Origin of the sequence: Streptomyces sp. B1I3, from assembly GCF_030816615.1 — a bacterium.
Taxonomy (GTDB): Bacteria; Actinomycetota; Actinomycetes; order Streptomycetales; family Streptomycetaceae; genus Streptomyces.
The window spans coordinates 3,070,898-3,183,760 of sequence record NZ_JAUSYD010000001.1; the positions used below are offsets into that span (position 1 = coordinate 3,070,898).

Here is a 112,863-nt window from a genome sequence, read left to right on the forward strand (position 1 = left end):
GTGAGTACTTCAAGACGGCGCTCAACATCAAGGACATCCTGGCCGTCGTCAACATGCAGTACTACAACAGCGGCTCGATGCTCGGCTGCGACGGCAAGGTCTACTCGCAGGGGTCGGTGGACTTCCTCACCGCGCTCGCCTGCATCCAGCTGGAGGGCGGCCTCGCCCCGTCCCAGGTCGGTCTCGGTGTCCCGGCCTCCACCCGCGGCGCGGGCAGCGGTTACGTCGCCCCGTCCGTCGTGAACGCGGCCCTGGACTGCCTGGCCAAGGGCACCGGCTGCGGTTCGTTCAAGCCCTCCAGGACGTACCCGGACCTGCGCGGTGCGATGACCTGGTCCACGAACTGGGACGCCACGGCGGGCAACGCCTGGTCGAACGCCGTCGGCCCGCACGTCCACGGCCTTCCGTAACCGCGGGCCCTCGGTGTCACTGAGGACCTGAAGCCCGACAGCGCCGCCGCTCCCCCGGCGGCGCTGCCGGCGTTCCCGGCCCCGCTCCGGGACACCGGGGCAGGGCAGGGGCCGGTCGCAGGTCACCGGGACGGGACCGGCCCCCGCACGCGGGTCACCAGGGCAGCTCGCGCACCTGCTGGACGCAGAGCACGACGAACAACAGGCCCGCCGCGCCGAGCATCCCGTTGCTGAGCCATCCGTTACGCCACTGCTGGGGCGTGCGGGAGGAGTTGAGCAGCCGCAGCAGGGTCAGGGACAGGAACGGCATGAAGAACGCGCCGAGGACTCCGTAGCCGATGACCAGGCCGAACGGCTCGTCGAGCCAGAGCAGCGTCATCGGCGGGAAGGTCAGCCACAGCAGGTACGCCCGGAAGGGCACCGACCGCTCCTGACGGCCGACCGCCGCGCTTCCCGCCTGCCCCGTGTCCTCGGAGCGGCGGGCCGCGCGCATCCGCTCGACGAAGTCGGCGAACATCAGGCTCACGCCGTGCCACACGCCGATGAGTGACGAGAAGGACGTGGCGAAGAAGCCGACGAGGAAGAGTTTCGCGGTGGCGGCGCCGAAGCGGTCCTCCAGGATCTGCCCGAGGTCGATCAGTCCCCGGTCCCCCTTGGTCAGGGCGAGGTGGGAGGCGTGCAGCAGCTCGGCGCCGACGACGAGCATCGCGACGACGAAGATGCCGGTGGTGATGTAGGCGACCCGGTTGTCGAGCCGCATGACCTTCATCCAGGACGAGTCGGACCAGCCCTTGGCGTTCACCCAGTACCCGTACGCCGCCATGGTGATCGTGCCGCCGACCCCGCCGATCAGGCCGAGCGTGTAGATGAGGGAACCGTCCGGGAGCACGGGGAGCAGCCCCGCGAACGAGGCGCCGACGTCCGGCACCACGCGGGCGGCGACGTAGACCACGACGACGAACATCACGCCGACCAGGACCGTCATGACCTTCTCGAAGACGGCGTACTGGTTGAACCACACGAAGACGAGGCCGACCAGCCCCGTGACGATCGCCCAGGTCTTCAGCCCCGGGCCGTCGGGGAAGAGCGCCACGATGGGCAGGGCGCTGGAGGACATGGCCGTCGCGCCGTAGACGAATCCCCAGATGACGACGTACACCGCGAAGTAGACCGTGGTCCATCCGCCGAGACTGCGCCAGCCGTCGAACAGGGTGCGGCCGGTGGCGAGGTGCCAGCGGCCGACCGCCTCGGCGAGGGAGATCTTGACCAGGCAGCCGATCACGGCCGCCCACATGAGGGTGTAGCCGAACTTGCTGCCCGCGATGAGCGTCGCGACCAGGTCGCCGGCACCGACGCCGGTCGCGGCGACGACGATGCCGGGGCCGATGTAGGACCAGCTGGGCTTGCGTGGCGGGGCGGCGCCGGCCTCGGCCGCCCCCGCTCCCGCCCCTGCCCCGGCCGTCGCCTTCGGCCCGGGTTCCACTCCGTCTCCTGGCCCGGTTGCCGGCCCGGTTCCTGACCCTGTGGTTCCGCTTGTCTCCGCCATGCCGATCAACGAAGCGCAAAGTGAGGCGGCGCACAAGAGGGCGCGGCGCAAGGACCCGCGTGTCCCGGACGCCCGCGAGCGGTCCGGGACGAGCGCGGCCTAGATCACCAGGCTCAGCGCGGCGGCGACCACGAAGCCGGCCACCGAGAGGACCGTCTCCAGGACCGTCCAGGTCTTGAGGGTGTCCCGCTCGGAGATCCCGAAGTACTTCGAGACCATCCAGAACCCGCCGTCGTTGACGTGCGACGCGAAGATGGAGCCCGCCGAGATCGCCATGATGATCAGCGCGAGGTGGGCCTGCGACATGCCCTGGCCCTCGACGAGCGGGACGACGATGCCGGCGGTGGTCACGATCGCGACCGTCGCCGAGCCCTGTGCGACCCGCAGGACGACGGAGATCAGCCAGGCGAGCAGGATGACCGGCAGGCCGACGTCGTTGAACGTGTCGGCGAGCGCGTCGGCGATGCCGCTTCCCTTGAGCACGGCTCCGAAGATCCCGCCCGCGCCGACGACCAGCAGGATGTTGCCGACGGGCTTCAGCGAGGCCGTGGAGACCGACTCGAGGGACTTGCGGGACCAGCCGCGCCGGATGCCCAGCAGGTAGTAGGCGAGCAGCAGGGCGATGGTCAGCGCGACGAAGGGGTTGCCGAAGAACTCGATGACGGAGCGCAGGGTGGAGGGGTCCAGCGCGATGGACGAGAACGTCGCGGCGAGGATGAGGATCAGCGGTGTACCGATGATCGCGAGTACGGTGCCGAGCGCGACGGGCTGCTCGTGCGGGGTGACACCGGCGGCGCGCTGCTCGGCGACGACCGCGGCCTTGGACTCCTCGGCCGCCTCGACCATGTCCTGCGGGACGTCGACGAAGATGCGCTTGCCGACCCAGGCGGCGTAGGCCCAGGCGGCGAGGACGGACGGGATGCCGACGACGGCGCCCATCAGGATGACCCAGCCGAGCGAGACGTTGAAGAGGCCTGCGGCGGCGACCGGTCCGGGGTGCGGTGGCAGGAACGCGTGCGTCATCGAGAGGCCGGCCAGCAGCGGCATCGCGTACAGGACGATCGACTTGCCGGAGCGCTTGGCGGCCGCGTACACGATCGGCGCGAGGACGAAGATGCCGACGTCGAAGAAGACCGGGATGCCGAAGATGAGGCCGGTGAGGCCCATGGCGAGCGGGGCTCGCTTCTCGCCGAAGAGATTCAGCAGGCGGGCGCTCAGTACCTCGGCGCCGCCGGAGACCTCCAGGATCGCGCCGAGCATCGTGCCGAGGCCGATGATGATCGCGACGTGCCCGAGGATGCCGCCCATGCCGGACTCGATGACGGAGACGGCGGCGGACTTCTGGACCGTGCCGAAGAGTTCGGTGACGGAGAGTCCGGCACCCAGGCCGACGGCTATGGACACGGCGAGCAGCGCGACGAACGGCTGCAGCCTGACCTTGATGATCAGGAGGAGCAGGAGTGCGATCCCCAGGGCGGCGACGGTCAGCAGACCGGGGGTACCGCCGATCAGGAGGAGCAGTCCACCGGTGTGGGGTGGCGCCTCGGGGGCGGGGGCGGGGGCGGCGGCGAGCAGCATGAGCGGTCACTCCGGTGGTGGCAGGGGGTCCTTCGGGGCAGGGGGGAGCGCGGCACGGCGCCCCCGTGCGAGTGGGGTGGGGCGCCGTGCCGTGGGACGAGCGGTGGGGGGAGCCGGCCGTCCCAGCCGCCGGAGGGGCTCTGGGATCACCGGCTCAGGGGATCAGGTGGTCAGCCGAGGACCGCGAGGGCGTCGATCTCGATGAGCAGTCCCTGGGGCAGGCCGACGTACACCGTCGTACGGGCCGAGGCGGGGGCCGTGAGGCCCTGCTCCTCGAAGTACTCGTTGTAGATGGCGTTCATCTCGGCGAAGTGGTCGACGTCCGTGAGGTAGACGCGCATCATCATCACGTCGTCCCAGCTCGCGCCGCCCTCCTCCAGGATCGCCTTGACGTTGGCGAAGGTCTGCAGGGTCTGCTCGCGCAGCGTCGGGCCGGCCGGGGTGGGGGCCTGGCCCTCCACGGCGGGCAGGAAGCCGACCTGACCGGCGACCTGGAGGATGTTGCCCTTCTTCACGCCGTGCGAGAACTTCGCGGGCGGGGCGGTGTGGGTGCTGGGGGTGAGGGCGGTCTTCTCGGTCATGGTGGTTCAGGCTTTCTTGGTGGGGGTGCCGGAGTACTCCCGGCTGATGGTGTCCGCTGTGCGGCGCACCAGCGGGAGCAGGGTGAGGAGTTCCTCGGCCGTGACGACCACGTTCGGTGCGGACACCGACATGGCGGCGACGACCCGCCCGTCCGCGCCCCGGATGGGGGCGCCGACGCAGTTGATGGACTCCTCGTGGCCGCCGAGGTCGGTGGCCCAGCCCTGTTCGCGTACGGCGGCGAGCTCCCTGAGGAACGCGCCGGCGTTCGGGACCGAACGGGACGTGTACATGGGGTAGTCGAGCTTGTCGGCGATCGCGCGCCGCTCCGGCTCGGTCAGGTCGGCCAGGAGCAGCTTGGCGACCGCGGCGACGGTGATCGCGACGGGCTTGCCGATCCGCGAGTACATCCTCACGGGATAGCGGCTCTCGACCTTGTCGATGTAGAGGACCTCGTTCTCCTCGTACACCGCGAGGTGGACGGTGTGCCCGCACTGCTCGTTGAGCTCGACGAGGTGGGTGTGGGCGATCTCGCGCACGTCGAGGTTCTCGACGGCCTCCTGCGCGAGCGCGAAGAGCCGGGCGCCGAGGCGGTAGCGCTGGTCCTGCTGGCGGTAGACGAGTCCGTGCTCGTGGAGCGTACGGAGCAGGCGCAGCGCCGTGGACTTGTGGACGCCGAGCCGCTCGGCGACCTGGCCGAGATCGGCCGGTCCCTGGGCGAGCAGCGGCAGGATGCTCAGCGCGCGGTCGACGGTCTGGCTCATGTGACTCGTACCTCCTCGGGTGCCTGTCCGGCCGCTGTCCAGCCGGGGCCGAGACGAAGTGTCTCCCAGGCGGTGTCGTCCAGTGCCGCGAGGCGGTCGGCGTGGGCGCGGGCCGGGGGCGCGGTGAGGTCGCCGGGGACGGTGAGGACGGCGGCTGCCATGAGGTGGCCGTGCCGGGCCCGGTCCCGCACGGGCAGGCCGCGCAGGGTGGCGGAGAGGAACCCGGCGGCGAAGGCGTCACCCGCGCCGACGGCGGCGACGACGTCGACGTGGAGGGAGGGGACGGTCGTGACGGTGTCGGCCTGGCTGCCGGCGGTCCGGGAGAAGACCGTCGCCCCGTCCGCGCCCCGCTTCACGACGAGGACCTCGGGTTCCGGCAGGGCGGTACGGATCGCCTCGGTGCCGTGCACGCCCCAGGCCTCCTCCGCCTCGTCCTCACCGACGAAGACGAGGTCGCTCCGGCGGGCCAGGTCGAGCAGCACCTCGGGGCCCGCGTCGCCGGCCTGCCACAGGCCGGGGCGGTGGTTCACGTCGAAGGAGATCAGCGGGCGGCCCTCGCGGGGGGCGGTCAGGTCGTGGAGCAGGGCCAGGCAGTCCGCGGAGAGCGCGGCCGTGATGCCGGACAGGTGCAGGACACGGCCGGTGAGCAGGTCCTCGTACGGGGCGTTGTGCGGGGACATCGCGGAGGCGGCGGATCCCGCCCGGTAGTAGGCGACCTCGTGGGTGTCGGTGGCGCGGTCCGTGGCGGTGCGGAAGTAGATGCCGGTGGGGCGGTGCGGATCTCGGCGTACGGCGGAGGTGTCGACCCCGTATCCGGCGATCGCGTCGACGAGGTGGTCCCCGAAGCCGTCCGCGCCGACCCGGCCGACCCATTTCGCCCGGTGGCCGGAGGCGGCCAGGGCGCAGGCGACGTTGGACTCGGCACCGCCGATCCCGCGGGAGAAGGCCGGGACGTCGGCGAGGCGGCCGGGCCGCGAGGGCAGGAACGTCACCATGGACTCACCGAGGCAGACGACGTCCGCGGTGGTTGTCCTGGCTGCGGATCCGGGCACTCTGGGCTCCTCGTGGTCGGCCGTGGGCGCCGGTGCTCACCATTGACCCGGCATCGGCTCGGATGTTAGACAGCGTTAAGCGATATGCGCAATGGTCGTTGCAGAGAATGCAACGAGCTCATCCCCGAGGAGGATCCCTTGGCCGCCCAGCAGCCCGCCGAACAGCCCGTGACGGCACTCGCCGGTGACGTGGTCGACCACCGTTTCAAGGCGTTGCCGCCCGACGCGGAGGGGCTGACCGTAGGCGCCCTGGCGGCCGAGCGCCGCAACCTCTTCACCGGCGGCTTCACCACCCCCGTGCTCGCCCTCTCGGCCGAGTCGGTCGAGGCCAACCTCGCCCTGCTGGAGACGTACGCGGAGCGACACGGCCTGGTCTTCGCCCCGCACGGCAAGACGTCGATGTCCCCGCAGCTCTTCGCCCGCCAACTGGAGTACGGCGCCTGGGGCATCACCGCCGCCGTCCCTCACCAGGCCCGGGTGTACCGCGCCCACGGCATCCGGCGGATCTTCCTGGCCAACGAGGTCGTCGACGCGGCGGCACTGCGCTGGCTGGCCGGCGAGCTGGACGCCGACCCGGACTTCACGTTCGCCTGCTACGTGGACTCCGTACGCGGTGTCGAGCTGATGGACGAGGCCCTGCGCGCGGCGGGCGCCGTACGCCGCGTCGACGTCGTGGTGGAGCTGGGGGCCGGCCGGGGCGCCCGCACCGGTGCCCGCACCGAGGCCGACTGCGCGGCGGTCGCCGACGCGGTGGCCGATGTCTCCACCCTGCGCCTGGTGGGCGTCGCCGGATACGAGGGTGAGGTCCCGGACGCCTCCCCCGAGCGGGTACGGGAGTGGCTGCGCCGGCTCGTCGCGCTGGCCGCGGACTTCGACGCGGCCGGCCGCTTCGCCGCGCTGGGCGACGGCGAGGAGATCCTGGTCAGCGCCGGTGGCAGCGCGTGGTTCGACGCGGTCGCCGATGTCTTCGCCGAGATCCCCGTGCTGAGCCGGCCCGTGTGCAAGCTGCTGCGCTCCGGCGCGTACGTCAGCCACGACGACGGCCACTACCGCCACCTCACGCCTTTCAACCGCGTCCCCGAGGAAGGTGCGCTGCAGCCCGCCTTCCGCCTCTGGGCCCAGGTCGTCTCGCGGCCCACCCCCGGACAGGCCTTCGTCAACGCGGGCAAGCGCGACGCCGCGTACGACCTCGACCTCCCCGAGGCGCAGGTCGTCCGCTCCGCACGCGACGGCTCGGTGCGGCCGGCCACCGGCATCACCGTCAGCGCACTGTCCGACCAGCACGGCTGGGTGCGCACGGAGGAGGGTGCGGAGCTGGAGGTCGGTGACTGGATCGGCATGGGCCTCTCGCACCCCTGCACCTCCTTCGACAAGTGGCAGCTGATCCCGCTGGTGGAGGCGGACGGCACCGTGAGCGACTACATCCGCACCTTCTTCTGACCCCGGCGGAGCCGCTCCCCCACCCCGAAAGGTGACATCCCATGGACCTGGTCATCCGCGACGCCCGTGTCGTCGACGGCACCGGCACCCCCTCCTACCGTGCTGACGTGGGCATCACGGACGGCCGGATCACCGAGATCCGCGGGGAGGGCGACGGCCCTCGCCCGACCGCCGCCCGCACCCTGGACGCGGACGGCCTCGCACTGTCCCCCGGCTTCGTCGACATGCACGCACACAGCGACCTCGCCCTGCTGCGCGACCCCGACCACAGCGCGAAGGCCGCCCAGGGCGTGACCCTGGAAGTTCTCGGCCAGGACGGCCTGTCGTACGCCCCCGCCGACGACCGCACCCTCGCCGAGGTACGCCGCTCCATCGCCGGGTGGAACGGCGACGGTTCGGACATCGACTTCGACTGGCGCACCGTCGGCGGCTACCTGGACCGCCTCGACCGCAACTTCGGCGGCCAGGGCATCGCCGTCAACGCCGCCTACCTCATCCCCCAGGGCACGGTGCGGATGCTCGCCGTGGGCTGGGAGGACCGGCCCGCCACCCGCGCCGAGCTGACGCGGATGAAGGAACTCGTGGCGCAGGGCATGGCCGAGGGCGCGGTCGGCATGTCCTCCGGTCTGACGTACACCCCCGGGATGTACGCGAAGGACGCCGAACTCACGGAGCTCTGCCGGGTGGTGGCGGCTCACGACGGCTACTACTGTCCCCACCACCGCTCGTACGGCGCCGGAGCGCTCGCCGCGTACGAGGAGATGGTGCAGCTCACCCGCGACGCCGGCTGCGCCCTCCATCTCGCCCACGCCACCATGAACTTCGGGGTGAACAAGGGCAGGGCCCCCGAGCTCCTCTCCCTCCTGGACGACGCCCTCGCGGCAGGCGCGGACATCTCCCTCGACACCTATCCGTACACCCCCGGCTGCACGACCCTCGTGGCGATGCTGCCCAGCTGGTCGGGCGAGGGCGGCCCCGGGGCGGTCCTGACCCGGCTCGCGGACGGGGCGACGACGGAGCGGATCCGCCACCACATGGAGGTCCTGGGCTCCGACGGCTGCCACGGCGTCCCGATCGAGTGGGACACGATCGAGATCTCCGGCGTCGGCTCACCCGAACTGGCCGGCTACGTCGGCCGTACGGTCGCCGAGTCCGCCCGGCTGCGTGGTGAGGAGCCGTGGGTGACCGCCCGCCGCCTGCTCGTCGAGGACCGGCTCGGCACGACGATCCTCCAGCATGTGGGCCACGAGGAGAACGTCCGGCAGATCATGCGCCACCGCGTGCACACCGGAGGCAGCGACGGCATCCTCCAGGGCGACAAACCGCACCCGCGCGCCTACGGCACCTTCCCCCACTACCTCGGTCACTACGCGCGTGAGCTGGGCATCCTGAGCCTGGAGGAGTGTGTCGCCCACCTCACCTCCCGCCCCGCCGCCCGCCTGCGCCTGCCCGACCGCGGGTACGTCCGCGAGGGCTACCGCGCGGACCTGGTCCTCTTCGACCCGGACACGGTGGCGGCGGGCTCGACGTTCGACGAGCCGCGCACCCTGCCGGTGGGCATCCCGCACGTCCTGATCGACGGCCGCTTCGTCATCCAGGACGGCGCACGGACCTCGGAGCTGGCCGGCCGCGCGGTCCGGGGGACGGGCCGGACGGCGGCGTGACGGCCGGGCCCCGCACCCGGGGGCCCGCCGCCGCCCGGGCGAGGCCTTCCCCGCCGGGGTGTCGTCCTGAGTGAGCCGGAGGCCGCCGGGCCGCCGGCTCACTCACCCGGCCGCTCGCGGCTCTACGGCTTGGGCAGGGCGCAGCCCGTCCGGTTCAGGTCGATCCGGTTGCCGGGGCCGATGCACGGCACGATGCCGTACGTCTGCTGCGCGTAGTTGATGCCCTGGCGGACCGTCACCACACCGTTCTCGTCGACCTCGCACGGGTTGTTGTCCGTGCACCGCTGCCCGTCCTCGTTGCCGGTGTTGTTGACGGCGACCACCTTGCCGGTCGCGCCGTCGATCACCGGGGACCCGGACGTACCACCGATGGTCTGGCACGCCGAGGTGTAGCGGACCGAGTCCTTCCAGGTCCAGGCCCCCTCCTTGAGGCGGTAGGCGAACCCGTCGACGCCGCAGCTGTACGTGCGCTTCCAGTACCCCGAGACCACCGTGATCGCCGTCCCCTGCACCGGGCGGGCGGCGTTGAGTTCCAGGGCCTTGATGCCGTACGTGCTCTCGATCTGGGCGTAGGTACGGGTCAGCTGGTAGAGCGAGACGTCGGTGTCCGTCATCGTCCCGTACGCGATCTTGCTTGCGCGCAGGGTGCCGACACCCGTGCCCGCCGCGTTCAGCAGCGTGAAGCTGCGGGTCGACGCCCTGTTGAGCACGACCTCGCCGGGATCCGGGAAACCGGTCTCCAGGCAGTGGCCGTTGGACAGGACGAGAGCCGGGTCGCCGGGGAGCGCCGAGGCGGTGCGGACGACCGAGCCGGAGCAGTTGCTGAGCGCGACCGTGCCGGCGAAGCCGACCGCCTTCGCCCGGACTTCGGCCGCCGTCGTACCGGCCTCGGCCTTCTTCGCGTGGACATCGGCTGCCTTCGGACGGATTCCGGCGGCGTCCGGGCTTGTGGCCGCGGCCGCCGGGGCGGCCCCCGCCCCGAGGAGCAGGGCGGAAAGAAGCGCGCCGACGAGAGGCTTGTTCATGTGGGGGTCCCCTCCAGATGCGTCTGTGACCGGAGTTCTTCCGGTTTGACATGCGCATGCTGGCGTACGGAAAAGGGGAGCCACAAGGGGTGCAATCAAGCCGCGGCCCTGCCCTCCGCCCGCCCGGAGGCCGTCCGCCCCCTCACTCCAGGCCGGCCGCCTCCCTGGAGTACGTCACCGCGGACAGAAGGCTCAGCCCGGGTTCGGCCTTGCGGAGGATCCTGACGGCCTCCACCGCATCCGCCGGCCCGTCGTACCCGGCGGCCGAAAGCCGCTGCCGTACCCAGCGGGCGCGCAGTTCGGCGTCCGGGACCGCGGCGGCCCGTTCGACGAGGGCGAGGGCGCGTTCGAGGCCGGGCCGCTCGCCGGCGGGAGCGGTGCTCAACGCGTCCCGCAGGACCGCGCCGAGCTCCTCCGACTCACGGAGCACGATCGCGATCTTCTCCGGCCTGGTCCTGCTCATACCGATCATGCGGCCAGCGTCCCCCGTACCCGCCGCCACCTCCCGGCATTTGAGAAACATCTGAGGTGTCTGCGTACTGTCGGAACATGACTTTCGACCTCGACGCCTACTTCGCCCGCATCGGCTGGTCCGGTGAGCGCCGTCCCACCCCGGAGGTACTGCGGTCCGTCCACCGCGCCCACATGCTGGGCATCCCCTTCGAGAACCTGGACCCGGTCCTCGGCCACGCTCCCTCCCTCGCCCTCGCGGATCTGGAGGCCAAGCTCGTCCGCAGCGAGCGCGGCGGGTACTGCTACGAACACAACACCCTGCTCGCGGCCGCCCTGACGCACCTCGGTTTCCGGGTGACGCTGCTGGCCGCACGCGTGGTGGTGGGCGCCGCCCCCGGTGACATCAGGCCGCGCACCCACATGCTGATGAAGGTGGACGCGGAGGGCGCTGCCACCTCGTTCCTGGCCGACACGGGTTTCGGGTCGAGCGGGGCGCTGCTGGAGCCGATCCCCCTGGTGGTGGACACGGAGCTGCTCGACACCCCCCGTCACCACCGGCTGGTCCACGCCCCGCACGACGGTCCGCTGGAACTGTGGGAGCTGCAGTCGGAGAAGAGCGGCACCTGGGAGCCGCAGTACGAGTTCACGCTCGAGCCGTTCGAGGAGCCCGACTTCGAGGTCATCAACTGGCACATCGCGACGAACCCGCGCTCACCGTTCCGGCAGGCGGTGTACGCCCAGCGCACCCTGCCCGGTCTGCACCGCGCGCTGTCCGGCCGGACCCTGGTGGAGACGGCCGACGACGGGACGGTCACGGAACGCGAGCTGAGCGGCTCGGCGGAGGTGCTGCGCGTACTGGCCGACGACTTCGGCGTACGACTCCCGGCGGGAACCACCCTGCCCGGGTGAACTGCCGGGCAGGGCTCGCGGCATCCGCCCGGGCAGGGCCGGCGGCACGGCTCGGGGCATCCGCCCCGGGCACGCGTGGCGCATCTCACCCGCCCGGCCCGGCACGCCCGCTTTCCAAGCCCGGGCGCCGCCCCGACCGGCCGTTCTCACGGTACGCGGCCGGGGCGGCATGCCGATGGAAGACCGGACGCCGCCGCGTACGGCCCCGGAGGGAGCAACGCGCACGCGAGCGGGGCGCAGCGCGCGAAACACGGCCGTAAGCTCGCAGACATGCAGGTCATCCAGTCCACCAAGCTCTCCGGCGTCTGTTACGAGATCCGCGGCCCCGTGCTCGAGGAGGCCATGCGGCTGGAAGCCGCTGGTCACCGCATCCTCAAGCTGAACACGGGCAATCCCGCCGCGTTCGGCTTCGAGTGCCCGCCCGAGATCCTCGAGGACATACTGCGCAACCTGTCGGGGGCGCACGGTTACGGGGACGCGAAGGGCCTGCTGTCCGCCCGCCGGGCGGTGATGCAGCACTACCAGACCAAGGGCATCGACCTCGGCGTCGAGGACGTCTATCTGGGCAACGGCGTCTCCGAGCTGATCCAGATGTCGATGCAGGCGCTGCTCGACGACGGCGACGAGGTGCTCGTCCCCGCTCCGGACTATCCGCTGTGGACGGCCTCGGTCTCCCTGGCCGGCGGCACGGCCGTGCACTACCGGTGTGACGAGCAGGCCGACTGGATGCCCGACCTCGCCGACATCGAGCGGAAGATCACCGACCGCACCAAGGCGCTCGTGATCATCAACCCGAACAATCCGACGGGCGCGGTCTACGACGACGAGATGCTGCGCGGGCTGACGGAGATCGCCCGGCGCCACAACCTGGTCGTCTGCTCCGACGAGATCTACGACCGGATCCTGTACGACGGTGCCACCCACACGCCGACCGCGGCCGTCGCACCCGACCTGATGGTGCTCACCTTCAACGGGCTCTCCAAGAACTACCGGATCGCGGGATACCGCTCGGGGTGGATGGCGGTCTGCGGCCCGAAGGCGCACGCCTCCTCGTACATCGAGGGCCTGACGGTCCTGGCCAACATGCGGTTGTGCGCGAACATGCCGGCGCAGCACGCGGTGGCCACCGCGCTCGGCGGGCGGCAGTCGATCAACGACCTGGTGCTGCCGGGCGGGCGCATCCTGGAGCAGCGGGACGTGGCGTACGACCTGCTGACGCAGATCCCCGGGGTGACCTGTGTGAAGCCGAAGGGGGCGTTGTACCTCTTCCCCCGGCTCGACCCCAAGGTCTTCAAGATCAAGGACGACCGGCAGATGGTCCTCGACCTCCTGCGGGCGGAGAAGATCATGGTCGTGCAGGGCACGGGCTTCAACTGGCCGGAACCCGATCACTTCCGGGTGGTGACGCTGCCGCCGGCCAAGGATCTGACGGACGCCGTGACCCGCATCGGAAACTTCCTGGACGGCTACAGCCAGCCATAACCACCCCAACTCCGGATCGCGCATAACTTTAGACTGAATCCAAGCTAGGATGGACCTACTGCACCACCAGGAGGCCATCCATGTACGAGCCGATCCGTGCGAAATCGGTCCACACACCGGCCGACGACGCCGACTTCCCGCACCGCAGCCGTGAGGAGGAGCTGGACATCCAGCTCGCGGGGCACCTCGCCGCGCTCCTCGCGGTCACCGACGAGCTGGGTCTCGCCACCACGGGCGACCGCATCGCCGAACAGGTGGCCCGCCTCCGCGGCGCACCGCCCGCCCGGCACGCGGGACGGACCGCCGCGTCCCCGGCCGCCCTCCACCGCCGCGCCCACGCCCTGGCGGGCCGGGCCCTCGTCGTGGCGGCGTCCCGCGCCGACACGGCCGCCGCGATCCTCGCGGCCCAGGCCATGGACGCCCACACCGCGGCCCTCGCCGCCGCACCCGCGCCCTCCCTCCTGGGCGCCCGCTGACGGCCCCGGTCCCCGGGCCGTGAAGGCGCGTGGACCGGGTGCCCCCACGTGGTCCGCCCGAAAGGGCGGCCCCCGGAACCACAAGGGGTTCCGGGGGCCTTACCGCGGCGGGCCGTCGACCCCCACAGGTCAGGGCGGATGTCTTTCGGGCCCGGCCGCGGAGTCCGTGAGGGACGGGGTCAGCCCAGGCGCTGGACCAGCGCGCGGTACTCGTCCCACAGCTCCTTCGGCGTGTGGTCGCCGAAGGTGTTGAGGTGCTCGGGGATCAGGGCGGCCTCCTCGCGCCAGACCTCCTTGTCGACGTTCAGCAGGAAGTCGAGGTCGGACTCGGAGAGGTCCAGGCCGTCCGTGTCCAGGGAACCCTTGGCCGGCAGGATGCCGATCGGCGTCTCGACGCCTTCGGCCTTGCCCTCCAGGCGCTCGACGATCCACTTCAGGACGCGGCTGTTCTCGCCGAAGCCGGGCCACACGAACGTGCCCGCCTCGTTCTTGCGGAACCAGTTCACGTAGTAGATCTTCGGGAGCTTCGACTGGTCCGCCTTGTCGGCGCCGACCTCGATCCAGTGCTTCATGTAGTCGCCCATGTTGTACCCGCAGAACGGCAGCATGGCGAACGGGTCGCGGCGCAGCTCGCCGACCTTGCCCTCGGCGGCGGCGGTCTTCTCGGAGGCGACGTTCGCGCCGAGGAAGACGCCGTGCTGCCAGGTGAAGGACTCCGTGACCAGCGGGACGGCGGAGGCGCGGCGGCCGCCGAAGAGGATGGCCGAGATCGGCACGCCCTTCGGGTCCTCCCACTCCGGCGCGATGATCGGGCACTGCCCCGCCGGCACGGTGAAACGGGCGTTGGGGTGGGCGGCGGGCGTACCGGACTCGGGGGTCCAGTCGTTGCCCTTCCAGTCCGTGAGGTGTGCGGGGAGCTCCTCGGTCATGCCTTCCCACCACACGTCGCCGTCGTCGGTGAGCGCGACGTTGGTGAAGACGGAGTTGCCCCACATGGTCTTCATGGCGTTGGCGTTGGTGTGTTCGCCGGTGCCGGGCGCGACGCCGAAGAAGCCGGCCTCCGGGTTGATCGCGTACAGCTGGCCGTCCTCACCGAACCGCATCCACGCGATGTCGTCGCCGATGGTCTCCACCGTCCAGCCGGAGATCGTGGGCTCCAGCATGGCGAGGTTGGTCTTCCCGCAGGCGCTCGGGAAGGCGGCGGCGACGTACTTGCTCTCCCCGCGCGGCGGCGTGAGCTTGAGGATCAGCATGTGCTCGGCGAGCCAGCCCTCGTCACGGGCCATGACGGAGGCGATGCGCAGGGCGTAGCACTTCTTGCCCAGCAGGGCGTTGCCGCCGTAGCCGGATCCGTACGACCAGATCTCGCGGTCCTCGGGGAAGTGCGAGATGTACTTGGTGGAGTTGCACGGCCACGGAACGTCCTCCTCGCCCTCGGCCAGGGGAGCGCCGAGGGTGTGGACCGCCTTCACGAAGAAGCCGTCGGTGCCGAGCTCGTCGAGGACCTCCTGCCCCATGCGCGTCATGGTGCGCATCGAGACGGCGACGTAGGCGGAGTCGGTGATCTCGACGCCGATCGCGGAGAGCGGCGAGCCGACGGGGCCCATGCAGAACGGGACGACGTACATCGTGCGACCGCGCATGGAGCCGCGGAAGACACCGTTCTCGCCGGTGAAGACGTCCCGCATCTCCGCGGGGGCCTTCCAGTGGTTGGTCGGGCCCGCGTCCTCCTCCTTCTCGGAGCAGATGAAGGTGCGGTCCTCGACGCGGGCGACATCGCTCGGGTCGGAAGCGGCGTAGTACGAGTTCGGCCGTTTGACCGGGTCGAGCTTGGTGAAGGTGCCCCTGGCGACGAGCTCCTCGCACAGGCGCTCGTACTCGGCCTCGGAACCGTCGCACCAGACCACGCGGTCCGGCTCGGTGAGGGCTGCGATCTCGGCCACCCAGGAGACGAGCTCCGGGTGGTCGGTGGGGACAGTGAGGGGAGCCGCGATGTCTCGCGCCACGATCGCTCCTTGGAGTGGGTGTCTGTGGAAGAGGCCCCGTGGGGGCTGCGACCCGGATGCTTCGATTCCACACTCGCGCTCATCCGGTGCCGACCGCACTCATTTGATGTTGCGCTGCTCGCGCCCATATGTCCAGAGGACCGCCCAGGTGAGCACAGTGACCATCGCCACTCGAATTCACTACCTACGGACGCGTAGGTAGCATGCGGACATGACTTCTGCCGACTCCGCGTCGACCGGGCCCGTCGAGCTCACCGACCCCGTCCCGGTCAAGCCGCGGATGCGCGGATGGCTGCACGCCGCCATGTTCCCCGCGGTGGTGATCGCCGGAATCACGCTGATCGCCCTGGCCGACGGCACGCGGGCGCGGGTGGCCTGCGCGGTCTACATACTCAGCGCGTGCATGCTCTTCGGCGTGAGCGCGGTCTACCACCGCGGGACCTGGGGCCCGCGCGGCGAGGCCGTGCTGCGCAGGCTCGACCACGCCAACATCTTCCTGATCATCGCGGGCACCTACACCCCGCTGACCCTGCTCCTGCTGCCCCAGTCCACCAGCCGGCCGCTCATGTGGGGCATCTGGGGAGCCGCGGCCGCCGGTATCGCCTTCCGGGTGTTCTGGGTCGGCGCTCCGCGCTGGCTGTACACCCCGTGCTACATCGCCATGGGCTGGGCGGCGGTCTTCTTCCTGCCCGACTTCATGCACGCCGGGGGCGTCGCGGTGCTCGTCCTGGTCGTCGTGGGCGGCCTGCTCTACAGCGCGGGCGGTGTCATCTACGGCATCAAGCGCCCGAACCCGTCACCGCACTGGTTCGGCTTCCACGAGGTCTTCCACTCGCTGACGCTGGCGGCGTTCATCGTGCACTACGTCGGCATCTTCCTGGTGGCCCACCAGCAGTGAGACATCCCGGCACGACGGGCCCGGCCGTGCGGCCGGGCCCGTCGTGCCGGGGACCCCACGGCCGGGCCCCCGCCGGTCAGCCCCCGAGCTTCGCGGCCAGCTCCGCCGCGTCCGTCGTCGGCGCGTCGCACACGAAGTGCCGGCAGACGTACGCGGTCGGCTCGCCGCCCATCAGCGGCCGCTCCGCCAGCAGCGGGAACTCGGTGCCCGCGTCCGGCCCCTCGCCCGCCGCGACGACCGCGCCGGGCGCCCGCCCCAGGAGCGCCGCCCGGTGCAGCTCCCCGCCGACGGGCCCGGCCACCGCCACCTCGCGCGGCCCGTCCAGCAGTGCCTCCGCGACGGCCAGCCCCCAGCCGATGAAGCGGGGCGCCTTCGGCCCGAGCGCGCCCACGATCCCGAGCGCCCCCTCGGCCGCCGTGCGGTGCGCCTCGGAGCCGGTGTGCGCGGCGTACGAGAGCAGGGCGCCCGCGGCGGCGGTCCAGCCGGCCGGGGTGGCGCTGTCCGTGGGGTCCTGGGGGCGCCGGATCAGCTGCTCCGCGTCATCGGCGGTGTCGTACAGCTGACCGCTCTCGCCGGTGAAGCGCTCCAGCACGATGTCCAGCAGGAAACCGGCGAACTCGAGCCAGACGCCCTCACCGGTGACCGAGGCGAGCGCGAGGAAGCCCTCGGCGACGTCTCCGTAGTCCTCCAGCACACCGGAGTTGTCCCCGGCGCGGCCGTCCCTGGACGTGCGGCAGAGCCGCGCTACGTCGCCCATGTGCACGCGCACCAGCAGGTCGGCGGCCTCGGTGGCCCGCTCGACGAGGTCCGGACGGTCGAAGTACGCCCCGGTCTCCGCGAGGGCGGCGATCGCCAGCCCGTTCCAGGCGGCGACGATCTTGTCGTCACGCTCGGGGCGCGCCCGCAGTTCACGCGCCGCGAGCAGCCGGGCCCGCACATCGGCGACCCGCGCCCCGTCGTCCGCCTCCGCGGTCCGGCTGAGCCGCAGGACGGAGGAGCCCTCCTCGAAGGTGCCCTCATCGGTGACCCCGAAGTGCTCGGCGGCGAAGACGGCGTCCTCCTCGCCCAGCACCTCGCGCAGCTGCGCCGGTGTCCAGACGTAGAACGCGCCCTCCACGTGCCGCCCCTGCGCGTCCTCGCTGTCCGCGTCCAGCGCGGAGGCGAAGCCGCCCTCGGCGGTCCGCAGCTCGCGCACCATGAAGTCCGCGGTCTCCAGGGCCACCCGGCGGGCCAGGTCCGAGCCGGTGGCCCGCCACAGATGGGCGTACACGCGGCAGAGCAGCGCGTTGTCGTAGAGCATCTTCTCGAAGTGCGGGACGACCCACTCCCGGTCGACGGAGTAGCGGGCGAACCCGCCGCCGAGCTGGTCGTAGATCCCGCCGTGCGCCATGGCCGCGCAGGTGTCGGCGGCCATCTCCAGGGCGCCCTCGGCCCCCGTGCGGGCGTGGTGGCGCAGCAGGAACTCGATGACCATGGACGGCGGGAACTTGGGCGCGCCGCCGAAACCGCCGTGCTTCTCGTCGTACTCCCGGGTCAGCCGCAACAGCGCCTGCGCCAGTTCGGGCTCGCCGGGCAGATCCGTCCCGCCGTGGGTGAGGGAGCGGCCCGCGAGATCGCGGACGATGCGCCCGGCGACCTCCGCCACCTCCTCCCGCCGGTCCGTCCAGGCGGCCACGATCCCTTCGAGGACCTGGTGGAAGGAGGGCATGCCGTGGCGGGGCTCGGGAGGGAAGTAGGTGCCGAAGTAGAAGGGTTCGGCGTCGGCCGTCAGGAAGACCGTCATCGGCCAGCCGCCCTGGCCGGTCGCGGCCTGCACGGCCTCCATGTACACGGCGTCGACGTCGGGCCGCTCCTCGCGGTCGACCTTCACGGGCACGAAGTGCGCGTTGAGATAGCCGGCGACGGACTCGTCCTCGAACGACTCGTGGGCCATCACATGGCACCAGTGGCACGACGCGTAGCCGACCGACAGCAGAACGGGTACACCACGCCGCCGCGCTTCCTCGAAGGCGTCCTGCCCCCAAGGCCACCAGTCCACGGGATTGTCAGCATGCTGAAGCAGATAAGGCGAGGTCACACCAGCCAGCCGGTTCATACGATCCAGCCTCTCACAATGCCCGTCCCCGTCAGGGAGGCCCGCACGCGCTCTGCCCCGCCCGGCCGAACCGCACCTGCGCCCCGTCCCGCGCCGGACGGCCGCCTCCCCACTCGCCACAACTCACCCAGGACAGGCATGCATTGGGGGGCCCGCCCGGGTGGGCTCCGACGAGCCCGGCAGGGGCCCACCGGTCCCGGCGTTCTCCCGATCGTCCGCGCACACGTCGTCGACCTCGCGACCCGTGCCTGTGAGGACGGCGGGATGTCCACCGGCGCGGACGTGTGTGGCGACCGATGGGAACCTCCACATGTACGGCGACCGGCGTGCCCCACGCCGCGCGGCACCGGAACACCTCGCCGGCGTGGATCCTCGGACACCTCGGGCGACCACGGCCACCCGTCGACGGGGTCGTCCGCGTGCCGGAGGAGCTACGGGGCGGTGGTCCGGGCGAGACGGTCGGCCGTACCCCGGTCCCCGCGCACGCGGCTCCCCGGCCGGTTGATCGCCACGCTCTCTCGCAATGACGCGCCGTACGCAGGACACTGGGTGGCCATGGCGGTCGGCCGGATCGGCATCGCACGAACCTGGGGGGACGCATGCGGGACAGCCATCGGGCGGAAGCCGAACGGCTGTTGGTGCGCGCCGTGGAGGAAGAGGCGCGGCGCACCGGCGGGAGGACCGACTCCGGCGCGCTGCTGGCGCGTGCGCGGGGCGCGCTGGACACCATGGCGGCGGGCGCGGCGGAGGAGTACGCCGCGTACGTCCAGGCGCTCGACGCGGCGGACGCCGGGCAGCAGCCGCTGTCCGGGCGGTTCAGCAGGGCGGCCTTGGCAACGCCTCTGCTGGTGACCGCGGTTGCCTCTGCCGCCGCCTTCGGCGCGGACCTCGCGCTCGGCACCACGGCCGGCCCCGCCCTCGGGGCCGGGGCCGCCGTCGCCGTGGCGGGGGCGACCATGACCGTGGCCCGGGTGACCGCCTCGCACTGGCCCGCGGCCCATCGCAGGGCGGGCGCGCTGAGCCAGCCCGGCGGCCCCGAGCAGCTGAGGCTGGCGTGGCTGACGGCACTGGAGGTACGGGGCATCCGCCCGTTCATCGACCAGCAGCGCGTGCTGACCGCCGCGTCGCGGCCCGCGAAGAAGGCCACCGCCTCCCTGGTGCCGCAACTGCGCGGCGGGGACCGCAGCGCTGCCGCCCGCACCCGCGCGCTCCTCGAACAGTCCTTCGGGCATCTGCCCGTCGCCGACGGTCCGTTCGTGGGGCGGAAGGCCGAACTGTCGCAGATCGCCCAGTGGGTGCACGCCGCCCGCGCGGCCACGGAGACCAGACCTACCGTCGTCGTGCTGCACGGTGCGCCGGGCGCCGGGCGCACCACCCTGGCCGTGCGCGCCGCGCACGCGCTCAAGGACCAGTTCCGCGGAGCGTGCGTCGTCGATCTGCGCGGCGACGTGGCCGGGGAGGCGCCCCTGCCGACCCGGGACGCCCTCCTGCACCTGCTCAACCGGCTGGGCGCACCCCGCGAACAGCTGCTCTTCCGCGAGGGGCCCTCCGCCGACCGGGCGGAGACGAGATCTCGGGGAAGGTCCTCCGCCGACCAGCAGGTGCGGCGCCTGAGCGAGCTGTACCACCAGCACCTGACGGGCACGCCCGTCACGATCGTCCTCGACGACGCCACCGACGCCGCCCAGGTCCGCACGCTCGTCCCGGAGCGCTCGGACAGCCTGGTCCTCGTCACCGCACGCGAGCCCCTCGCCCTGCCCGACGACATCCCGGCCCGGGTGTACCACCTGCCGGTCGGCGGCCTGGACGCGGCGGACGCCGAGGCGCTGCTGCGCGAGTCGGCGCAGGAGGAGGAGGACGGGCCGTACGACTACCCGTCCACCGACACGGTCGTCGAGCTGTGCGGCGGGCTGCCGTTCGCCCTGCGCGTCGCAGGGTCCTCCCTCGGCGGGCGCACCCGCGCCGAGCTCGCGGCCGGCCTCGGCGCGTACGGTCCGGTCGCGCCCGCCGAGCGGGCCCTGTGGCTGCGCTACACCGACCAGTCCGAGCAGGCGCGGCGACTGTTGCGGCGCCTCGCGCTGGCGGGACGCGCCAGCCTCGGGGCCGCCGCCGCCGCGTCGCTGCTGTCGACCGACGAGGAGCAGGCCGGACGGCTCCTGGACGCCCTCTCCCGGGCGGGGCTCCTCACCCATGTACGGGGCGCGCGCTACCGGCTGCACGACCTCGTACGGGGCTTCGCCCTGGCCAGGCTGCTCGACGAGGAGGAGGCGGCGGACCGCACCGCCGCCCAGGAGCGCCTCGTCCAGAACTACGCGGAGCTCGCCGACGCCGTGATCCGCATGGTCGACGGAAAGATGTCCACCCGGGCCGGCCAGTTCGGCTCGCACGGCTTCAGCTCCCTGGACGCCGCGCTGCGCTGGCTGGACGACGAGTCCAGCTTCATCACCTCGGCGCTGCGGCACGCCGAAGGCGTCGACCAGAGGGCGGTGCTCCACCTGCTGGGCGCCCTGTGCGACTACTGCCTGCTGCGGGGCGACCTCTACCGGCTGGGTGAGATCAGCGAGCTCACGCAGGCCGTCGACAAGGGCCTCCTGGACCGGTCGGTCCAGTGGCGTACGGGCATCGCGGCCCGCCAGCTCGGCGAGCTGGACAAGGCCCGCACCACGCTGTCCTCCGTGGTCGGCCTGTACCGCGAGGCGCAGAACGACGCGGGCGCCGCGCTGGCCCTGTGCTCGCTCGGCATCACGCTGCACCACCAGGGCAATCTGACCGAGGCCTCGGCGCGTCTGCGCGAGGCCCTCGCCCTGCAGTCATCCGACGAGCAGGCGGAGGACCGGGCCTGGTCCCTGCACGCCCTGGCCGCCGTGGAGCGCGACCGGGCGAACCTCGCCGAGGCCCTGACCCTGCTCGACACCGCGCTGGCCCTGCACCGTGAGGGCGAGTCCCTCCACGGCGAGGCCTGGTCACACTTCCAGCTCGGGCAGGTCTGCCTGCGGATGGGCGAGGTGGCACGGGCGGAGGAGGAGCTGACCACCGCCCTGGACCTGTACGGCCGCACCCACGACGAGCGCGGCGAGGCCTGGGCCCTGACCCAGCTGGCCCGCGCCCGGCTGATGGACGGGGACGGCGGTACGGCGCCCGCGGTGGAGCAGCTGCGCGGCGCCCTGGCCCGGCACCGGGCCAACGAGGACGCGCGGGGCGAGGCGTGGACCCTCTACTACCTGGGGCAGGCGCTGGAGGAGGACGGCGACACCGCCCAGGCCGTACGGGAGCTGGAGCGGGCCCGCACGATGTTCTCCCGGATGCGGGACGTGTACGGCCTGGCGTGCGCACGCCACCACTCGGGCCGCGTCACCCGCGACCAGCGGGCCGCGCAGACGGGCAACCTCCGCAACTCCGGCTTCGCCCGGCAGCTCCTGGTCGACGCCCGGGCCGACTTCCGGCGGATCGGGGTGGCCCACGGCGAGGCCTGGACCTGTCTGGAGCTGGCTTTGATCGACGGCGGCAACAACCGCACGGCGCAGGCCCTGGAGCTGTGCGACGAGGCGATCCGCCTGTTCGCCTCGTACGGGGACGTCCGGGGCGGGGACTGGGCGGCGTTCCTGCGGTGCACGCTGCTGCCGTACGCGTCGCCCGGCGGCAGCGAGGTGGGCGCGGCGGTGGCCCAGCAGGAGCTCGCCGACCTGCTGTCGGCCGCGCACCCGCTGCGGGACGGCAAGCTGGAGGACTGCGCCGAGGCCTTCCGGGTGGTACTCAACCGCGGTGTGGACCTGGACGGCGGCTGGCAGGCATGGCGCCTCGGGCTGACCCCGTCCCGGCACGCCCGCGAGGTGATGGGCGTGCCGGTGGGAGCGCGGCCGTAGGCCGTGTCCGGGAAGTCCCGGACGTCAGCCCTTGCGGGCGGCGTCCGCCCTCGCGCCGGAGGCGGCCTTCACCCCGGTTCCGGCCTCGGCCGAGGCGCCGGCAGGCTCCGCGGCCGGGTCGGGGGCCTCCTCGAAGTCGACCTTGCCCATGTGGCGGTTCATCGACTTCATCAGGAGCCACGTCCCGACGGCGAGGGCCGCGAAGACGAGGAAGCCGAGAACGCCGGGAGTCACCTTGTTCTTGTCGAGCTCATCGGCGGCGAGCGGAACGAGCTGCGTCAGTGCCTGGGTCGCGTACATATCAGGCATTGTCGCGGATGCCCGCGAAGAGGTCGCTCTCGGGGAGGGAGGTATCGACCAGGGACTTGGCGAGCTCGTACTCCTCCGTCGGCCACACCTCCCGCTGGATGTCCATCGGAACCCGGAACCAGCCGCCGTCCGGATCGATCTGCGTGGCGTGCGCGATGAGCGCCTTGTCACGGATCTCGAAGAACTCGTCGCACGGGACGTGCGTGGTCAGCGTGCGTTCGGCGCGCTCGAACTCCTTCCAGCGCTCCAGCCACTCGCCGTACGGGGACTCCAGTCCGCGGGCGAGCAGCGCCTCGTGCAGGGCCACCGTGCGCGGCTTGTTGAAGCCCTGGTTGTAGTACAGCTTCTGCGGCTGCCAGGCCGGCCCGAACTCCGCCTCGGGGAACCTCTCGGTGTCCGCGGCCCCCTCGAACGCGATCATCGAGATGGTGTGGGTCTTGATGTGGTCGGGGTGCGGGTACCCGCCGTTCTCGTCGTACGTGGTGACCACCTGCGGCCGGAACGCGCGGATCTGCGCGACGAGGCGTCCTGCCGCCGTCTCGTCGTCCTCCAGCGCGAAGCAGCCCTCGGGCAGCGGCGGCAGCGGGTCACCCTCCGGCAGGCCCGAGTCGACGAAGCCGAGCCATTCCTGCTTGACGCCCAGGATCTCCCGGGCCTCGTCCATCTCCTTCTTGCGCACCTCGTGGATGTGCTCCTCGATGTACGCGTCACCCTGGAGTTTCGGGTTGAGGATGGATCCGCGCTCGCCCCCTGTGCAGGTGACGACCAGGACGTCCACCCCCTCGGACACGTACTTGGCCATGGTGGCCGCGCCCTTGCTCGACTCGTCGTCGGGATGGGCGTGGACGGCCATCAGTCTCAGCTGCTCGGTCAAGACTCGGTCCTCAGTGATTGGTCGCAATGGTCGGCTTCTATAGTGACTGAACCGGGGGGTGGAAAATTCCTCGGTCCCCGGTACGGGAGGAACGATCATGACGGCGGTACGCGAGGCGCTGCCCGACGGGCGCTACGGCCGGTCCGGGGACGAGCGCGCGGACCGCAGACTGAAAACGGTCGGTTCCGTGCTGGGTGTGCTCTTCCTCGCCGTGATCGGCTGGTTCGGTTACGACTACGTGGCCGGCCAGGACATCAGCGCCGAGCTGATCAAGTCCGACGTCGTCTCCGACGACCGGGCCGAGGCGCATCTCGAGGTCCGCAAGGAGCGGGACGCCGACGGCTACTGCACGGTCCGCGCGCTGAGCGAGGACGGCGGCGAGGTGGCCCGCAAGGACTTCCGGTTCGACGGGCGCTCGGAGCGCATCGACCGGGTCGTCACGCTCCGCACGACGTCCAGAGCGACCGCGGTGGAGCTGATGGCGTGCACCGCGGACGGCTGAGCGCACCGCAGGGCGCGCGCCGCGCCTGAACGCACGCTCCCGCACTGACCAGCGGGGACGCGCGTGCGCCCCTTTACCTTCTCCCCCTTTTCGCGGGGAATTGTTAGGCTCGTTGTTTCGCCCACCCGTGGCAGCGCATGCTTGGGGTAGGGCGTTGCTTTGTATTCCCAGTACCGACGAGGAGCACCCTGTGACCCAGACCAGCGATAACGTCACCTGGCTCACGCCGGAGGCGTACAACCAGCTGAAGGCGGAGCTGGAGTACCTGTCTGGTCCCGCGCGCACGGAGATCTCCGTCAAGATCGCGGCGGCCCGCGAGGAGGGTGACCTCCGCGAGAACGGCGGGTACCACGCGGCCAAGGAGGAGCAGGGCAAGATGGAGCTCCGGGTGCGTCAGCTCACCCAGCTCCTGGAGCACGCGAAGGTCGGCGAGGCACCCGCCGACGACGGCGTGGTCGAGCCCGGCATGATCGTGACGATCGCCTTCGACGGCGACCCGGACGACACGATCACCTTCCTGCTCGCCTCCCGCGAGTACGCCAGCTCGGACATCGAGACGTACTCGCCCCAGTCCCCGCTCGGCGTGGGCGTGAACGGCAAGAGGATGGGTGAGGACGCGGAGTACGAGCTGCCGAACGGCAAGAAGGCCTCGGTGAAGATCATTTCGGCGAAGCCCTACACGGGCTGACCCGCCCACCGCACGAGGGAGCCCCGGCCGCGCGCATGCGGCCGGGGCTCCCTGCTCCGCGGAACGGGCGTGACGGGGCGCGGGGCTCAGGCGGTGGCCGAGCGGTACCTGCGGACCGCCAGGGTCCGGAAGACCACCAGGATGACCACCGACCACAGCACCGACGCCGTGATCGGGTGCCGCATGGGCCAGGCGTCCGGGGTCACGAAGCCGGGAGGCAGGTTCCCGAACAGGACACGGCAGGCCTGCACCGTGGCGCTGAACGGGTTCCACTCCGCGATGTGGCGCAGGAACGTCGGCATCTGGTTGGCGTCCACGAAGGCGTTCGAGATGAACGTCAGCGGAAAGAGCCAGATCAGCCCGCCGGACGTGGCCGCCTCGGGCGTCCGTACGACGAGGCCGATCAGTGCGCCGATCCAGGAGAAGGCGTAACCGAGCAGGAGCAGCAGCAGGAAGCCGAGCAGGACCTTGCCGATGTTCTCGTGGGTCCGCCAGCCGATGATCAGCGCGACGCCGGCGAGCACCACGAGGGTGAGCGCGGTCTGGACGAGATCGGCGAGGGTGCGTCCGGTGAGGACCGCACCGCGGGCCATCGGCAGCGACCTGAAGCGGTCGATCAGCCCCTTGTGCATGTCGTCCGCGATACCCGCTCCGGCACCGGCCGTGGCGAAGGTGACGGTCTGCGCGAAGATCCCGGCCATCAGGAACTCCCGGTAGTCCGCGGACGAGATGGTGCCGCCGACCTTGATGGAACCGCCGAAGACGTAGGTGAACAGCACCACGAACATGATGGGCTGCACGAGGCCGAAGATCACCATCTCGGGGATCCTGGCCATGCGGATCAGGTTCCGGCGGGCGACCACGAGCGAGTCGGCGACGGACTGGCCGATCGCGCCGCGCCGGGCGCGCGGGGTGAACTCCGGAGCATCCGTGGTGACGGTCACCTGCCGTCCTCCTTCCGGCCCTCGGCGGCCTCGTTCGATCCGTTCTCCGCGTTCTTCCCCAGCTCGGCGGCGTGGCCGGTCAGCGAGATGAACACGTCGTCCAGGGTGGGGCGGCGAAGGCCGATGTCGTCGATCTCCACGCCCCGGGCGTCGAGGTCCCGGATGACCTCGGCGAGCAGCTTGGCCCCGCCGGTGACAGGGACGGTCAGTTTGCGGGTGTGCTCGGCGACGGCGATCTCCCCCTTGCCGTACGCGGCGAGCACCGAGCGGGCGGGTTCGACCTGGTCGGGGTGGTGGACGACGACCTCGACGCGCTCCCCGCCGGTACGGGCCTTGAGCTGGTCGGAGGTACCGCGGGCGATGACCTTGCCGTGGTCGATGACGCAGATGTCGTGGGCGAGGTGGTCGGCCTCCTCGAGGTACTGCGTGGTCAGCAGCAGTGTCGTACCGCCCGCGACGAGCTCCTGGATGACCTCCCACAGCTGCTGCCGGTTGCGCGGGTCGAGTCCGGTGGTGGGCTCGTCCATGAACATGACCGGCGGTGAGACGACGAGCGCCGCCGCCAGGTCGAGGCGGCGGCGCATGCCTCCGGAGTACGTCTTCGCCGTTCGGTCGGCCGCGTCGGCGAGGTTGAACCTCTCCAGGAGCTGTCCGGCCCGCTCCTTCGCGTCGCGTTTGCTCATCTGGTAGAGCTGGCCGACCATCTGCAGGTTCTCGCGGCCGGTGAGGTACTCGTCGACGGCCGCGAACTGGCCGGAGAGGCCGATCGAGCGGCGTACCTCGTTGGGGTGCTTCAGCACGTCGATGCCCGCCACGACCGCCCGCCCGCTGTCCGGCTGGAGAAGGGTGGTCAGGACACGTACGGCGGTGGTCTTGCCGGCACCGTTGGGACCCAGCAGTCCCAGGACGGTGCCCTCGGGCACGTCGAGGTCGACGCCGTCCAGTGCTCGTACATCGCCGAAGGTCTTCACCAGACCTTCGGCGTAAATGGCGCCTGGCATCGTGGGACTCCCCCAGTTGCTCTCGGGTGGTTTCCTGAGCAGATCCTAGATACGCCGGTGCTCCCGTGCGCGGAGCTCCACAGCCTCCGGCGCGCACGCTATGGGGATACCGCGTGGCCCACAACCGGTTTCGTCAGTCCCGCACGAGGTAGCCGGCGGCCCGCAGCGCGGAGGAGACCTCCAGGCAGTGCTCCGGCCCCTTGGTCTCCAGGTGCAGTTCCACCTCCGCCTCGGTGAGCCCCAGCCGCGGATCGGTCCGGACATGGCTCACGTCCAGGACGTTGGCGTCGGCCACGGACAGCGTGGCGAGCAGGGCGGCCAGCGCTCCCGGGCGGTCGGTGAGCCGCAGCCGCAGGCTCAGGTAGCGGCCCGCCGCAGCCATGCCGTGCGTCAGGATGCGCTGCATCAGCAGGGGGTCCACGTTGCCGCCCGACAGCACGGCAACGACCGGACCGCGGAACGCCCCCGGGTCGCTGAGCAGCGCGGCGACCGGGCTGGCGCCGGCCGGTTCGACGACCATCTTCGCCCGCTCCAGGCAGAGCAGCAGCGCACTGGACAGCTCGTCCTCGGAGACCGTCCGCACCTCGTCGACCAGCTCCTGCACCAGCTGGAAGGGGATGTCACCGGGGCGTCCGACCTTGATGCCGTCGGCCATCGTCTGCACCGAGTCGAGGGCGACCGGGTGCCCGGCGGCCAGCGAGGGCGGGTAGCCGGCCGCGCCCGCCGCCTGTACGCCGACGATCCTGACGTCGGGGCGCAGCGCCTTCACCGCGACGGCGATCCCGGCGGCGAGACCGCCGCCGCCGATGCCGACGACGATCGTGCGGACCTCCGGGCACTGTTCGAGGATCTCCAGGCCCACCGTGCCCTGGCCCGCGATGACGTCCGGGTGGTCGAAGGGGTGGATGAAGACGGCGCCGGTCTCCTCGGCGTACTCCTGGGCCGCGGCGAGCGTCTCGTCGACGACCGTGCCGTGCAGCCGCACCTCGGCCCCGTACTCGCGGGTCGCGGCCACCTTCGGCAGGGGCGCGCCGACCGGCATGAAGACCGTCGACCGTACGCCGAGCAGCGAGGAGGCCAGTGCGACACCCTGCGCATGGTTTCCGGCGCTCGCGGCCACGACGCCGGCCGCCCGCTCCACCGGGCTGAGGCCGGAGATCCGCACGTACGCGCCGCGCAGTTTGAACGAACCGGTGCGCTGGAGGTTCTCGCACTTGAAGTGGACCGGGGCGCCCACCAGTGCGCTCAGATGGCGGCTGCCCTCCATGCCGGTCGTTCTGGCCACCCCGGACAGCATCTTCTGCGCCCCTCGGATGTCGTCGAGGATCAGCGGAGGGAAGGGGCCCGAGGCACGGAAGCTCATGACAGCAAGTCTTGCAGCTCGCAGGCGTCCAGGCCGTCGCATCTCATGCCGGGCTGCGGTGGTGTCCACAGGTTTGTGCAGCCCTGGTACGCGTTGCCCCGGGGCCGCGTACTCTGTCCCCCACCCATCCGACACCGCACGAAGAGAGCCCCCGGCCATGCCCCCTCAGGACATGACGACTGCCGCGTCTCCTTCCGGGGGCGCCACCCCCGGACACCCGGGATCCGGCCACATCCTGGACGCGCTCCAGCACCAGGTGGCCGTCTTCGCCCGCCGTGCCGAGCAGACCCGCCTCGGCGGTGTCGGCCAGGTCCGCAACTCGATGGACCGGGCGGCCTATCTGCTGCTCAACCGGCTCGACCTGGAAGGGCCCATGGGCGTCAAGGCACTGGCCGCGGGCATGGGGATCGACTCCTCGACCGTGACCCGCCAGGTCGCGCCGCTCGTCGACACCGGTCTGGTCAAGCGCACCTCGCACCCGGAGGACGGGCGGGCCGTCGTGCTGCAACTGTCGCCGCGCGGCCAGTCCCGTCTGGAGGAGGTCCGCGCCTCGCGGCGCGAACTGATGTCCCAGGTGACCGGCGACTGGAGCGAGGAGGAGCGGGACACGTTCTGCGCCCTGCTGACCCGGTTCAACGCGTCACTGGCGGCCCGCCAGGCCGCGCACCAGCCGGCGCAGGAGAGCTGACGGGCACCGGCGGGCGGTACAGGACCTTTCGTCCGGATCTATCCTGGAGGAGTCGGTACGGCACCCGAGCCGAGGAGGCCGTCATGACACGGAAGATCGCCGACTGCCGCAAGTATCCGAGCGTCTCCGACTGTTCGCTCACCATCTCGGGCGAGGAGGACGAAGTCGTCCGGGCCGCCACCGAGCACGCCGTCTCCGTCCATGAGCACACGGACAGCCCGGAGCTGCGCGAGCAGGTCCGGGCCTCGCTGGAGGACGAGAAGGCCACGGTCTGAGGGCGGACCGCGGGCGTCCGGCGGCCGGGACGCTTCCACGGCCGCCGGACCGACGTGTCAGCTCAGCCGAGTGCCTGCGTCAGGTCGGCCAACAGGTCGTCGGCGTTCTCGATGCCGACGGACAGCCGTACCAGGTCGGCCGGCACCTCCAGCAGGGAACCGGCGGTGGACGCGTGGGTCATCCGGCCCGGGTGCTCGATCAGCGACTCGACACCGCCGAGCGACTCGCCCAGCGTGAACAGCTTCGCGCGGTTGCAGACCTCGACCGCCGCCTCCTCGCCCCCTGCGACCCGGAACGACACCATCCCGCCGAACGCCTTCATCTGCTTGGCGGCGACCTCGTGCCCCGGGTGCTCCGACAGCCCCGGGTAGAGGACCTGCGTCACCTTGGGGTGCCGGGTCAGCAGGTCGGCGACCTTCGTCGCGTTCTCGTCGTGGCGGTCCATGCGCACCGCGAGGGTCTTGATGCCGCGAAGCACCAGCCACGCGTCGAACGGTCCGGCCACGGCCCCCATCGCGTTCTGGTGGTACGCGAGTTCCTCGGCCAGCTCGGGGTCGCTGACGACGAGCGCGCCGCCGACGACGTCCGAGTGGCCGCCCATGTACTTGGTGGTGGAGTGCACCACGACGTCCGCGCCGAGTGAGAGCGGCTGCTGGAGGTAGGGGCTGGCGAACGTGTTGTCGACGACCAGCCGCACGCCTGCCTGCCGGGCGACGCCCGCGACGGCCGCGATGTCGGTGATCCCGAGCAGCGGGTTGGACGGGGTCTCGACCCAGATGGCCTTGGTACGGGGGGTGATCGCCGCTCGTACCGCGCTCACGTCGGAGGTGTCGGCGACCGAGAACTCCACGCCCCAGCGCGAGGCGACCTTCGCGAACAGCCGGAAGGTGCCGCCGTAGGCGTCGTTCGGGATGACCACGTGGTCGCCGGGCGTGAGCAGCGTCCGCAGGAGGCAGTCCTCGGCGGCCAGGCCGGAGGCGAAGGCGAGCCCGCGGCGGCCGCCCTCCAGCGCCGCCAGGTTCTCCTCGAGGGCGGTGCGGGTCGGGTTGGCGCTGCGGCTGTACTCGTAGCCGCCGCGCAGGCCCCCGACGCCGTCCTGCTTGTAGGTGGACACCTGGTAGATCGGCGGGACCACGGCGCCGGTGAGGGGATCCGCCGTGTTGCCGGCGTGGATCGCAAGGGTCTCGAAGCTGTGCTGGTCGCTCATGAGGTCCGAGCGTAGTTCGTCGGGAGGGCGCTCATGGGCCACTGCGCCGACGGCGTACCCGTCCGGGGACAATGGACCGCATGGAGATTCTGTGGTTCCTGCTCGCGCTGTGCATGCTCGCCGTGGTCGCCGGCCCGATCATGCTCCGCCGGCGTGGCGGTATCCGCCAGGTCGCGCCCGGTTCGCCCGACGCGGCCGACCCGGACACCTACGGCTTCGTGCGCGAGGAAGAGCTGGACGTGCGGCTGCCGGGACCCGACCAGGACCTCCTCGACGTCCTGGACGTCGTGCAGGGCACCCAGAGCTGGCGGGCCGCCTCCCAGCTGCTCGCAGGCACACCGAAGGAGAGCGAGACGCGCTGGCAGCGCGTGCAGGCGTTCGCCGGCGCCGCCTCCCTGGAACTGGCGCAGCGGCCCGGCGTGGGCGGGGCGTGGCTGCGCAACTGGCGGGCCGAGGCCCCGAAGGACGCGGGCGCGGCGGCGGTGCACGCGGAGTTCCTGGTGCAGCAGGCGTGGCGCACGGGCACCGTGGGCACGGACGACTTCCGGATCATCCTCGAGGAGGCCCGCACGGTCTGCGGCGAGGCCGCCCTCCTGGCTCCCGGCGACCCGGTCCCGTACATCGTGGAGCTGGCCGTTGCCCGTGGACTGGGTTACTCCCCCGAGCAGTTCGACCAGCTGTGGCTGAAGATCATCGACCGGGCACCCGCCCACATGGGCGCGCACATCGCGGCCCTGCACTTCTGGTGCGAGAAGTGGCACGGCTCCCGCGAGGAGGCCGACCGCTTCGCGACCACGGCCGCCGCCCGCGCCCCACAGGGTTCGCTGCTCGCCGCGCTGCCGCTGTTCGCGCTGTACGAGCATCTGCCCGAGGTCAATCTGGTGCAGGGCTTCTACCGGGGCGCCGTCGTGACGAAGGCGGTCGAGGGCGCGATGTTCGCGGTGCACGCGGCCCGGGGGGACGACCCGGTGCTCGCCCATGTGCGCCATCTGCTGGTGCTCTTCCTCGTCCGCATGGAGCGCTGGTCGGAGGCCGTGCACCAGCTCGTCCACATCGACGGGCACGTGGGCGCCCTGCCCTGGACCCAGAGCTCCGACCCGGCCGCCGAGTACACGGTGTACCGGGCGCTCGCCGTCGCCGGATACGAGGCGAACGGCGGCAGCCCGGCGAGCCTGCCGCACTGACCTGCTCACTCCTCCCGGATGGGAACGGACACCGATGACACGACTGATCCCGCTCGTCCTGATGGCCCTCGCGCTCTGGTTCTGGCTGCGTGCCAGGAAGAAGACGGCCGCGTACATGGCCGGCCGTGAAGCGCCCGAGGCCCCCCGGGACCACCGGGACCCTCCGGCCCCGGCTCCCTGAGGCGGCGGAATCCTGACCGCCCCCTCCGTGTTGTACGCACTGGACACCGACCCCCGGAGGAGCCCCCGCATGTTCCTGAACCACCGCACCCCGCAGCTCCCCACCCCCGAGGAGGCCCTGCGCGGGCGTCCCATCCCCGAATTCACCGTTCCCTCCCGCCACACGGTCCTCGGCAACCCGCTGACCGGCCCGTACCCGCAGGGCCTGGAGGTCGCCGACTTCGCGCTGGGCTGCTTCTGGGGGGCCGAGCGCAAGTTCTGGCAGACGAAGGGCGTCTGGACGACCCTCGTCGGCTACCAGGGCGGTTACACGGAGAACCCGGCGTACGAGGAGGTCTGCTCGGGCCTGACGGGCCACACGGAGGCCGTCCGGGTCGTCTTCGACCCGGAGGTCATCGGCTACGCGGAGCTCCTCAAGCTCTTCTGGGAGTCCCACAACCCGACCCAGGGCTTCCGCCAGGGCAACGACGTGGGGACCCAGTACCGCTCTGCCGTGTACACCCACTCCCCCGAGCAGGCGGAGGGCGCGGCGGCGTCCCGTGAGGCGTACCAGAAGGTGCTGACCGGCGCGGGCTTCGGCGAGATCACCACGGAGATCCTGCCGGCCGAGGGCCGTACCTTCTGGCCCGCGGAGGCGTACCACCAGCAGTACCTGGACAAGAACCCCGACGGTTACTGCGGCATCGGCGGTACGGGAGCCACCCTGGAGTCACCGTCCGAGACCAACTGGGGCCGCGCCTGCCCGACGGGCATCGCCCCGGCGCCGGCGGCCGACTGACCGCGTGACGGCGTCTGTCAGGTGATCGCTACTCTGTTCCCCCGCCCGACAGGGCGGAGGAACAGGGGTGGGACATGCGCAGAAGAATCGCCGTGCTCGCAGTGACGGGCGCGGTGGCCGCCGCGGTGGTGGCCACGCCGGCACACGCGGAGGGCCGGGGGGACATCCGGGTGGTCAAGACCGTCGTGAACGGCGGCGGCAGTGTCATCGTCGGCGTCAAGGCCGTCAAGCGGTTCGCGATCGTCATGACGGTCAAGGACAACTCGGGGGTGAAGAGCGTGTCGGACGTGTCCGCCTTCAACACCTCCAACGCTCACGGGCCGGTGTCGTACCTGGGCACGTCGTGCAGGAAGAGCAGCACCACCACGTCCGTGTGCACGGCGACGATGGAGATCGACCCGTCGTGGATCGACTCGTACGGGAGCGGCAACGAGGGCTGGGACGCCAATGCGGTGGCCGGAACCTGGCAGGTCAACGCCACGGTGCAGGCCAACGACAGGGACTACTGGATCTCCGACCGCATCGCCACGTTCAAGGTGAAGCGCGCGGCGACGCTGACGACGGACGCCGCCCCCGAGCCGGTGAAGAGGGGTGGCACGCTCACCGTCACCGGCAAGCTGTCGCGGGCCAACTGGACGGACCTCAAGTACCACGGGTTCACCAAGCAGGTGGTGAAGCTGCAGTACAAGACGCCCGGCGGCTCGTACCACACGGTCAGGACGGCGACCACGGACAGCAAGGGCAACCTCCGGACGACCGTGAAGGCCTCCGCGTCGGGCAGCTGGCGCTGGGCGTTCCTCGGTACGACGACGACCATGAAGGTCGTCTCCACCGGTGACGCGGTCACGGTGAAGTAGCCGGCCGCCTCTGCCCGCGGCGAATCTGCCGCGGGCAGAGATCGGTGACGTGGGGGCCCGGGCGGGCCAAGAGTGGAGGGAGCGCGGCCGGACCGGCCGCCCCCACCAACGGGAGGTCCGATGTCACCCCGCCCCGCTGTCCGTCCACGTGCCACCGACGAGGACACGCCCTCGACCCGGTTCGACGACCACCTCGCCGAGCAGCTCCTCGGCCGGCGGATCGTCCTCCTGGGGACCCAGGTGGACGATGTCTCCGCGAACCGGGTCTGCGCGCAGCTGCTGCTCCTGTCCGCCGAGGACCCGCGCACCGACATCAGCCTGTACATCAACAGCCCCGGCGGGTCAGTCACGGCCGGGCTGGCCATCTACGACACGATGCAGCTCGTCCCCAACGACGTCTCCACCCTGGCCATGGGGTTCGCCGCCAGCATGGGGCAGTTCCTCCTCACCGTCGGGGCGCCGGGCAAGAGGTTCGCCCTGCCGAACGCGCGGATCATGATGCACCAGCCGTCGGCCGGCATCGGCGGGTCGGCGTCCGACATCGCGATCCAGGCGGAGAACCTCGAGTTCACGAAGCAGGCGGTCGAGCGGATCACGGCGGCGCACACCGGCCGGAGCGAGGAGACGATCTCCCGCGACGGGGACCGGGACCGGTGGTTCACGGCCGAGCAGGCGAAGGCGTACGGCATGGTCGATCACGTCGTCGAGTCGCTCGACGACGTGCGCCCGACCGGCTCACGGCGACGGATGGGACTCTGACATGGGCCAGTACACGATTCCGAACGTCGTCGAGCGCACCCCGCAGGGCGAACGCTCCTACGACGTCTTCAGCCGGCTGCTGTCCGAGCGGATCATCTTCCTCGGTACGGAGATCGACGACGGCGTCGCCAACGTCGTCATCGCGCAGCTGCTGCACCTCGAGTCGTCGAGCCCCGACACCGAGATCGCGATCTACATCAACTCGCCCGGAGGCTCCTTCACTTCGCTCATGGCGATCTACGACACGATGAGCTTCGTCTCCGCCCCCATCTCGACGTTCTGCGTCGGGCAGGCCGCCTCGACCGCCGCGGTGCTGCTGGCCGGCGGGGACCCGGGGCGGCGGTTCGTCCTGGAGCACTCCCGGGTGCTGCTGGGACAGCCGGCCAGCGGTGGTCAGCAGGGGACGGTGTCGGATCTCCGGCTCCACGCGAAGGAGATGCTCAGGGTCCGCTCCCAGGTGGAGGAGGTCCTGTCCCGGCACACCCACCACGACCTGGCGACGCTGCGGGCGGACACCGACCGGGACAGGATCTTCACCGCGCAGGAGGCGGTGGAGTACGGTCTCGCCGACGAGATCCTCAGCCGCCGGGTCCTGGCCACCGCCTGACCGCGCGTACCCGCCCTCCCCTCGCCGTCAGGCGGCCAGCCGGACCTCGCCCATCGGCGCCCGGGTGGGGAACAGCCGGGACGGGGAAGGGTGCGAGGAGGAACGCCGCACCCGGCTCCGGCGGGCGAGCTCCTCCTGTCCGAGGGACAGCACCTCACCCAGCCCGAGCCCGAGCGAACGGGCCGCCGCCGCGAGGACTTCCGAGGAGGCCTCCTTGCGGCCGCGCTCGATCTCGGAGAGGTACGGCATCGAGATCCTGGCAGCCTCGGCCACGTCCTTGAGCGTCCGCTCCTGGGCGAGCCGCTCGCGGCGCAGGACGTCCCCGACGACGTCCCGCCACAGAGGCTCTCTCGCAGCGGGTTCCGGGGTCTCGGGGACGGGACGCAGGGGGATCAGGTGGTGGCGGTTCGGCGCGTGGCTGCTCATCGCCTCAGCCTAGGAGCGCCGGGTCCCGCTCGGGAGGTGGAAGCGTTCCGCCCCGGGCGGATCTGCTGACGGCTAAACGGCGTGTGGGCCCGGGGGCAGGCGTCCGGGCCAGCCCGTACACCCTCGCGAAGTGGCGTCCAGGGGCGGGCGGGTATCGGTGGCGGGCACGGGCCCGGCGGAGCACTTACGCCGGCCCGTGTCCGGCGGAGCACTTACGCCGGCCCGCCCGGACGGTGGCGTGGGGCTGCCCGGTCGCGGACCGGCCGGGCAGCCCTGCCCCGCGTCAGTGCGTCAGATGAGGCCCTGCGCCAGCATCGCGTCCGCGACCAGTTCGAAGCCCGCGATGTTCGCGCCCGCCACGTAGTTGCCGGGGCTGCCGTAGCGCTCGGCCGTGGTGAAACAGGAGTCGTGGATGTGGCGCATGATCTCCGCGAGGCGCTCCTCCGTGTGGGCGAAGGTCCAGGAGTCACGGGACGCGTTCTGCTGCATCTCCAGGGCGCTGGTCGCCACACCGCCCGCGTTGGCCGCCTTGCCGGGGGCGAAGGCGACGCCCGCGTCCTGGAGGACACGGACGGCCTCGGGGGTGGTCGGCATGTTGGCTCCCTCGGCGACCGCCTTCACACCGTTGCGTACGAGGGCGAGCGCGTCGGCCTCGTGCAGTTCGTTCTGGGTGGCGCAGGGCAGCGCCACGTCCACGGGGACGGCCCAGACGCCGGTGCCGGCGACGTACCGCACGTGCGGGCCGCGCCGCTCGGCGTACTCGGAGATCCGGCCCCGGCCGGTCTCCTTGACCTCCTTGAGCAGGGCCAGGTCGATGCCCTTCTCGTCGACGACGTAACCGCCCGAGTCGGAGCAGGTGACGACGGTCGCGCCGAGCTGCTGGGCCTTCTCGATGGCGTAGATGGCGACGTTCCCGGAGCCGGACACGGCGATGCGCTGACCGTCGAGGGACTCGCCGCGCACCCGGAGCATTTCGGCCGTGAACAGCACGCAGCCGTACCCGGTCGCCTCCGTGCGCACCAGCGCGCCGCCCCAGCCGAGGCCCTTTCCGGTGAGGACGCCGGACTCGTAGCGGTTCGTGATGCGCTTGTACTGGCCGAAGAGGTAGCCGATCTCGCGGCCGCCGACGCCGATGTCACCGGCGGGGACGTCGGTGTACTCGCCCAGGTGGCGGTGGAGCTCGGTCATGAAGGACTGGCAGAACCGCATGATCTCGGCGTCCGTACGGCCCTTGGGGTCGAAGTCCGCCCCGCCCTTGCCGCCGCCGATCGGCATCCCGGTGAGGGCGTTCTTGAAGATCTGCTCGAAGCCGAGGAACTTGACGATGCCGAGGTTGACCGAGGGGTGGAAGCGCAGTCCGCCCTTGTACGGGCCGAGCGCGCTGGAGAACTCGACGCGGAAGCCGCGGTTGACGTGGATGTCGCCGGCGTCGTCCGCCCACGGCACCCGGAAGATGAGCTGGCGCTCGGGCTCGCAGATCCGCTCGATGATCCGGGCGTCGACGAACTCCGGCCGCTGGGCCAGCACCGGGCCGAGGGTCTCCAGGACCTCGCGCACCGCCTGGTGGAATTCCTTCTCACCTTGGTTGCGGCGCAGAACCGCCGCGTAGAGCGGCTCGATGACACGGTTGTCGACGGTGTGCTGGGTGACGAGGTCGGAGCTGGCCGGCATCTGATCAAGACCTTCCGTGGGTGGGCTCGTGCGCATCGGCGCTCCCTGTCCCCGGAGGCGCCACCGGCCCGTGGAGGACCGTTGCACCGGCCAATTGTCCCAGCGGGGCATCGCGTTCCCAGGAGCCGTTCCACATAGTGGCCCTGCCCGTCCGTTTACGGGGGGAGGCGCCACAGGCCCCGGCGGCCCTTCCCGCCGGGGCCTGTGGCGCCCCCGGGTGCCCCGGCGGTACGGCACCGGGGTGGCGAACCTCACAGTCCGGCGGGGGCGACTGTGAGGTCCGGGGCGCCGGCGCCGGGTCGAGGCCGCGCGCGGCGGCTCGCGCAGCGCCCGGAGCCCCGGGCCCGACGGTACGCACCCTGTACGGGTGCAGCCCGCTACATCCCCACTCGTACGTGCGTCACGCGGCCGCGTTCTCCGTCACGGTGACCTTGCCCTTGCGGATGGTCGCGACACGGGGTGCCTTGCGGGCGAGCGAGCTGTCGTGCGTGACCATCACGAAGGTCAGCCCGTGCTCCTTCCACAGCCCGTCGAGCAACTCCATGATCTCGTCGCGCATGGACTCGTCGAGGTTGCCCGTCGGTTCGTCGGCGAGCAGCACCTTCGGCCGCTTCACCAGTGCCCGGGCGATGGCGACGCGCTGCTGCTGGCCGCCGGACATCTCGCCCGGCAGGTGGGTGGGCCGGTCGCCGAGGCCGACCGACTCCAGCGCCTCCGCGGCGCGTTCGCGGCGGGTCTTGGCACCCAGGCCGAGGGGGACGAGCGCTGTCTCGACGTTCTCCTGGGCGGTGAGCGTCGGGATCAGGTTGAAGCTCTGGAAGACGAAACCGATGGACTCGGCCCTGACCTTGGTGAGCCGGGACTCGGGCAGCTTGGCCAGGTCGACACCGTCGAGCTCGATGGAGCCGGAGGTGGGCCGGTCGAGCCCGCCGAGCATCTGCAGGAGGGTGGACTTGCCGCCGCCGGTCGGACCCTGGATGACGAGCCTTCCGCCGTCCTCGATGGTCAGATCGACACCGGCGAGCGCGTCGACGGGATTCTTGCCGCGCATGTAGCGCTTGGTGACGCCCTTGAGCTGGTACACGTGTGGACTCCTGCTGTACGTACGAAGGGGGAGGGGCGGGCGGGGCGGTGTCAGGCGACGCGGCGCAGCGCGTCGGCCGGACGCAGCCGGGAGGCCCGCCAGCCGCCGAAGGCTCCCGCGATGAGTCCGCCGGCCACCGCGAGGACGACGGCCACGAGGATCGTGGTGAGGGAAACCGGTGCGGTCAGCGCGATGTCGAGCGTCTTGGACGCGGTCTGACGGCCGGGACCACCGCCCCCCATGGGTCCGCCGCCGCCCATGCCGCCGCCTCCGCCGCCCGAGGAGCCGAGCTGGGCGGTCAGGGTGGGGCTGATGGCGGTCACGACGTAGGCGCCGGCGAGGCCGACGGCTATGCCGAGGACACCGCCCATGAGGCCGTTGACGAGTGCCTCGCCGACGACCTGGCGGGTGACGCGTCCGCTCTTCCAGCCCAGGGCCTTGAGAGTGCCGAACTCCCGCACGCGGCGGCTGACCGCGGAGGAGGTCAGCAGGCCGGCGACGAGGAACGCGGCGACCAGGACCGCGACGGAGAGCCACTTGCCCACGCTGGAGGCCAGGTCGGAGGCGGTGGAGAGGGAGCCGGACACCGTGTCGGCGAGGTCGGCGGACGTGGTGACCGTCGTGCCGGAGATGTTCTTCTGGATGGCGGCCTTGACGGTGTCGATCTGCTGCGAGTCGGCGGCCTTCACATAGACCGTGGTGACCTTGTCCTTGGAATCGGCGACGGTCTGCGCCTGCTTCAGCGGGATGTAGACGTTGGCGGCCGCGTCGCCGCTGTCCGCCGTCGATACGCCGATGACGGAGTACGCGGTTCCGGAGATCGTGACGGTCTTGCCGACCGCGAGTTCCTTCTCCTTGGCGTAGGCGGAGTCGACGACCGCGACCTTGGCGTCGGTCTCGGCGGCCTTGAACGTGCGGCCCTTGGTGATCTTGGAAGAGGTCAGCGGCCCGAGATCCTGCTGGGTGACGTCGGTGCCGTACACGGTGAAGGAATTGACGTCGAAGGAGGCTCCGCCGCCCTGCACCTCACCCCGCGGCTGGCCGTTCTCGCCGCCGGGACCGCCCTGCACCGCGCTCTCGTCCTGCTTGAACTCGCCGCGCTTGAACTGGCCGTCGACCTTCATGACCGTCAGGCTCAGGCCGCCGACGGCGTCCGCGACACCGTCCTGGCCGCCGACCTTCCCGACGGTGCTGGAGGCCAGGGTCTGGAAGCCCTGGACCATGACCCGGTCGGTGCTCTGGTCCGCCTCGTCGTCGTCCTTGGCGTCGAACTCGAACCGGGGCCGCTGGGTGCCGGAGCCCTGGGCGGCGGCGGCCTTGGTGACCGTCATGTCCGTACCCAGGCCGTACAGCGATTCCAGGACCTTGTCCTGGGCCTTGCTCATGCCCGAGGAGACCGAGCTGACGATGATGACCAGCGCAATGCCGAGGGCGAGCCCCGAGGCGACGACGAGCGCCGCCTTTCTGCGGCGGCGCAGCTCGCGCCGGAGGTAGGTGAAGAACATGGCGTGAAGGTATGGACCGGGTGTGATGAGGAGTTAAGGCTGCGATGAGAGCTGGATGAGAACCCTGGACGCCCGCCTACGCCGAAGGCGGCGGCCCCCGGAAGAGTCCGGGTGCCGCCGCCTTCGGAAGGGGATGGGGTGCGGGGTTCGCGCGCTCAGGCCTCGGAGCCCGCCGTCCACTCCGACCAGCTCATGTTCCAGCCGTTGAGACCGTTGTCGGGGGCGATGGTCTTGTCCGGGGAGTTCTTGACGATGACCACGTCGCCGACCAAGGAGTTGTTGTAGAACCACGCGGCGGGCGTGTTGGGGTCGTCCGCGCCCTTGGTGTCGGACAGGCCGACGCATCCGTGGCTGGTGTTGGCGCTGCCGAAGATGGACTTGGCGCCCCAGTAGTTGCCGTGGATGAAGGTGCCCGAGGTGGACAGCCGCATGGCGTGCGGCACGTCCTTGATGTCGTACTCGCCCTTGCCGTCGTCGTCCGTGAAACCGACCGTCGAACCGTCCATGCGGGTCTCCTTGAACTTCTCGGAGATCACCATCTGGCCGTTGTACGTCGGGTTGTCGGAGGAACCGGAGGAGATCGGGATCGTCTTGATCGTCTTGCCGTCCTGGGTGACGGTCATGGTGTGCGCCTGGGCGTCGACGGTCGAGACCTGGTTTCGGCCGACCTTGAAGGTGACCGTCTTCTGCTGCACACCCACGACGCCGTCGGCGCCCTCGACGCCGTCCAGCGCCAGCTTCAGCGTGACGGTGGAGCCGCCCTGCCAGTAGTCCTCGGGGCGCAGGTCCAGGCGCTGGTTGTTGAACCAGTGGCCGACGACTTCCTGGCCACTGCTCGACGTCACCTTGATGCCGTCCTGGACGGCCTTCTTGTTGGTGATCGCCTTGTTGAAGTTGATCGAGACGGGCATGCCCACACCGACCGTGGAGCCGTCCTCGGGGGTGAAGTTCCCGATGAAGCTGTTCTCCGGGGAGACGGTGGTGAAGGAGCTGTTGCCGTGTGCCTCGCGGCCCTTGGAGTCGGCCGCCGTCGCGCTGATCTTGTACGTGGTCGAGCGCTCGAGCTGGCCCTTCGGCTTCCAGCTGGAGCCGTCGGCCGCGAGGGTGCCCTCCACGGCGTCGCCGGACGCCGTGGTCATCGTGACCTCGGTCAGCTTGCCCTTGGCGACGGTCACCACGGCCGCGTTGTTGATGCTCGCGTTGGTGGCACCGTTCTTCGGCGCGATCGTTATCTGCGCCTCGGAGGCGTCCTTTGCCGCCGCCTCGTCCACCTGCGCCTGCGACGTCTTGGAGCTGTCGGCGCTCGCGCCCGTGCCACCGCCGTCGTCGCTGCAGGCCGAAAGCACCAGCACGCCGCCGAGCAGTGCGGACGCGGCCATCAGGCCCCTGCGCCGCTTGCTGACCGTCATCACACGCTTCTCCATCGTTGCCGATCCCCAAAAAATCCCCGGACGAGACGCCTGACGGCGCTCCCGTCAATGTTCCAAGAACACCCGGAACTGGTCTTCCGTTCCACATCTGCCGCAGATGTGGGGAACACCACTCATCGACGCGCCCGTGACGTCGGTGGTTCCCGCACCCCCGGAGACGTACCCGGGGACGTCAGCGTTCCGCATTCCCGCCGTCTTCTTCGCCGTCCGTCGCATTCTCCTCGACTTCGTAGTAGATCCCGTCCTCGTCCTCGTCCTCGCCCGCCGCCCAGTCCTCGGAGTCGGGGTCGTAGTCGATCGTCTCGCTGCTCCACGACGCCTGGGCGAGCTGCACCCCGGGCACCTGGCCGATCAGGTCGAACGGGTCGATGAGCGAGGCGAGGGCCTCCGCTCCGTCTTCCCTGACCGTCTCCTCGGCATGCGTGCGTTCCTCGGCGGACTCGTCGGCGGACGCTCCCGAGGCGGTGAAGTCGGCGGCGATGCTTTCCAGCGCGGTGCCGGTCAGGGCGGCGGGGTCGGTGATCTCCAGCACCATCTCCACGCGAAGCCGAACAAATGCGGGTGTCTCTGCAGTGGTCATATGCCGGAGCGTAAGGCTCGTGGGACCTGCGACTTTCCACCGACCCGCTGGTTTGCTTAGCATCGGCCCACGGGGCTAACTGATGGTTGTCGCAAGGGGATCGATTCTGTGTCCGTCGCTCGTCGCACGCTGCTGACCACCACGGCGGCAGGCACCCTGCTCTGTGCCCTCTGGTTCGTCCCCTCCGCCAACGCCACCGGCGGGACGGCACCGCACAACGCTTCCACCGCCTCGGACCCCGGGTCCCAGGAGGCGCCGGGCTCCGTCACGGCGGAGCCCCTCCCGCAGGACAGGCTCGCCGACACCGGGGCCGGGATCGACACCACCCCGTACGTCATCGGCGGCACCGTCTCCCTGGCCGTCGGCGCGGGCTTCGTCGCCTACTCCGCACGCCGGGCCGGCACGGTGCGCACCGGTTTCTGAGCCTCTTCCCGGCCCGGCCGCGAGGGGCTGGCGGCCCCCCGCGGCCCGTACGGTCAGGCCAGGGGCCCGGTCACCGCCTCCACGGCCGCGACCAGCTTCCCCTCACGCACGAAGGCGTCGGCGGCGGCCAGGTCGGGGGCGAGGAAGCGGTCGGGGCCCGGGCCCTGGACACCGGCGGCCCGCAGCGCGTCGATGGCGGCCCGCGACGCGGGGGCCGGAGCGAGGCCCCGGTCGGCGCGCAGTTCGACGGCGCGCGTGGCCGCGTACAGCTCGACGGCCACGATGCGTGCGAGGCCGGTGACAGCCGTACGGAGCTTGCGCGCGGCCGACCAGCCCATGGAGACGTGGTCCTCCTGCATCGCGGAGGACGGGATCGAGTCCACGGACGCGGGGACGGCGAGCCGCTTCAGCTCGCTGACCAGTGCCGCCTGCGTGTACTGGGCGATCATCAGCCCCGAGTCGACCCCGGCGTCACCGGCGAGGAACGGCGGCAGCCCGTGCGAACGGTTCTTGTCCAGCAGCCGGTCCGTGCGCCGCTCGGTGATCGACCCGAGGTCGGCGGCGACGATCGCCAGGAAGTCGAGGACGTACGCGACGGGAGCGCCGTGGAAGTTGCCGTTGGACTCCACGCGGCCGTCCGGCAGCACGACGGGGTTGTCGACGGCGGAGGCCAGTTCGCGGTCCGCGACGAGCCGGCCGTGCGCGAGGGTGTCACGCCCGGCCCCGTTGACCTGGGGGGCGCAGCGTACGGAGTAGGCGTCCTGGACCCGGGGGGCGTCGCCCGTGACCTCGGAGTGGCGTCCGGTGAGGCCGGAGCCGGCGAGCACCCGCAGCATGTTGTCGGCGGAGATTCCCTGGCCCGGGTGCGGGCGGATGGCGTGGAGCTCCGGGGCGAGGACCTTGTCCGTGCCGAGGAGGGCTTCGAGGGAGAGGGCGGCGGTGATGTCGGCCGAGGTGTACAGGTTCTCGAGGTCGGCCAGGGCCATCACCAGCATGCCGAGCATGCCGTCGGTGCCGTTGAGGAGGGCGAGCCCCTCCTTCTCGCGCAACTCGACGGGCGTGATGCCGTGGGCGGCGAGGAGCTCACCGGCGGGGCGTACGGTGCCGTCGGGGCCCTCCGCGTCGCCCTCGCCCATCAGGGTCAGGGCGCAGTGCGAGAGCGGGGCCAGGTCGCCGGAGCAGCCGAGCGAGCCGTATTCGTGCACGACGGGGGTGATGCCCGCGTTGAGCACGTCGGCCATGGTCTGCGCGACCTCGGGGCGTACGCCGGTGTGGCCGGAGGCCAGGGTCTTCAGCCGCAGGAACATCAGCGCCCTGACGACCTCGCGCTCGACGTGGGGGCCCATGCCCGCCGCGTGCGAGCGGACGATGTTGCGCTGCAGCTGCGCGCGCAGCTCCGGGCCGATGTGCCGGCTGGCGAGGGCGCCGAAGCCGGTGGAGACGCCGTAGACCGGCTCGGGCTTGGCGGCGAGCGCGTCGACGATCTCGCGGGCGGCGGCCAGGGCCTCGACGGCGGCTGCGGAGAGTTCGACCCGGGCGCCCTGGCGGGCCACGGCGATGACGTCCTGGGCGGTGGTGCCGGACGTCCCCACCACGACTGTATGCATATCCATATTCAGAAGCGTACGGACTGAATCGCCACATGTCACCAGTGGTCGTGCGGTTGACCCCTTACGACAGGTGCACGGCGGAGAACGGACCAGGTCGTCACCGCCCCGCCCTACCGCTCACCCCCGGGCGGGCTCCCCCGCAGCCTGCGGCGGTCGTGCGGGGATCTGGGCGGGGAATCGGCGAGCCGGATGACCTCGCCGTCCCGCCCCGCCACGACGGGCTTGCGGGAGTGCGCCGCCTTCGCCTGGTACTGGGCCGCGTCGGCCAGCCGGAAGAGCCGCCGCGCGGAGCGGACGGGACCGATGTCGTCTCCGGTCGACGCGACGCCGCAGGCGACCCCGTCGCCGAGCTCCAGGCCGACGGCCCGCGCGCAGAGCTCCTCGGACACCCGGACCACCTCGTCCGCGGCGGGCCCCACCGTCAGCAGACAGAACTCGTCCCCGCCCAGCCGGGCCGCCAGCGCCCCGGGGAGCATCGCCCCGCAGAGGGAGAGCACGGAGCCGAATCGTTCCAGCAGACGGTCGCCGACGGCGTGGCCGTGTGTGTCGTTGACCGACTTGAGGCCGTTCAGGTCGCAGACGACCAGGCTGACCACCGCGCCCTCGAGGCGGTGCCGCTCCACCGCCTCGTCGAGCCGGATGTCGACCGCGCGGCGGTTGGCCAGCCCGGTCAGGGGGTCGGTGAAGGCCAGCTTGCGGACCTCCTCCAGGCGCTCGGTCTGGGCGATGCCCGCCGCGGCGACGGCCGCCAGCACGGTCGCGAAGTCCGCGTCCTCCCGGTCGAACACGGGCACCCCCGCCGGACGCGCCACATAGAGCTCACCCCAGGCCCGGCCGCGCAGCACGATCGGCGCCACGACGCAGCAGCCCCGCCCGCGCCGCCGCAGGGCCGCCACCCTCTGGTGGCAGTACGGGCGGGCCCCCCGGGTGGGGGCGCCGGCGGCTCGGCGGCCGTCTGCGGTCTCCACCCAGGCGTCCGGCTCACCGCCACCGGCCCACCGCTCGTGCAGGAACTCGGTGATCTCCGGGAACTGGTGCACGGGGTAGGTCTCCTCGTCGGGGAACTCCTCCTCCCCCCGCGCCCGCTCCCCCACGTTCACCAGCACCCTGAGCCTGCCCCGGTCGCGTTCCCAGAAGGAGAGCGCGGCGAAGCTGCCGCCCAGCGCCTCGCACGCGCCGAGCGCCGCCGCCCGCCAGGAATCCTGCGGGGTGCAGGCCGCCGCCATCGTCTGCGCCAGCGCAACAACGGCACGCAGCCGCACCTCATCACCGCCCATCGCTACAGCTTAGGTAGGTTTGCGATGATTTGATCCGTTCGCAGCGCTGATGATCTTCGGAGCGGACGGCGCGCTCACTCCCCGGGCCAGGCGGGCTTCCGCTTCTCGTTGAACGCGGCCACGCCCTCGGCCCGGTCGCCGGAGAAAGGCCACCGACCGCCAGGCCGCGTCCTCCACCTCCAGGCCCGCCCGCAGGTCGAGTCCCTGCCCGAGCCGCAGCGCCCGCTTGGCGGCGCGCAGCCCCACCGGGGAGTTGGCGGCGATGCGGCCGCCCAGCGCCAGCGCCGCCTCCCGGTCCCGGCCCGCGTCGACCAGCTCGTCCACCAGCCCCAGCTCGCGCGCCTCGGCCGCCTCCACGCGCCGCGCGGTGAACACCAGCTCGGCGGCGCGCGCCGCGCCCACCCTCCGGGGCAGCAACTGCGTGCCCCCTCCGCCCGGGATGACTCCGACGGACACCTCGGGCAGCCCGACCACGGCCGTGCGGTCGGCCACGATCACGTCGCAGGCCAGCGCCAGCTCGAAGCCGCCGCCGAGGGCGAAGCCGTGCACGGCGGCGACGACCGGCATCGGCAGTTCGAGCACACCGGTGTACGCGGCCCGGGCGGTGGGCCGCTGCCGCACCAGCTCGGCGTCCGTGAAGGAGTTCCGCTCCTTGAGATCCGCGCCCACGCAGAAGGCCCGGTCATGGCTGGAGGTGAGGACGGTGGCCCGCACCCCCTGGTCGGCGCCGAGCGCGGCGCAGGCCTCGCCGATCGCCCGGGCCATGGCCGTGGACACGGCGTTCATGGCCTTGGGCCGGTCGAGGACCAGCTCGGCAACGTGATCCTGGCCCTCGTGCCGCCGTACGACGACGAATTCCCCGAACCTCTGCTCGGACGTGACGGTCATGGCGCACCCCTCCGGTTAACGAGCGTTACCGGGATCCTAGGACGCCCCCCTCCCCTGATGACCAGGGCCCGGGGGCGGAGCCCACGGTTGCGCGAAGGTGCGGTCAGGGAAACAGGCCGGGCGCAGGCGCGCGCCCCGCACACCACGCGGTCAGGACGACGGCTTGCCGCGCCGCGCCAGCAGCCACGGCTCGACCACGCCGAGGCCTCGCACCGGCCGCTGCCACATCGGCTGCAGTCCGAAGCGGTACGTCGGCAGGGGCGGCTCCTCGTCCTGCCGGCCCTCCTTCTCGGCCAGCCGGGCGCGCTCGGCCGCCGCCGCGGCCTCCTCGGCCGCCTGCGCCTCGGAGACGGGGGCGTCCCCCGTCCGCGTCAGTTCCTGGGCGAACGCCCCGTCGACCAGCACGGCGTCCTTCGGAGCTATCGACGTGAGCCTGCTCGCCAGGTTCACCGTCGTACCGAACACGTCGCCCATGCGCGTGGTCACCGTGCCGAACGCCATGCCGACCCGCAGCGCGGGCATCGTGGTGTCCTGGGCCATCACCTCGACCAGCCGGAGCGCTATCTCGCCCGCCGTGCCCGCGTCGTCCGCGGCGAAGAGGACCTCGTCGCCCAGCGTCTTGATGAGCCGCCCGCCGTGGGCGGCGACCAGGTCGGCGGCGGTCGTCTCGAAGGCCTCGACGAGCTCTCCGAGCTCCTCCTCCTCCAGCCTCCGGGTCAGCCGGGTGAAGCCGACCAGGTCCGCGAAGCCCACCGCGAGCCGCCGGTCGACCATCTCCTCGTCGTCCGCGGCCTGCACGACCCGGCCCGTCGCAGCGGCGAGCTGGCGCCGCCAGACGTACACCAGGAACTCCTGCAGCTCGGGCAGGAGGAGCTCGACCAGCGGATAGGTGACCTCCGTGCGGGTCATGCCGGGCTCGGGGGGCTCGGTCAGCCCCTCCAGGAAGGAGTCGATCTGCCACTCGGCGAGCCGGGCGGTGGTCTGTCCGGTCGACCGGGCCACCTGGATCGCCATCGGCTCGCTGAGCAGCCCGGCCTCCACCAGACCCGCCAGCCGGCGCAGCGCCAGTACGTCGGCCTCGGTGAGGGCCTTTGCCTGCCCGATGTCGGCGAAGCCCATGGCACGCCAGAACCGGGACGCCAGGTCCATGGAGACCCCGGCGGTCCTGGCCGCCTGGAACGGCGTGTACCGGCGGTCGGCTCCCAGGATCAGCTGTTCCAGCCGGATCGCGAGAGGATCGTCGGTCGGTTCGGCCGTGTGGTCGACCTCATGGTGCGGTGTGGGGTGGACCGAGGCCTCCGCCGGAGGGTCCGTGCCCTCGCCGGAACCCGTGTCGTCGACGGTCACCGGCCGCCTCCTGCCCGTTCCGTACGCACTGCCCTGCCGATCTGTCGCTGGATCGCCTCAACGATACGGCAGGTGTGCCGTGGCTCACGTCCCCGGTTGCCCGGTCCGGGCGCCTCATGGACGACATCAGCCGTGGTGGCGGGCCGTCCGGGGCGTCCGCCGTGTCAGGTCAGCCCGCCCTCCGCGCCGCGCAGGTGGACGATGTCGCCCGCCGACACGGGCTCCTGCAGCCCGTCGTCGGTGGCCAGCACCAGCCGTCCGTCGCCGTCGATGGCGACGGCCTCGCCGACGAGCGTCCGGTCACCGGGGAGCTCGGCCCGCACCGTCCTGTCCAGCGTGGCGCAGCCCGCCGCGTACGCGGCCTGCAGCCCGCTTTCGGCGGCGTCGCCCTCCGCGTCGCGCCACCGCCCGTACCACTGCTCCAGCGAGCGCAGGACGGCCCGCAGCAGCGTCTCCCGGTCGGTCGAGACAGCGCCGGCGAGCGCCAGCGACCCGGCGTGCGGGGTGGGCAGCTCGGCCGCGCGCAGCGAGACGTTGACGCCGAGGCCGATGACGACGCCGTCCCCGGCCCGCTCGGCGAGGATGCCGCCGGTCTTGCGTTCCGTGTCACCGATGGTCACCAGGAGGTCGTTGGGCCATTTCAGTGCCATGTCGACGCCCGCGGACTGCGCGAGCCCCGTGGCCGCGCTCACACCGGCCAGCAGGGGCAGCCACCCCCAGCGCTCGACGGGTACGCCGGAGGGCTCCAGGTAGACCGAGAGGAACAGGCCGGAGCGGGGCGGTGCCGACCAGCTCCGGTCCAGTCGCCCGCGGCCCGCGGTCTGCTCCTCCGCGACCAGCACCGCACCCTCGGCCAGTCCGGCGCCGGCGGCCCGTGCCGCGAGGTCGGAGTTGGTGGAGCCGGTCCTCTCGACGACGTCGAGCGAGCTCCACAGTCCGTCCGGCCGCACCAGGGCGCGCCGCAGCGCGGCGACGTTCAGGGGTGGCCTGTCGAGGTCCGACCAGCGGTTGTGGGCAGCGTCCGGAGGTGTCATACGCCCCACATTAGGTGTGGCCAACGACGCACTGCCGAACCGTATCCGCGCCGATACGCTACGGGTCAGTAGCAACACCGGCCGGCGAGCAGGTAGCCGTCGAGCCGTACGTGTCCGGCACCGCACCGGACACACCGGATGTTCCAGACGTACCAGCCGTCCCCGTGACCAGGCAGGGAGCCGCCACCCGATGTCCGAGCCGCAGAGCGACATCCACACGACCGCGGGAAAGATCGCGGACCTGCAGCGCCGTATTGACGAGGCCACGCACGCAGGTTCCGCCCGCGCCGTCGAAAAGCAGCACGCCAAGGGCAAGCTGACCGCCCGCGAGCGAGTAGAACTCCTGCTCGACGAGGGTTCCTTCGTGGAGCTCGACGAGTTCGCGCGGCACCGGTCCACCAATTTCGGCATCGAGAAGAACCGGCCGTACGGGGACGGTGTCGTCACCGGCTACGGCACCGTCGACGGGCGTCCCGTCTGCGTGTACTCGCAGGACTTCACCATCTTCGGTGGCTCGCTCGGCGAGGTGTACGGGGAGAAGATCGTGAAGGTCATGGACTTCGCGATGAAGACCGGATGCCCGGTCATCGGCATCAACGACGGCGGCGGCGCCCGCATCCAGGAGGGTGTGGTCGCCCTCGGCCTGTTCGCCGAGATCTTCCGCCGCAACGTGCACGCCTCGGGCGTCGTCCCGCAGATCTCCCTGATCGTCGGCCCGTGCGCCGGTGGCGCGGTCTACTCCCCCGCGATCACCGACTTCACGGTCATGGTCGACCAGACCTCGCACATGTTCATCACCGGACCCGACGTCATCAAGACGGTCACCGGGGAGGACGTCGGCTTCGAGGAGCTCGGCGGCGCCCGCACGCACAACACCACGTCAGGTGTGGCGCACCACATGGCGGGTGACGAGAAGGACGCCATCGAGTACGTCAAGTCCCTGTTGTCCTACCTCCCGTCGAACAACCTCTCGGAGGCCCCGGCCTTCCCCGAGGAGGCCGATCTGGAGACCACGGACGAGGACCGCGAGCTCGACACCCTCATCCCGGACTCGGCGAACCAGCCGTACGACATGCACACCGCCATCGAGCACGTGCTCGACGACGGCGAGTTCCTGGAGACCCAGGCCCTGTTCGCGCCGAACATCATCACCGGCTTCGGCCGCGTCGAGGGGTACCCGGTCGGCGTCGTCGCCAACCAGCCGATGCAGTTCGCCGGCTGCCTGGACATCGACGCGAGCGAGAAGGCCGCACGCTTCGTGCGCACGTGCGACGCGTTCAACGTGCCGGTCCTGACCTTCGTGGACGTGCCCGGCTTCCTCCCGGGCGTCGACCAGGAGTACGGCGGCATCATCCGCCGGGGCGCCAAGCTGATCTACGCGTACGCCGAGGCCACCGTTCCGCTGATCACCGTGATCACCCGCAAGGCCTTCGGCGGCGCGTACGACGTCATGGGCTCCAAGCACCTGGGCGCCGACCTGAACCTGGCCTGGCCGACGGCGCAGATCGCCGTGATGGGCGCCCAGGGGGCGGTGAACATCCTGCACCGCCGCACGATCGCCGCCGCGGACGACCCGGAGGCCGCCCGCGCCGAGCTGATGACGGATTACGAGGACACCCTCCTCAACCCGTACGTCGCGGCCGAGCGCGGGTACGTCGACGCGGTGATCATGCCGTCCGACACCCGGGCCCACCTCGTGAAGGGCCTGCGCCAGCTCCGCACGAAGCGCGAGTCGCTGCCGCCCAAGAAGCACGGCAACATCCCCCTCTGACCGACCCACCGGGAGCCACCATGATCAAGGTCGTACGGGGCAACCCCACCCCGGAAGAGCTCGCCGCCGCCCTCGCGGTGGTCCGGGCGCGTGCGGCGGCGGCAGCCGCCACCCCGCCGTCCGGTGCCCCGCTGCCCCCCGAGCAGTGGTCGGACCCGGGCCGCATAGCCCGCCAGGGGTCGTTGCGGCCCGGCCCGCGCTCCTGGGCCCGGACGTACTGGCCCGCGTGACGGCGCCCGGGTGACGCGGCTGCGGCGCCTGAGTACTCGTACTCAGGCGCCGCAGCCGCGTCCGGAGCACCATCGGTTGCATGTTGTGGTCCGACCCCGAGAACAAGCCCCCGAAGGAACTGCGCGACGCCCAGGACATGATGCGGCGCGCGGGCCTGCTGCTCGCGCTGGCCATGGTGGTGGCGATGTTCGTCCTGGGGACCCGCTGAACGGGTCACCTGGAGCCCTCGCGGCCTTCTACGATGACCGGTATGACTGATCAGCGCCGTCTCGTGCTCGCCTCCGCCTCCCCCGCCCGCCTCGGCCTCCTCCGTCAGGCCGGTTTCGCCCCCGAGGTGATCGTCAGCGGCGTGGACGAGGACGCGCTCACCGCTCCGACGCCCGGTGAGCTGGCACTCGTGCTCGCCGAGGCCAAGGCCGCCGCCGTGGCGGGCCGTCCCGAGAGCGCCGGCGCGCTGGTCATCGGCTGCGACTCGGTACTGGAACTGGACGGCGAGGCGCTCGGCAAGCCGGCCGACAGCGAGGAGGCCACCGCGCGCTGGAAGTCCATGCGCGGCCGCTCGGGTGTGCTGCGGACGGGTCACAGCCTCATCGACACGGCGACCGGCCGTACGGCGTCGGCGACCGCGTCCACCGTCGTCCGCTTCGGTGAGCCGACCGACGCGGAGGTGGCGGCGTACGTCTCTTCGGGTGAACCGCTGCACGTCGCGGGAGCCTTCACCCTGGACGGCCGCTCGGCGCCGTTCGTCGAGTCGATCGAGGGTGACCACGGCAACGTCATCGGGCTCTCGCTGCCGCTGCTGCGCCGGCTGCTCGGCGAACTGGGTCTTTCCGTCACGGACTTGTGGGTCTGATCGGCAGCACGCCTCACACGGGCGCCGGAGCTCCGGCCTCGGCGCCCGCCGCGCCCGTCACCGGTCCGCGCCGCTCGTACGCCAGCAGGGTCAGCACCAGCAGGGCCAGTACGGCCATCATGAACGCGAACGCCGCCCAGCCGACCAGTCCCACCGCCAGGGCGCCCAGGACTCCGTGGACGACCGCGCAACCGATGAGGGTGATCCTGGCCACCCGGCCCGGCGCCCGGTCGCGTATGGCGGCCAGGAGCGGTATCAGGCCGCACAGGACGAGCAGGAGGCCGGCGACGCCGCCCATCACCAGGGTGCCGGTGGACATGACGCCCGGGTCCGTACCGGCCAGGGACATGCTCTGGTTGTCGACGACGGTCGCCAGGACAAGGTTGACGACGACGATGCCCGCGGCTTCCCCGAACAGAACGATCGCGGTCACGACGGCCAGTGATCTGCGCACCACGGCGCCCACCCCCTGTTACCTGCAGTACGTCGGTACAGCGCGGACCCTACTAATCAGTAATGCTCCGGACAAGGGTTCGCGCACCGCGCACCCCACCACCGCGCCCCTTCTCGTCCCGACCTCGGCCCGTCCTCGTGGCGGCGGCAAAGATTGCGTCGGCCGTTCGTAGGGACTCCACAAAGAAACGCCGAGTGGCGTTGCACCTACAGACAGAGACTTGCACCACACTTCGTGGCTACTGTGCGGTTGAGGAACCCGGCGTACCGTGGTGCGACAAGGGATTTCGCGACTCGAGCAAGCCTCGAATCACACTCCGTGTGGGCAAGTTCACCATTGGGGACGGGTCGTACGGCCGTGTCGGTAGTCCCTAAACTCAGCTTGTTCTCAAGGAGGGAGTCATCGTGCGCAAGGTGCTCATCGCCAACCGTGGCGAAATCGCTGTCCGCGTTGCTCGGGCTTGCCGGGATGCCGGAATCGCGAGCGTAGCCGTCTACGCCGATCCGGACCGGGATGCTCTGCATGTCCGCGCGGCCGACGAGGCGTTCGCTCTGGGCGGTGACACCCCGGCCGCCAGTTACCTGGACATGGCCAAGGTGCTCCAGGCTGCCAAGGACTCGGGGGCGGACGCGATCCACCCCGGCTACGGCTTCCTCTCGGAGAACGCCGAGTTCGCCCAGGCCGTCCTCGACGCCGGTCTGACCTGGATCGGCCCGCCCCCGCAGGCGATCCGGGATCTCGGCGACAAGGTGGCCGCCCGTCACATCGCGCAGCGCGCCGGCGCCCCCCTGGTGGCCGGCACGCCGGACCCGGTGAGCGGCTCGGCCGAGGTCGTGGCGTTCGCCGAGGAGAACGGCCTGCCGATCGCCATCAAGGCGGCCTTCGGCGGTGGCGGTCGCGGTCTGAAGGTGGCTCGCACGCTGGAGGAGATCCCGGAGCTGTACGACTCCGCGGTCCGTGAGGCCGTCGCGGCCTTCGGGCGCGGCGAGTGCTTCGTGGAGCGCTACCTGGACAAGCCGCGGCACGTGGAGACCCAGTGCCTGGCCGACACCCACGGCAACGTGGTCGTCGTCTCCACCCGTGACTGCTCGCTGCAGCGCCGCCACCAGAAGCTGGTCGAGGAGGCGCCCGCCCCGTTCCTGACGCAGGAGCAGAACGCGGAGCTGTACGCCGCCTCCAAGGCGATCCTCAAGGAAGCCGGCTACGTCGGCGCCGGGACGGTCGAGTTCCTGGTCGGCGTGGACGGCACGATCTCCTTCCTGGAGGTCAACACCCGCCTTCAGGTGGAGCACCCGGTCACCGAGGAGGTCACCGGCCTCGACCTCGTACGCGAGATGTTCCGCATCGCCGACGGCGAGGAGCTCGGCTACGGCGACCCGGCCGTGCGCGGCCACTCCTTCGAGTTCCGGATCAACGGCGAGGACCCGGGCCGCGGCTTCCTGCCCGCTCCCGGCACCGTCACCCTGTTCGCCCCGCCGGCCGGTCCGGGTGTCCGGCTGGACGCGGGCGTCGAGACGGGTTCGGTCATCGGCCCCGCCTGGGACTCGCTGCTGGCCAAGCTGGTCGTGACCGGCGCCACCCGCGAGCAGGCACTGCAGCGCGCGGCGCGTGCGCTGGCGGAGTTCGAGGTGGAGGGCATGGCCACGGCCATCCCGTTCCACCGCGCGGTCGTCGTCGACCCGGCGTTCACCTCCGACCCGTTCCGGGTGCACACCCGCTGGATCGAGACGGAGTTCGTCAACGACATCAAGCCGTTCGCGGCCCCGGCGGACGCGGAGGCGGACGAGGAGTCCGGCCGCGAGACCGTCGTCGTCGAGGTCGGCGGCAAGCGCCTGGAGGTCTCCCTGCCCTCCTCGCTGGGCATGAGCCTGGCACGTACGGGCCTGGCGGCCGGTGCCAAGCCCAAGCGCCGCGCGGCGAAGAAGGCGGGTTCCGCCGCTTCGGGCGACACCCTCGCCTCCCCGATGCAGGGCACGATCGTCAAGGTCGCCGTCGAGGAGGGCCAGGAGGTCAAGGAGGGCGACCTCGTGGTCGTCCTGGAGGCCATGAAGATGGAACAGCCCCTCAACGCGCACCGCTCCGGCATCGTGAAGGGCCTGTCCGCGGAGGTCGGCACCTCGGTCTCGTCCGGCGCGGCGATCTGCGAGATCAAGGACTGACCCGTCTCTTCCGTTCACCGAGGGCCCGGGCACCGTCCGGGCCCTCGGTGGCATTCTGGATCCAGGGCGGAGACCAGGAGGAGAGCGTGATGGCGATGAGCACGGCAGGAACGCCGGCCCGTCCGATGCGCGCCGACGCGCGCCGCAACTACGACCGGCTGGTCGGTGAGGCCCGGGCGTCCTTCGCCGAGCACGGCACGGACGCCTCGCTGGAGGACGTCGCCCGGCGTGCGGGGGTGGGCATCGGCACGCTCTACCGGCACTTCCCGAACCGGCACGCACTGATGAACGCGGTGTTCCAGGACGCCCTGGCCTCACTGCTCGCGCGCTCCCGCGAACTGGCGGAAGCGGAGCAGCCGTGCGCGGCGCTGATGGAGTGGCTGCGAGCGATCGTCACCCATGCGGGTGAGTACCGCGGCTTGGCGCAGGCGCTCATGTCCGCGTCCGGTGACGCCACTTCAGCCCTGACGCAATGTCACGTACCGCTCCGGCAGGCCGGGACGCGGCTGCTGGAGCGGGCGCGGTCGAGCGGCGCGGTGCGGGCGGAGGTGTCGATCGACGACCTGCTGCAGCTGACGAACGCGATCGCGCTGGCCGCGGAGCAGTCCCCCAGCGATCCGGCTCTGGCCGACCGCCTCCTGCGGCTGACGCTCCAGGGCCTGAAGCCGTCGGCCGGCGACTGAGGATCGAGCCGGCCACGGGCCGCGGCCCGTGCCCGCTAGCGCCGTCGCAGGTCCGCGACGCGCCCCCGCTCCACCGGGCCGTCCGCCAGTGCGGCCGCACTCCGCAGCTGCGGCCCGAGTCCTCCGGGGCCGCCCTGCGTGCGCCGCTGGCCGGGCAGCGGCATGTCCCTCCGGGGCTGCCGCCCCTGGGGCAGGGCGTCACCGGCCGGGGCGTCGCTACCCGATCCCGCCACCGTGATCTCCACGCCCTGGTCCGCCAGTGCCTGGAGCTCGGTGGCCGCACGCTCGTCGTGGACCGGCGGTTCGTCCGTCACCAGGCGGGTGATCAGCTCCGTCGGCACCGTCTGGAACATGGTGTCGGAGCCGAGCTTGGTGTGGTCGGCCAGGACCACCACCTCGGCCGCGGCCTGCACCAGCGCACGGTCCACGCTCGCGGAGAGCATGTTGGACGTGGACAGACCACGCTCGGCGGTCAGTCCGCTCCCCGAGATGAACGCCCGGGAGACCCGCAGCCCGTGGAGGGACTGCTCGGCCCCGCTGCCCACGAGTGCGTAGTTGCTCCCGCGCAGGGTTCCTCCGGTCATCACCACTTCCACCCGGTTGGCATGGGCCAGCGCCTGGGCGACCAGGAGGGAGTTGGTGACGACGGTCAGGCCGGGAATCCGCGCGAGCCGGCGGGCCAGCTCCTGCGTGGTCGTTCCGGCGCCGACCACGATGGCCTCGCCCTCACCGACCAGTCCGGCGGCGAGGTCGGCGATGGCCGTCTTCTCCGCGGTGGAGAGATGGGATTTCTGCGGAAAGCCGGACTCCCGCGTAAAACCGCCCGGCAAGACCGCACCGCCGTGCCGGCGGTCGAGGAGTCCTTCTGCCTCCAGTGCCCGCACGTCCCGCCGTACGGTCACTTCGGAGGTCTGGACGACGCGGGCGAGCTCACGGAGCGATACCGCCCCGTTGGCACGCACCATTTCGAGGATCAATTGACGACGTTCTGCAGCGAACACGAAACTGACAGTAACCTGGCCATGGGTTGCTTTTCAGCAGTTTGCGCCGAATAAGCGAAGTTGTACATGTGCGGGGCCTCCCAGTGGTATAGGAGGCCCCGCCGTTGTTCAGGTGGTGTCCGGGACGGGTGGCAGCCGTCGTCCCTACGCGTCGCCGGTGCGCTTACGGCTGTGCAACTGCCGTGCCACTTCGGCGATCGAGCCCGACAGGGACGGGTACACGGTGAAGGCGTTCGCGATCTGTTCCACGGTCAGGTTGTTGTCGACCGCGATCGAGATCGGGTGGATCAGCTCACTGGCCCGCGGAGCGACGACGCAGCCGCCGACCACGATGCCCGTGCCGGGGCGGGCGAAGATCTTGACGAAACCGTCCCGGATGCCCTGCATCTTGGCGCGCGGGTTGCGCAGCAGCGGCAGCTTCACGACGCGGGCCTCGATCTTGCCGGCGTCCACGTCGGCCTGGCTGTAGCCGACCGTGGCGATCTCGGGGTCCGTGAAGACGTTCGAGGAGACGGTCTTCAGGTCCAGCGGGGCCACCGCGTCGCCGAGGAAGTGGTACATCGCGATCCGGCCCTGCATCGCGGCGACCGAGGCGAGTGCGAAGACCCCGGTGACGTCACCGGCCGCGTACACGCCGGGGGCGCTGGTGCGGGAGACCCGGTCGGTCCGCACGTGCCCGGACTCCTTGAGCAGGACTCCGGCCTCCTCCAGGCCCATGCCGGCGGTGTTCGGGATCGCGCCGACCGCCATCAGGCAGTGGGTGCCCGAGATGACCCGGCCGTCGGCCAGCGTGACCTCGACGCGGTCGCCGACGCGCTTGGCGGACTGGGCGCGGGAGCGCGCCATGACGTTCATGCCGCGGCGCCGGAAGACGTCCTCGAGGACGGCTGCGGCGTCCGGGTCCTCGCCCGGCAGCACCCGGTCGCGGGAGGAGACGAGGGTGACACGGGAGCCGAGCGCCTGGTAGGCACCGGCGAACTCGGCACCCGTCACACCGGAGCCGACCACGATGAGCTCCTCGGGGAGCTCGTCCAGGTCGTAGACCTGGGTCCAGTTCAGGATGCGCTCGCCGTCGGGCTGCGCGTCCGGGATCTCGCGGGGGTGGGCGCCGGTCGCGATCAGCACCGCGTCGGCGGTGAGCCGCTCCTCCGTCCCGTCGGCCGCCCTCACGACGACCTGGCGGGATCCGTCGGCGGCCTGGAGGCCCTCCAGCCTGCCGCGCCCGCGCATGACCCTGGCCCCCGCACGGGTCACGGAGGCGGTGATGTCGTGGGACTGGGCCAGCGCCAGGCGCTTGACCCGCCGGTTGACCTTGCCGAGGTCGACCCCGACCACCCGCGCCGCCTGCTCGATGTGCGGCGTGTCGTCGGCGACGATGATGCCGAGTTCCTCGTAGGAGGAGTCGAAGGTGGTCATCACCTCGGCCGTCGCGATCAGGGTCTTCGAGGGCACGCAGTCGGTGAGGACCGACGCGCCGCCGAGGCCGTCGCAGTCGACGACGGTCACCTCCGCGCCGAGCTGGGCGCCCACCAGCGCCGCCTCGTAGCCGCCGGGGCCACCGCCGATGATCACGATCCGAGTCACGAAATGTCCGCCTCGCGTGGTGTCATCCCACGGCCGTCTGCCGCCCCGGCCGGGGGTCCGGGGGATCGCCCCGGGGAATGCAGTACGTAATTCATTGTCCCGCACGCGCCAATCTGCTTCGCCCCGGGGCCCTCCATACGGGAACGGCCCTGGCCGGGCCGGGGCCTCCCGGTCCCGTGCGGCGCCTCCGACGGGGCGGCTTCCTCCCCGGAACCGGCACGCCCGGCGTCACCTCCCGTACCCTCGACCCCATGTCGCTCTACGCCGCGTACGCCGGCAACCTCGACGCGCGGCTGATGACGCGCCGCGCTCCGCATTCCCCGCTGCGCGGCACGGGCTGGCTCAACGGCTGGCGGCTGACGTTCGGCGGGGAGCAGATGGGCTGGGAAGGCGCGCTGGCCACGGTGGTCGAGGCGCCCCGTTCCCAGGTCTTCGTGGCGCTGTACGACCTCGCGCCGATGGACGAGGACTCCATGGACCGCTGGGAGGGTGTCGGCCTCGACATCTACCGCCGGATGCGGGTGCGCGTGCACACCCTGGACGGCGAGGAGCCGGCCTGGATGTACGTGCTGAACGGCTACGAGGGCGGGCTGCCCTCCGCGCGCTACCTGGGCGAGGTGGCGGACGCCGCCGAGTCCGCGGGCGCGCCGCACGACTATGTGATGGGTCTCCGCAAGCACCCCTGCTGAGGCGCTCCCGGCACCCTTCTGTACGAAAATACGAACACGACCGGCCAGACTCTGCGCCGCCACATCTACGCGCGTAGGGAATCAGCGGTTACCCTCATCCGCGTGAACGCATCTGTTATTCCGGACCACATCCAGGGCGACCCCCACGCCGCCGCAGCCGTCGCCGCCGACCGCCTGCGCGAGCTGACCGGCGCCGAGACCCACGACGTCGCCCTTGTGATGGGCTCCGGGTGGGCCCCCGCCGGCGACGCGCTCGGCGCACCGGAGGCCGAGTTCCCGGTGACCGCGCTGCCCGGGTTCCCCGCTCCCGCGGTGGAGGGGCACGGCGGCACCATCCGCTCGTACCGGATCGGTGAGAAGCGCGTCCTGGTCTTCCTCGGCCGCACGCACTACTACGAGGGCCGCGGGGTGGCCGCCGTGGCGCACGGCGTCCGTACGGCCGTCTCCGCGGGCTGCAGGACCGTCGTCCTGACGAACGGCTGCGGCGGACTGCGCGAGGGCATGCGCCCCGGACAGCCGGTCCTCATCAGCGACCACATCAACCTCACGGCGGCCTCGCCGATCGTCGGCGCCAACTTCGTGGACCTGACGGACCTGTACTCACCGAGGCTGCGCGCGCTGTGCAAGGAGATCGACGCGACGCTCGAAGAGGGCGTGTACGTGCAGTTCCCCGGCCCGCACTACGAGACGCCGGCCGAGATCGGCATGGTCCGCGTGATGGGCGGCGACCTCGTGGGCATGTCCACGGTCCTCGAGGCCATCGCGGCCCGTGAGGCAGGCGCGGAGGTGCTGGGCATCTCCCTGGTCACCAACCTGGCCGCAGGCCTGAGCGGCGAGCCGCTGAACCACGAGGAGGTCCTCCAGGCCGGCCGCGACTCGGCCACCCGGATGGGCGCGCTGCTGGCTCGGGTGCTCGACCGGATCTGAGAAGCGGAACCGGCTTCCCCGGCATGCGGGGCGCGGGCGGGGGAAACCGGCCCCGCCCGCGCACGAGGCGCCGACGAGCACCACCGGCCTCGCCCGCCCGCAGGGTCGCACGACCCAGCCGGCGGCGCCGGCGTTCCAGGCGCGGGGCCGGGGGCGGAGCCCTGAAGCGGGCCCGGGGGGAGTCCGGTTTCGGGGAGGGGCGGGTAGGGGAACAGCCCGCCGCGGGCGCGACCCGCACCCGCACCCCCGCAGCCCCCGGCACCCGCACCCGCATCCGGCGCCCCCGCACCCGACACCACCACCACCCCCCGCAGAAAGGCGGACACCGTGCAGCAGGACCTCATCGCCCGGGCCAGGACCTGGCTCGCCGAGGACCCGGATCCGGAGACCCGCGAGGAGCTCGCCGGCCTCATCGGCGCCGGTGACCTCGACGCGCTCGCCGACCGTTTCGCGGGCACGCTCCAGTTCGGCACGGCCGGCCTGCGCGGCGAGATCGGCGCCGGCCCGATGCGCATGAACCGGTCAGTCGTCATCCGTGCCGCCGCCGGCCTCGCCGCGTACCTGAAGGCCCAGGGGCAGACCGGCGGGCTCGTCGTCATCGGCTACGACGCCCGGTACAAGTCCGCCGACTTCGCCCGCGACACCGCGGCCGTGATGACCGGCGCGGGCCTGCGCGCGGCCGTGCTGCCCCGCCCGCTGCCCACCCCCGTCCTCGCGTACGCCATACGGCATCTGGGGGCCGTCGCGGGCGTGGAGGTCACGGCCAGCCACAACCCGCCCCGTGACAACGGCTACAAGGTCTACCTCGGCGACGGCTCGCAGATCGTGCCCCCGGCCGACACGGAGATCGCCGCCGCCATCGCGGCCGTGGGCCCCCTCGACGGCGTACCGCGCCCGGAGTCCGGCTGGGAGATCCTCGGCGAGGAGGTACTGGCCGCCTACCTCGCCCGTACGGACGCCGTCCTCACCCCCGGCTCCCCGCGCACCGCGCGGACCGTCTACACGGCGATGCACGGCGTCGGCACCTCCGTGCTCACGGCGGCCTTCGCGCGCGCCGGCTTCCCGGCCCCCGTGCTCGTGGCCGAGCAGGCCGAGCCCGACCCGGCGTTCCCCACCGTCGCCTTCCCCAACCCGGAAGAGCCCGGCGCCATGGATCTCGCGTTCGCGACCGCGCGCCGGACGCAGCCCGACATCGTCATCGCCAACGACCCGGACGCCGACCGCTGCGCCGTGGCCGTCCCGGACGACGGTGACTGGCGGATGCTGCGCGGCGACGAGGTCGGCGCGCTGCTCGCCGCCCACCTGGTGGACCGCGGGGTCTCCGGCGTCTTCGCCGAGTCGATCGTGTCCTCGTCCCTGCTGGGCCGGATCGCGGAGAAGGCAGGACTCGGTCACGAGGAGACCCTGACGGGCTTCAAGTGGATCGCCCGCGTCGAAGGCCTGCGCTACGGCTACGAGGAGGCGCTGGGTTACTGCGTCGACCCCGAGGGCGTACGCGACAAGGACGGCATCACGGCCGCGCTGCTGGTGGCCGAGCTGGCCTCGGTGCTCAAGGAGCAGGGCCGCACACTGCTCGACCTGCTCGACGACCTCGCGCTGGCGCACGGACTGCACGCCACGGACCAGCTGTCGGTCCGGGTCGAGGACCTCTCGGTCATCGCGAATGCCATGCGCCGGCTGCGGGAAACCCCGCCGGCCGCTCTTGCGGGCCTTCCCGTCACCTCGGCGGAGGACCTCGCGCAGGGCACGGACCTCCTGCCGCCGACCGACGGCCTGCGCTACCACCTGGCGGGCGCCCGGGTGATCGTCCGGCCGAGCGGCACCGAGCCGAAGCTCAAGTGCTACCTGGAGGTCGTGGTCCCGGTCGGTTCGCCGGAGGAGCTGCCCGCGGCCCGCGCGAAGGGCGCGGAGCTCCTGGCCGGCATCAAGAGCGACCTGTCGGCCGCCGCGGGCATCTGACCCGGCCGGCGGCAGCGGGACCGGCCGCCGTGGCGGTCGCCGTGGCCGGTGGCGGACCACCCGGTCCGGTCAGGACCCAGGGTGTCCGTCAGCCACGGGCCGTCAGCCGACGGCCAGCAGCACCACGAGCAGCACCGCGCCGACGGCGGCCGGGGCGATCACCTCGTACGCCCAGCGCAGCGAGGCCGTGGTCGTGCCCTTCTCCGCGTGGCGCTCGGCGCGCTCGGCGATCTCCCGCAGGTCGGCCACCGCACGGTCGGCGAAGGCGGCGCGGGCCTGGGTGTCGTTGACGTCGGCGTGCACGGAGGTCCGGCCGTACGGGTCGTCGTGGGCCTCCCGGGTCGCCTTCCTGGCCGCCCGCTTGCGCTCGCGCAGGGAGACCGGAACAGCCCAGAGCTGGTACTTGGCACCGCTCTCGGTGAACAGCTCGCTGGAGTACGACGCCCGCAGACCCGAGACGTCGGTCCAGGGGAGCACGATGGTGCGGAACGGGTTGCGGATCCGGATCCGCTCGTCGTTGGCGAACACCGCGGGCCGCAGGGTGAACGCCACGATCAGCGGGATCACGGTCAGCAGCGCGGCCAGTGCCGTCCACGGCACGTTCCCCTTGCCCTGGAGCACCGCGTCGCCGCCGATCCAGCCGACCAGCAGGATCAGCAGGACGCCGGTGAGCAGCCCGGCGCCCGACCGGAAGGTCCGGTCGGCGTAGGCGGGCTCGGCGGGAGGTGTGGGGCTCGTCATGGTCCGATTCTGCCTGACGGGACGGCGGGGTGCGGAGAGGCCTCGGACGGCCCGTGGAAGGCGCGGAAACGGACAGGCCCCTGTACAGGTCGCTACGCGCGTAGATATGCTCATGTGGTGACCATGCCCACCACTGCACCTGCATTCGCCGACGCGACCGCGTCCGACAGTGCGCTGCGCCGCTTCCTGCACGGGCTGCCCGGCGTCGACACCGTCGGCCTCGAAGCGCGCGCCGCCTCTCTCGGGACCCGATCGATCAAGACGACTGCCAAGGCGTACGCCATCGATCTCGCCATCTCGATGATCGACCTGACGACGCTCGAAGGCGCGGACACCCCGGGCAAGGTCCGGGCTCTCGCCGCCAAGGCCGTCAACCCCGACCCGACCGACCGTACGACCCCGCGCACCGCCGCGGTCTGCGTCTACCCCGACATGGCGGCGACCGCCGCCGCCGCGCTGGCCGGGTCCGGGGTGAAGGTGGCGTCCGTGGCGACGGCCTTCCCCGCCGGACGGGCCGCACTGGACGTCAAGCTCGCGGACGTCCGCGACGCGGTGGCGGCCGGGGCCGACGAGATCGACATGGTGATCGACCGCGGCGCCTTCCTCTCCGGCCGCTACCTCAAGGTCTACGAGGAGATCCTCGCCGTGAAGGCCGAGTGCGGCAGCGCACGACTGAAGGTGATCTTCGAGACCGGCGAGCTGTCCACCTACGACAACATCCGGCGGGCCTCCTGGCTCGGGATGCTGGCGGGAGCGGACTTCATCAAGACGTCGACCGGCAAGGTCGGGACCAACGCGACCCCGGCGAACACGCTGCTGATGCTGGAGGCCGTGCGCGACTTCCGGGAGCAGACCGGCGTGCAGATCGGCGTGAAGCCCGCGGGCGGCATCCGCACCTCCAAGGACGCGATCAAGTTCCTCGTCCTGGTGAACGAGACCGCGGGCGAGGACTGGCTGGACAACCACTGGTTCCGCTTCGGCGCCTCCAGCCTGCTGAACGACCTGCTGATGCAGCGCCAGAAGCTCAGCACCGGCCGTTACTCCGGCCCCGATTACGTGACGGTGGACTGATCCCCATGGCATCTGCATTCGATTACGCACCGGCTCCGGAGTCCCGCTCCGTCGTCGACATCGCCCCCTCGTACGGCCTGTTCATCGACGGCGAGTTCACCGAGGCCGCCGACGGCAAGGTCTTCAAGACGGTCAGCCCGGCCACCGAGGAGGTCCTCTCCGAGGTCGCGCAGGCCGGCACGGAGGACGTGGACCGGGCCGTGAAGGCGGCCCGCAGGGCTTTCGAGAAGTGGTCGGCCCTGCCCGGCTCCGAGCGTGCCAAGTACCTCTTCCGGATCGCCCGGATCATCCAGGAGCGCTCCCGCGAGCTGGCCGTCCTGGAGACCCTGGACAACGGCAAGCCGATCCGGGAGACGCGTGACGCCGACCTCCCGCTGGTCGCCGCGCACTTCTTCTACTACGCGGGCTGGGCCGACAAGCTGGACCACGCCGGTTACGGGGCCGATCCGCGCCCGCTGGGTGTGGCCGGCCAGATCATCCCCTGGAACTTCCCGCTCCTCATGCTGGCCTGGAAGATCGCCCCGGCGCTCGCCACCGGCAACACGGTCGTGCTGAAGCCGGCGGAGACGACACCGCTCTCCGCCCTGTTCTTCGCGGACGTCTGCCGCCGGGCGGGACTGCCCAAGGGTGTCGTCAACATCCTGACGGGGTACGGCGACGCGGGCCAGGCCCTCGTCGAGCACCCCGACGTCAACAAGATCGCCTTCACGGGATCGACCGCGGTCGGCAAGGCCATCGCCCGCCAGATCGCGGGCACGGGTAAGAAGGCCACGCTGGAACTGGGCGGCAAGGGCGCCAACATCGTCTTCGACGACGCCCCCGTCGACCAGGCCGTCGAGGGCATCGTCACCGGCATCTTCTTCAATCAGGGCCAGGTCTGCTGCGCGGGCTCGCGGCTCCTGGTCCAGGAGTCCGTCCACGACGAGGTGCTGCACGCCCTCAAGCGCCGCCTGTCCACGCTGCGCCTCGGCGACCCGCTGGACAAGAACACCGACATCGGCGCGATCAACTCCCAGGAGCAGCTCTCCCGGATCGCCTCGCTCGTCGAGACGGGTGAGGCGGAGGGCGCCGAGCGCTGGTCGGCGCCGTGCGAGCTGCCGTCCGCCGGCTACTGGTTCGCCCCCACGCTGTTCACCGGGGTCACCCAGGCGCACACGGTGGCCCGTGACGAGATCTTCGGCCCGGTGCTGTCGGTACTGACGTTCCGCACACCGGACGAGGCCGTCGCCAAGGCCAACAACAGCCAGTACGGACTCTCGGCCGGCATCTGGACCGAGAAGGGCTCCCGCATCCTCGCGGTGGCGAACAAACTCCGTGCGGGCGTCGTCTGGGCCAACACGTTCAACAAGTTCGACCCGACCTCGCCGTTCGGCGGATACAAGGAGTCGGGCTTCGGCCGCGAGGGCGGCCGTCACGGTCTGGAGGCCTACCTCGATGTCTGACGGGCGACTGAGTGTCTTCAAGACCTACAAGCTGTACGTCGGGGGCAAGTTCCCCCGCTCCGAGAGCGGCCGGGTGTACGAGGTGACGGACCCGAAGGGCAAGTGGCTGGCCAACGCACCGCAGTCCTCCCGCAAGGACGCCCGTGACGCGGTCGTGGCCGCGCGCAAGGCGTTCGGCGGCTGGGCGGGAGCGACGGCCTACAACAGGGGCCAGATCCTCTACCGCGTCGCGGAGATGCTGGAGGGCCGCCGCGAGCAGTTCGCCCGTGAGGTGGCGGACGCCGAAGGACTGTCGAAGTCCAAGGCGGCGGCCGTCGTGGACGCGGCGATCGACCGCTGGGTCTGGTACGCGGGCTGGACCGACAAGATCGCCCAGATCGCCGGCGGGGCGAACCCGGTGGCGGGCCCCTACTTCAACCTCTCCACGCCGGAGCCGACGGGCGTGGTGGCGGTCCTGGCGCCGCAGGAGTCGTCGTTCCTGGGTCTCGTCTCGGTGCTCGCGCCGGTCATCGCCACGGGCAACACGGCGGTCGTCGTCGCGTCGGCCGACGCGCCGCTGCCCGCGTTGTCGCTGGGCGAGGTCCTGGCGACGTCGGACCTGCCCGGCGGTGTGGTCAACATCCTGTCCGGGAGGACGGCCGAACTCGCGGCCCCGCTGGCCTCGCACCAGGACGTCAATGCCATCGACCTCACCGGCGCCGGCGCGGACTCCGGACTGGCGAAGGAGCTGGAGGCCGCGGCGGCCGACAACCTGAAGCGGGTCCTGCGTCCACAGGCTGTGGACGGCGCGGACGGTGCGAACGGCACGGCCGGCACCGACTGGTCCGCCGATCCCGGTACGCGCCGCCTGACGGCCTTCCTGGAGATCAAGACGGTCTGGCACCCGACGGGCGCCCTGGGCACCTCCGGCTCCTCGTACTGACGCACGGCGCGACATGCCGCAGGGCCGCCCCGGGAGGGGCGGCCCTGCGGCATGCGCGCGTACGTCAGCCGGTGATCAGGCCGGTCACCTCGCCCACCACGGGCAGGTCGCCGAGCGCCGACCCGCTGGTCAGCGGATCGGTGACCAGCGCCGTGGTCACGGGCTTGAAGTCGGCGATCTGGGCGCCCACCGCGTTGTCCAGGGGGTCCACGCCGGTGCCGGCCAGCGGGTCGATCTGGAGGTCGGTGACCGGGGACACGGCCCCGGCCAGCCCGTAACCGAGCGCGCTGGTCAGGGCGGGCGCCGCCGCGTCATGGACCGCCCCCAGCGTGCTGTCGGCGGTGTCCGAGCCGGTGGCGGGGGCGGCGGGCAGCGGCGCCGCCTGGGCAGCCGCACCTCCCGCGCCGAGCGCCGCGCCCAGCGCGGTGAGGGTCAGACCGGCGCGCAGCAGAGCGCGTCGCCGGGGCTTGGACAGTGCATGACGTGCCATGTTTTCCCACCTGATCGGGGCCGATGCGGTAATCGTCCGCGCACGCAGAGTAGTTGACGTGTGATGCTGGATACCAACAGGACCTCCCGGGGATCCCCTGCCCGGGTCAATGCCTCACACTTCTGTTCTGTGAGTTCCCAACCGATCCCCACTCGAGTCGTGCTGCTCGCCGGTCCCTCCGGCTCCGGCAAGTCGTCCCTCGCCGCCCGCACCGGTCTGCCGGTTCTGCGTCTGGACGACTTCTACAAAGAAGGCAACGATCCGACACTGCCTCTGGTCACCGGCAGCACGGACATCGACTGGGACTCGGCCCTGTCCTGGGACGCGGACGCGGCGGTCGGGGCGATCGCGGAGCTGTGCCGCACAGGGCGTACGGACGTACCGGTGTACGACATCGCCACCAGCTCGCGGACGGGCCGGGAGGCGCTCGACATGGAGCGCACCCCCCTGTTCATAGCCGAGGGCATCTTCGCGGCGGACATCGTGACGCGCTGCCAGGAACTGGGCCTGCTCGCGGACGCGCTCTGCCTGCGCGGGCGTCCGTCGACGACCTTCCGGCGCCGGCTGCTGCGGGACCTGCGCGAAGGCCGCAAATCCGTGCCGTTCCTGCTGCGGCGGGGATGGCGCCTGATGCGGGCCGAACGGCGCATCGTGGCCCGGCAGGCGGCGCTGGGCGCGTACCCGTGCGGTCGGCAGGAGGCCCTGGGCCGGCTGGCCGCGGCCGCGGCGGGCCGGTGCCGCAGGGCGCCGTCGGCGGCCGCCTGACGGCGGAGCGGGGCCCACCGGGCCCCACGGCCGGCAACGCTGCGGGGCCGGACAGGACCCCCCGGCCCGTCCGGCCCCGCTGCGTGCTCCCCCGTGCCGCCGCCTCCCCCGAAGCGGCAGCCCGTCCCCCGTGTCCCCCGTACGCCTCAGGCCACCAGCTCGCCGAAGGACTCCTCCTCGTCACGGCCGAAGCTGAGGACCTCGTCCTCGCGCAGCCGGCGGAGCGACCGCCAGATGCTCGACTTCACCGTGCCGACACTGATGCCGAGGATGGACGCGATCTCCGGGTCGGTGCGGCCCTCGTAGTACCGCAGGACCAGCATGGTGCGCTGGAGTTCCGGCAGCCGTGCGAGGGCCTGCCAGAGCACCGCACGCAGTTCCGTGCCGCGCATCGCGTCCGTGTCGCCGACCGTCTCCGGCAGCTCCTCGGTCGGGTATTCGTTCAGCTTGCGCCTGCGCCAGGCGCTGATGTGCAGATTGGTCATGGTGCGGCGGAGGTACCCACCGACCGCCGCCTTGTCGCTGATCCTGTCCCACGCCCGGTACGTCGAGAAGAGGGCGCTCTGCAGCAGGTCCTCCGCCTCGAACCGGTCGCCGGTCAGGTGGTAGGCCGTCGCGTACAGGGAGGCGCGGCGCTCCTGGACGTAGGCGGTGAACGCCGCTTCGGCGTCCTCCGTCCGCTCCAGGGGCTTCCGCTCCCCCGTGACCTCCCCGTACGCACCGGTCCCGCTTCCCCCGTTTTCCCCCGTGGGCGCGTCAACCATCGTGAGATACGAAGGATGTTGACGCCCGGCGCCGCGAACACACCCCCGGCGGTTCGCACCCCCGGACTTCTCCTGGCTCCGGCCGACGTCGTGGAGACGCGTGACAACTGCGCTCGTGGTGGTGCTGTGCAGTGCGTTCATCTCGCGCCCCCCGTCGGTGGAGTCCGTTCGTTCCCTGTGCCAATGAGCTTGCCGGGGCAGTTTCATGGCGCTGTCCTGCGACTGTCACAGGCCTGTCACAGGGGCCTGTCGGCCGGTCAAGTCGGGGGGATTGTCGAACTGCGGCACCACCATGAGTCAGAATGACCCCCGTGCCTTTCCTGTTGCTGATCGAGGACGATGACGCCATCCGCACGGCCCTCGAACTCTCGCTGTCACGCCAGGGCCACCGTGTGGCCGCCGCGGCGACGGGAGAGGACGGCCTGGAGCTGCTCCGGGAGCAGCGGCCCGACCTGGTCGTGCTGGACGTGATGCTGCCCGGGATCGACGGCTTCGAGGTCTGCCGGCGCATCCGGCGCACCGACCAGCTGCCGATCATCCTGCTGACCGCGCGCAGCGACGACATCGACGTCGTGGTGGGACTGGAGTCCGGCGCGGACGACTACGTGGTGAAACCCGTGCAGGGCCGGGTGCTCGACGCCCGTATCCGCGCGGTGCTGCGCCGCGGTGAGCGCGAGTCCACGGACTCGGCGACCTTCGGGAGCGTCGTCATCGACCGTTCGGCGATGACCGTCACGAAGAACGGGGAGGACCTGCAGCTCACGCCGACCGAGCTGCGTCTCCTGCTCGAGCTGAGCCGCAGGCCCGGCCAGGCCCTGTCCCGGCAGCAGTTGCTGCGTCTGGTGTGGGAACACGACTACCTCGGTGACTCGCGGCTCGTCGACGCCTGTGTGCAGCGGCTGCGGGCGAAGGTGGAGGACGTGCCGTCCTCGCCGACGCTGATCCGTACCGTGCGCGGTGTCGGCTACCGGCTGGATTCGCCTCAGTGAGCGGTTCCGCGAAGCGTTCCATACTCGCGGGTCTTCGCTGGACCAGCCTGCGGATGCGGCTCCTGGTCGTGTTCGCGCTGGTGGCACTGACTGCCGCGGTGTCCGCGTCGGGCATCGCGTACTGGCTCAACCGTGAGGCCGTCCTGACGCGTACGCAGGACACGGCGCTCGGCGACTTCCGCCGTCAGATGCAGACCCGGGCGGCATCGCTCCCGCTGGAGCCCACGGCCGACGACCTGCGGGGCGCCGCCGAGCAGATGGCGAGCAGCGGCCCCGGTTACCACGTGCTGCTGATCGGCACCCGCGACGCCAAGCCGGTCGTCGGCTCCTCCGACATCGACGCGTTCACCAAGCAGGACGTGCCGGTGTCCCTGCAGAAGCAGGTCGGCAAGAAGCAGCCGCTCACCTCCGGCAACACGGACGAGTACCACCTGTTCTGGCAGCGCACGACCATCGGCGGCACCCCCTACCTGGTGGCCGGTACGAGGATCATCGGTGGCGGGCCGGCCGGGTACATGCTGAAGTCGCTCGACCAGGAGCGCCAGGACCTCAATTCACTGGCCTGGTCCCTCGGCATCGCCACCGCGCTGGCCCTCGTCGGTTCGGCGCTCCTCGCGCAGGCGGCGGCGACGACGGTGCTGCGGCCCGTGCAACGGCTCGGTGACGCGGCCCGCAAGCTCGGCGAGGGCAAGCTCGACACCCGTCTCGTGGTCTCGGGCACGGACGAACTGGCCGACCTCTCACGCACGTTCAACAAGACGGCGAGCTCGCTGGAGAAGAAGGTCGCCGACATGAGTGCGCGGGAGGAGTCGAGCCGCAGGTTCGTCGCCGACATGTCGCACGAGCTGCGGACCCCGCTGACCGCGATCACGGCGGTCGCCGAGGTGCTGGAGGACGAGGCGGACAGCCTGGACCCGATGATCGCGCCCGCCGTGCACCTGGTGGTGAGCGAGACCCGGCGGCTGAACGACCTGGTCGAGAACCTCATGGAGGTCACCCGCTTCGACGCGGGTACGGCCAGGCTCGTCCTGGACACGGTCGACGTCGCCGACCAGGTGACGGCCTGCATCGACGCGCGCGCCTGGCTGGACGCGGTCGATCTGGACGCCGAGCGCGGCATGATGGTGCGGCTGGATCCGCGCCGGCTCGACGTGATCCTCGCCAACCTGATCGGCAACGCCCTCAAGCACGGCGGGTCCCCGGTGCGCGTGTCGGTACGCACCGACGACGACGAGCTGGTCATCGAGGTACGCGACCACGGCCCGGGCATCCCGGAGGAGGTCCTGCCGCACGTCTTCGACCGTTTCTACAAGGCGAGTGCCTCCCGGCCGCGCTCCGAGGGCAGCGGCCTGGGGTTGTCCATCGCGATGGAGAACGCGCACATCCACGGCGGTGACATCACGGCCTCCAACTCGCCGGACGGCGACGGGGCGGTGTTCGTGCTGCGCCTGCCGCGCGACGCGGAGCGGCTGACCGGTGCCCCGGGGGACGCGGACCCCGACCGGAGCGAGAAGGGCGACGTCGAGTGACGCACAGCGAGCGCGCGTACCGCACACCCCGCCGCGGAGGGCGGGCCGGCGCCGTCGGGCGTGCGATCGGCGCGCTGGCCGCCGTGGTGGCCTGCGCGGCGCTGAGTGCCGGGTGCGGGATCAGGAGCACGTCGGTGCCCGTGGACGCCGGGGCTGCGCCGTCACGGGTGCCCTGCCGGACGACGTCGGGGTCGGTGGACGCGCCGCCGCCCAGGACCGTCGCCGTGCGCGTCCACCTGGTCTGCGCCTCGCAGCTGGTGACGGTGGAGCGCACGGTCGAGGTCGACGAGTCCCGGTCGGATCCGCTCCCGGTCGCGCAGCTGCTGCTGAGCGAACTGCGGCAGGAGCCGTCGGCCGACGAGCGGCGTGCGGGCTTCTCCACGGCCGTGCCGGCCCAGCTGCGGGTCTCCGGGGCCCGTAAGGGGGATCCCAAGGGCACGCTGCGTCTCAGCGAGCAGCCCGAGGACCTGCCGGCCGAGGCGCTCGCGCAGGTGGTGTGCACGTACGCGGAGAGCGAGCCGCTGGGTCCGGGCGATTCCGTGCTGCTCGGCGGACCGGGGAACTACGCCCCGCGGAACTACCTCTGCACGGCGGAGACGAAGAGCCGTCCCGAGAACGTACCGACGGTGAGCGCGGCCGAGCTTCCCTGAACGGGCCCCGGCTGCTCGGGGGCCCTGGGGGCGGTGGGCCTTGGGGGCCGGGTGGGCCCTGGGCGGGCTGTCCCGGCGGGCCGGACGGGAGCGGCCGGCCGGGCCGTCCCGAGCCGGTCCCCTGCGTGCCGCTCGTCACAGAGGCTTCCGCGACCGTGCGGAACCGATCCTGCCGGTCGTGGCGTCTTGGTGCATGTGCGTCAGAGTCCGGACGGCCGTGCCGTCATCCACTTCCGTGCGACGGGGGCCCTCCTCCTCCTCGCGCATCTGCTGTTCGTCGGCTGGCTGACACTGCGCCCGCTCGATGTGCCCTGGATGACGGCCGCGAACCTGCGGCCGCTCGACGGGATACGGGCGGACCTGGCACTCGGCCCCGTCGAGGCGGCACGCCGGATCGGTGAGGGGCTGCTGCTGCTGGCGCCGCTGGGCGTCCTGCTCCCGATGGCCGGAGGCAGACTGCTGGTCTCCCCCTGGGCCTCACTCGCGCGGACCGTCGCGGCGGGAGCCCTGATCTCGATGGCCATCGAACTGGGACAGACGGGCGTACCGGGCCAGGTCGTCGACGTGGACTCGCTGTTGCTGAACACCACGGGCGTCGCGCTCGCGCATCTGCTGGTCGTTCCGGTGTCCCGGGCGAGGCTGCGCCGCGGCAACCGGGCGGGGGCCGGGGACCTGACGCGGATCGGTAACGAGACCTGGGCCCTCAGGAGCGAGGCCCCTCAGGGGCCGACCCCGACGATTTCCAGGGTCGGCATCGCCCCGTAGAGCGACGCTTTGCACCCCTTCGCGGAGCCACTATGGAGGTACCGGGAGCACGACGGAGCTGCTCCCCGCAACGGTTCGCGAAGGAGCCCACCATGGCCGCACTTGCCCGCCCCCGTGACGGACGCATGATCGGTGGAGTGTGCGCAGCGCTGGCACGGCGCTTCGGCACCTCCGCAGGGACGATGCGCGTCATCTTCCTGGTCTCGTGCCTGCTTCCCGGCCCCCAGTTCCTGCTGTACCTGGCGCTGTGGATGCTGCTGCCGTCGGAGAAGCCCTCGTCCGCGCCGGCCTGGTGACCGGCGGCACCACGGGGAGGACGCACGGGGAGAACAACTGTGGGGCGCGCACCCGGTCCGGGTGCGCGCCCCACAGTGCGTCGACGGTGTTGCTCAGCGGCCGAGGGGCAGGAGACCGGTCAGCCCGCCGGCGGGCATGCCGCCGAGCAGGTTGTTGCCCTGCGTCTTGACCGCGTGGCCCCCCTGCTGCTGGTCGAGGAGGCCACCCGCGGCCTTCTGGACGGCAGGCAGGGCGTCGACCACGGAGTCGAGTGCGATGTTCTGGGGCAGCATGCCGGCCGCCGAGTCGACGGGCAGCGCGACGGCGGAGGCACTGCCCGCACCGGCGGCGGCGAAAGCGGCACCGAGAGCGGCGACGCCGAGGGTCCTGACAGCGGTCTGCTTCATATGACATTCATCCTTGGAAAGGGGATGTGAGCGGGCTCTGCAACGTAGCCAGCTCCTCACCCCTCCCGCAAACATGCCGGGACACGGAAAACGGCCGGGATTCAACACCCCCGGCCGCTTTCTCCGTATCTACCTCAGCCCGCAGAGGGCGAAGAACCGCTGGTCGTGACGGTCTGACGGAAAAGCCACTGGGATTTCAGCTCCGCGTATCCGGGCTTCACGACGTCATTGATCATCGCGAGACGTTCATCGAAAGGAATGAACGCTGATTTCATCGCATTGACTGTGAACCACTGCATGTCGTCGAGCGTGTATCCGAACGTCTCGATCAGCCGCTCGAATTCCTGGCTCATGCTGGTCCCGCTCATCAGCCGGTTGTCCGTGTTCACGGTGGCGCGGAAATGCAGCTTGCGCAGCAGCCCGATGGGGTGCTCGGCGTACGAGTCCGCGGCACCGGTCTGGAGGTTGGAGGTCGGGCAGAGCTCCAGCGGGATGCGCTTGTCCCGTACGTAGGAGGCGAGACGGCCCAGGGTCACGCTGCCGTCGTCGGCGATCTCGATGTCGTCGATGATGCGCACGCCGTGGCCGAGCCGGTCGGCGCCGCACCACTGCAGGGCCTGCCAGATCGACGGGAGCCCGAAGGCCTCGCCCGCGTGGATGGTGAAGTGGTTGTTCTCGCGCTTGAGGTACTCGAAGGCGTCCAGGTGCCGGGTGGGCGGGAAGCCCGCCTCGGCACCCGCGATGTCGAAGCCCACGACACCCAGGTCGCGGTAGCGGTTGGCGAGCTCGGCGATCTCCAGCGCCCTGGCGGCGTGCCGCATGGCCGTGAGGAGGGCGCCGACGCGGATGCGGTGACCGTTCGCACGGGCCCGCCGCTCGCCCTCACGGAAGCCGTCGTTGACCGCTTCGACGACCTCTTCCAGGGTCAGGCCCGCGGTGAGGTGCTGCTCCGGCGCGTACCGCACCTCGGCGTAGACGACGCCGTCCTCGGCGAGGTCCTCGGCGCACTCGGCCGCCACCCGGAACAGGGCGTCACGCGTCTGCATGACGGCACAGGTGTGGGCGAACGTCTCCAGGTAGCGCTCCAGCGAACCGGAGTCCGCCGCCTCACGGAACCAGATGCCGAGTTTGTCGGGTTCGGTCTCCGGGAGGGCGTCGTAGCCCTGCGCGAGCGCCAGCTCGACGACGGTGCCGGGGCGCAGGCCACCGTCGAGGTGGTCGTGCAGAAGCACCTTGGGCGCACGGCGGATCTGGTCGGAATCGGGGACGTTCAGGGTCTGGCTCGTCATCTTGGCACTCTAGCGCCTACGCGCGTAGAGCGCTGTCGCCGATGCGTAACAGTGACCCCGAAGTCGGATGGAATCCATCTGCCCTTCTGACACTGTTCTGTCATGGCACAGCGCGCACTTCCCCTGCCTGCCGCCAGGCTGGGACGGGCCGTCAACACGGCCGGAGCACCATCCGAGGTCAGCGGCGTGGTCCTGCTGCTCCCGGACGGCGAGACCGCATCGCGGCGCCGTCCCTCCGCCCTCTCGTACGCCCTCCAACTGCCGTTCGCACGGACGCTGGCGCGGGCCGGCCACGGGGACGGTCTCGCCGTACACATCGTGCGCTACCGGCGGCGGGGCTGGAACGCCGACGCCGATCCGGCGGCCGACGCCGAGTGGGCCGCCGACGAGGTCGTGCGCCGCTACGGTGACGTCCCCGTCTGCCTCGCCGGGCACGGGATGGGCGGCCGGGCGGCCCTGCGCGCGGGCGGGCACGCGGCCGTCACGTCGGTCCTGGCGATGGCCCCGTGGCTGCCGGAGGGCCCGGCCGCTCCCGAGCCGGAACCCGAGCCGGTCAAGCACCTCGCGGGGCGCCGGGTGCTGATCGTGCACGGCACGAACGACGCGCGGACGGATCCGGAGCTGTCCTACCGGCTGGCCGAGCGCGCCAAGAAGTCCAACCGGGACACCTGCCGGTTCGAGGTCCATTCGGACGGACACGCGCTGCGTCAGCACCGGCCCGAGGTGACGGCGCTGGCCGCGGACTTCGTGCGGGGCTCGCTCTTCGCCAGGTCGTACGCGCGACCGGTCGCCGACGCGTTCGCGGCACCGCCGCCGCTGGGGCTGCGGATGCCGCTGGCCGCCGGCTTCGGCCGGTCGCTGCGGCACTGAGCGCGCGCGTCGGACCGTCCCGTCGGTACGGGGGTAGGGGCGACGGGCCGCGGGCGCGGGGCGCCGGCACGCGGGGCGCAGGGCGACGGGTCCGCGCGCCCCGGTCCGGCTCCGCGCGCCTGGTCAGTCCGGCAGCAGGTTCCCTCGGCGCGAGAGCAGGAAACGCTTGAAGGCGGCCACGGGCGGGGTGTCGGGGTGCCCGTCGAGCCAGGCCACCCCGATCTCACGGGCCGCACGCGGCGCCGTCACGGTCAGCTCGACCACGCCGGGCCGGGCGACAGCGGGCGGCGGCAGCAGGGCCACCCCGAGCCCGGCGGCGACCAGCCCGCGCAGCGTCTCGGCCTCCTCGCCCTCGAACGCGACGCGCGGCGTGAAGCCGGCCTCCGCACAGAGGTCGTCGGTGATCCGCCGCAGGCCGTAACCGGGTTCCAGGGTGACGAAGGCTTCATCGGCGGCCTCGGCGAGGCGGACACGCCGCCGTCCGGCGAGGCGGTGGTCGTCGGGCACGACCAGCCGCAGCCGCTGCTCGTCCAGGCGGCGGGCCACGAGATCGGGGGCGTCGGGGACGGGGGACGTCAGGCAGAGGTCGAGGCCGCCCGCCCGCAGTCGCTCGATCATCGCCTCGCCGTAGTTCTGCACGAGCTGGAAGCGGACCCTCGGATGGTCGGCCCGGAAGGCGCGGATCAGGGCGGGCACGGTCTCGGAGCCCATGGTGTGCAGGAAGCCGAAGGCCACCTTGCCCGCGGTCGGGTCGGCGTCGGCGCGCACCGAGTCGGCGGCCTTCTCCACCTCGGCCAGCGCGCGTTCCGCCGATCCGAGGAAGGTGCGGCCGGCGGGGGTGAGCGAGACGGTGCGGCCCCTGCGGGCGAAGAGGGCGACTCCCAGGTCCTGTTCGAGCCTGACCATGGCCCGCGAGAGCGTCGACTGCGGCACGCCGAGCTCGTGTGCGGCACGGGTGACGTGCTCGTGGCGGGCCACCGCCTCGAAGTACGCCAGGCGGGGCGCGAGCACGGCGCGAATGTCTTCTTCGTAACTGCTCGGTGACAGCCGAGGCTGTGAGCTGTACTGATGCACCATGGGAACGATTATGACGGTTTCATGCATTGGACGCATGAAACGCGGAAGCCTACGTTCGGGGTATGCCTCCTGCCAGTACCGGGGCGTCCACCATCGTGCTGGGCGCCTCCGCTCCGTCATCCGCCGTCGCCGTCCCCCCGACCACCCGGGACCGGTCCGGACCCGACCACTCCGAGCCGGGCCGCTCCGAGCCGGACCGCCTCGAGCCGGGCCGCCCCGGTTACCGCCGGATGAGCTTCGCTCTGTTCGCCGCCGGGATCGCGACCTTCGCACTCCTCTACTCCACGCAGGCGCTGCTGCCCGCCGTCTCCGCCTCCTTCGGCGCCACGGCCGGTCAGGCGAGCTGGACGGTCTCCGCGGCGACCGGTGCGCTGGCACTGTGCGTCCTGCCGCTGAGCGCGCTCTCCGAGCGCTTCGGGCGGCGGCAGATGATGACGGCCTCCCTGACGGTGGCCGTGCTGGTCGGGCTGCTCGTCCCGTTCGCCCCCTCGCTCGGCTGGCTGATCGCGCTGCGCGCGGTCCAGGGCGCGGCACTGGCCGGACTGCCCGCCTCCGCGATGGCGTACCTGGCCGAGGAGGTGCGGCCCAAGGCGCTGGTGGCCGCGATCGGGCTGTTCGTGGCGGGCAACAGCATCGGCGGCATGAGCGGCCGCATCCTCACCGGCTGGGTCGCCCAGCTGTGGGGCTGGCGGGCCGCGCTCGGCGCGGTCGGGCTGCTGGCCGTCGCCTGCGCCGTCGTGTTCCACTTCATGATCCCCAAGGCCAGGCACTTCACGCCCGGTTCGCTGAACCCCAGGGCTCTGGCGAAGACGGTCACCGGCCACCTCGCCGACCCGCTGCTGCGCCGGCTGTACGCGATCGGCGCCCTGTTCATGACGGTGTTCGGCGCGGTCTACACCGTGATCGGCTACCGGCTCGTCGAGGCACCGTTCAGCCTCCCGCAGGGCGTCGTGGGCTCGATCTTCCTGGTCTACCTGGTCGGTACGGTCTCCTCCGCGGCGGCCGGCCGCCTGGTCGCCCGGCTGGGCCGCCGGGGCGCGCTCTACCTCGCCGTGTCCACGACTGCCGCGGGCCTGCTGCTCTCCCTGGCCGACCAGCTGGCCGCCGTCCTGCTGGGCCTGGTCCTGATCACGGCCGGATTCTTCGCCGGGCACGCGGTCGCCTCCTCCTCGGTGAGCCGTACCGCGACGACGGGCCGCGCCCAGGCGTCGGCGCTCTACCAGTCCGCGTACTACCTGGGATCCAGCGCGGGCGGCACGCTCGGCGCGGTCGCCTTCCACGCCGGCGGCTGGACGGGCACGGTCGCACTGGGTCTCCTGGCGGTCCTCGGCGTCGTGTCGATCACGCTGTACGGGACGAGGGCCGCCCGCACCGAGCGGCTCCGGACCCGGACGGCGACGGCCGTGCACAACTGAGACCTGTTCCCGCACAACCGCCGCTCCCCTACGCGCGTCCAACAAGCGGAGTCACCACACCGCGCGCGAAGGGGAACAGGCGTATGCGCATCTCGGGGAAGATATGCGGCAGCGTGACGACGCGGCGCGGAGCCGCGTTGTCCGTCGCCGGACTCATGGCCGTACCGGCCCTGGTCCTGAGCACCGGCACGGCCGCGCAGGCGGCCTCCTGCACGGCGTCGAAGGGGCCGTACCAGAAGCAGGTCGAGAAGTACCTGAACCGGCCGGTGGACGGGCGTCAGTCCACGGCCGACTGCACGGCGATCCGCGCCTTCCAGGTATCGAAGGGCATCACGCCGTCCGCCGGGTACGCGGGACCCGTGACCTGGCGGACGATGAAGACGATCACCGCGCAGAAGGCGGCGGGCAAGAACCCCAACGCCGCGAAGAAGTGCCCCACCAACAGGGGACGCATCGCGTGCGTGGACCTCACGCGGCAGCTGAGCTGGATCCAGGACGGCAGCAGGCTGAAGTTCGGCCCGGTGCCGGTGCGGACGGGTCGCGACGGCGCGGAGACGCGCACCGGCGCGAGCAAGGTCTACTGGCGCAACATCAACCACTGGTCGACGCTCTACGACGTCCGGATGCCGTACGCCCAGTTCTTCGACGGCGGCCAGGCGTTCCACTCGGTCACCAAGTCCATGTACAACAACCCGGGCTCGGCGGGCTGCGTCAACATGCGTCCGGCGGACGCGAAGTCATACTGGAACCTGCTGAAGAACGGGGACGACGTCTTCGTGTACGGACGCAAGCCCGGCACCTGAGCTGCCGCTTTCCCGCTTCCGCCCCGTTGTCGGTGCCCTGGGGTAGCTTCCACAGTGCTGGGTGAGCGGTGTCACAGCGCAACTGGGGTGGAGCGATGAGTGATCTGACAGCGACGGCGGACATCGACAGCCGTCTGGAGGGACACCGGGTCGAGCTGACCGGCTACTGCTACCGGATGCTCGGCTCGGCCTTCGAGGCGGAGGACGCGGTCCAGGACACGATGGTGCGCGCGTGGCGCAACTTCGACAAGTTCGAGGGCCGTTCCTCGCTGCGCTCCTGGCTCTACCGCATCGCGACGAACGTCTGCCTGGACATGCTGAACGCGGGCAACAAGCGGGCCAGGCCGGTGGATCTGACCGGTCCCACGCCCCTGGCGCAGGCCGCGCTCAACCCGCGTCCGGAGAACACCTGGCTGGAGCCGATGCCGGACGGCCGCGTCCTGCCGTCCACGGCCGATCCGGCCGAGGCCGCGGTGGCCCGCGAATCGGTGCGCCTGGCGTTCGTCGCCGCTCTCCAGCACCTGCCGCCGAAGCAGCGGGCGGTGCTCATCCTGCGCGAGGTCCTGGCCTGGAGGGCCAGTGAGGTCGCCGAGCTGCTCGAGACGACGGTCGCCTCGGTCAACAGCGCGCTGCAGCGTGCCCGGGCGACGGTCTCGGAGATGGAGGGCACGGTCCCGGACACCGCGAATCCGCTGGACGAGGAGCAGCGCAAGCTCCTGGACCGCTATGTGGCGGCCTTCGAGGGGTACGACATGGCGGCGCTGACGGCGCTGCTCCACGAGGACGCGGTGATGACCATGCCGCCGTTCGACCTCTGGCTCCGGGGACACGACGACATCGCGGGCTTCATGCTCTCCATGGGGGCGAGCTGTGCCAACTCCCGGCTGGTGGCGACGGAGGCCAACGGCACCCCCGCCTTCGCGCACTACAAGCCGAATCCGGACGGTCCGGGCTTCGTGCCGTGGGCGGTGCAGGTCATCGACATCTCGGACGGCGCCATCACCGGTATGCACTGCTTCCTGGACACCCCGCGCTGGTTCCCGCTGTTCGGACTGCCGGACCACTTGGACGCCGACGCGTGAGGAGACCCGGGCGGCCCGTGGTGATGGGCTGAGCCTTCCTGTGGTGGGCGGGCTGGGCGGCGATGCCCCGTGCGTTGCCTCCGGGGTGGCGCCGTCACCCTCGGCGAGCACCGTCCCCGTCACGGGGGCACGCAGGTGCCGCACGGATACGCGGACGGATACGCGGAGCAGGTCCACCGCAGCTCCGGTGAGGTCCGCGCCCACGCCGTGGCCCGCTGGGGCGTGGATCAGTCCGGTCGCGGCCGGACGTCACCCACCACGCCGGCCAGCCCCACCAGCTCGAGCAGCGTCCCGACTTCGGCCGGGACGTTGCGCAGCCGCAGCTCGACGCCCCCGGCTCGGCGTGCGACGAGCCCGAGCCGGGCGACCGCCTCGACCAGGGCCAGATCCGGGCGTATCACCCCGCCCACGTCGCAGTCGATCACCCTCACCGCGACGGGCGGATCCGCAGCCTGCGGGCGGATGCGCAGCAGCGCCTCCAGCCGGGCGCAGAGGCCCGGCACATCGGCACGCGTGACGCGGCCGGTGAGGACGAGCGCGTTCGGAGTCATGGCATCCACACCACAGAGACCGGCGTGGCGCCGGAAACTCATCGCCCCGGGGCCCGCCCCGGCCGACCGGGAACACCCGGTGTCCGGTGCGTCACCGGCCCGGCATGCCGAACGGGACCGGCGGCGGTCCGCCGGTCCCGTTCTTCCGCAGGGGAGAACCTCAGGTCAGGCGATACGCTCCCGCACGACCGGCGTCGCGGTGAACGGAGTGCCGGCCGGGGCGATGTCGTACGAGCCGGGCAGCGCCTTCAGCGCGTACTCGAACTTCTCCGGGGTGTCCGTGTGCAGGGTCAGCAACGGCTGTCCCTCGGTCACCGTGTCGCCCGGCTTGGCGTGCAGCTCGACACCCGCACCGGCCTGCACCGGGTCCTCCTTGCGGGCGCGGCCGGCACCGAGCCGCCAGGCGGCGATGCCGACGTCGTAGGCGTCCAGACGGGTCAGGACGCCCGAGGACGGAGCCGTGACCACGTGCTGCTCGCGGGCGACGGGGAGCTCGGCGTCCGGGTCACCACCCTGCGCGGCGATCATGCGGCGCCACACGTCCATGGCCGAGCCGTCGGCGAGGGCCTTCTCCGGGTCGGCGTCCTTGAGCCCCGCGGCGTCGAGCATCTCGCGGGCGAGGGCGAGGGTCAGGTCGACGACGTCCTGGGGACCGCCGCCGGCGAGCACCTCGACGGACTCGCGTACCTCCAGGGCGTTGCCCGCGGTCAGGCCCAGCGGTGTGGACATGTCGGTGAGCAGCGCGACCGTGCGTACGCCGCTGTCGGTGCCGAGGGCGACCATGGTCGAGGCCAGTTCGCGGGCGTCCTCGATGGTCTTCATGAAGGCGCCGGAGCCGACCTTGACGTCCAGGACGAGCGCGCCGGTGCCCTCGGCGATCTTCTTGGACATGATCGAGCTGGCGATGAGCGGGATGGCCTCGACGGTGCCGGTGACGTCGCGCAACGCGTACAGCTTCTTGTCGGCGGGGGCCAGCCCGTCACCCGCCGCGCAGATCACGGCGCCGGTGGTCTCCAGGACGTCCAGCATCTCGGCGTTGGACAGGTGGGCGCGCCAGCCGGGGACGGACTCCAGCTTGTCGAGCGTGCCGCCGGTGTGGCCGAGTCCCCGTCCACTGAGCTGCGGCACGGCCGCGCCGCAGGCCGCGACGAGCGGGGCGAGCGGGAGGGTGATCTTGTCGCCCACGCCGCCGGTGGAGTGCTTGTCGGTGGTGGGGCGGGAGAGCGCGCCGAAGTCCATCCGCTCGCCTGAGGCGATCATGGCGGCGGTCCAGCGGGCGATCTCGGTACGGTTCATGCCGTTGAGCAGGATCGCCATGGCCAGGGCGGACATCTGCTCGTCGGCGACCTCGCCGCGCGTGTACGCGTCGATGACCCAGTCGATCTGCTCGGGGCTGAGCTCGCCGCGGTCCCGCTTGGTGCGGATGACGGAAATGGCGTCCATGGTCCTGGGTGTCCTTCCGGCAGGGATGCGCTACGCAGAGTCGCCACTGACTCTACGCGCATAGAGGGGTGATACGGGCGTGGCCCTCCCGGTCGTCGGGAGGGCCACGGCGGTCGTCCTATCCGAGGTGCTGCGGCCCGAACGCCTGCGGCAGCATCTCGTCGAGCGTGCGCAGGCCGTCCGGGGTCTCCAGGACGAGCCCGGGCCCCCCGAACTCGTACAGCAGCTGCCGGCACCGGCCGCACGGCACGAGCACCGCGCCCGTGCCGTCCACGCAGGTGAAGTGCGTCAGCCGGCCGCCGCCCGTGGCGGCCAGCTGCGAGACCAGGCCGCACTCGGCGCACAGGCCGATGCCGTACGAGGCGTTCTCGACGTTGCAGCCGACGAGGGTGCGCCCGTCGTCGGCCAGGGCCGCCGCGCCGACCGGGTAGCCGGAGTACGGGGCGTACGCCCGGGACATGGCCTCCCGTGCGGCCTTGCGCAGGGCGTCCCAGTCGACGGACGCGGGCGGCGACGTCACTTGCCCTCGCCCTTGCGGTACGGCACGCCGTCCGCCTTGGGCATCCGCAGCCGCTGAGCCGACAGCGCGAGCACGAGCAGGGTGGTGACGTACGGGGCGGCGTCCACGAACTGGCTCGGGACCTGGTCCGTCAGCGCGTACCAGGTGAACAGCAGCGCCGAGACGGCCGCCGAGATCACCGCGGCCACGTACTTCTTGCGGTACAGCTGCCAGAACACCACGATCACCAGCAGGATCGCGAGGAGCAGCAGCATCGCGTGGACGTTGTCGGCACCACCGCGCAGCTTGAGACTGTCGGTAAAGCCGAAGAGTCCGGCGCCCAGGGCCATGCCGCCCGGCATCCAGTTACCGAAGATCATGGCGGCGAGACCGATGTAGCCGCGGCCACCGGTCTGCCCCTCCTGGTAGATGCTGGTGGCGACGAGGGCGAGGAAGGCACCGCCGAGCCCGGCCAGCCCGCCGGAGATCGTCACGGCGATGTACTTGTACTTGTAGACGTTGACGCCGAGCGTCTCGGCGGCCACCGGGCTCTCACCGCAGGAGCGCAGGCGCAGACCGAACGCCGTGCGCCACAGCACCCACCACGTGACGGGGATCAGCAGCAGGGCGACGACGGTCAGCAGGGACAGTCCGGTGACCAGGCCGCCGATGATGCCGGCGAGGTCGGAGACGAAGAACCAGTGATGTTCCTGGAGGTCCTGCATCCAGTCCGACAGCCCTGGAACGGTGATCTTGTCGATCTCCTCCAGCCGCGGTGACTGCTTGGAGGAACCGCCGGGCTCCTCGGCGAACGTGAAGTTGGAGAGGTAGCGGGTGACGCCGACGGCGAGGATGTTGATCGCCACACCGGAGACGATGTGGTTCACGCCGAAGGTGACGGTGATGACCGCGTGCAGCAGCCCGCCCAGCGCGCCACCGATGATGCCGAACAGGACGCCCATCCAGGGGCCCCACTGGAAACCGGCCCAGGCGCCGAACCAGGTGCCGAGGATCATCATGCCCTCGAGCCCGATGTTGACGACACCGGCCCGCTCGGCCCAGAGACCGCCGAGTCCGGCCAGGCCGATCGGCACGGCCAGTTCGAGGGCGCCGCGCACCTGGCCCACGGAGGTCACGTCGTTCGCGCCGCTGATGAGGCGGACCAGCGAGACGAGGGCCAGCGCTCCGGCGATGATCAGGAGGACGACGGGCAGGGAGAGCTTGCGTCGGCCGCCGCCCTTGTGGGGGGCGACACGTGCGGCGGAGACTTTGCTGGTGCTCACAGGGCCGCCTCCTTCTCGGTCGTGAGGGCGTGGCCGGCAGCGAGCTCTTCGCCGACCTTCTGCTGCTGACGGCGGGTCCCGTAGCGCCGGACCAGCTCGTAGCTGATGACGACGGAGATGACGATCAGCCCCTGCATGATCGTGGCGATCTCCTTCTCGAACCCGAACTGGTCGAGCGACGAGGAGGCCTTGTCCAGGAAGGCGATCAGCAGGGCGCTGAGGGCGATGCCCACCGGGTGGTTGCGGCCGAGCAGCGCGATGGTGATGCCGGTGAAGCCGATGCCGACCGGGAAGTCGAGGCTGTAGGTGTGGGTGTCGCCCAGCAGCGTGGGCATCCCGGCCAGGCCGGCGACGGCGCCGGAGATCAGCATCGAGGTCAGGATCATCTTCTTGGCGTCCACGCCGGAGGCCTGCGCGGCACTCTCGCTGGCGCCCGTGGCCCGCAGGTCGAAGCCGAAGCGGGTGCGGTTCAGGACGAGCCAGTAGACGAGGCCGCAGCCGGCGGCGACGAAGGTGAAGCCGTAGATCTCACCGGCCTCGACGCCCAGGGAGAGTCCCGGGAACCAGCCGGACTCCGGGATCTCGCCCGTGGTCAGGTTGTTGGAGCCGGCTGCCTGGTCACCGAAGTTCTTCGGCAGGATCAGCCAGGCGATCAGCGAGGTCGCGATGGAGTTGAGCATGATCGTCGCGACGACCTCGCTCACCCCGCGGGTGGTCTTGAGGAAGCCCGCGATACCCGCCCAGAAGGCGCCCACCAGCATCGCGACGACGACGATGAGGAGGATCTGGAGCGGCCCGGGAAGGTCGACGCTGGCTCCGACCAGGGCAGCCATCATCGCGGCGAGGCGGTACTGCCCGTCGACGCCGATGTTGAAGAGGTTCATCCGGAAGCCGACGGCGACCGCGAGAGCGGCCAGGTAGTACGTACCGGCCTGGTTGATGATCAGTACCTGCACGTCGGAGAACGACGCCTGCTCGAACAGCAGCCGGTACAGCTCGAACGGATCGCGGTTCGAGATGAGCAGGACCACGGTGGTGAGCGCGAAGGCCACCACCAGGGCCAGGACCGGTCCGGCGAATCCCAGGACGATCCGGTCCTTGTCGAATTTCTTCATCAGGCCTCGTCCTCCGGTGTTGCTTCGAGGTGACCGGCGGCGGCGCCGGTCATGGCCGAGCCCAGTTCCTCCGGGGTGATGGTGGCGGGGTCGGCGTCCGCGACGAGCCGGCCGCGGTACATGACGCGCAGGGTGTCGGAGAGCCCGATGAGCTCGTCCAGGTCCGCCGAGATGAGCAGGACGGCGAGCCCGTCGCGGCGCGCCTCGCGGATCTGGTCCCAGATCTGCGACTGCGCGCCGACGTCCACGCCCCGGGTGGGGTGGGCGGCGATCAGCAGCTTCGGGTTGTGGCTCATCTCGCGGCCGACGATCAGCTTCTGCTGGTTGCCGCCGGACAGGGAGCCCGCGGTGACCTCGATGCCCGGGGTGCGGACGTCGTACTCGCGGACGATGCGCTCGGTGTCGGCGCGCGCCGCCTTCGGGTCCAGCAGGAAGCCGCGGCTGTTGGGTTTCTCCGTGACGTGGCCGAGGATGCGGTTCTCCCACAGCGGGGCGTCCAGCAGGACGCCGTGCCGGTGGCGGTCCTCGGGGATGTACCCGATGCCGTCCTCGCGCCGCTTGCGGGTGGGGGCGTCCGAGATGTCGGCGGCGTCCAGGGTGATGACCCCGCTGTCCGGCTTCCGCATCCCGACGAGCGCCTCGATGAGCTCGGTCTGGCCGTTGCCCTCGACGCCCGCGATCCCGAGGACCTCACCCTTGTGGATGGTGAAGCTGACGTCGGACAGGACGTCACGGACGACCCCGTCCGGGTCGGTCACGCTGAGGGAGAGCCCCTCGACGCCCAGCATCGGCACGTCCGTCACCGTGGACTCGCGCGTCTCGGGTGAGGGCAGCTCGCTCCCGACCATCAGCTCGGCGAGCTGCTTGGTCGTGGTGTTCGCGGGGTCGGCGGTGCCCACCGTCGTACCGCGCCGGATCACCGTGATCTCGTCGGCGACGGAGAGGACCTCTCCGAGCTTGTGCGAGATGAAGATGACGGTGAGACCCTCGGCCTTGAGCTCGCGGAGGTTCGCGAAGAGGGCGTCGACCTCCTGCGGGACGAGCACGGCGGTCGGCTCGTCCAGGATGAGGATGCGGGCTCCGCGGTAGAGGACCTTGAGGATCTCCACGCGCTGGCGGTCGGCGACCCCGAGGTCCTCGACGAGCGCGTCGGGCCTGACCCCCAGACCGTACGCCTCGGAGATCTCCTTGATCTTCTTGCGGGCGGCGGAGCCGATGCCGTGCAGCTTCTCGCCGCCGAGGACGACGTTCTCCAGGACGGTGAAGTTGTCGGCGAGCATGAAGTGCTGGTGCACCATGCCGATGCCGCGCGCGATGGCGTCGCCCGGGTTGGCGAACGACACCTGCTCGCCGTCCACGGCGATGGTCCCCTCGTCCGGCTTCTGCATGCCGTAGAGGATCTTCATCAGGGTGGACTTGCCGGCGCCGTTCTCACCGACGAGGGCGTGGACCGTGCCCTTGTGGACGGTGATGCCGATGTCGTGGTTGGCGACGACACCGGGGAAGCGCTTGGTGATGCCGTGCAGTTCTACGGCAGGGGGACTGCTGGACGCGTTGATGACGCACTCTCCTTGGCCGGACAGGAGCGGGGGCACAGGGGCAGAGGGGGCGGGGGTGAAGTTATCGCGCCTGAGGGCTGTCTACACGCGTAGCGCTGCCGAATCGTAAAGCGTAGGACCACCACCACGGTCCGGACGCGGGTCCGGCCCGGTACGAGCAGGGCACTGCGAGGGGCACAACTTCTTCGGTACTGCTTCGGTCTCGGTACTGCTCCGATGCCGCGCGGGCACTACTGGTCACCTGCGCACACCTCTGGGTGATTCTTCGACGAGCACCCCACGGGCCCGGAGCGGCGACGGGTGCGCGCTCCGGGCCCAGGGAGGACCGACGTGACGACCGGAGTCGTTACGGGGCGGTCTTGACGGTGATCGTGCCGTCGATGATCTCCTTCTTCGCCTTGTCCACGGCCGCGATGACCTCGGTCATCTTGGTGAAGGCCGGGTTCGACGTGGCCAGGCCGACGCCGTCCTTGGCGAGGCCGTAGCGGACCTCACCGGACTGCGGCTTGCCGTCCTGGACGGACTTGATCAGGTTGAAGACGGAGTCCTCGACGTCCTTGGTGACCGAGGTCAGGATGGACTCCTTGTAGGCGGCGAGTCCTTCCTGCCGGTACTGGTCGGAGTCGACGCCGATGTTCCACTTGCCGGCCTTGGAGACGGCCTCGATGGCACCGGAACCGGCCAGACCGGCCGCCGAGTAGACCACGTCGGCGCCCTTGTCGAGCTGGCCCTGCGCGGCGGCCTTGCCGAGGTCCGGCTTGGAGAAGCCGTCGAAGTTCGGCGGCTGGGTCAGGTACTGCGCGAGCACCTTCACCGAGGGGTCGGCCTCCTTGACGCCCTGCTCGAAGCCGGCCTGGAACTTCTTGATCAGCGGAGTCTCGACACCGCCGATGAAGCCGACCGTCTTCGTCTTGGTGACCTTGGCGGCGGCGACACCGGCGAGGTAGGAGCCCTGCTCCTCGTTGAAGACGATGTTGGCGATGTTGTCGCCGGTCACCGAGGCGTCGTCGATGATGCCGAAGGTGGTCTTCGGGAACTTCGGGGCGACCTTCTTGATGGCGGGGGCGTAGGCGAAGCCGACACCGATCACCGGGTTGTTGCCGGCACGCGCCAGCGAGGTGAGGCGCTGGACCTTGTCCGCGTCCGACTCGCCCTCGGACGGCTCGGCCTCGGTGCCCTTGACCCCGAGGTCCTTCTGGGCCCTCTTCAGGCCCGCGTAGGCGGCGTCGTTGAACGACTGGTCGCCACGTCCGCCGATGTCGTACGCGATGGCCGTCTTGTCGGCCTTGGAGTCGGAACTGCTGCTCGAGGAGGACGACTCGCCACACGCCGTGACGCTCAGCGCGAGTGCCGCGGACATAACGCCCACGGTGGCAATCCTGGTGATCCGGCGCAAGGGAAGGCTCCTTCAAACCTGACCGAAGCGCCTCTTCCGGCGCTGGTTTCGCGGCGATCGTAACGCGCGTAGATGTCAGATAAGGACCTGTACGGAAGCCGTTATCGGATCGTCGCGAACAGGAGGTGTCCTGTCCGGTTACGAGCGGTTGCCGTCGAGCAGCGCAGCGGCGGTGAACAGTTCGACTCCGACGGTGATCGCCTCCTCGTCCACGTCGAAGTTGCCACGGTGCAGGTCCAGACCACGCGTGTCACCCGGGGTGCGCACTCCGAGCCGGGCCATGGCACCCGGCACGTGCTCCAGGTACCAGGAGAAATCCTCACCGCCGAGGCTCTGTTCGGTGTCCTCGATCGCGTACGCGCCACGACGCACGGTCATCGCGGCGTCGAGCAGGCCGATGGACTCCGCGTCGTTCACCACGGGCGGGACCCCGCGGACGTAGTCGATCACCGTCTTGGCCCGGTGCATTCCGGCCACCTCGTCGATCGCCGCGTGAACCATGTCGGGCGCCTGCCGCCAGGTCTCCAGATCGAGGCAGCGAACCGTTCCGGACAGCTCGGCATGTTGCGGGACGACGTTGGGTGCGTGTCCCGTCACCAGCCGCCCCCAGGTGACGGCGAGCCCGGCCCGCGCGTCGACGCGCCGGGCCAGCAGCGCGGGGACGTCCAGGGCCACCCGGGCAGCCGCGGTGACCAGGTCCGTGGTCAGGTGCGGCCGGGCGGTGTGCCCGCCCGGGCCGTCCAGGGAGATCTCCAGCCGGTCGCAGGCGGAGGTGATCGCCCCGATCCGCAGCCCGACCTTCCCCACGTCCACCTTCGGGTCGCAGTGCACGCCGATGATCCTGCCTACGCCCTTCAGCGCCCCGGCGTCGATCGCGTCGGCCGCTCCGCCGGGCAGCACCTCCTCGGCGGGCTGGAACAGCAGCCGCACGGCGTGCGGCAGCAGCCCCTGCCGGTCGAGATCGCTGAGCACGAGCCCGGCGCCCAGCACGCAGGCGGTGTGGACGTCGTGTCCGCAGGCGTGCGCACGGTCGGGCACGGTGGACCGGTAGGAGACGCCCGCCTTGGTGTCCGGGATCGGCAGCGCGTCGATGTCCGCGCGCAGCGCCAGCATGGGCGTGACGCCGTCCCACTCCCCCACGTCACAGACGAGACCCGTGCCGCCGGGCAGTACTTCCGGCGCCAGGCCGGCCCTCTCCAGCCGCGCCTTGATGGCGGCGGTGGTGCGGAACTCCTGGTTGCCGAGCTCGGGGTGCATGTGGAGGTCACGCCGGAACGCGATCAGCTCGGCACGGAGCTCGTCGGAGACGGTGCCGGGCATGGCGGCCTCGGCCTGGGGCGAGCGGGTCTTCAACTGGTTCACCCAGTCAAGGGTAGGCCCCACGTGCCTTCAACTGGCCACAGAACAACAAAAGTTCAGCCACCCAGGGGAACAGAAGGCGGTGTTGCGGCGTGTAACGGCGGATCGGGGTGGGTATGCTCCACCCTTTTCTGCCCAGCCTCACGACATGGGCCGTGTGTCGCCGGGGCCGGGTTCTCCTCACCGTCGCCCCCCGCGGTCATGGCAGCCTGAGCAGTTCCCGGAGCGTGCCGACGTATGCCTTGACGTCACGTTCCGCGGGCGGCGCGGGGCTGGCCGTCGTGACGGCCGGGGCAGGGGTGCGGCAGGGGCGGCAGAGGCCGTCGGGGAGGGCCTCCGGGCGGCCCGGCGCGCCGCACTGGGTGCATTCGACCATCGGGCGGTGCGGGGGCGTGCCTGGCGCGTCCGGGAGCGGGACGGCGGGCAGCCTGGGCGGGAGTTTGTCGCGGAGCCGGCGCCTGACGAACCCGACCGGCGAGTCGACGGCTGCCGGGAGCCCCGCGGCGAGCGTCCGGACCAGGTACTCGGCGTTCACGCCCCGCGCGAGCCAGGCGGCGGCAGCCTCCTCCAGCGCGACGCAGTCGGCGGCGGAGAGCGCGAGGCGGGCATCGGCCCGGCCGAGCTGCGCGAGGGCGAGATAGGCGGGCGAGAGGGCGTCGCCCGCCTTCTCGTGCGGAGCAGGAGCCACCGCCGGTACGGGTGCCGGTTCCGGGCCCGGTTCCGGTTCCTGGGTCCGCTGCTGCGGTACGACGGGGGCGTCCGCCGTCCCGGGCGCCGACGGGGCAGCCGGGGCCGCCGGGGCCGCCGGAGCCGCGGCCACAGCCGGGGCCGCCGGGGTCGCGGCCACAGCCGGGGCGGCGCCGAGGAACGCGGCCCACCACTCGTTGTCCCGAGCGGTACGGGACCAGTAGGTGCGGGTGATCCAGCGGATCCGGCCGCCACCGGCGTCCGCCGGGCACCGCACGTGACGCAGGTGACCGGCCACCCCCAGGGCCCTCAGCGCGCTGCCGACCGCCATCTGCCCGTACAGGGGCAGGCTCCTGGCCAGTGACTTGATGTCCATGGCCGCCCCGTCGGGCAGGTGGTCGACGTATCCGGCGACGTACCGCTCACGCTCCGGCAGCGTGGCGAAGTCGTCCGGCCTGGGCGGGTGCTGGCCGGGCGCGGAGCGCTTGCCGTAGCCGGGGCCTGCCTTCGCGTACGGCCGGGAGGAGGGTGCGGGGGCGCGCAGGGCGGAGCTAATGTGCTGGATAGCCACGAGATCGTCTTCCGGATCTTGGGGTGAGACCCCGGCACGGTGCGACCAACACCACGTCGGGGTCGTTCAGTTGTGGGCACCGTAGACACTCGCGACGCTGCGCCGCAACTTGGTCACAATTAGTCATACTTGCTGGCTGTCGCAGGTTCGGCCGGGTGGGGAGGGTTTCCCCACCCTTCTTCTCCCTACCGGTCGACTACACGTCTCGGGGCCCGGCCCTCGGGCCCCGGCTCCCGAATCCCGAAGCTCGAGCGCCGGGCCCGCGCCGCCCACATACCTCCGAACGAGTGAACCGCCCGAACCCGGGGCTCGGGCGCCGAGCTTCGGGCGCCGAGCTTCGGGCGCCGAGCTTCGGAACCGCGACCCGGGACCGCAGTCCGGGGGCCGAGCCTCGGGACGCGCCTCCACGTCCTCGCGCCCCGCACACGGTGCGCCGCCCGGCACCGCTTCGACGGGGGCGAACCCGCCAGGGCGGAGCGGCTTCGACCGTCACGACCTCACTGATCAGGTCGACGATGCGTCTCCGTCAGCGCGCTCTCACCCCTCCGCCACCGCCGTGACCCGCCACGGCGCCAGCCGCTGCACGTCCCTGGCCGTCTCCGTGACCCCGCGCAGGAAGCCCTGCGCGCGAGGGGACGCCGTGTCGCGCAGCCATTCGGGCGCTATGTCGCACACCGCGACCTTCACACCCGTGCCGACCAGGGCCAGCGGCAGTGTGTGGACCACCGTGGACGGGAAGCTCAGGACGGTGTGGCCGATCGGGCCGCGGCGGGCGATGAGCTCCAGGGGAAGGTCCGGGCGGACGATCTCCAGACCGGTGGCGGCCTCCAGGGCGTGGAGCTTGTCCGCGGCCTCCCGGCGGTGGGCGAAGTAGCGGGTCGCGCCGTGCGCGCGGGCCAGCGCCGCCACCGCCTCCTGGTACGGGACCGGGTCGACGACGCCCGTCTCCACCAGTGACGTACCGACCATGTCGGCGCCCTTGGTGACGGACGGCGGGCCGAAGCGCTCCCGGGTCCAGGCGAAGGTGTTGGCGGTGACCTCGACGCCCTCCGGGGCCTCCACCGGCATCGCGGTGAACACCTCGACCGTGCGGTTCACCGAGGGGGTGAAGCTGCGGCGGGCGGCGGAGGTGACCGGGGCCAGCAGCAGTTCGCGGGGGCCCCTGCTGCCCCTGCGGTGCCAGCGCACGAGGCGTTCGCCGCCGGCCAGCTGCGCGACGAACTCCATGGTGGCCGTGCCGTCGTCGACCACCGTGATCCGGCGGGTCCGGACCAGGGAGAGCAGCAGCTGCACGTACCGGGAGAAGGGGTCCCCTATGACGATGCGGTCCGCCTTGCGGATCAGTGCGGTCAGGGCGCGCAGGGCCTTCAGAGGCGCGCCGGTCTTCCCGCGCGCCTCCTGCCAGCGCACCGTGACGCCCTCGTCGCGGGCCAGCTCCGCCATCCTGCGCAGCTGGCCGCGCGACATCGGGTCGACCGGGGGGAGGACGACGACCGTGGTGTCGGGTCCTCCCCGGGCGTGGGTCCACTCCAGGACGTTCAGGAGCTGGACCGGGCTCTCGACGAAGGCGAGGTTCACCGGTCGGCCCGTCAGACCGCGACCGGCTCGGCCGGGGCGCTGTCGCTCTCGGCGACGACGCCCGCGACCCGGCGGAGCTTCTTCATCGGGCCGAGCTCCGACTCGTACACCTTCTTGACGCCGTCACCGAGCGACGCCTCGATGGTGCGGATGTCGCGGACCAGGCGCGTGAGGCCCTGGGGCTCGACGGAGGCGGCCTGGTCGGAGCCCCACATGGCGCGGTCCAGGGTGATGTGGCGCTCGACGAAGGTGGCGCCGAGCGCGACCGCTGCCAGCGTGGTCTGCAGGCCGGTCTCGTGGCCGCTGTAGCCGATCGGGACGTTCGGGTACTCCTGCTGCAGGGTGTTGATGACCCGCAGGTTCAGCTCCTCGGCCTTCGCCGGGTACGTCGACGTGGCGTGGCAGAGCAGGATGTTGTCGCTGCCGAGGACCTCGACCGCGTGCCGGATCTGACGCGGGGTGGACATACCGGTCGAGAGGATCACGGTGCGGCCGGTGGCGCGCAGGGCGCGCAGGAGCTCGTCGTCGGTGAGGGAGGCGGAGGCCACCTTGTGCGCCGGGACGTCGAACTTCTCCAGGAAGGCGACGGCCTCGGTGTCCCACGGGGAGGCGAACCAGTCGATGCCGCGCTTGGCGCAGTGCTCGGAGATGGCCTGGTACTCGGCCTCGCCGAACTCGACGCGGTGGCGGTAGTCGATGTACGTCATGCGGCCCCAAGGGGTGTCGCGCTCGATGTCCCACTGGTCGCGCGGGGTGCAGATCTCCGGGGTGCGCTTCTGGAACTTCACGGCGTCGCAGCCGGCGTCGGCGGCCACGTCGATCAGCGCGAGCGCGTTGTCGAGGTCGCCGTTGTGGTTGATGCCGATCTCGCCGGTCACGTAGACGGGGTTGCCGGGGCCCGCGGTGCGGGAGCCGAAGGTGCGCAGGCGGGAGGTGCTGCTCATGGTGGTGCTTCCTTACTTGGTGGGGGTGGTGGCAGGGGTTTCGGTGGTGAGGGTGGGGCCCAGGAGCCAGGCCGCGATCTCGCGGATGGCACCGAAGCCGCCGGGGGTGGTCGTGACGGCGCGCGCTGCGGCGCGTACCGAGTCGTGGGCGCTCGCCACGGCGACGGGCCAGCCCGCGAGACCGAAGCAGGCCAGGTCGTTGACGTCGTTGCCGACGTAGAGCACGCGGCCCGGGTCGAGGGACTGCTCCTCGCACCACTGCTTGAGCGCCAGGTCCTTGCGGTCGATGCCGTGCAGGACGGGCACGCGGAGCTTGCGGGCGCGGGCGGCGACGACCGGGTTCTGCTCGGTGGACAGGATCAGGAGCGGTACGCCCGCCCTGCGCAGGGCGGCGATGCCGAGGCCGTCGCCGCGGTGGACGGCGACGATCTCGTGCCCCTCGGAGTCGATGAGGACCCGGTCGTCGGTCTGCGTGCCGTCGAAGTCGAGGACGACGGCGTCGATGTCCGCCCGTGTCGGCAGCGGGGACGGGTCCAGGAGCGGCGCGAGGGCACGGGCGCGGGCGAGGTCGTGCGGGTCGTCGATCTCCAGGACCCGGGCCGGATCGGTCTCCACGAGCGCCGTGTGACCGAAGAAGCGGTGGCGGTGGGTGCGGAAACCGGCGGCGTCCATGGCGTACGCGGCCCCGGTCTCCAGGAAGTCCTGGGGGCGGTCCTGGCGGCGGGGGCGCACGGCCTTGTCGTGGTTGACGCCGTACGTTCCGTCCTCGACCGCGCTGCCGTCGCGCCAGACGAAGCCGTGGAAGGGGGCGACGGTGACGGCCGTGTCGGCGCCGTCCCGGGCGACGGCGGCGGCGACGCCGTCGATGTCTTCCCGGGTGACGAAGGGGCTGGTGCACTGGACGAGCAGCACGACGTCGGCCGTCCGGCCGTCCCGCATGGCCTCGTACGCGTCCAGCGCGTGCAGGACGGCCGCCTCGCTGGTCGCGGTGTCACCCGCGATGGCGGTGGGGCGCTGCACGCAGTGCAGCCGGGCGGTGTCACCGAGCGTCTCGGCCGCGGCCCGGGCCGCCTCCGCGATGGCCTCGTCGTCGGTCGTGACGACGACGTCGGTGACCTCGGGCGACGCCAGGCAGGCGCGGACCGCGCGGGCGACGAGGGGCACGCCGCCGACCTGGGCGAGATTCTTGGCGGGGACGCCCTTGGATCCGCCGCGGGCGGGGATCACGGCGAGCACGGTGGGGGCCGGGGGCGGGGTCATGGTTGCTCCTGGAGTGGTGGTCACAGCTCGCCCATCCGGCGGATCACCGGGGCGACCCGCTGGACGCCGTGGCGGTAGGCACCGCGTGCCGCGTTGCGGACGGTCTCGCGCACGGCTCCCCTGACCCGGCCGGTCTCCTTGGGTGCGACGGCGCCCGGCAGCGGGTGGCCGTCCGGGCCCAGGTGGTGGCGGGCGAGGATGCCGGGGAGGTATCCGGGGGCGGTGGCGGGTGTGTAGTAGGGGACGAGGCCGGGGAGGCGGCCGCCGGCGAGCAGTTCGCCGACCCGGGCGCGGGCGGTGTCGTACGCGGTGGAGTACGAGCCGTCCGCTGCGACGCCCTGACCCGACAGCCACTCCTCGTCGGGCTGCGGGCGGAATCCGCCGTCGAGGTGGTCCCACGACGTGATGAGCCCGGAACCGATGAAGTGGTGGTTGCCGAGGGCCTCGCGGACGCCGAGGTCGGAGAGGACCGCGGTCGGGATACGCCGGTGCAGGGATTCCAGCGCGGCGGTCGAGGAGACGGTGACCAGCAGGTCGGTGCGGTCGAGTACCTCGCCCATGTGCCCGTACACCAGGCGGAAGTTGGGCGGCAGCCCGCCGGGGATCCGCTCCGCGAGGCGCTGGTAGGGAAGCTCCTCGATGTGGGTGGTGTGCTCGCCCGGCTTGGAGCGGAGCTTCAGCAGCACCTCGCGGCCCGGGTGCAGCCGGGCGTGCTCGACGAGCCGGCGCAGCAGGTACGTGCGGTCGGCGCGGGACGCCGGCACGGAGGGCTGGGCGGCGAAGACGACGGTGTCGCGGCCGTCCTTCGCGCGGTATGGCTCCCCGCCCAGGAACGGCAGGGCCGCCTCGGTGACGGCCGACGCGTCCGCGCCGACCCCCTCGTACACGGCACGGAAGCGCTCCGCGTCGTGACGGGAGTTGGCGAGGACGATGTCGGCGCCGTGCCGCAGCAGCAGCCCGTCGGCGAGCTTCTCGTAGACGACCCCGACGTAACCGGTGACGACGACGGGCCTGCGCGGCAGTTCCAGCGCGGCCAGGCCGTGCAGCATCGCCTGGACGGCACCGCCGACCAGGGCGAGGACGACGACGTCGTACGCCTCGTCCCGCACGGTGTGCAGGAACTCGACGGCGGTCACCTCACGCACCCGGCCCGCGTCCACACCGACCTCTCCGACCTCGGCGAGCTGCCTCGGGGTGGGAGTGGCCCGGCCGCGCAGCAGCAGCCCGCTGATGTCGACGGGCCGCTCCGGCGGACCGGCGCCGACGGCTCCGGCGAGGCGGCGCGCGGTGAGCGCGCCCCACTTCCACCGGGTGTCGGAGTCGGCGAGCACGGCCATACGCAGAGGCGTGCTGTCGGCTGCTGGGGTGACGGCCGGATCGGCCGTGTTGCTGGTACGAGGAGGCACGTCCTAGAAGTTAGGAAGGCATTCCGATGCGCGGCCCAACGCGGGGGCAACAGATGGTTAACAGCCCGCCGACGATTGGGAATCGGGGCCGTCCCGGAGCGCTCGCACCCGTGGAAACGGGCGGGTTAACGGAGCCGACACGGCCCGTTCACCCCCTGTCCTTTCCGGGGACAGACCGCGTGACAGGGCCCGGACCTAGCGTGATCCGCATGGTTAAGCTGTCCGTCATCGTGCCGTTCTACAACGTGCAGACCTACGCGCCCGACACCCTCAGAAGCCTGCGTACGAACGCGCGTGAGGACTTCGAGTTCATCCTCGTCGACGACTGTTCGACGGACGGGACGGCCGACATCCTGCGCCGCGCGCGGGAGGACATCCCCGGGGCGGTCGTGATCAGGCACGAGAAGAACGGCGGGCTCGCGACCGCGCGGAACACCGGACTGGACGCCGCGACCGGGGAGTTCATCACCTTCCTGGACGGCGACGACTGGCTCGCCCCCGGTTACTACGAGCGGCTGCTGGCCGCCGCGGAGGACCTGGGGTGCGACTTCGTACGCGCCGACCACGTGCAGGTCACCGGCAGGGCCCGGACCGTGCACCGGGTGCCGCACGGACTGCGGGGTGTCCCTTTCAGCCCGCGGGAGGCCATCCTTCCGCCCGACCGCACCACGTCGGTGGACTACCCGTACGCCTGGGCCGGCATCTACCACCGCCGTCTCGCCGACCGCGGGCTCCTGCACTTCACGCACGGGCTGCGGACCGCCGAGGACCGGCCGTGGATCTGGCGGCTGCACCGGGAGGCGGAGTCCTTCGCCGCTGTCGGGCTCCTCGGGGTGTTCTACCGGCGCGGCGTCGCCTCCTCGCTCACCCAGATAGGCGACGTGCGACAGCTCGACTTCATCCGGGCGTTCGACCAGGTCATCGAGGAGACCGCGCGGGATCCCGAGGCGGACAGGCTGCTGCCCAAGGCGGTCCGCACCTACGCGGCCGTGATGGCGCACCACCTGAACTCCGTCGAGAGGTTCGAACCGGCCGTCGCGCGGCAGCTGCGCTCCATGAGCGCCGCTGCACTCCAGCGCCTCCCGCAGGACCTCCTCAGCGACACACTCGACTCGCTCGGGGACCAGCGGGCGGCTCGGCTCCGCCGGCTCCGTCGCCGCCCGGTCCCCGCGGGGACCGTTCCCTCCGTCACCACAGGAGCCTCCGCCTGATGCCCGGCCGCCGCACCACCCAGCTCTTCTCCGCCTGCTCGCAGTACGCCGCCGCCACGGTCACCGCGGCGATCCGCGCGGGCCAGTTCGGCCCCCGCGACGAACACCGCCGGATCCTGGTCGTCAGCGACACCTCGTACGCCCCGGAGGTGGGCACCCCGCTCGACCGGATGGACGGGTTCGAGTGCCTGCGCACCGAGTTCGACACCGTGCTCTCCTGGAACGAGTTCATCCAGCCCTTCCACCCGGCGGGCTGGTTCCCCCGCGAGCAGGACACCCTGCTCTGGGAGCGGTACCTGCGTCTGGCCTGGGGCCTCGGTGACGGGCCGGTCGAGATCGCCTTCGAGTCCATCCAGGCGAACCCGTCCAACGCCCTGGCGAAGATCTTCAGCGAGAGCCCCGTGCACGTCTACGCCGACGGGCTGATGAGCTACGGCCCGACCCGGAACAAGATCGACCCGTTGATCGGCACCCGCGTGCAGCGGCTTCTCCACCTGGACCTGGTGCCGGGGCTCAGGCCGCTGCTGCTCTCCGAGTTCGGCGTCGAACCCGAAGTCGTCCCCACGGCCGAGTTCCGCAAGGTGCTCGCGGAACTGGCCGACGCCGCACCCGCGCTCACCTCGGTCCGGGGCCAGGGCTCCCCCGCCCTGGTGCTCGGGCAGTACCTGTCGGCGATCGACGTCCTGACGTCCGCCGAGGAGGAGGACCTCCACGTACGGATGGTGCGCGGCGCCGTCGCACTCGGGCACCGCCACGTCGTCTTCAAGCCGCATCCCTCCGCCCCGGCGGGCTGGTCCCGCACCCTGGAGGAGGAGGCGGAGCGGCTGGGCGCCGAACTGACCGTCCTGGACGCCCCCGTCATCGCGGAAGTGGTCTACCAGCAGCTGCGTCCGGCGCTCGTCGTCGGCGCGTTCTCCACCGCCCTGCTCACCGCCGCCGTCTTCTACGACATCCCCGTCGCCCGCCTCGGCACGGACGCGCTGCTCAACGGGCTCACCCCGTACCAGAACAGCAACCGCGTGCCGGTCACGATCGTCGACGCGCTGCTCCCCGACCTGGAGGACGCGGCGGCGACCGCTGCGTGGAGCCTGCCGGACGAGGAGCGGATACGGCGCGAGCTCAGCGGGCTGGTCACCGCCGTCGGCTTCGCGATGCAGCCGAAGATCTACCCGGAACTGCGCCCCGCAGCGGAGACGTTCCTGGCCCGGCAGCCGACGTCCGGCAGGGACCGCTACTTCAGGCGCCGGCGCCTGACCGCGCTCGCCCTGCCCGGGGCACTGCCTTCGCAGTTCGACTTCATCCCCCGCAACCCCACCGTGCGCCGGTTCGCCCGGCAGGCCCGTGCCTGGCAGCGGGCGGCCGGCCGTCGTCTGCCGGGCAGCGGCCGGGCCGGCAACGGCTGAGACCACCCATGACCGTCCGTCTTCCCGGGGGGGGAAGACCGTGGAAGACGTGGAAGGACCACCGAAGTGACGAGCGCGCCACCTCTGCCTGCCCAGGCAGCCGTCCCGATACAGGCACCCCGTCCCGCGCCCAGGGAGGCGGGCCGTCTCCGCGCCCTGGACGGCCTGCGCATCCTGGCGGCCCTCATGGTCTGCCTGTACCACTACGCGGGCAAGAACGGCCCGGTGGCCGAGGCCTGGGGCCAGTCACCGGGCCTGAAGTTCCCCACCCTGTCGTCGTTCGCGACGTACGGCAGCCTCGGGGTCCAGCTCTTCTTCATCATCAGCGGCTTCGTCATCTGCATGAGCAGCTGGGGCCGGAGCCCGGGGGACTTCTTCCGCTCCCGGGTCGCCCGCCTGTACCCCGCCTACTGGGCGGCGATCGTCATCATCACCGCTGCCGCGGTGCTGCTGCCGGTGGTGGTCCGGCCGTTGCCGCTGGACGAGCTCCTCGTCAACCTCACCATGCTGCAGCAGCCGATGGGGGTGGACCGGGTCCTCGGGGTGTGCTGGACGCTCTGGGTGGAGATGCGGTTCTACCTCCTGTTCGCCGTCTTCGTCGTCTGGCGCGGTGTGACGTACCGCCGGGTGGTCATCTTCTGCATCGGCTGGACGTTCGCGGCCGTCTTCGCCCGGGTCGCGCAGACGCCGCTCACGGATGCCCTGGTCATGCGGGACCACGCCCCGTACTTCATCGGCGGCCTCGCCCTCTACCTGATCCACCGCTACGGCAGCGACCTGTTGCTGTGGGGCATCGTGGTCACGAGCTGGCTCCTCGGCCAGCGGTACTCGGTCACGGCACTCTGGCACCCGGGCATGGACGGCGACTTCGCGCGTTCCCCCTACGTCGTCCAGGCGATCGTGACGCTGGCGTTCGTCGCGGTGGCCGCGGTGGCGCTGGGCAGGCTCCACTGGGCGAACTGGCGCTGGCTGACGGTCGCCGGCGCGCTCACCTACCCGTTCTACCTGCTGCACGAGCATCTGGGCTGGTTCGCGATCCGCGTCATGAACCGCGCGCTGCACCTGCCGCCGCAGGTGACGATGATCGCCTCGGTGGGGACCATGCTCGTCCTGGCCCATCTGCTCCACCGTCTGGTGGAGAAGCCGATCGGGCCCCGGCTGAAACGGGCCATGGCGGCGCAGGCGGCGAAGGTCCCCCTGCGGGAGCGGGTGGGCTGAGAGCGTGGTGCCCGGTGGGTGGCCCCGGCCCCCACCGGCTCGACGCCGGCCCCGGCACGGTGCGTGGGCGCGGTTCCGGGCAGGACCGGGTGAGCGGGGAGTCCCTCACGGCCCCCACGGCCCCCACGCTCGGCGCGCCACCCGCCGCGGCCTCCGGTGCCGCACCGGCCGCGGTCGCGTCAGCGATGGCTCAGACGCTGCTGAACGAGAGCTTCGCCGCGAAGCCGAGGAACAGCACACCCGCTGCCGACGTGGCTCCCGCCGACAGCCGCTTGCGACGGCGGAACGCGGTGGCCAGGCGGGTGCCGCCGAAGATGAGCGTGGAGAGGTAGAGGAAGCTGCCGACCTGCAGCAGTGTGCCCAGCAGCAGGAACGACAAGGCCGGATAGGCGTAGTCGGGATCGACGAACTGCACGAAGAAGGAGATCAGGAACAGGATGGCCTTCGGATTGAACAGGCTGACCACCAGCGCGCGCCGGTAGGGGTGTTCCTGCGACTGTTCCTGCGGTTGTTCCAGCGACGACGGCGCCGGGACCGCCCCGGCCCCGTCCGTCAGCTCGGTCACCCGCCGGTGCCGCTCCCGCCACATGGACACGGCGGCGCGCAGCATCCCGATCGCCATCCAGGTCAGATAGCCGGCACCCGCGTACTTCACGACGGCGAAGAGCAGAGGCGTCGTCTGCAGCAGCGAGGCGGCGCCCAGCGCGGACAACGTCATGAGGACGGCGTCCCCGGTCCACACCCCGGCGGCGGCCACATAACCGGTGCGCACCCCGCGCCGGGCCGCGACGGACAGCACGTACAGCGAGTTCGGCCCCGGCAGCAGAATGATCAGCACCAGGCCGGCGAGATAGGTCGGAAGATCGGTGACACCCAGCATGGACGGAGTGTCGCACGCGGGCGCGGCGCTGCGTCCGAGCGGTCCGGGATGCGGCGGATCGGTCCTCCCCGCCGTCCGGCAGGCGGTCCGCGGAGAGCCTCCTGTACTGCGCGCCGCACCATGGACCGGTGCGGGCCGGTGTCTGGTCGCGCTCGCGGCCGGCCACTCCGTGGGCCGGGACACCGGCCCGGGCCCGGGCGTAGTCCCGTCCGCGGGGCCGAGGCCGCCCGGGCGGTGGAGGCGGCCTCCCGGCCCACGGGTGCGGCGATCGGGGCGAGACCACCCGCGAGGGGTGGCCCGCCCGTCAGAAGGCGTCCGTCGGGACGTAGGCGCCCCAGACCTCCCGCAGCGCGTTGCAGACCTCGCCGACCGTCGCCCGTGCCTTGAGCGCGTCCTTCATCGGGTAGAGCACGTTGGCTGTGCCCGCGTCGCTCTCCGCCGCCTTCCTGAGCTCGGCCAGCGCCGCGTCGACCGCCCCCTGGTCACGTTCGGCGCGGAGTTTCGCCAGGCGTGCGGCCTGCTGGGCCTCGATCGCCGGGTCGACGCGGAGCGGCTCGTAGGGCTCCTCCTCGTCGAGGCGGAATCGGTTCACTCCCACGACGACGCGCTCGCCGCTGTCCGTCTCCTGGGCGATGCGGTAGGCGCTGCGCTCGATCTCGTTCTTCTGGAAGCCGCGTTCGATGGCGTTGACCGCGCCGCCCATGTCCTCGACCTTGATCATCAGTTCCAGGGCGGCGGCCTCGACGTCGTCGGTCATCTTCTCGACGACGTAGGACCCCGCGAACGGGTCCACCGTAGCCGTCACATCGGTCTCGTACGCCAGGACCTGCTGGGTGCGCAGCGCCAGGCGGGCCGACTTGTCCGTCGGCAGGGCGATCGCCTCGTCGAAGGAGTTGGTGTGCAGCGACTGCGTGCCGCCGAGGACCGCGCCCAGGCCCTGAACGGCCACCCGGACCAGGTTGACCTCGGGCTGCTGGGCGGTGAGCTGGACACCGGCGGTCTGGGTGTGGAAGCGCAGCATCAGCGACTTGGGGTTCTTCGCGCCGAACTCCTCCCGCATCACCTTGGCCCAGATCCGGCGCGCGGCACGGAACTTGGCGACCTCTTCGAGGATCGTCGTACGGGCGACGAAGAAGAAGGAGAGCCGCGGCGCGAAGTCGTCCACGTCCATGCCGGCGGCGACGGCCGTACGGACGTACTCGATCCCGTCCGCCAGGGTGAAGGCGATCTCCTGCGCGGGCGAGGCACCCGCCTCGGCCATGTGGTAGCCGGAGATCGAGATGGTGTTCCACTTCGGGATCTCGGCCCGGCAGTACTTGAAGATGTCCGCGATCAGCCGCAGCGAGGGCTTCGGCGGGAAGATGTACGTGCCCCGGGCGATGTACTCCTTGAGCACGTCGTTCTGGATCGTGCCCGTGAGCTTGTCCGCCGGCACGCCCTGCTCCTCGGCGACCAGCTGGTACAGGACCAGCAGCAGAGCTGCCGGCGCGTTGATCGTCATGGACGTGGAGACCTTGTCCAGCGGGATGCCGCCGAACAGGACGCGCATGTCGTCGATCGAGTCGATCGCCACCCCGACCTTGCCGACCTCGCCGGAGGCGATCGGGGCGTCCGAGTCGTGCCCCATCTGGGTGGGCAGGTCGAAGGCGACCGACAGGCCGGTCGTGCCGTTGGCGATCAGCTGCTTGTAGCGGGCGTTGGACTCTGTGGCGGTACCGAACCCGGCGTACTGCCGCATCGTCCACGGCCGGCCCGTGTACATCGAGGGGTAGACACCACGCGTGAAGGGATACGAACCCGGCTCGCCCAGCTTCTCCTCGGCCCGCCAGCCCTCGAGTGCGTCCGGTCCGTACACCGGCTCGATCGGCAGCCCCGACTCGGACTCACGCGTCATGTGCTGTGCCTCCCACTCGCACTACTTATCGGTAACAAACCTCGCGACGGACTCTAGCGGCGGCGGCCCGGCCGGGAAGAGCCACGCGCTGGGACCTTGCTCACAGCGTGCGCCCCGGTGTCGGACGCCTGTCCCCCATCATGCGCAGGATTCGGCAACCGGGCAGGGCGGGAATTCGTCTCAGGAGATACCGCGCCACGACCGGGACGGTGGCGGGTGAGCCAGGGGGCCGAGGATGAGACGGGTACGGAGCCTGCGGACGAACAGCCGTGCGGGCCGAGGGCGCAGGGCGACGGCTGCCGCCGTCGGCGTGCTCGCGGTCGCCACGCTGACGGCGGGATGCCGGGCGGAGCCCGTCGGCGCGGCGGAGCCCCCCACGCCGCCCGATCCGTCCGTCGCAGCCGCGGGTCCCACGGACGACGCCAGGCCGGGCGGCGCCCCGGCGAGCGCCTCCCTGCCGGCGTCCACGTCCCCCTCCGCCTCCGCCGCTCCGACGGAGACGGCCGACCCGCGGCCCTCGCCGCAGCCGGAGACCCTGATGTCCGTCGGGGACCGGAGCAAGCGGGTACGGGAACTGCAGGCCCGGCTGCGCCAGATCGGTCACTTCAACCGTGCCCCGACCGGCTACTACGGGACCGCGACAGTGGCTTCCGTGCAGTCCTTCCAGGGCAAGCGGGGACTCTCCCGGACGGGCAGGACCGACACCGTGACCTGGGAGCGGCTGCTCGCCATGACGCGGAAGCCGACGGCGCAGGAGCTCAGTCCACCGGCCGGGGAGCCGGCGGCCCGGCCCGACGCGCGCTGCATGACGGGCCGTGTCCTGTGCATCAGCAAGAACAGCCGCACCCTGTCCTGGATGATCGACGGCCGGGTCGTCTCGTCGATGGACGTGCGCTTCGGCTCGCAGTACACGCCCACCCGCGAGGGCACCTTCTCGGTGTACTGGAAGTCGCGCCACCACGTGTCGACGCTCTACGACTCGCCCATGCCGTACGCCATGTTCTTCAGCGGCGGACAGGCGGTGCACTACTCGTCGGACTTCGCGGCGCGCGGCTACGGCGGCGCCTCGCACGGCTGCGTGAACGTACGGGACGAGGGGAAGATCGCCTCGCTCTTCGCCCAGGTGAAGAACGGCGACAAGGTCGTCATCTACTGGTGACGGGCCCGGAGCCGGTGGGGCGTGCCCGGTGGGACCGGGCCCGGCCGGCACCGGTGGCGGGGCCGGCCCACACTGCCGGCGGAGAGGCGCGGACGGGACCGGGGGAACGTGTCCCGCCCGCGCCAGGTGCGCCGAGCCGAAGGTACGGGGGGAACCCCGGCTCGTGCGCGGCCGATGACCAGTCGGCTCACTCTCTACTGCGTCCGGCCGTCGAAAAATGTCACACCTGATGGCCACAGAGCACACCGGACGACGTATGAGCGCAGGTCAGCGCGCTGGTGCCGGCGGTACGGGCGGTGCGGGCACCAAGGCGCCGGCCGCGGCCTCCGGGGTTTCTCCGCCTTCCGGAGCGCTCCGCGGGAAAGCCGTGCGGAAGGAGACCGAGGGGAGCGAGGGGAGCGAACCCTTGCCGCCCTCACCACTCCCGTCGTCCTCAGCACCGCCGGAGCCGTCCCCGGTGCCGCTGTCACTTCTGTCGGCGCTCCCGCCGTCGCGGCCCTCACCCAGGACCCGTTCGCAGAAGCGCGCCAGGTTGCGTTCGCCCTTCGCCAGCTTGACGAGGCGGCGCTCCTCCTTCCGGCTCATGTCGTCGTCGCGGTAGGCACGGCAGGCCTGGATCGACTTCGCGTACACGTCGGCGGCGCTCCCGCCGGCGGAGTCGTCGGGCACCCCGTTCCCGTCGGTGCTGTCGGGGGAGCCGTCCGGTGCCGGGGTGTCGTCCCGGGCGTCACCGTCCTGTGCGGCGCCGCCCCCGCCGGGGGCGGTTCCCGTCGCCCCGTCCTCCGGGTCGGCTCCGCCGTCCGTCGCCTCGGGGGCGGGCGGGCTGGACTCACCGGGCCGGACCGGCGGCCCGACCGAGGGCCCGGGGCCGGGCACCTCGGCACCCAGGTCCTCCGGGGACGCCGCCACCGAGACGGACGTGGCCGGAGCCGGGGCACCGTCGCCGCCGAAGGGGGCGGGCAGCATCCCCGTCCCGCCGGCGACCGCCACACCGCCGAGTGCGCACCCCGCGAGCGAGACGGCGAGGCCGTAGCGCACCGGCCGCGTCCAGCGCGGGCGCCGCGAGGGAGAGGTGCGCGTCCCGCCGATCCGTACGGTGTGGACGGCCTCCCGCTGCCCCGCCGGGCCGGCGGACGCCACCGCGGCGCCCCGCCCGGTGGCACGGGACGCCTCACGGAACGCGGCCAGTGCGGCCGCCTCGCCGGGGAGTTCCTCACCGGAGGGACGCGGGGTACGCACCGCGCGCAGCGCTTCCTCCAGCCGCCGGCTTCCGGTCCTGGCGTGATCGTCGACGGGTTCGACGGACTCGCCGCGGAGCAGACGCTCCGCCGCGTTCGCGTCGAGCCACTCGTCCTGCTCGTCGGCCATCACATGTCCTTCTGCGTCCACGGACGCGAATGCGTCACACCGGCGGGCGCCGCCGTACCGTCACGGCCGGGGCGCTGTACGGGCACGGCACCCAGCTCCGCCACCGCCGCCGGGGTCCCGTCCTGGGAAGGATGCTCGGCGCCGACCAGTTCCGCCAACCGCTTCAGCCCCCGGTGGGCGGCCGTGCGCACCGCGCCGGGGCGCTTGCCCAGTGTCCGGGCCGCGCTCTTCGCGTCCAGGCCGACCACCACGCGGAGCACGACGGCCTCGGCCTGGTCCTGCGGCAGCTGCGCGATGAGGGACAGGGTGTGACTGGTGGCCAGGGACTCCAGTGCCTCGCCGGCCGTGTCGGACGTGGCCGGTTCCTCGAACAGTTCACTCTCGTCGCCGCCGGACACCGGGCGCCTGCCCCGCATCCGTATGTGGTCGAGCGAGCGGTTGCGCGCGATCCTGGCCGCCCAGCCCCGGAACCGGTCGGCGTCCCCGCTGAACCGGTCGAGGTCACGGGCTATCTGCAGCCAGGACTCGGACGCCACGTCCTCCGCGTCCGGCTCCCCCACCAGCGTCCGTATGTAGCCCAACAACCGTGGATGCACGGCGCGGTACACAGTACGGAAGGCGTCCTCGTCCCCGTCCTGTGCCGCGAGCACCGCGGCGGTCAGCTCCGCGTCGTCCCCCAGCACTCCCTCAACCCGCCCTGCTGATCTGTATCGCAGCTGGTCACCACTGCTGCGCCGCTCTGCGCGACTCAGCACGCTACGTGGTCGGACGGTGCCACGTCCATGACTTGTACAACCCGCAACGGTCTCCTGACACAGTGCGGTGTGACAGAAAACGCACCCTTGGCGCTGACATGAGTACGGGGTCGTACTGCGGCCCCGTGGAAGACGGCCGGGGCCTCTCCTGTGGGGGGTGGCGGCCCCGGTCGTCGTCCCTCGCCCCTGTGAGCCGTGGACGCGGCCTTCTCCGCATCCTCCTACGGCCCGGCGGTCCAGCCTGCGGACGCGTTGTCCCGGCCTTGTCCACCGTGCGCGCCGCCGGTCCCGCCGTTCGCACGGCCGTGGGTGTCTCCCCCGTCATGCCCGTTGCCCGGCGCCGGCCGCGCGGCGTTCCGCGCCTTGCCGTCCGTCTTCCGCGGGCCGTCCGTCTTCTGCGGGCTGTCCGTCTTCTGCGGGCTGTCCGGCTTCCGCGAACCGTCCGCCTTCCGCGAACCGTCCGCCTTCCGCGCGGGCAGTCGCCCGAGCACCTCGTCGCAGTAGGCCGGGACCGCCGAAGGCCCGCCGGCGGCCGTCTCCAGGCGCTCGAAGGCGGCTGAACCGGAGGCCTTCCCGCTGCTCGCGGCCTTGCGGTAGGCCGTACAGAGGGCGCCCTCACTCCGCCCCCGGCCGTGGCCACCGCCGCCGGAGCTGCCGGCTCCCGGGGTCGCCGCCGGACCGGGGGGAGGCGTCTCGGCGGCGTGCGGGGTCGCGATGCCGGCCGTGTGGCGGGGCGGTTGGGCGGGTGTCGCCGGAACGGAGTGCGCGGGACGGGACGGGTCACGCGGGCCGGGCCCGCCGAAGGGCGTCGGTATCACGCCCGACCCGGCGGCCACCGCGACCCCGCCCAGCGTCGCCGCCGTCACGAACGCGACGACCAGTGTCCGCACCGGCCGCCCACCGCTGCGCCCGTACCCGGGCCGCCAGTCGTCACGCCTGCGCCGCCTCCGAAGCAACGGTGACACCGGCGCGTACGCTCCGCCGTCACGCGCCGAACGGAACGCGGCGAGCGCGCGCTGCTCGGCCTCGGGGTCCGACGCCGAAGGGCCCCGAACGGCCGCCGGCGACGCGGCCGATGCGAGTGTGTCCGGAAGGTTTTCCGGGTCCGGCGGTGGCTGAGATGCGTGTGTCATGGCTCATCACCGAGCGTACGGCGCTCTTCGTCCGTCACATCAGTCCGGCGAGCGTCCGGCCGGCCGCCGGGGATCAGTTGCTCGGCCAGTCGCCTGAGTCCGCGGTAGGCGGAGGTGCGCACCGCACCCGACCGCTTGCCGAGCACACGCGCCGTCGCCGGTCCGTCGAGGCCGACGACCACCCGCAGCAGTACGGCCTCCGCCTGCTCGCGAGGGAGCGTGCGGATCATCGCCAGAGCGGCCTCGGTCGAGAGGGACTCCAGCGCCGCGGCAGCCGTGTCGTGCTCTCCGGGCATCTCCAGCACGTCCTGCTCCAGTAGTCCGGTACGCGGCCGGCGGGCTTGTCTCCGCAGGTGGTCGAGCGCACGGTGACGGGCGATCATCGCGGTCCAGCCGCGGAACCCGGCTCCGTCGCCACGGAAGCGCCCCAGATCCCGGGCTATCTCCAGCCAGGCGTCGGAGGCCACGTCCTCGGCGTCCTCACCGACGAGCCCGCGTACGTATCCGAGGAGACCCGGATGCACCATCCGGTAGGCGGCCGCGAAAGCGTCCTCGTCCCCCTGCTGGGCGCGCCCGACGGCAGCGGCGAGTTCGGCGTCGTACATCCGCCCGCGACGCTGCTCCCCGCCCTTGCCCACGTATCCCCACTCGGCGCCCGGCCCCGGCACGTCACCGTGACGTCGTCCGGCCCGGCGGTACCCGTCCCATCTCCCTCTGCGCCGGGACGGACGGAAACGTCACAGGGGCCGTGCCGCACCCGCCCCGCGACCCACGGACGAAAGGCCCGGACCGGTGCCCGCAGGCCGTGCCCGCAGAGCTCCGGCCAGGTCCACCGCCGGGCTCAGACCTGGCCACGGGTCCGGCGCGTCATCACCGCGCGCAGTACGCGCCGGCCCTCGGTCGACAGGTCGAGCACCCGGAGCAGACCCGCTCCGCTGCCGACCGTGCCCGAGGTCTCGGCGAGCACCTCCAGGATCTGCGCCTGGCGGCGCAGTTCACCCGTGACGAGCGGGCCGCCGCCCTCGGGGTCGCCCGCGCGGCAGCGCCGCAGCAGCCCGGCGCCGTCCACGGCCGCGCCCGGGAAGTCGAACTGCCGGTGGACGTCCAGGGCGACGTACGAGCAGGCGTCGGCCCATTCCCGCAGCGGCCCGGCGGTGAAGTCGGAGGGCGCGGCTGCGAGCATCGCGCGGACCTGGACGGCCGCGCCGTCCGTGATGTCGACGCTCTCCACCGCCTGCCGGACGGCCTTCAGCCGGGTGGCCCATTCCTGACCGTCCTCGCAGCTCGCCCAGAGCGGGCGCAGCGGCTCCGGCGCGTCGCCGTCGGTGAGCAGCGGCAGGCAGCGGTCCAGGCACGCGAGCGCGCTCGCGGCCAGCCCTCGCTCGTCGGCAAGAGCGATCAGCTCCAGCAGGCTCATGGACGTCTCCCCTCGGTCCGGAAGCCGGCACTGTCGGGAGACCGACTCGGCCGGGACACAGCGGGGCGCTGTGCTTCCTGTTACCGCGTACTGCGTCAGATGGCTGAAAAGCGTCACTCTTACGACAGGGAACGCGCCCTGGATGCTTATCGGGTGGGCCCCTCCGCGCCCGATCCGTTCAGCGATGCGCCGAATATCCCGCACGAGCGCCTCAGGCTGCGCGCTGTGCAGGAGCTCGGGCGGGAACCCGGCGAAGACGCCGTGACCGGTTTTCGCCCTGCTCCGACGGGACGTGCCGATCATCGGGCCCCCGGCCGAAAGGGACACCCCGATCGGACGGGGCCTGCCATGGGACGGGGCTCCTGCCCGCCGTGCGGGGCCGGGAGGCCGGAGCAGTCGGGGTCGGATCAGGACGGAACCCGGTTCGGATCAGGACGGAACCGGTCCGGTCGCCGGCCGTTCCATGAGCGGGTGCGGCCCGAGGGCGGCGCGCTCACCCTGCATCCGGGTCAGGCTGCGCACGAAGACGATCGCGAGGACCGCGGCGAGCAGGTCCAGCACATCTCCCACGATCACCAGGCCGGCCGCGTCCATGACCTCCTGCGGCTCCTCCGACGCGACGTACTGCCGGGACGCGTACCGGGAGAAGAGCAGCGAGACGACCCAGGCGGTCCACCAGGCGTTGAGCGTCGCCTTGGAGACGGAGCCTCGGCCGCCGTCCGGGGCCGGCCGCGCGCTCGCGGTCCAGATCCCGCCCGCGATCCGGCGGGGCAGCCAGAAGTTGCCGAACGGCACGAACCAGCTGCCGATCGCCCACCCCGCCTTCATGGGCTGCTGACTCGCGTCGAACACCTCGGCGTTCTGCCGTACCCGGTGGAACCAGATGACGAAGAGCACGGCGGTGCCGAGCAGCGCCAGCATCTGGAGGCTGCCGGCCCGGGAGTACAGGAGGTCCGCCCGGAGCGCCTCCGACTCCCCGCCGAAGTTCAGGAAGCCGTCGGTGACCCCGTCGCCGATCACGCCACGGAGGTTCAGCCCGGCGGCCACGGCGAGCAGATCGGTCACCACGACGGCGGACAGCAGGGCGACCACGGCCTTGGAGAGCCCCACGGGCGAGCGCAGCCGGTGCCACGTCTCGGGCGGCGGTACGGCGGTGGGCCGCATCAGTCCGCCGGGGGCCGCCCGGTGGAGGGCGGTGCAGCGGGTGCAGCGCCCGGCCGCGTCGGCGACGGGTCTTACCCCGCATGTGGTGCACAGCATGGTGGTGGAGCCCCCCAGGAATGGTGATCTCGGCACCGGCCGCGCGCCCCTCCCCGGGGCGCGCGGCCGGTGGATCCCAGGAGCGTACTGGGGCCCCGCTCAGCCGGACGAGGCGGTCCGGTCGGCCAGCTCCGTGAACTGCGCCCAGCTGAGCTGCGGCTTTCGCGGATCCCACAGCTTCTGGGAGATCGCGTTGAGCGGCATACGGATGCCGTCGGCCACCTGCTGGGGGGTCTGGGCGTTGGGGAAGTCCCCCCAGACCGCGAACCGGCCGCCCAGGATCTGCTTCGAGTACCGCGCGGGCACCGGCTCGGTACCGCGCAGGACGAGCGGGGTCCACTGCTCGTAGATCCGCTTGCCCGTGGGGTAGACGAAGTCGTTGGGCTGGCCGAGCACGTAGTAGAGGTACTCGTCGTTGAGGTTGACCACCTTGCGGCCCTCGGCCAGGTAGTCCTGCGGCGGCCGGGCGCCGATCTCCTTGCCTGTCCAGTACTCGACCTCGATGCCCTTGTCGCCGGTGACCGTGCCGCCGCTGAAGAAGCCGTCGTTCCACGCCTTGGGGATCTTCTGCGCCTTCCGGACGACCGCGGCACGGTCGTTCAGCCAGCCCTCGGCCAGGTCCTGGATGGTGGCGCCGTTCCCGTACTTCTCCCGGGCGGCCGTGGCGAGCTGCGGGTAGGAGGCCTGCGGGTCGCTGACGGTGAGCGCCTGGTACTCGTCCGCGCCGACGTGGAACCACTGGCCGGGGAACAGCTCGGCGTACTCGCGCAACAGGTCGTCGACGATCTCGGCCGCCTCGGGCTCGGAGATGTCGATGGCGCCCTGCCGGGTCACGCCCTGGGTGTTGCGCAGTTGGAGATCGGGGTGGGCCCGCAGGACGGCTCCCAGGTGTCCGGGCGAGTCGATCTCGCCGACGACCGTGATGTGGAGACTCGCGGCGAGCTTCAGGATGCGGCGGACCTCCGCCTTGGTGAGGTGGTCCGCGGAGACGATCTCGGGGTGCGAGTCGGATTCGATCCGGAAGGCCTGGTCGTCGGAGAAGTGCAGGCCGAGCTGGTTGAGCTTGAGGTCGGCCATCTCCCGGAGCCGGTCCTCGATCCAGTCGGCGCTGTAGTGCTTGCGCGCGATGTCGAGGTTGAGCCCGCGCTGGGGCCGGTCGGGGGCGTCGCGCACCACACCCTCGGGCATGGTGCTGTCGGCGTTCAGCGACTGCTTCAGGGTGCGGGTCCCGTAGAAGACGCCCGCCTGGTCGGGCCCGCTGATCGTGACCCGGTCCCCTTCGGTCTTCAGGGTGTACGACTCCGGGGCGCCCTTGCCGGGGGTCCCGAGGGCGAGTTCGACGTCGCCGGCCCGTGCCGCGACCTCGCCCCGATAGCGGATCTTCAGCTCCTCGGCGAGTAGCTGCGCCTCGTCGGCGAGCTCGTGGTCGGCGGCGACGACCGTGCTGTCACCGGCCGGCTTCCAGCCCGGGCCGCGCGCCGCGGTGTGCTCGCGCACCGCCGGTACGGTCCGCGGCGTCGAGGAGAGCGGGTAGCTCCGCGTGGGCGACGGGGAGGCCGAGGTGCGGGACGAGGACGCCGCGCCGTTCTGGGGGCCGGAGCCGGAACCCTCGGGCCAGACGACGACGGTCAGGGTGACGGCGGCTACCGCCGTGACGGCCGCGCCGGCCACCAGGGCTCCACGTGAGGGCGACATCGGTCAGAATCCTCCGGATCGAGGGAGAAAGAGATCAAAGAAGGAGAAGAAGTCGGGCATTCGCCCCATTGATTCGTCCATCAAGCGTCCCGAAACTCTCCCGTCCGGGTGAATTTCGCGCACGCTTCGGGTGCTCGTTGCCTGGTCCCGCTAGCGTTACGGCACAGTCATTTCGGCCCTTACTCTCTCCCCCGCGCAACCTTGTGGCTCTCGGGCCCCTCTCCAGGGTCACAGTTGTCATTCATTCGAGGAGTTCCCGCTGTCCAGGTCCAGCGAGCCCCACGCCGGCCTGCCGAGGCGACCGCGGCCGGCCGGACGGACGGCGCTGCCCGTCCAGAGCCGCAGCCCCGTGGCGGCCTCGCAGGAGACCCCGCCGGAGCCCCGGGTTCCGGAACCAGTCTCGGTGAGCGGACGCGCGAGTGCCCACTCGAGCGGATTCGACCGCTTCAACACCTGGCCCGGCGGGCTCGCCGAGGCGGCCCTGCTGGAGTGCTGCGGCAGCCGGCGCTGGGCGCTGCGGCTGGCGGCCCACCGCCCGTACCCGGACCTCGGCGCCCTGCTCGCCGCCTCCGACGAGGCCGGTTACGACCTGGCGCCCGCCGACATCGCCGAGGCGCTCGCCGCCGAGAGTGCCCCCTGTCTGCACCACGCCGCGCCCCGCGCCGCGCACCTGGCGCTCCAGGCCGCGCACGCCGCGTACGAGAGCCGCTTCGGCCACGTCTTCGTGATCTGCCTGGACGGCCTGCCGCCCTCCCAGCACGTGGACCAGGTGCTGGGAGCCATCCGCACCCGGCTGGCTCACGACCCGGACGAGGAGCGGGCCCTCACCGCGGAGGAGATGCGGCGACTCGCCCGGGCCCGCATCATCGAGCTGGTGACGGCGGCGGGCAGGGACCGGAGCCCGTTCTGACCCGTGGCACACGGTCCGCGATAGCCCGTCCGTGCTTCTTTGATTGCCTCTTTGATCACACCGGAGGCCCCGCCGCCATGGAACCGACAATGCGTCGCTACGATGGCCGGGGCCGGTGGACCGTACCCGGCCGGGTCAGACCGACAGTCAAGCCGGCCGACCCCAATCCCCGCTCCCGGAGGGTTCTTCCGTGCCGGCTGGAACGCTGTACCGCGGCCGGGAAGGCATGTGGTCCTGGGTGGCTCATCGAGTCACCGGTGTCCTCATTTTCTTCTTCCTGTTCGTACACGTCCTTGACACCGCCCTGGTGCGTGTCTCCCCCGAGGCGTACGACGATGTCGTGGCCACTTACAAGACCCCGCTCGTCGCGCTGCTCGAGTACGGCCTGGTGGCCGCGATCCTCTTCCACGCGCTGAACGGTCTCCGCATCGTCGCCGTGGACTTCTGGGCCAAGGGCGCGCGCTATCAGAAGCAGATGCTGTGGACCGTCCTGGGCATCTGGATCGTGCTGATGGTCGGGGCCCTGTACCCCGTCCTCGGTCACGCCGTACGCGAAGTATTCGGGAGCTGAGGCCGATGTCCACCGAGACACCTTCTTCCGCGATCGGCGACGTCGAGGGCGTAAGCCTGTACGACGTCGACAACCCGGCCCCGGTGATCGAGCCCCCGCGCAAGCGCACGGGCAAGACCCCCAAGGGTTCGCGCACCAACTTCGAGATGTACGCCTGGCTCTTCATGCGCCTGTCGGGCATCGTGCTGGTCGTCCTCGTCATCGGTCACCTGCTGATCCAGCTCGTGCTGGACGGCGGCGTCTCGAAGATCGGCTTCGCCTTCGTGGCGGGCCGCTGGGCCTCGCCGTTCTGGCAGGTCTGGGACCTGGCGATGCTGTGGCTCGCCATGCTCCACGGCGCCAACGGCCTCCGTACGGTCATCAACGACTACGCCGAACGGGACAACACCCGTTTCTGGCTGAAGATGCTCCTGTACACCGCCACGGTGTTCACCGTCCTGCTGGGCACGCTGGTGATCTTCACCTTCGACCCGAACATCCGCTAGGCGCCGGGACAGAGGGACCAGAGGAAACCATGCAGATCCACAAGTACGACACCGTCATCGTCGGCGCCGGCGGCGCCGGTATGCGCGCGGCCATCGAGTCGACGAAGCGCAGCCGCACCGCCGTGCTGACGAAGCTCTACCCCACCCGCTCCCACACGGGCGCCGCGCAGGGCGGCATGGCCGCCGCGCTGGCGAACGTGGAGGAGGACAACTGGGAGTGGCACACCTTCGACACGATCAAGGGCGGCGACTACCTGGTCGACCAGGACGCCGCCGAGATCCTGGCGAAGGAGGCCATCGACGCCGTCCTCGACCTGGAGAAGATGGGCCTGCCGTTCAACCGCACGCCCGAGGGCCGCATCGACCAGCGCCGCTTCGGCGGTCACACCCGTAGCCACGGCGAGGCCCCGGTCCGCCGGTCCTGCTACGCCTCCGACCGCACCGGCCACATGATCCTCCAGACGCTGTACCAGAACTGCGTCAAGGAGGGCGTGGAGTTCTTCAACGAGTTCTACGTCCTGGACCTCCTGCTGCAGGACGTGGACGGGGTCAAGAAGTCCGCGGGCGTCGTCGCCTACGAACTGGCGACCGGCGAGATCCACGTCTTCCAGGCGAAGGCGATCATCTTCGCCTCCGGCGGCACCGGCAAGTTCTTCAAGGTGACGTCCAACGCCCACACCCTGACGGGTGACGGCCAGGCCGCCGCGTACCGCCGTGGCCTGCCGCTGGAGGACATGGAGTTCTTCCAGTTCCACCCGACGGGCATCTGGCGCATGGGCATCCTGCTGACGGAGGGCGCCCGTGGTGAGGGCGGCATCCTCCGCAACAAGGACGGCGAGCGCTTCATGGAGAAGTACGCGCCGGTCATGAAGGACCTCGCGTCCCGTGACGTCGTGTCCCGCTCCATCTACACGGAGATCCGTGAGGGCCGCGGCTGCGGTCCCGAGGGTGACCACGTCTACCTCGACCTCACGCACCTCCCGCCGGAGCAGCTGGACGCGAAGCTCCCGGACATCACCGAGTTCGCGCGTACGTACCTCGGTATCGAGCCCTACACGGACCCGATCCCGATCCAGCCGACCGCGCACTACGCCATGGGCGGCATCCCGACCAACGTCGAGGGCGAGGTGCTGGCCGACAACACCACCGTCGTCCCGGGCCTGTACGCCGCCGGCGAGGTCGCCTGCGTCTCCGTGCACGGCGCGAACCGCCTGGGTACCAACTCGCTGCTCGACATCAACGTCTTCGGGCGCCGGTCGGGTATCGCCGCCGCCGAGTACTCCGCGAAGAACGACTACGTCGAGCTTCCCGAGAACCCGGCGCAGCTGGTCCAGGAGCAGGTCGAGCGGCTGCGCAACTCGACGGGCACCGAGCGCGTCCACACGCTCCGCCTGGAGCTGCAGGAGTGCATGGACGCCAACGTCATGGTGTTCCGCACCGAGCAGACCATCAAGACCGCGGTCGAGAAGATCGCCGAGCTGCGCAAGCGCTACCTCAACGTGTCCATCCAGGACAAGGGCAAGCGGTTCAACACCGACCTCCTCGAGGCCATCGAGCTGGGCAACCTGCTCGACCTGGCCGAGGTCATGGCGATCTCCGCGCTGGCCCGCAAGGAGTCCCGCGGCGGTCACTACCGCGAGGACTACCCGAACCGCGACGACGTCAACTTCATGCGCCACACCATGGCGTACCGCGAGGTCGCGGACGACGGCACCGAGTCGATCCGGCTCGACTACAAGCCGGTCGTCACGACCCGCTACCAGCCGATGGAGCGTAAGTACTGATGGCTACCCCGACCCTGGACAAGACCGACAAGGCCGAGGCGGGCTTCGCCGACACGCCCTACATCACGGCCACGTTCCGGATCCGCCGGTTCAACCCCGAGGTCTCCGACGAGGCCCAGTGGCAGGACTTCCAGATCTCGATCGACCCGAAGGAGCGTGTCCTCGACGCCCTTCACAAGATCAAGTGGGAGATGGACGGCACCCTGACGTTCCGCCGCTCCTGCGCGCACGGCATCTGCGGCTCCGACGCGATGCGGATCAACGGCAAGAACAGGCTCGCCTGCAAGACGCTGATCAAGGACATCAACCCGGAGAAGCCGATCACGGTCGAGGCCATAAAGGGCCTCACGGTCCTCAAGGACCTCGTGGTCGACATGGACCCGTTCTTCCAGGCCTACCGTGATGTCATGCCCTTCCTCATCACCAAGGGCAACGAGCCGACGCGCGAGCGTCTGCAGTCCGCCGAGGACCGCGAGCGCTTCGACGACACCACCAAGTGCATCCTGTGCGCCGCGTGCACGTCCTCGTGCCCGGTTTTCTGGAACGACGGGCAGTACTTCGGCCCGGCGGCCATCGTCAACGCGCACCGGTTCATCTTCGACTCGCGTGACGAGGGCGGCGAGCAGCGCCTGGAGATCCTCAACGACCGTGACGGTGTGTGGCGTTGCCGCACGACCTT

106 protein-coding genes and 1 pseudogene (2 of these 107 only partly in view) are annotated in these 112,863 nt (G+C 71.6%); 50 read left to right on the forward strand and 57 right to left on the reverse strand.

All coding sequences use genetic code 11. The annotated features are described in order from the left end of the window. On the forward strand, positions 1-410 hold the end of the coding sequence (locus tag QFZ58_RS13900; protein WP_307125243.1) for a chitinase. It extends 1,324 nt beyond the left edge of the window; 410 of the gene's 1,734 nt are visible here — the last part of the coding sequence; its start codon lies off the left edge, out of view; the stop codon is at positions 408-410. A gap of 154 nt (positions 411-564) precedes the next feature. On the opposite strand, the gene QFZ58_RS13905 is transcribed toward QFZ58_RS13900, so the two are convergent. From QFZ58_RS13905 to QFZ58_RS13925, 5 genes are all read right to left on the reverse strand, one after another. Continuing rightward, positions 565-1,956 (reverse strand): Nramp family divalent metal transporter, encoded by a 1,392-nt coding sequence (locus QFZ58_RS13905; RefSeq protein WP_307125244.1) that lies wholly within the window; start codon positions 1,954-1,956, stop codon positions 565-567. A 99-nt stretch (positions 1,957-2,055) separates the two neighbouring features. Next, positions 2,056-3,534, reverse strand: a complete 1,479-nt coding sequence (locus tag QFZ58_RS13910; protein ID WP_307125245.1) for a GntP family permease — start codon at positions 3,532-3,534, stop codon at positions 2,056-2,058. Positions 3,535-3,704: 170 nt separating this feature from the next. After that, a complete protein-coding gene (locus QFZ58_RS13915) occupies positions 3,705-4,115 on the reverse strand; it encodes a RidA family protein (RefSeq protein WP_307125246.1) in 411 nt (136 codons plus the stop codon). A 6-nt stretch (positions 4,116-4,121) separates the two neighbouring features. Further along, positions 4,122-4,877 carry an IclR family transcriptional regulator gene (locus tag QFZ58_RS13920; RefSeq protein ID WP_307125247.1) on the reverse strand — a complete coding sequence of 252 codons (756 nt, stop codon included), beginning with the start codon at positions 4,875-4,877 and terminating at the stop codon, positions 4,122-4,124. Continuing rightward, on the reverse strand, positions 4,874-5,929 hold the full coding sequence (locus QFZ58_RS13925) for a sugar kinase (protein WP_307125248.1): 1,056 nt from the start codon (positions 5,927-5,929) through the stop codon (positions 4,874-4,876). The genes QFZ58_RS13920 and QFZ58_RS13925 overlap by 4 nt, the downstream gene beginning before the upstream one ends. A gap of 138 nt (positions 5,930-6,067) precedes the next feature. Here QFZ58_RS13925 and QFZ58_RS13930 point away from each other — a divergent pair, with 138 nt between their 5' ends. Both QFZ58_RS13930 and QFZ58_RS13935 read left to right on the forward strand, forming a co-directional pair. Continuing rightward, positions 6,068-7,369: an alanine racemase gene (locus QFZ58_RS13930; protein ID WP_307125249.1), complete on the forward strand. Its 1,302-nt coding sequence runs from the start codon at positions 6,068-6,070 to the stop codon at positions 7,367-7,369. A gap of 41 nt (positions 7,370-7,410) precedes the next feature. After that, positions 7,411-9,033: an amidohydrolase family protein gene (locus tag QFZ58_RS13935; RefSeq protein WP_307125250.1), complete on the forward strand. Its 1,623-nt coding sequence runs from the start codon at positions 7,411-7,413 to the stop codon at positions 9,031-9,033. Between the two features lie 122 nt (positions 9,034-9,155). Here the strand turns inward: QFZ58_RS13935 and QFZ58_RS13940 are convergent, their stop codons facing one another. Both QFZ58_RS13940 and QFZ58_RS13945 read right to left on the reverse strand, forming a co-directional pair. Next, positions 9,156-10,058, reverse strand: coding sequence for a serine protease (locus QFZ58_RS13940; protein ID WP_307125251.1), 903 nt, complete (start codon positions 10,056-10,058; stop codon positions 9,156-9,158). A 142-nt stretch (positions 10,059-10,200) separates the two neighbouring features. Next, positions 10,201-10,530, reverse strand: coding sequence for a hypothetical protein (locus QFZ58_RS13945; protein WP_373428547.1), 330 nt, complete (start codon positions 10,528-10,530; stop codon positions 10,201-10,203). Positions 10,531-10,607: 77 nt separating this feature from the next. Here QFZ58_RS13945 and QFZ58_RS13950 point away from each other — a divergent pair, with 77 nt between their 5' ends. The 3 genes from QFZ58_RS13950 to QFZ58_RS13960 all read left to right on the forward strand — a co-directional run bounded on the left by QFZ58_RS13950 (position 10,608) and on the right by QFZ58_RS13960 (position 13,378). Next, a complete protein-coding gene (locus QFZ58_RS13950) occupies positions 10,608-11,420 on the forward strand; it encodes an arylamine N-acetyltransferase (protein WP_307125252.1) in 813 nt (270 codons plus the stop codon). Between the two features lie 270 nt (positions 11,421-11,690). Then, positions 11,691-12,902: a pyridoxal phosphate-dependent aminotransferase gene (locus QFZ58_RS13955; RefSeq protein ID WP_307125253.1), complete on the forward strand. Its 1,212-nt coding sequence runs from the start codon at positions 11,691-11,693 to the stop codon at positions 12,900-12,902. Positions 12,903-12,982: 80 nt separating this feature from the next. Then, positions 12,983-13,378 carry a hypothetical protein gene (locus QFZ58_RS13960; protein ID WP_307125254.1) on the forward strand — a complete coding sequence of 132 codons (396 nt, stop codon included), beginning with the start codon at positions 12,983-12,985 and terminating at the stop codon, positions 13,376-13,378. A gap of 179 nt (positions 13,379-13,557) precedes the next feature. Here QFZ58_RS13960 and QFZ58_RS13965 read toward each other — a convergent pair whose 3' ends face one another. Further along, positions 13,558-15,384, reverse strand: a complete 1,827-nt coding sequence (locus tag QFZ58_RS13965; protein ID WP_307125255.1) for a phosphoenolpyruvate carboxykinase (GTP) — start codon at positions 15,382-15,384, stop codon at positions 13,558-13,560. Between the two features lie 211 nt (positions 15,385-15,595). Between QFZ58_RS13965 and QFZ58_RS13970 the strand changes: the two genes are divergently transcribed. Continuing rightward, complete coding sequence (locus QFZ58_RS13970; RefSeq protein ID WP_307125256.1) at positions 15,596-16,282, forward strand: hemolysin III family protein; 687 nt, start codon at positions 15,596-15,598, stop codon at positions 16,280-16,282. 76 nt (positions 16,283-16,358) lie between these two features. Here QFZ58_RS13970 and QFZ58_RS13975 read toward each other — a convergent pair whose 3' ends face one another. Beyond that, positions 16,359-18,377, reverse strand: a complete 2,019-nt coding sequence (locus QFZ58_RS13975) for a thioredoxin domain-containing protein (protein ID WP_307125257.1) — start codon at positions 18,375-18,377, stop codon at positions 16,359-16,361. A gap of 599 nt (positions 18,378-18,976) precedes the next feature. Between QFZ58_RS13975 and QFZ58_RS13980 the strand changes: the two genes are divergently transcribed. Then, on the forward strand, positions 18,977-22,240 hold the full coding sequence (locus tag QFZ58_RS13980) for a tetratricopeptide repeat protein (protein WP_307125258.1): 3,264 nt from the start codon (positions 18,977-18,979) through the stop codon (positions 22,238-22,240). Between the two features lie 24 nt (positions 22,241-22,264). On the opposite strand, the gene QFZ58_RS13985 is transcribed toward QFZ58_RS13980, so the two are convergent. Then, entirely contained in the window at positions 22,265-22,540 is a 276-nt protein-coding gene (locus QFZ58_RS13985; RefSeq protein WP_307125259.1) for a hypothetical protein, read from the reverse strand. A gap of 1 nt (position 22,541) precedes the next feature. Beyond that, positions 22,542-23,423 (reverse strand): mycothiol conjugate amidase Mca, encoded by an 882-nt coding sequence (mca, locus tag QFZ58_RS13990; RefSeq protein WP_307125260.1) that lies wholly within the window; start codon positions 23,421-23,423, stop codon positions 22,542-22,544. Between the two features lie 97 nt (positions 23,424-23,520). On the opposite strand from mca, the gene QFZ58_RS13995 reads away from it, so the two are divergent. Continuing rightward, on the forward strand, positions 23,521-23,925 hold the full coding sequence (locus QFZ58_RS13995) for a DUF4307 domain-containing protein (RefSeq protein ID WP_307125261.1): 405 nt from the start codon (positions 23,521-23,523) through the stop codon (positions 23,923-23,925). A 190-nt stretch (positions 23,926-24,115) separates the two neighbouring features. Then, positions 24,116-24,613 (forward strand): transcription elongation factor GreA, encoded by a 498-nt coding sequence (gene greA, locus QFZ58_RS14000; RefSeq protein WP_307125262.1) that lies wholly within the window; start codon positions 24,116-24,118, stop codon positions 24,611-24,613. An 86-nt stretch (positions 24,614-24,699) separates the two neighbouring features. Here the strand turns inward: greA and QFZ58_RS14005 are convergent, their stop codons facing one another. The 3 genes from QFZ58_RS14005 to ilvA form a co-directional block, all read right to left on the reverse strand. Continuing rightward, on the reverse strand, positions 24,700-25,557 hold the full coding sequence (locus QFZ58_RS14005; RefSeq protein ID WP_307125263.1) for an ABC transporter permease: 858 nt from the start codon (positions 25,555-25,557) through the stop codon (positions 24,700-24,702). After that, on the reverse strand, positions 25,554-26,558 hold the full coding sequence (locus tag QFZ58_RS14010; protein WP_307125264.1) for an ATP-binding cassette domain-containing protein: 1,005 nt from the start codon (positions 26,556-26,558) through the stop codon (positions 25,554-25,556). The genes QFZ58_RS14005 and QFZ58_RS14010 overlap by 4 nt, the downstream gene beginning before the upstream one ends. Before the next feature lie 133 nt (positions 26,559-26,691). Further along, complete coding sequence (gene ilvA, locus QFZ58_RS14015; RefSeq protein WP_307125265.1) at positions 26,692-27,921, reverse strand: threonine ammonia-lyase; 1,230 nt, start codon at positions 27,919-27,921, stop codon at positions 26,692-26,694. Positions 27,922-28,078: 157 nt separating this feature from the next. On the opposite strand from ilvA, the gene QFZ58_RS14020 reads away from it, so the two are divergent. Then, on the forward strand, positions 28,079-28,609 hold the full coding sequence (locus QFZ58_RS14020) for a MarR family winged helix-turn-helix transcriptional regulator (protein WP_307125266.1): 531 nt from the start codon (positions 28,079-28,081) through the stop codon (positions 28,607-28,609). A gap of 83 nt (positions 28,610-28,692) precedes the next feature. Then, positions 28,693-28,884, forward strand: a complete 192-nt coding sequence (locus tag QFZ58_RS14025) for a DUF1059 domain-containing protein (RefSeq protein ID WP_307125267.1) — start codon at positions 28,693-28,695, stop codon at positions 28,882-28,884. A gap of 62 nt (positions 28,885-28,946) precedes the next feature. Here the strand turns inward: QFZ58_RS14025 and QFZ58_RS14030 are convergent, their stop codons facing one another. After that, positions 28,947-30,092, reverse strand: a complete 1,146-nt coding sequence (locus tag QFZ58_RS14030; RefSeq protein WP_307125268.1) for a cystathionine gamma-synthase — start codon at positions 30,090-30,092, stop codon at positions 28,947-28,949. 80 nt (positions 30,093-30,172) lie between these two features. Between QFZ58_RS14030 and QFZ58_RS14035 the strand changes: the two genes are divergently transcribed. The 6 genes from QFZ58_RS14035 to QFZ58_RS14060 all read left to right on the forward strand — a co-directional run bounded on the left by QFZ58_RS14035 (position 30,173) and on the right by QFZ58_RS14060 (position 34,457). Next, entirely contained in the window at positions 30,173-31,276 is a 1,104-nt protein-coding gene (locus QFZ58_RS14035) for a hypothetical protein (protein ID WP_307125269.1), read from the forward strand. Positions 31,277-31,310: 34 nt separating this feature from the next. Then, the gene (locus QFZ58_RS14040) at positions 31,311-31,457 is read left to right on the forward strand and encodes a hypothetical protein (RefSeq protein WP_307125270.1); all 147 of its coding nucleotides are present in this window, start codon (positions 31,311-31,313) and stop codon (positions 31,455-31,457) included. 69 nt (positions 31,458-31,526) lie between these two features. Beyond that, on the forward strand, positions 31,527-32,234 hold the full coding sequence (gene msrA / locus QFZ58_RS14045; RefSeq protein ID WP_307125271.1) for a peptide-methionine (S)-S-oxide reductase MsrA: 708 nt from the start codon (positions 31,527-31,529) through the stop codon (positions 32,232-32,234). A gap of 74 nt (positions 32,235-32,308) precedes the next feature. Then, positions 32,309-33,091, forward strand: a complete 783-nt coding sequence (locus tag QFZ58_RS14050; protein ID WP_307125272.1) for a hypothetical protein — start codon at positions 32,309-32,311, stop codon at positions 33,089-33,091. 120 nt (positions 33,092-33,211) lie between these two features. Next, the gene (locus QFZ58_RS14055; protein WP_307125273.1) at positions 33,212-33,850 is read left to right on the forward strand and encodes a ClpP family protease; all 639 of its coding nucleotides are present in this window, start codon (positions 33,212-33,214) and stop codon (positions 33,848-33,850) included. Between the two features lies 1 nt (position 33,851). Beyond that, the gene (locus QFZ58_RS14060) at positions 33,852-34,457 is read left to right on the forward strand and encodes a ClpP family protease (protein ID WP_307125274.1); all 606 of its coding nucleotides are present in this window, start codon (positions 33,852-33,854) and stop codon (positions 34,455-34,457) included. A gap of 27 nt (positions 34,458-34,484) precedes the next feature. On the opposite strand, the gene QFZ58_RS14065 is transcribed toward QFZ58_RS14060, so the two are convergent. From QFZ58_RS14065 to QFZ58_RS14090, 6 genes are all read right to left on the reverse strand, one after another. Next, positions 34,485-34,883 (reverse strand): helix-turn-helix domain-containing protein, encoded by a 399-nt coding sequence (locus QFZ58_RS14065; protein ID WP_307125275.1) that lies wholly within the window; start codon positions 34,881-34,883, stop codon positions 34,485-34,487. A gap of 291 nt (positions 34,884-35,174) precedes the next feature. Then, positions 35,175-36,554 (reverse strand): NADP-specific glutamate dehydrogenase, encoded by a 1,380-nt coding sequence (gene gdhA, locus QFZ58_RS14070; RefSeq protein ID WP_307125276.1) that lies wholly within the window; start codon positions 36,552-36,554, stop codon positions 35,175-35,177. A 400-nt stretch (positions 36,555-36,954) separates the two neighbouring features. Further along, positions 36,955-37,638, reverse strand: a complete 684-nt coding sequence (locus tag QFZ58_RS14075; protein ID WP_307125277.1) for an ABC transporter ATP-binding protein — start codon at positions 37,636-37,638, stop codon at positions 36,955-36,957. Positions 37,639-37,688: 50 nt separating this feature from the next. Continuing rightward, positions 37,689-39,143: an ABC transporter permease gene (locus QFZ58_RS14080; protein WP_307125278.1), complete on the reverse strand. Its 1,455-nt coding sequence runs from the start codon at positions 39,141-39,143 to the stop codon at positions 37,689-37,691. Positions 39,144-39,298: 155 nt separating this feature from the next. Further along, positions 39,299-40,567 (reverse strand): Ig-like domain-containing protein, encoded by a 1,269-nt coding sequence (locus QFZ58_RS14085; protein WP_307125279.1) that lies wholly within the window; start codon positions 40,565-40,567, stop codon positions 39,299-39,301. 178 nt (positions 40,568-40,745) lie between these two features. Continuing rightward, a complete protein-coding gene (locus tag QFZ58_RS14090) occupies positions 40,746-41,153 on the reverse strand; it encodes a hypothetical protein (protein WP_307125280.1) in 408 nt (135 codons plus the stop codon). Positions 41,154-41,261: 108 nt separating this feature from the next. Here QFZ58_RS14090 and QFZ58_RS14095 point away from each other — a divergent pair, with 108 nt between their 5' ends. Next, on the forward strand, positions 41,262-41,576 hold the full coding sequence (locus tag QFZ58_RS14095) for a hypothetical protein (protein ID WP_307125281.1): 315 nt from the start codon (positions 41,262-41,264) through the stop codon (positions 41,574-41,576). 53 nt (positions 41,577-41,629) lie between these two features. On the opposite strand, the gene hutH is transcribed toward QFZ58_RS14095, so the two are convergent. The 5 genes and pseudogenes from hutH to QFZ58_RS14120 form a co-directional block, all read right to left on the reverse strand. After that, positions 41,630-43,189: a histidine ammonia-lyase gene (gene hutH, locus QFZ58_RS14100; RefSeq protein ID WP_307125282.1), complete on the reverse strand. Its 1,560-nt coding sequence runs from the start codon at positions 43,187-43,189 to the stop codon at positions 41,630-41,632. Positions 43,190-43,296: 107 nt separating this feature from the next. Then, positions 43,297-44,463, reverse strand: coding sequence for a GGDEF domain-containing protein (locus QFZ58_RS14105; protein WP_307125283.1), 1,167 nt, complete (start codon positions 44,461-44,463; stop codon positions 43,297-43,299). Between the two features lie 74 nt (positions 44,464-44,537). Next, positions 44,538-45,351: pseudogene (locus QFZ58_RS14110) on the reverse strand (enoyl-CoA hydratase/isomerase family protein). A gap of 150 nt (positions 45,352-45,501) precedes the next feature. Further along, entirely contained in the window at positions 45,502-46,698 is a 1,197-nt protein-coding gene (locus QFZ58_RS14115) for an adenylate/guanylate cyclase domain-containing protein (RefSeq protein ID WP_307125284.1), read from the reverse strand. A gap of 164 nt (positions 46,699-46,862) precedes the next feature. After that, positions 46,863-47,732 (reverse strand): biotin--[acetyl-CoA-carboxylase] ligase, encoded by an 870-nt coding sequence (locus tag QFZ58_RS14120; protein ID WP_307125285.1) that lies wholly within the window; start codon positions 47,730-47,732, stop codon positions 46,863-46,865. Positions 47,733-47,922: 190 nt separating this feature from the next. Between QFZ58_RS14120 and QFZ58_RS14125 the strand changes: the two genes are divergently transcribed. The 4 genes from QFZ58_RS14125 (at position 47,923) to QFZ58_RS14140 (ending at position 50,587) form a co-directional block, all read left to right on the forward strand. Beyond that, the gene (locus QFZ58_RS14125; protein WP_307125286.1) at positions 47,923-49,503 is read left to right on the forward strand and encodes an acyl-CoA carboxylase subunit beta; all 1,581 of its coding nucleotides are present in this window, start codon (positions 47,923-47,925) and stop codon (positions 49,501-49,503) included. A gap of 20 nt (positions 49,504-49,523) precedes the next feature. Beyond that, the gene (locus tag QFZ58_RS14130) at positions 49,524-49,733 is read left to right on the forward strand and encodes an acyl-CoA carboxylase epsilon subunit (RefSeq protein ID WP_307125287.1); all 210 of its coding nucleotides are present in this window, start codon (positions 49,524-49,526) and stop codon (positions 49,731-49,733) included. Positions 49,734-49,813: 80 nt separating this feature from the next. Beyond that, positions 49,814-49,942, forward strand: coding sequence for a morphogenic membrane protein MmpB (gene mmpB / locus QFZ58_RS14135; protein WP_099174806.1), 129 nt, complete (start codon positions 49,814-49,816; stop codon positions 49,940-49,942). A 33-nt stretch (positions 49,943-49,975) separates the two neighbouring features. After that, positions 49,976-50,587 carry a nucleoside triphosphate pyrophosphatase gene (locus QFZ58_RS14140; RefSeq protein WP_307125288.1) on the forward strand — a complete coding sequence of 204 codons (612 nt, stop codon included), beginning with the start codon at positions 49,976-49,978 and terminating at the stop codon, positions 50,585-50,587. Between the two features lie 13 nt (positions 50,588-50,600). On the opposite strand, the gene QFZ58_RS14145 is transcribed toward QFZ58_RS14140, so the two are convergent. After that, on the reverse strand, positions 50,601-51,041 hold the full coding sequence (locus QFZ58_RS14145) for a hypothetical protein (protein ID WP_307128859.1): 441 nt from the start codon (positions 51,039-51,041) through the stop codon (positions 50,601-50,603). 404 nt (positions 51,042-51,445) lie between these two features. On the opposite strand from QFZ58_RS14145, the gene QFZ58_RS14150 reads away from it, so the two are divergent. Together QFZ58_RS14150 and QFZ58_RS14155 are read left to right on the forward strand one after the other, a co-directional pair. After that, positions 51,446-53,200, forward strand: coding sequence for a biotin carboxylase N-terminal domain-containing protein (locus QFZ58_RS14150; RefSeq protein WP_307125289.1), 1,755 nt, complete (start codon positions 51,446-51,448; stop codon positions 53,198-53,200). A gap of 89 nt (positions 53,201-53,289) precedes the next feature. Then, the gene (locus tag QFZ58_RS14155) at positions 53,290-53,883 is read left to right on the forward strand and encodes a TetR/AcrR family transcriptional regulator (RefSeq protein WP_307125290.1); all 594 of its coding nucleotides are present in this window, start codon (positions 53,290-53,292) and stop codon (positions 53,881-53,883) included. Positions 53,884-53,918: 35 nt separating this feature from the next. Here the strand turns inward: QFZ58_RS14155 and QFZ58_RS14160 are convergent, their stop codons facing one another. Both QFZ58_RS14160 and QFZ58_RS14165 read right to left on the reverse strand, forming a co-directional pair. Beyond that, the gene (locus QFZ58_RS14160; RefSeq protein ID WP_307125291.1) at positions 53,919-54,884 is read right to left on the reverse strand and encodes a DeoR/GlpR family DNA-binding transcription regulator; all 966 of its coding nucleotides are present in this window, start codon (positions 54,882-54,884) and stop codon (positions 53,919-53,921) included. A gap of 144 nt (positions 54,885-55,028) precedes the next feature. After that, entirely contained in the window at positions 55,029-56,468 is a 1,440-nt protein-coding gene (locus QFZ58_RS14165; protein WP_307125292.1) for an NAD(P)H-quinone dehydrogenase, read from the reverse strand. 251 nt (positions 56,469-56,719) lie between these two features. Between QFZ58_RS14165 and QFZ58_RS14170 the strand changes: the two genes are divergently transcribed. The 3 genes from QFZ58_RS14170 (at position 56,720) to QFZ58_RS14180 (ending at position 60,043) form a co-directional block, all read left to right on the forward strand. Further along, positions 56,720-57,157, forward strand: coding sequence for a gamma-glutamylcyclotransferase (locus QFZ58_RS14170; protein ID WP_307125293.1), 438 nt, complete (start codon positions 56,720-56,722; stop codon positions 57,155-57,157). A 102-nt stretch (positions 57,158-57,259) separates the two neighbouring features. Beyond that, on the forward strand, positions 57,260-58,084 hold the full coding sequence (locus tag QFZ58_RS14175) for a purine-nucleoside phosphorylase (RefSeq protein WP_307125294.1): 825 nt from the start codon (positions 57,260-57,262) through the stop codon (positions 58,082-58,084). 327 nt (positions 58,085-58,411) lie between these two features. Beyond that, positions 58,412-60,043: a phospho-sugar mutase gene (locus tag QFZ58_RS14180; protein ID WP_307125295.1), complete on the forward strand. Its 1,632-nt coding sequence runs from the start codon at positions 58,412-58,414 to the stop codon at positions 60,041-60,043. Positions 60,044-60,145: 102 nt separating this feature from the next. Here QFZ58_RS14180 and QFZ58_RS14185 read toward each other — a convergent pair whose 3' ends face one another. Continuing rightward, positions 60,146-60,784, reverse strand: a complete 639-nt coding sequence (locus tag QFZ58_RS14185) for a PH domain-containing protein (protein WP_307125296.1) — start codon at positions 60,782-60,784, stop codon at positions 60,146-60,148. 123 nt (positions 60,785-60,907) lie between these two features. Here QFZ58_RS14185 and deoC point away from each other — a divergent pair, with 123 nt between their 5' ends. From deoC to QFZ58_RS14200, 3 genes are read left to right on the forward strand one after another with little or no spacing between them, the layout of a single operon-like run. Further along, entirely contained in the window at positions 60,908-61,855 is a 948-nt protein-coding gene (deoC, locus tag QFZ58_RS14190) for a deoxyribose-phosphate aldolase (protein WP_307125297.1), read from the forward strand. A 5-nt stretch (positions 61,856-61,860) separates the two neighbouring features. Next, on the forward strand, positions 61,861-63,297 hold the full coding sequence (locus QFZ58_RS14195; protein ID WP_307125298.1) for an aldehyde dehydrogenase family protein: 1,437 nt from the start codon (positions 61,861-61,863) through the stop codon (positions 63,295-63,297). Next, positions 63,290-64,219 (forward strand): aldehyde dehydrogenase family protein, encoded by a 930-nt coding sequence (locus tag QFZ58_RS14200; RefSeq protein WP_307125299.1) that lies wholly within the window; start codon positions 63,290-63,292, stop codon positions 64,217-64,219. The genes QFZ58_RS14195 and QFZ58_RS14200 overlap by 8 nt, the downstream gene beginning before the upstream one ends. A gap of 64 nt (positions 64,220-64,283) precedes the next feature. On the opposite strand, the gene QFZ58_RS14205 is transcribed toward QFZ58_RS14200, so the two are convergent. Beyond that, entirely contained in the window at positions 64,284-64,709 is a 426-nt protein-coding gene (locus QFZ58_RS14205) for a hypothetical protein (RefSeq protein ID WP_307125300.1), read from the reverse strand. A 63-nt stretch (positions 64,710-64,772) separates the two neighbouring features. Between QFZ58_RS14205 and QFZ58_RS14210 the strand changes: the two genes are divergently transcribed. After that, on the forward strand, positions 64,773-65,474 hold the full coding sequence (locus QFZ58_RS14210) for a uridine kinase (RefSeq protein WP_307125301.1): 702 nt from the start codon (positions 64,773-64,775) through the stop codon (positions 65,472-65,474). Positions 65,475-65,620: 146 nt separating this feature from the next. Here the strand turns inward: QFZ58_RS14210 and QFZ58_RS14215 are convergent, their stop codons facing one another. After that, positions 65,621-66,379, reverse strand: a complete 759-nt coding sequence (locus tag QFZ58_RS14215; RefSeq protein WP_307125302.1) for a SigE family RNA polymerase sigma factor — start codon at positions 66,377-66,379, stop codon at positions 65,621-65,623. 170 nt (positions 66,380-66,549) lie between these two features. Here QFZ58_RS14215 and afsQ1 point away from each other — a divergent pair, with 170 nt between their 5' ends. From afsQ1 to QFZ58_RS14240, 5 genes are all read left to right on the forward strand, one after another. Further along, entirely contained in the window at positions 66,550-67,227 is a 678-nt protein-coding gene (gene afsQ1, locus QFZ58_RS14220) for a two-component system response regulator AfsQ1 (protein WP_307128860.1), read from the forward strand. Continuing rightward, on the forward strand, positions 67,224-68,756 hold the full coding sequence (locus tag QFZ58_RS14225; protein WP_307125303.1) for a HAMP domain-containing sensor histidine kinase: 1,533 nt from the start codon (positions 67,224-67,226) through the stop codon (positions 68,754-68,756). The genes afsQ1 and QFZ58_RS14225 overlap by 4 nt, the downstream gene beginning before the upstream one ends. Then, positions 68,753-69,406: a hypothetical protein gene (locus QFZ58_RS14230; protein ID WP_307125304.1), complete on the forward strand. Its 654-nt coding sequence runs from the start codon at positions 68,753-68,755 to the stop codon at positions 69,404-69,406. Before QFZ58_RS14225 ends, QFZ58_RS14230 begins: the two co-directional genes overlap by 4 nt. A gap of 189 nt (positions 69,407-69,595) precedes the next feature. Continuing rightward, entirely contained in the window at positions 69,596-70,171 is a 576-nt protein-coding gene (locus QFZ58_RS14235; protein WP_307125305.1) for a VanZ family protein, read from the forward strand. 92 nt (positions 70,172-70,263) lie between these two features. After that, positions 70,264-70,467, forward strand: a complete 204-nt coding sequence (locus tag QFZ58_RS14240; protein WP_307125306.1) for a PspC domain-containing protein — start codon at positions 70,264-70,266, stop codon at positions 70,465-70,467. 93 nt (positions 70,468-70,560) lie between these two features. Here QFZ58_RS14240 and QFZ58_RS14245 read toward each other — a convergent pair whose 3' ends face one another. Next, entirely contained in the window at positions 70,561-70,854 is a 294-nt protein-coding gene (locus QFZ58_RS14245; protein ID WP_307125307.1) for a hypothetical protein, read from the reverse strand. A gap of 134 nt (positions 70,855-70,988) precedes the next feature. Beyond that, positions 70,989-72,143, reverse strand: coding sequence for an adenosine deaminase (locus tag QFZ58_RS14250; protein WP_307125308.1), 1,155 nt, complete (start codon positions 72,141-72,143; stop codon positions 70,989-70,991). Positions 72,144-72,245: 102 nt separating this feature from the next. Between QFZ58_RS14250 and QFZ58_RS14255 the strand changes: the two genes are divergently transcribed. Then, the gene (locus QFZ58_RS14255) at positions 72,246-73,013 is read left to right on the forward strand and encodes an alpha/beta hydrolase (RefSeq protein WP_307125309.1); all 768 of its coding nucleotides are present in this window, start codon (positions 72,246-72,248) and stop codon (positions 73,011-73,013) included. A gap of 123 nt (positions 73,014-73,136) precedes the next feature. Here the strand turns inward: QFZ58_RS14255 and QFZ58_RS14260 are convergent, their stop codons facing one another. Beyond that, a complete protein-coding gene (locus QFZ58_RS14260) occupies positions 73,137-74,090 on the reverse strand; it encodes a LysR family transcriptional regulator (RefSeq protein WP_307125310.1) in 954 nt (317 codons plus the stop codon). A gap of 62 nt (positions 74,091-74,152) precedes the next feature. Between QFZ58_RS14260 and QFZ58_RS14265 the strand changes: the two genes are divergently transcribed. The 3 genes from QFZ58_RS14265 (at position 74,153) to QFZ58_RS14275 (ending at position 77,390) form a co-directional block, all read left to right on the forward strand. Beyond that, complete coding sequence (locus QFZ58_RS14265; RefSeq protein ID WP_307125311.1) at positions 74,153-75,505, forward strand: MFS transporter; 1,353 nt, start codon at positions 74,153-74,155, stop codon at positions 75,503-75,505. 83 nt (positions 75,506-75,588) lie between these two features. After that, positions 75,589-76,308: a L,D-transpeptidase gene (locus QFZ58_RS14270; RefSeq protein ID WP_307125312.1), complete on the forward strand. Its 720-nt coding sequence runs from the start codon at positions 75,589-75,591 to the stop codon at positions 76,306-76,308. 95 nt (positions 76,309-76,403) lie between these two features. Next, positions 76,404-77,390 (forward strand): sigma-70 family RNA polymerase sigma factor, encoded by a 987-nt coding sequence (locus QFZ58_RS14275; RefSeq protein WP_307125313.1) that lies wholly within the window; start codon positions 76,404-76,406, stop codon positions 77,388-77,390. Between the two features lie 227 nt (positions 77,391-77,617). Here QFZ58_RS14275 and QFZ58_RS14280 read toward each other — a convergent pair whose 3' ends face one another. From QFZ58_RS14280 to QFZ58_RS14340, 13 genes are all read right to left on the reverse strand, one after another. Continuing rightward, entirely contained in the window at positions 77,618-77,950 is a 333-nt protein-coding gene (locus QFZ58_RS14280) for an STAS domain-containing protein (protein ID WP_373428548.1), read from the reverse strand. 156 nt (positions 77,951-78,106) lie between these two features. Further along, positions 78,107-79,384, reverse strand: coding sequence for a thymidine phosphorylase (locus QFZ58_RS14285; protein WP_307125315.1), 1,278 nt, complete (start codon positions 79,382-79,384; stop codon positions 78,107-78,109). A gap of 118 nt (positions 79,385-79,502) precedes the next feature. Next, the gene (locus QFZ58_RS14290) at positions 79,503-79,904 is read right to left on the reverse strand and encodes a cytidine deaminase (protein ID WP_307125316.1); all 402 of its coding nucleotides are present in this window, start codon (positions 79,902-79,904) and stop codon (positions 79,503-79,505) included. Beyond that, positions 79,901-81,166, reverse strand: coding sequence for an ABC transporter permease (locus QFZ58_RS14295; protein ID WP_307125317.1), 1,266 nt, complete (start codon positions 81,164-81,166; stop codon positions 79,901-79,903). Before QFZ58_RS14295 ends, QFZ58_RS14290 begins: the two co-directional genes overlap by 4 nt. Further along, on the reverse strand, positions 81,163-82,281 hold the full coding sequence (locus tag QFZ58_RS14300; protein ID WP_307125318.1) for an ABC transporter permease: 1,119 nt from the start codon (positions 82,279-82,281) through the stop codon (positions 81,163-81,165). Before QFZ58_RS14300 ends, QFZ58_RS14295 begins: the two co-directional genes overlap by 4 nt. Beyond that, a complete protein-coding gene (locus tag QFZ58_RS14305; RefSeq protein ID WP_307128861.1) occupies positions 82,281-83,864 on the reverse strand; it encodes an ABC transporter ATP-binding protein in 1,584 nt (527 codons plus the stop codon). The genes QFZ58_RS14300 and QFZ58_RS14305 overlap by 1 nt, the downstream gene beginning before the upstream one ends. Before the next feature lie 322 nt (positions 83,865-84,186). Next, the gene (locus QFZ58_RS14310) at positions 84,187-85,236 is read right to left on the reverse strand and encodes a BMP family protein (RefSeq protein WP_307125319.1); all 1,050 of its coding nucleotides are present in this window, start codon (positions 85,234-85,236) and stop codon (positions 84,187-84,189) included. A gap of 138 nt (positions 85,237-85,374) precedes the next feature. Then, on the reverse strand, positions 85,375-86,598 hold the full coding sequence (locus QFZ58_RS14315; protein ID WP_373428549.1) for an amidohydrolase: 1,224 nt from the start codon (positions 86,596-86,598) through the stop codon (positions 85,375-85,377). Positions 86,599-86,794: 196 nt separating this feature from the next. Continuing rightward, positions 86,795-87,853 (reverse strand): MarR family transcriptional regulator, encoded by a 1,059-nt coding sequence (locus QFZ58_RS14320; RefSeq protein ID WP_307125320.1) that lies wholly within the window; start codon positions 87,851-87,853, stop codon positions 86,795-86,797. Positions 87,854-88,390: 537 nt separating this feature from the next. Then, on the reverse strand, positions 88,391-89,431 hold the full coding sequence (locus QFZ58_RS14325; protein WP_307125321.1) for a hypothetical protein: 1,041 nt from the start codon (positions 89,429-89,431) through the stop codon (positions 88,391-88,393). 11 nt (positions 89,432-89,442) lie between these two features. Further along, positions 89,443-90,375 carry an N-acetylneuraminate synthase family protein gene (locus QFZ58_RS14330; protein WP_307125322.1) on the reverse strand — a complete coding sequence of 311 codons (933 nt, stop codon included), beginning with the start codon at positions 90,373-90,375 and terminating at the stop codon, positions 89,443-89,445. A 12-nt stretch (positions 90,376-90,387) separates the two neighbouring features. Then, entirely contained in the window at positions 90,388-91,635 is a 1,248-nt protein-coding gene (locus tag QFZ58_RS14335) for an acylneuraminate cytidylyltransferase (protein WP_307125323.1), read from the reverse strand. Positions 91,636-91,655: 20 nt separating this feature from the next. Continuing rightward, on the reverse strand, positions 91,656-93,041 hold the full coding sequence (locus tag QFZ58_RS14340) for a DUF6716 putative glycosyltransferase (RefSeq protein ID WP_307125324.1): 1,386 nt from the start codon (positions 93,039-93,041) through the stop codon (positions 91,656-91,658). A gap of 209 nt (positions 93,042-93,250) precedes the next feature. Between QFZ58_RS14340 and QFZ58_RS14345 the strand changes: the two genes are divergently transcribed. The 3 genes from QFZ58_RS14345 (at position 93,251) to QFZ58_RS14355 (ending at position 96,873) form a co-directional block, all read left to right on the forward strand. Further along, positions 93,251-94,252, forward strand: a complete 1,002-nt coding sequence (locus tag QFZ58_RS14345) for a glycosyltransferase family 2 protein (RefSeq protein WP_307125325.1) — start codon at positions 93,251-93,253, stop codon at positions 94,250-94,252. Then, positions 94,252-95,655 carry a polysialyltransferase family glycosyltransferase gene (locus tag QFZ58_RS14350; RefSeq protein ID WP_307125326.1) on the forward strand — a complete coding sequence of 468 codons (1,404 nt, stop codon included), beginning with the start codon at positions 94,252-94,254 and terminating at the stop codon, positions 95,653-95,655. The genes QFZ58_RS14345 and QFZ58_RS14350 overlap by 1 nt, the downstream gene beginning before the upstream one ends. A gap of 66 nt (positions 95,656-95,721) precedes the next feature. Beyond that, positions 95,722-96,873: an acyltransferase gene (locus QFZ58_RS14355; protein ID WP_307125327.1), complete on the forward strand. Its 1,152-nt coding sequence runs from the start codon at positions 95,722-95,724 to the stop codon at positions 96,871-96,873. A 190-nt stretch (positions 96,874-97,063) separates the two neighbouring features. On the opposite strand, the gene leuE is transcribed toward QFZ58_RS14355, so the two are convergent. Then, entirely contained in the window at positions 97,064-97,753 is a 690-nt protein-coding gene (gene leuE / locus QFZ58_RS14360) for a leucine efflux protein LeuE (protein WP_307125328.1), read from the reverse strand. A 304-nt stretch (positions 97,754-98,057) separates the two neighbouring features. After that, the gene (locus tag QFZ58_RS14365; protein ID WP_307125329.1) at positions 98,058-99,647 is read right to left on the reverse strand and encodes a methylmalonyl-CoA mutase; all 1,590 of its coding nucleotides are present in this window, start codon (positions 99,645-99,647) and stop codon (positions 98,058-98,060) included. A 235-nt stretch (positions 99,648-99,882) separates the two neighbouring features. Here QFZ58_RS14365 and QFZ58_RS14370 point away from each other — a divergent pair, with 235 nt between their 5' ends. Then, on the forward strand, positions 99,883-100,806 hold the full coding sequence (locus QFZ58_RS14370) for a L,D-transpeptidase family protein (protein WP_307125330.1): 924 nt from the start codon (positions 99,883-99,885) through the stop codon (positions 100,804-100,806). A 267-nt stretch (positions 100,807-101,073) separates the two neighbouring features. On the opposite strand, the gene QFZ58_RS14375 is transcribed toward QFZ58_RS14370, so the two are convergent. The 7 genes from QFZ58_RS14375 to QFZ58_RS14405 all read right to left on the reverse strand — a co-directional run bounded on the left by QFZ58_RS14375 (position 101,074) and on the right by QFZ58_RS14405 (position 108,434). Further along, on the reverse strand, positions 101,074-102,174 hold the full coding sequence (locus tag QFZ58_RS14375) for a hypothetical protein (protein ID WP_307125331.1): 1,101 nt from the start codon (positions 102,172-102,174) through the stop codon (positions 101,074-101,076). Next, positions 102,174-102,857, reverse strand: a complete 684-nt coding sequence (locus tag QFZ58_RS14380; protein ID WP_307125332.1) for an RNA polymerase sigma factor — start codon at positions 102,855-102,857, stop codon at positions 102,174-102,176. Before QFZ58_RS14380 ends, QFZ58_RS14375 begins: the two co-directional genes overlap by 1 nt. Positions 102,858-103,150: 293 nt before the next feature. After that, positions 103,151-104,062, reverse strand: a complete 912-nt coding sequence (locus tag QFZ58_RS14385; protein WP_307125333.1) for a hypothetical protein — start codon at positions 104,060-104,062, stop codon at positions 103,151-103,153. Further along, entirely contained in the window at positions 104,059-104,700 is a 642-nt protein-coding gene (locus QFZ58_RS14390) for an RNA polymerase sigma factor (protein WP_307128864.1), read from the reverse strand. The genes QFZ58_RS14385 and QFZ58_RS14390 overlap by 4 nt, the downstream gene beginning before the upstream one ends. Before the next feature lie 203 nt (positions 104,701-104,903). After that, on the reverse strand, positions 104,904-105,479 hold the full coding sequence (locus QFZ58_RS14395) for a hypothetical protein (RefSeq protein ID WP_307125334.1): 576 nt from the start codon (positions 105,477-105,479) through the stop codon (positions 104,904-104,906). Between the two features lie 429 nt (positions 105,480-105,908). Beyond that, on the reverse strand, positions 105,909-106,739 hold the full coding sequence (locus tag QFZ58_RS14400) for a DUF4328 domain-containing protein (protein WP_307125335.1): 831 nt from the start codon (positions 106,737-106,739) through the stop codon (positions 105,909-105,911). A 99-nt stretch (positions 106,740-106,838) separates the two neighbouring features. Further along, positions 106,839-108,434 carry a family 20 glycosylhydrolase gene (locus QFZ58_RS14405; protein ID WP_307125336.1) on the reverse strand — a complete coding sequence of 532 codons (1,596 nt, stop codon included), beginning with the start codon at positions 108,432-108,434 and terminating at the stop codon, positions 106,839-106,841. A gap of 403 nt (positions 108,435-108,837) precedes the next feature. Here QFZ58_RS14405 and QFZ58_RS14410 point away from each other — a divergent pair, with 403 nt between their 5' ends. The 5 genes from QFZ58_RS14410 to QFZ58_RS14430 all read left to right on the forward strand — a co-directional run. Beyond that, a complete protein-coding gene (locus QFZ58_RS14410) occupies positions 108,838-109,344 on the forward strand; it encodes a 2-oxo-4-hydroxy-4-carboxy-5-ureidoimidazoline decarboxylase (protein ID WP_307125337.1) in 507 nt (168 codons plus the stop codon). A 190-nt stretch (positions 109,345-109,534) separates the two neighbouring features. Next, positions 109,535-109,915 carry a succinate dehydrogenase, cytochrome b556 subunit gene (sdhC, locus tag QFZ58_RS14415; protein WP_150488090.1) on the forward strand — a complete coding sequence of 127 codons (381 nt, stop codon included), beginning with the start codon at positions 109,535-109,537 and terminating at the stop codon, positions 109,913-109,915. A gap of 5 nt (positions 109,916-109,920) precedes the next feature. After that, positions 109,921-110,400 carry a succinate dehydrogenase hydrophobic membrane anchor subunit gene (locus tag QFZ58_RS14420; RefSeq protein WP_014154476.1) on the forward strand — a complete coding sequence of 160 codons (480 nt, stop codon included), beginning with the start codon at positions 109,921-109,923 and terminating at the stop codon, positions 110,398-110,400. Between the two features lie 29 nt (positions 110,401-110,429). Continuing rightward, entirely contained in the window at positions 110,430-112,184 is a 1,755-nt protein-coding gene (gene sdhA, locus QFZ58_RS14425) for a succinate dehydrogenase flavoprotein subunit (RefSeq protein ID WP_307125338.1), read from the forward strand. Then, positions 112,184-112,863 carry the 5' portion of a succinate dehydrogenase iron-sulfur subunit gene (locus QFZ58_RS14430; RefSeq protein WP_307125339.1) on the forward strand. It continues 88 nt past the right edge of the window, so the window shows 680 of its 768 coding nt (coding positions 1-680); it begins with the start codon at positions 112,184-112,186; its stop codon lies beyond the right edge, outside the window. The genes sdhA and QFZ58_RS14430 overlap by 1 nt, the downstream gene beginning before the upstream one ends.

Excerpts from the sequence above, each read along its gene's own strand:
- QFZ58_RS14275 (WP_307125313.1), top strand. The coding sequence starts at position 76,404 with ATGAGTGATCTGACAGCGACGGCGGACATCGACAGCCGTCTGGAGGGA.
- QFZ58_RS14300 (WP_307125318.1), bottom strand. The coding sequence starts at position 82,281 with ATGAAGAAATTCGACAAGGACCGGATCGTCCTGGGATTCGCCGGACCG.
- QFZ58_RS14395 (WP_307125334.1), bottom strand. The coding sequence starts at position 105,479 with ATGAGCCTGCTGGAGCTGATCGCTCTTGCCGACGAGCGAGGGCTGGCC.
- QFZ58_RS13975 (WP_307125257.1), bottom strand. The coding sequence starts at position 18,377 with ATGAACCGGCTGGCTGGTGTGACCTCGCCTTATCTGCTTCAGCATGCT.
- msrA (WP_307125271.1), top strand. The coding sequence starts at position 31,527 with ATGTTCCTGAACCACCGCACCCCGCAGCTCCCCACCCCCGAGGAGGCC.
- QFZ58_RS14215 (WP_307125302.1), bottom strand. The coding sequence starts at position 66,379 with ATGAACGCACTGCACAGCACCACCACGAGCGCAGTTGTCACGCGTCTC.
- QFZ58_RS14270 (WP_307125312.1), top strand. The coding sequence starts at position 75,589 with ATGCGCATCTCGGGGAAGATATGCGGCAGCGTGACGACGCGGCGCGGA.
- QFZ58_RS14330 (WP_307125322.1), bottom strand. The coding sequence starts at position 90,375 with ATGAGCAGCACCTCCCGCCTGCGCACCTTCGGCTCCCGCACCGCGGGC.
- QFZ58_RS13905 (WP_307125244.1), bottom strand. The coding sequence starts at position 1,956 with ATGGCGGAGACAAGCGGAACCACAGGGTCAGGAACCGGGCCGGCAACC.
- QFZ58_RS14035 (WP_307125269.1), top strand. The coding sequence starts at position 30,173 with ATGGAGATTCTGTGGTTCCTGCTCGCGCTGTGCATGCTCGCCGTGGTC.
- QFZ58_RS13945 (WP_373428547.1), bottom strand. The coding sequence starts at position 10,530 with ATGATCGGTATGAGCAGGACCAGGCCGGAGAAGATCGCGATCGTGCTC.
- QFZ58_RS13915 (WP_307125246.1), bottom strand. The coding sequence starts at position 4,115 with ATGACCGAGAAGACCGCCCTCACCCCCAGCACCCACACCGCCCCGCCC.
- QFZ58_RS14120 (WP_307125285.1), bottom strand. The coding sequence starts at position 47,732 with ATGACACCTCCGGACGCTGCCCACAACCGCTGGTCGGACCTCGACAGG.
- QFZ58_RS13985 (WP_307125259.1), bottom strand. The coding sequence starts at position 22,540 with ATGTACGCGACCCAGGCACTGACGCAGCTCGTTCCGCTCGCCGCCGAT.
- QFZ58_RS14130 (WP_307125287.1), top strand. The coding sequence starts at position 49,524 with ATGATCAAGGTCGTACGGGGCAACCCCACCCCGGAAGAGCTCGCCGCC.
- gdhA (WP_307125276.1), bottom strand. The coding sequence starts at position 36,554 with ATGCCGGCCAGCTCCGACCTCGTCACCCAGCACACCGTCGACAACCGT.
- QFZ58_RS14050 (WP_307125272.1), top strand. The coding sequence starts at position 32,309 with ATGCGCAGAAGAATCGCCGTGCTCGCAGTGACGGGCGCGGTGGCCGCC.
- QFZ58_RS14210 (WP_307125301.1), top strand. The coding sequence starts at position 64,773 with ATGCTGGATACCAACAGGACCTCCCGGGGATCCCCTGCCCGGGTCAAT.
- QFZ58_RS14260 (WP_307125310.1), bottom strand. The coding sequence starts at position 74,090 with ATGGTGCATCAGTACAGCTCACAGCCTCGGCTGTCACCGAGCAGTTAC.
- QFZ58_RS14155 (WP_307125290.1), top strand. The coding sequence starts at position 53,290 with ATGGCGATGAGCACGGCAGGAACGCCGGCCCGTCCGATGCGCGCCGAC.
- QFZ58_RS14250 (WP_307125308.1), bottom strand. The coding sequence starts at position 72,143 with ATGACGAGCCAGACCCTGAACGTCCCCGATTCCGACCAGATCCGCCGT.
- QFZ58_RS14205 (WP_307125300.1), bottom strand. The coding sequence starts at position 64,709 with ATGGCACGTCATGCACTGTCCAAGCCCCGGCGACGCGCTCTGCTGCGC.
- QFZ58_RS14195 (WP_307125298.1), top strand. The coding sequence starts at position 61,861 with ATGGCATCTGCATTCGATTACGCACCGGCTCCGGAGTCCCGCTCCGTC.
- QFZ58_RS13935 (WP_307125250.1), top strand. The coding sequence starts at position 7,411 with ATGGACCTGGTCATCCGCGACGCCCGTGTCGTCGACGGCACCGGCACC.
- QFZ58_RS14025 (WP_307125267.1), top strand. The coding sequence starts at position 28,693 with ATGACACGGAAGATCGCCGACTGCCGCAAGTATCCGAGCGTCTCCGAC.
- QFZ58_RS14125 (WP_307125286.1), top strand. The coding sequence starts at position 47,923 with ATGTCCGAGCCGCAGAGCGACATCCACACGACCGCGGGAAAGATCGCG.
- QFZ58_RS14185 (WP_307125296.1), bottom strand. The coding sequence starts at position 60,784 with ATGACGAGCCCCACACCTCCCGCCGAGCCCGCCTACGCCGACCGGACC.
- QFZ58_RS14065 (WP_307125275.1), bottom strand. The coding sequence starts at position 34,883 with ATGAGCAGCCACGCGCCGAACCGCCACCACCTGATCCCCCTGCGTCCC.
- QFZ58_RS14140 (WP_307125288.1), top strand. The coding sequence starts at position 49,976 with ATGACCGGTATGACTGATCAGCGCCGTCTCGTGCTCGCCTCCGCCTCC.
- QFZ58_RS14200 (WP_307125299.1), top strand. The coding sequence starts at position 63,290 with ATGTCTGACGGGCGACTGAGTGTCTTCAAGACCTACAAGCTGTACGTC.
- deoC (WP_307125297.1), top strand. The coding sequence starts at position 60,908 with ATGCCCACCACTGCACCTGCATTCGCCGACGCGACCGCGTCCGACAGT.
- QFZ58_RS14405 (WP_307125336.1), bottom strand. The coding sequence starts at position 108,434 with ATGTCGCCCTCACGTGGAGCCCTGGTGGCCGGCGCGGCCGTCACGGCG.
- QFZ58_RS13920 (WP_307125247.1), bottom strand. The coding sequence starts at position 4,877 with ATGAGCCAGACCGTCGACCGCGCGCTGAGCATCCTGCCGCTGCTCGCC.
- QFZ58_RS14240 (WP_307125306.1), top strand. The coding sequence starts at position 70,264 with ATGGCCGCACTTGCCCGCCCCCGTGACGGACGCATGATCGGTGGAGTG.
- QFZ58_RS14370 (WP_307125330.1), top strand. The coding sequence starts at position 99,883 with ATGAGACGGGTACGGAGCCTGCGGACGAACAGCCGTGCGGGCCGAGGG.
- QFZ58_RS14090 (WP_307125280.1), bottom strand. The coding sequence starts at position 41,153 with ATGACCACTGCAGAGACACCCGCATTTGTTCGGCTTCGCGTGGAGATG.
- QFZ58_RS13995 (WP_307125261.1), top strand. The coding sequence starts at position 23,521 with ATGACGGCGGTACGCGAGGCGCTGCCCGACGGGCGCTACGGCCGGTCC.
- QFZ58_RS14030 (WP_307125268.1), bottom strand. The coding sequence starts at position 30,092 with ATGAGCGACCAGCACAGCTTCGAGACCCTTGCGATCCACGCCGGCAAC.
- QFZ58_RS14020 (WP_307125266.1), top strand. The coding sequence starts at position 28,079 with ATGCCCCCTCAGGACATGACGACTGCCGCGTCTCCTTCCGGGGGCGCC.
- hutH (WP_307125282.1), bottom strand. The coding sequence starts at position 43,189 with ATGGATATGCATACAGTCGTGGTGGGGACGTCCGGCACCACCGCCCAG.
- QFZ58_RS14350 (WP_307125326.1), top strand. The coding sequence starts at position 94,252 with ATGCCCGGCCGCCGCACCACCCAGCTCTTCTCCGCCTGCTCGCAGTAC.
- QFZ58_RS14010 (WP_307125264.1), bottom strand. The coding sequence starts at position 26,558 with ATGCCAGGCGCCATTTACGCCGAAGGTCTGGTGAAGACCTTCGGCGAT.
- QFZ58_RS14420 (WP_014154476.1), top strand. The coding sequence starts at position 109,921 with ATGTCCACCGAGACACCTTCTTCCGCGATCGGCGACGTCGAGGGCGTA.
- QFZ58_RS14170 (WP_307125293.1), top strand. The coding sequence starts at position 56,720 with ATGTCGCTCTACGCCGCGTACGCCGGCAACCTCGACGCGCGGCTGATG.
- sdhA (WP_307125338.1), top strand. The coding sequence starts at position 110,430 with ATGCAGATCCACAAGTACGACACCGTCATCGTCGGCGCCGGCGGCGCC.
- QFZ58_RS14060 (WP_307125274.1), top strand. The coding sequence starts at position 33,852 with ATGGGCCAGTACACGATTCCGAACGTCGTCGAGCGCACCCCGCAGGGC.
- QFZ58_RS13910 (WP_307125245.1), bottom strand. The coding sequence starts at position 3,534 with ATGCTGCTCGCCGCCGCCCCCGCCCCCGCCCCCGAGGCGCCACCCCAC.
- QFZ58_RS13940 (WP_307125251.1), bottom strand. The coding sequence starts at position 10,058 with ATGAACAAGCCTCTCGTCGGCGCGCTTCTTTCCGCCCTGCTCCTCGGG.
- QFZ58_RS14055 (WP_307125273.1), top strand. The coding sequence starts at position 33,212 with ATGTCACCCCGCCCCGCTGTCCGTCCACGTGCCACCGACGAGGACACG.
- QFZ58_RS14245 (WP_307125307.1), bottom strand. The coding sequence starts at position 70,854 with ATGAAGCAGACCGCTGTCAGGACCCTCGGCGTCGCCGCTCTCGGTGCC.
- leuE (WP_307125328.1), bottom strand. The coding sequence starts at position 97,753 with ATGCTGGGTGTCACCGATCTTCCGACCTATCTCGCCGGCCTGGTGCTG.
- QFZ58_RS14400 (WP_307125335.1), bottom strand. The coding sequence starts at position 106,739 with ATGCTGTGCACCACATGCGGGGTAAGACCCGTCGCCGACGCGGCCGGG.
- QFZ58_RS13980 (WP_307125258.1), top strand. The coding sequence starts at position 18,977 with ATGCGGGACAGCCATCGGGCGGAAGCCGAACGGCTGTTGGTGCGCGCC.
- QFZ58_RS13970 (WP_307125256.1), top strand. The coding sequence starts at position 15,596 with ATGACTTCTGCCGACTCCGCGTCGACCGGGCCCGTCGAGCTCACCGAC.
- QFZ58_RS14265 (WP_307125311.1), top strand. The coding sequence starts at position 74,153 with ATGCCTCCTGCCAGTACCGGGGCGTCCACCATCGTGCTGGGCGCCTCC.
- QFZ58_RS14345 (WP_307125325.1), top strand. The coding sequence starts at position 93,251 with ATGGTTAAGCTGTCCGTCATCGTGCCGTTCTACAACGTGCAGACCTAC.
- QFZ58_RS14335 (WP_307125323.1), bottom strand. The coding sequence starts at position 91,635 with ATGACCCCGCCCCCGGCCCCCACCGTGCTCGCCGTGATCCCCGCCCGC.
- QFZ58_RS13955 (WP_307125253.1), top strand. The coding sequence starts at position 11,691 with ATGCAGGTCATCCAGTCCACCAAGCTCTCCGGCGTCTGTTACGAGATC.
- QFZ58_RS14105 (WP_307125283.1), bottom strand. The coding sequence starts at position 44,463 with ATGGGCGGTGATGAGGTGCGGCTGCGTGCCGTTGTTGCGCTGGCGCAG.
- QFZ58_RS14365 (WP_307125329.1), bottom strand. The coding sequence starts at position 99,647 with ATGACGCGTGAGTCCGAGTCGGGGCTGCCGATCGAGCCGGTGTACGGA.
- QFZ58_RS14375 (WP_307125331.1), bottom strand. The coding sequence starts at position 102,174 with ATGGCCGACGAGCAGGACGAGTGGCTCGACGCGAACGCGGCGGAGCGT.
- mmpB (WP_099174806.1), top strand. The coding sequence starts at position 49,814 with ATGTTGTGGTCCGACCCCGAGAACAAGCCCCCGAAGGAACTGCGCGAC.
- ilvA (WP_307125265.1), bottom strand. The coding sequence starts at position 27,921 with ATGAGCTTCCGTGCCTCGGGCCCCTTCCCTCCGCTGATCCTCGACGAC.
- QFZ58_RS13960 (WP_307125254.1), top strand. The coding sequence starts at position 12,983 with ATGTACGAGCCGATCCGTGCGAAATCGGTCCACACACCGGCCGACGAC.
- QFZ58_RS14285 (WP_307125315.1), bottom strand. The coding sequence starts at position 79,384 with ATGGACGCCATTTCCGTCATCCGCACCAAGCGGGACCGCGGCGAGCTC.
- QFZ58_RS14085 (WP_307125279.1), bottom strand. The coding sequence starts at position 40,567 with ATGGAGAAGCGTGTGATGACGGTCAGCAAGCGGCGCAGGGGCCTGATG.
- QFZ58_RS13950 (WP_307125252.1), top strand. The coding sequence starts at position 10,608 with ATGACTTTCGACCTCGACGCCTACTTCGCCCGCATCGGCTGGTCCGGT.
- QFZ58_RS14080 (WP_307125278.1), bottom strand. The coding sequence starts at position 39,143 with ATGTTCTTCACCTACCTCCGGCGCGAGCTGCGCCGCCGCAGAAAGGCG.
- QFZ58_RS14040 (WP_307125270.1), top strand. The coding sequence starts at position 31,311 with ATGACACGACTGATCCCGCTCGTCCTGATGGCCCTCGCGCTCTGGTTC.
- QFZ58_RS14255 (WP_307125309.1), top strand. The coding sequence starts at position 72,246 with ATGGCACAGCGCGCACTTCCCCTGCCTGCCGCCAGGCTGGGACGGGCC.
- QFZ58_RS14385 (WP_307125333.1), bottom strand. The coding sequence starts at position 104,062 with ATGACACACGCATCTCAGCCACCGCCGGACCCGGAAAACCTTCCGGAC.